Source organism: Pyrococcus sp. ST04, from assembly GCF_000263735.1.
In the GTDB taxonomy this organism is placed as follows: domain Archaea; phylum Methanobacteriota_B; class Thermococci; order Thermococcales; family Thermococcaceae; genus Pyrococcus.
Genome location: NC_017946.1, coordinates 853,707 through 966,991 on the forward strand (window position 1 = coordinate 853,707; position 113,285 = coordinate 966,991).

The following is a 113,285-nucleotide window of genomic DNA, read 5'->3' on the forward strand; positions in this document are numbered from 1 at the left end:
ACCTTAGAGAGGGACAGGCTCTTGGTTTCTCCCATGGCTTTAACATCCACTACAAGCAGATAGTTCCACCGGAGTACGTCGATGTCATAATGGTAGCTCCAAAAAGCCCGGGAAGAAGAGTGAGGGAAACTTACCTTGAAGGGTTCGGTGTTCCAGCGCTGATTGCAGTTCATCAAGACTACACAGGAAAAGCCAAAGAGCTTGCCCTAGCAATGGCCAAGGCCATAGGAGCGACTAGAGCAGGAGTCATAGAAACAACATTCAAGGATGAGACTGAAAGCGATCTCATAGGGGAGCAGATAGTCCTTGTCGGCGGCCTTATAGAGTTGATTAAGAAAGGATTCGAAGTCTTAGTGGAAATGGGGTATCCACCAGAGCTGGCATACTTTGAGGCATGCAACGAGGCCAAGCTGATTATGGATCTCATTTATGAAAGGGGCTTTACAGGAATGCTAAGGGCTGTTTCAGACACAGCAAAGTATGGAGGCCTTACCGTTGGTCCTATGGTTATTGATGATCATGTCAAGGAAAATATGAGAAAGGCTGCTGAGAGAGTCAGGAGCGGTGAATTTGCAAAAGAATGGATTGCCAAGGCGGATAGGGCCAAGGAAGTTCTTGAAGAACTCATGAAGCCCATTGAGGAGCATGAGATAGAGAGGGTTGGAAAGTTCATCAGAAAGATGAGTGGTCTCGAGAAGTGAATCTCTTCCCTTCTTTTCAATTTTGGAGGGTTAAATCGTGAGGAAGATAAAGATATTTGACACGACCCTTAGAGATGGAGAGCAGACCCCGGGTGTTAGCCTGACTGTTGAGGAAAAGGTTGAGATAGCTAAACAGCTTGCAAGACTTAACGTTGATGTAATCGAGGCTGGATTTCCTATATCATCCCCAGGTGAGTTTGAGGCCGTTAGGAGGATAGCGAGAGAAGTTGAGGGGCCAACTATAGCGGCTCTCGCAAGGGCTGTGAAAAAGGACATTGATAGGGCAGGAGAAGCCCTTAAAGATGCCGAAAATAAGAGGATTCATACTTTTATAGCGACATCCCCTATTCATATGAAGTATAAACTCAGAAAAAGTCCTGAAGAAGTCAAAAAACTGGCGGTTGAAGCGGTTGAATATGCTACCAAGTACACAGATGATATAGAATTCTCAGCGGAGGATGCAACAAGAAGCGACTGGGACTTTCTAGTGGAAGTTTATGAGGCAGTAATAGAGGCGGGGGCAACTACCATAAACGTCCCAGATACCGTTGGATATACAACCCCCGAGGAGTTCTACGAGCTTATCAGATACCTGAAAAAGAACATCCCCAATCTGAAGGATGTTACAATAAGCGTTCACTGTCATGATGATCTTGGCCTGGCAGTGGCGAATTCACTCTCCGCTATACGAGCTGGGGCAGATCAAGTTGAGGTAACGGTAAATGGGATAGGAGAGAGAGCCGGTAACGCAGCCCTTGAAGAGGTAGTTGTAGCGTTGGACACCAGGAAAGACTTCTACAAAGTGGAGACTGGGATAAACTTGAGCGAAATTGCAAGGACAAGCAGACTTGTTGCTCACCTAACAGGGATAGAAGTTCCTCCAAACAAGGCAGTTGTTGGTGCGAATGCATTTGCCCATGAATCAGGAATTCACCAAGATGGAGTCCTTAAGGAGAGGACAACTTATGAGATAATCGATCCAAAGAAGCTGGGCTTCTCTGGAAGCAAAATAATCCTTGGAAAGCACTCGGGGAGGCATGCATTTAGAAAGAAGCTCGAGGAGCTTGGATACAAATTGAGCGAGGAAGAATTTGAGAGGACCTTTGCGAAGTTCAAAGAGATAGCAGATAGGAAGAAAGGTCTCACCGATTTGGATATAGAGGCAATAATACAGGAAGAGCTTGGTAAGGGGAGAGAAAAGTATCATGTTGAAGTGCTCCACGTTACATCAGGGAAAATCTCTACGGCAACCGTTAGGGTTTACTGGAATGGGAGTGAAAAAATAGAGGCGTCATGGTCAAGAAATGGTCCTATAGATGCCCTATTCTCGGCTATAAATAAAGCCCTGGGGCTGGATTGTAAGCTTAAGGAATACCGTGTAACCTCTGTAACTTCAGGTAGAGATGCCCTTGGAGAGGTTCTCGTTAGAGTTGAGCATAATGGGGAGATCTACGTTGGTAGGGGGCTTAGTACTGATATTATTGAAGCGAGCGCTCAGGCTTATCTCAACGCAATTAATAGGATAAGGAGGTGGTAAAATGGGCATGACAATTGCTGAAAAGATCTTAGCTGAACACGCCGGAAAAGAAGAAGTTAAACCGGGAGAAATAGTGATGGCTAAGCTTGATTTTATGCTTGGCAACGATGTAACAACTCCACTAGCTATTAAAAAATTCAGAGAGCTTGGGGTTGAGCGGGTATTTGATCCTGAGAGAATAGCAATAGTCCTCGATCATTTTACCCCAAATAAGGATATAAAAGCCGCCGAGCAGTGTAAGTTTGCTAGAGAATTTGCAAGGGAACAGCGGATAAAGTACTTTTTCGAGGGAGGAAACGTTGGTGTGGAGCACTGCCTTTTACCAGAGCTCGGCTTAGTGCTTCCAGGGGATCTTGTCATAGGAGCAGACTCCCACACCTGTACCTACGGTGCACTGGGAGCATTTGCAACTGGAGTGGGGAGTACTGATTTGGCTGTTGCAATGGCTACTGGTGAGGCATGGTTTAGAGTTCCAGAAACTATGAAGTTCGTCTACGAAGGAGATCTTCAACCCTGGGTTACAGGCAAAGACTTAATCCTTTACACCATAGGGGACATTGGTGTTAATGGAGCTCTCTACAAGGTTATGGAGTTCAGTGGTGAAGTGATAGAAAAGTTATCCGTAGAGCAGAGAATGACAATGACAAATATGGCTATAGAAGCGGGTGCAAAGACGGGGATAATTGAACCAGATAAGAAAACGATAGAATACGTAAAAGAAAGGGCTCAGAGGGATTGGAAGATTTACAGAAGTGATGAAGATGCTAAGTACTATAAGGTTATTGAATACAAGGTTGAAAATATAGAGCCCCAGGTCGCATTTCCTCATCTCCCAGAGAACACGGTTCCCATAAGCAAGGCCGCTAAAATGGACATAAAAATTGACCAGGTCTTCATAGGGTCGTGTACTAATGGAAGGATAGAAGACCTTAGAATGGCGGCTGAAGTCCTTGAGGGTCAAAAAGTTGCCCCCTGGGTAAGGTTAATCATAATCCCATGTTCGCCAAGCGTTTATTGGAAGGCACTAAAAGAGGGTCTTCTGGAAATATTTCTTGAAGCAGGTGCTGTCATTGGACCTCCCACCTGTGGCCCATGCCTTGGGGGCCATATGGGAGTCTTAGCTTCTGGGGAGAGGGCAGTCTCCACAACAAACAGAAACTTTGTAGGAAGAATGGGACACCCAAAGAGCGAGGTTTACCTTGCAAACCCATACGTTGCGGCTGCTTCTGCTGTCCTTGGAAGGATAGCTTCTCCTGAGGAGGTGGTAAAATGAAGGTTAGAGGGAGGGCATGGAAGTATGGGGATCATGTTGATACAGACGTCATAATCCCTGCTAGGTATCTAAACACCTCAGATCCCAAAGAACTTGCTCAGCACGTTCTGGAGGATCTCGATCCAGAGTTCAGGTTTAAGATGAAGCCTGGAGACATAATAGTGGCAGGAGAAAACTTTGGGTGTGGAAGCTCTAGAGAACACGCTCCTCTTGCAATAAAGGCTGCTGGAGTTTCATGTGTAATAGCAAAGAGCTTTGCAAGAATATTTTACAGAAATGCAATCAACATAGGATTACCAATTCTCGAGGCTCCTGAGGCCGTTGACAGAATTGATACCGGAGACGAGCTTGAAGTTGACTTCTCAACGGGCGAAATAAGGAATTTAACAAAGGGAGAAGTCTATCATGCAAATCCATTCCCTGACTTCGTTATGGAGATAATAAAAGCTGGAGGACTCATTGAGTGGACAAAAAGGAGGTTGGCAAAATGATAAAAATAGCTGTAATTCCTGGGGATGGAATAGGCAAGGAAGTAGTCGCTGAGGGTCTCAAAGTTTTGAAAAAAATTGAGCAACTGGCTAATGTTAGCTTTGACTTTCAGGAATATCCCTTTGGGGCCGATCACTATCTAAAAACAGGTGAGACACTCCCGGATTGGGCGATTGAAGAGTTCAGGAACTTCGACGCAATATACTTCGGGGCAATAGGAGACCCCAGGGTCAAACCTGGAGTTCTGGAGCACGGAATATTACTGAAGCTTCGCTTTTCACTTGACCTTTACATCAACTTAAGGCCTGTGAAGCTCTACCATCCAAGGCTCACTCCAATAAAAGGGAAAGAGAAAATAGACATGATCTTTGTGAGGGAGAATACTGAAGGATTGTATGCGGGAGCTGGCGGTTTTCTCAGGAGAGGAACTCCCCAGGAAGTGGCAATTCAGGAAATGATAAACACAAGATATGGTGTTGAAAGAGCAGTAAGGTTCGCGTTTGAATATGCAAAGAAAACAGGGAGAAAGAAAGTCACACTTGTTGACAAGGCGAACGTCCTTACCTATGCACACGACCTCTGGCAGAGGGTCTTCGCAGAGGTTTCAAATGATTACCCCGAGATAGAGACTGATCACTACTACGTAGATGCCATGGCAATGAAAATGATCCGCTCTCCCGAGATTTTTGAGGTCGTAGTTACTCCGAATATGTTTGGTGATATTCTCACGGATCTTGGGGCGGAAATAGTTGGAGGATTGGGTCTTGCGGCCTCAGGAAACATACATCCGGGAAGAGTTTCAATGTTTGAACCTGTTCACGGATCAGCTCCAGACATAGCGGGGAAGGGAATAGCTAACCCTCTTGCGGCAATACTAACGGCATCCCTAATGCTCGAGCACTTAGGATTGGATAAGGCCGCGCATATGATAGAAAAAGCCGTTGCTAGAGTTATAGAAGAAAATAAGGTTACCCCTGACTTGGGTGGAAGTTTGAAGACAAATGAAGTTGGAGATGCGGTAGTTGAGGCCTTAGAGGTGTTGTGGGATGAGGAGGGTTGAGCTCTACGATACTACCTTGAGGGATGGCGCCCAAATGGAGGGGATAAGCTTCTCGCTTGAGGATAAGCTTAAGATAACTCAAAAACTTGATGAATTCGGCATTCACTACATAGAAGGAGGATGGCCGGGATCAAACCCTAAAGATATAGAGTACTTTAAGGCTGTCAAAGATCTTCCATTAGAGAACTCCAAAATAGCCGCGTTTGGAAGTACTAGAAGACCCAGACTTAGACCAGAAGAAGATCCCAACTTAAACGCTCTAGTTGATTCTGAGGCCCCAATAGCAACAATCTTCGGAAAAAGCTGGGATCTTCATGTTACAGATGCCTTAAGAACAACCCTTGAAAACAATCTGCAGATGATAATGGACTCAATAGAGTATCTTAGAGAGCACGGAATGAAAGTCTTTTACGATGCAGAACACTTCTTTGATGGTTATAAAGCGAATCCAGAATACGCCATGCAAACAATAAAAGCCGCTGAGGAAGCTGGGGCTGAAAGGATAATCCTTGCAGATACCAATGGTGGCTCTCTCCCTTCCTTCGTTAAGCAGGTTGTGGAGAGGGTTAGGGAAGAGATAAAAGTTCCGCTTGGAATACATGCCCATAACGATTCTGAGCTGGCTGTTGCCAACTCTTTAATGGCATTTGAGGCGGGAGTGATCCAGATACAAGGGACAATAAACGGATATGGAGAGAGATGTGGAAATGCAAACTTAATCTCCATAATACCTGCATTGGAGCTAAAGTACGGAATCGAAGTCGTTGGAAAAGAAAAGCTGAGAAAGCTTAAGGAACTCGCATATTTCGTCGCTGAGCTGGCTAACATGGAGATTCCCAGAAACCAGCCTTACGTTGGGGATAGTGCCTTTGCTCACAAAGGAGGAGTTCATGTTTCGGCAGTTCTTAAGAATCCAAGGACATACGAACACATAGATCCGGAGCTTGTGGGCAATAGGAGGAAGGTTGTTGTTTCAGAGCTTTCAGGAAGAAGCAACCTCATATACAAGGCTAGGGAACTCGGCATTGACCTGGACGAGAACGATCCGCATCTTCAAGAAATAGTTAAGAAGATAAAGGAACTTGAGTTTTTAGGCTACCACTTTGAGGCCGCTGAGGCATCACTGGAGCTTTTAGTAGAGAAGATAAGAGGTAGATACAAACCATTTTTCGAGCTCGAAAGGGCTAGAGTGATAAGCGAGATCCTCCCAGGACAACAGCCAATATCCGAGGCAACAGTCGTCGTTAAGGTGGACAGCAAAAGGGTTCACACGGCAGCTGAGGGTAACGGCCCTGTTAACGCTCTGGATCTTGCATTAAGGAAGGCACTCACTGAATTCTACCCGGAGTTGAGGGAGATAAAGCTGGTGGATTATAAGGTTAGGGTTCTCGGAAGTGAGAAGGGAACTGCGGCAAAAGTTAGGGTTCTCATTCAGACAAGTGATGGGAAGAGAAGCTGGGGTACCGTTGGAGCTTCTACAAACATAATAGAGGCAAGCTTAAACGCAATAATAGACAGTATGGAGTACTGGCTTATGAAGGAGTGTGATAAAAATGAGAAGCGATGTGGTAAAGAAGGGCATTGAAAGGGCTCCTCACAGATCTCTTTTTAAGGCTATGGGATTAACAGACGAGGAATTAGACAGGCCTCTAATAGGAATAGCGAATTCCTTCAACGAGCTGATACCAGGGCATGTTCATTTGAGAAGGATAGCCGATGCCGTCAAGGCAGGAATAAGGATGGCCGGAGGAACACCTCTTGAGTTCAACACAATTGGAATTTGTGACGGAATAGCGATGAATCACTCCGGAATGAGGTATTCACTTCCGTCGAGAGAACTAATTGCAGACAGCGTTGAGCTAGTTGCGCAGGCTTATCACTTCGATGGCATCGTTATGATAGCGTCCTGTGATAAGATAATCCCTGGAATGCTCATGGCAATGGCTAGACTCGATATACCGGGGATATTTGTCTCTGGAGGTCCAATGCTTCCCGGCAGATTCAGGGGAGAATATGTCGATGTTAAAACAGTATTTGAGGCTGTTGGGGCTGTAAAAGCTGGAAAAATGAGTGAGGAAGAGTTAAAGCTTTTAGAGGACTTCGCCTGTCCTGGCTGTGGATCCTGTGCAGGGATGTTTACTGCAAATACTATGAACGCTTTAACAGAGGCATTGGGTGTCTCAATGCCATGGAATGGAACGGCTCCTGCCGTATATGCCCACAGAATCAGGATAGCAAAAGAGACAGGAATGCAGATAGTCAAGCTCGTTGAAAATGATATAAGGCCGAGCGAGATAATGACAAGAGAGGCGTTTGAAGATGCTATAGCAGTTGATATGGCACTAGGCGGCTCAACGAATACTGTTCTTCATTTAATGGCCATAGCTCACGAGGCAGGAGTTGACTTAACCCTTGACGACTTTGACAGAATTAGTGAAATTACACCCACTCTAGCGAAACTTAGCCCCGCAGGTAAACACTTTGTTCTCGACCTATATGAGGCAGGAGGCATACTTGGTGTTATGAAGAGGCTTGCTGAAAAGGGACTAATTCACGAAGACAGAATCACGGTGACAATGAAGAAAGTTAAGGAGCTACTTGAGAAAGCCTTTGTTGCTAGGAATGATGTGATAAGGCCTATTACCGATCCCTACCATCCAAGGGGAGGAATAATGATCCTAAGGGGATCGCTAGCGCCAGAGGGAGCAGTCATAAAGATATCAGCGGTCAGCGGGATAGAGCACTTTGAGGGAACTGCAAAAGTTTACGACAGTGAAGAAGATGCAACGAGGGCAATACTTGGAGGTGAAATTGAAAAGGGAGACGTGGTTGTTATCAGATATGAGGGACCAAAGGGTGGCCCAGGTATGAGGGAAATGCTAACACCAACATCGGCAATAGCGGGAATGGGCCTTGATAGGGACGTTGCCCTAATAACGGATGGAAGGTTCTCAGGAGCAACGAGAGGAATTTCAATAGGTCACGTATCACCAGAGGCCGCCGAGGGAGGGCCAATAGCGCTTGTAGAGAATGGAGACATTATAAGAATTGATTTAAAAGCCAAAAGGGTGGATTTGCTTGTTGACGAGGAGGAACTTGAAAGAAGAAGGAGAGAGTGGAAGCCAAAGATGAAACCTCTCAAAGGGTATCTGAAAAGGTATTCTCTCCTTGTGACATCTTCTAATACGGGGGCCGTGTATAGAGAGTAACTCTTCCAACATCTCTCGTAAATGAAACTAATTTTGTTTTTTCAAATTCTAATATCTTTTTTGAACTTTTTGCTCTATGAAATTAAGACTTATGAAAAACTATCTGAAATTTCAAATCTCCATCGAGAAATTTGGAAGGCAAACTTTTAGAGAAATAACTGAGAGAGAAGAGCATTTATATATCCCTATCCCCTAATAATTTTCGGGTGGTTGAATGCTTCTGGAAGCTCCTGTTTACAAGGAAATCTTTGGAGCTGTAACAATATATGAACTCCAAAAAGTCATAAAGATGGACACTGAGACTGAAGAAGTCCCAATATATACAATTACTAACATCCCTAGGGAGAAAATATATGATACACTTGGGAGAATGGCAGTTGTAGTCCCAATGAAGAATGAGAAGCTTCACCTTGTTGACGGCGTTCTTAAGGCTATTCCCCATAAGTGTCCAATAATCATAGTCTCAAACAGCAAAAGAGAGGGTCCCAACAGATACAAGATGGAAGTTGATTTAGTAAGGCATTTTTACAATTTAACACACTCTAAAGTTATAATGGTTCATCAGAAGGATCCTGGACTAGCAAGGGCATTTAAGGAGGTGGGATATACGGATATTCTTGATGAAAAGGGTAACATCAGAAGCGGTAAAGGAGAAGGAATGCTTATAGGAATACTTTTAGCAAAGGCTATTGGGGCTGAGTATGTTGGGTTCGTGGATGCAGATAACTACATTCCTGGCTCTGTCAACGAGTATGTGAAGGATTACGCTGCGGGCTTTCTAATGAGCGAGAGCGACTATGCAATGGTCAGACTTCACTGGAGGCACAAGCCAAAGGTGACAAAGGGAACTTTGTACTTCAAAAAGTGGGGAAGAGTCAGCGAGATAACGAACCATTATCTTAACATGCTTATAAGCGAGCAGACAGCATTTGAGACTACTATCATGGTTACTGGCAATGCCGGAGAGCACGCGATGACAATGAAACTTGCCGAAATGCTCCCGTTCTCTACTGGATACTCCATTGAGCCTTACGAAGTAGTCTACCTTTTAGAAAGGTTTGGAAAATGGGAAGGGGTCGAAGAGTTCAAGGATGTGTTTGATCAGGGGATTGAAATATTCCAGATAGAAACATTGAATCCACACTTCCACGAGGATAAGGGACAGGAGCATGTTAAAGAGATGATACTTCTAAGCTTAGCAACGATATATCATTCCAAGCTGGCATCTGAAAGTTTGAAGAGAAGAATTCTTAGCGATCTCATAGAGCATGGGATTCTAAAAGAGGGAGAGGAGCCACCGAAGCCTAGAGTAATGAGACCCATAAAGGACATCCCAATTAAAGAGTGGATGGAGATAGTTGAGGACAATGCAGAAACACTCCTGAGGTTTGAGATATGATTAGAATTATATTTCTTGATCTTGACAAAACATTACTTCCGGAATATGATCCAGATCCTGCAAGACCCATAATTGAGGAACTTAAGAGGAGGGGATATGAGATAATTTTTAACTCTTCAAAAACTAGGGCGGAACAAGAATATTATAGGAAAGCTCTGGACATCAAGACTCCCTTCATAACGGAAAACGGAAGTGCAATATACATTCCTAAGGGATACTTCCCATTTAAGGTGGAAGGGAGAGAAACGGAAAAGCATATTGTCATAGAGCTTGGGACGAGAGTTGAGATGATAAGAAGCGAGCTAAGAAAACTTGAGAGTAGTTATGGTCTTAAGTATTATGGCAACTCTACTAAAGAAGAAATTGCAGAATTTACAAAAATGCCCCTAGATTTAGTCCCCCTAGCAATGGAGAGGGAATATAGTGAGACAATTTTTACATGGGCCAAAGAGGGATGGCAAGAGATCTTAAAAGGCAGGGGGTTTAATGTTACAATGGGTAGCAGATTTTACTCAGTTCACGGAAACTCAAACAAGGGAAAAGCCGCCCAGGTAGTTCTAGATATGTATAGAAGAATAGGAAGAATTATCAGCTATGCAGTAGGGGACGGAGAGAATGACTTTCCTATGTTTGATGTAGTGGATAGGGCGTTTTTGATAGGTAAGCTTAGGCATGAAAAAGCTGAAAATGTTTCGTCAATTGAAGAAGTTTTGGAGGTGATAGAATGAAAACGCTGATACTTGCTGGAGGTAAGGGGACTAGATTATGGCCCCTAAGCAGAGAACTTCTTCCAAAGCAGTTCATAAAAGTATTTACAGACAGATCCCTATTTCAGAGAACAGTTGAGAGGGCTCTTCTATTTTCAAAGCCGAAGGAGATATTTATAGTAACAAATAAGGAGTACAAGTTCAGGGTTTTTGATGATCTTAATGAAATCGGGATTAACATCCCCGAAGAAAACGTGCTCTTAGAGCCAATTGGCAAGAATACTCTTCCAGCAATTTACTGGGGCCTTAAGACGATAGAAGATTACTTCGGTGATTCAGTTGTTGCAGTCCTCCCCAGCGACCATGCAATTGAGGTGAATGATGAGTACATAGAAGCCTTCAGGAAGGCGGAAAAGCTTGCCGAAAAGTACTTGGTAACTTTCGGAATAAAGCCCACAAGGCCTCACACAGGCTATGGATACATAAAACCCGGAGAAAAGATAAGTATCGATGGGAAGTTCATGGGTTATTTGGTTGACGAGTTCAAGGAGAAACCAGACTTAGAAACGGCAAAGAGATATGTGGAGAGTGGATATTATTGGAACAGCGGAATGTTCATGTTTAGAACCTCTGTTTTCATGGAAGAAGCCAAAAAGCACTCTCCAGAGATAGTTAGAGCATTTGAGGATGGAAAAAACATAGAAGAGGTTTATGAGCTTGCACCGGAGATTAGTGTTGATTATGGAATTATGGAAAAAACTGAAAAAGCCGCCGTCGTGCCTCTAAACACATACTGGAATGATTTGGGAAGCTTTGACGCAGTATATGAGGCTTTAGAAAAAGATGAAAGTGGTAATGCCGTCAGGGTTAGTGGATTTAAGGCTAAGTACATAAACATTGACTCAAAGAACAACCTTATTTTAACGGAGAGGCTAACGGCAACCGTTGGAGTTAAAGATCTGATAATAGTCGATACAGGCGATGCACTTCTAGTTGCAAAGAGGGGAGAAACCCAAAAAGTCAAGGAAGTCTACAGGAGGCTTAAGGAGGAAAATGACGAGAGAGCAATAGTGCACAGAACCGCATACAGGCCGTGGGGAAGCTATACGGTTTTAGAGGAAGGGGAGAGGTACAAAATAAAGAGAATAACTGTATTACCTGGGAAGAAGCTTTCTCTCCAGCTGCACTATCACAGGAGTGAGCACTGGGTAGTTGTTAGGGGCACTGCTAAGGTTAGGGTTGGGGACAAGGAGTTCATTCTGAGGCCTGGAGAGAGCACCTTTATTCCGGCAGGAGTCGTGCATAGGCTGGAGAACCCAGGAAAAGTAGTTTTGGAAGTAATTGAAACCCAAATAGGAGAATATCTTGGGGAGGATGACATAGTCAGGCTTCAAGACGACTACGGAAGGGACTAGACTTTTTAACTTTTCTTTTCAATATTCACTGGGGGTGATAAAATGGGGAAGCTCTTTGGAACGTTTGGAGTGAGGGGGATAGCAAACGAAAAGATAACCCCAGAATTCGCCATGAAGATTGGGATGGCATTTGGGACAATGCTAAAAAGAGAGGGAAGGAAAAAGCCGGTAGTGGTTGTTGGTAGAGATACAAGAGTCAGTGGGGAAATGCTCAAAAATGCCTTGATAAGTGGCCTCCTCAGCGTTGGCTGTGATGTAATAGATGTTGGCATAGCTCCCACACCGGCAGTTCAATGGGCAACCAAATATTTCAACGCAGACGGTGGAGCTGTTATCACGGCCTCTCATAATCCTCCGGAGTACAACGGAATAAAGCTTTTGGAACCTAATGGGATGGGGCTGAAGAAAGAGAGGGAAGCAATTGTTGAGGAACTCTTCTTTAAAGAAGACTTCGATAGGGCTAAGTGGTATGAAATTGGAGAAGTTAGAAGAGAGGACATAATAAAGCCCTATATCGAGGCTATAAAGAGCAAAGTCGATGTTGAAGCGATAAAGAAAAGAAGACCCTTTGTGGTTGTTGACACGTCTAACGGTGCTGGAAGCTTGACTCTACCCTATCTGCTCAGAGAACTTGGATGTAAAGTTGTGAGCGTTAACGCTCACCCAGATGGACATTTCCCAGCAAGAAATCCTGAACCGAATGAAGAAAACTTGAGAGGATTTATGGAGATCGTTAAGGCGCTTGGAGCCGACTTTGGAGTGGCCCAGGACGGAGATGCAGATAGGGCAGTTTTCATTGATGAAAAGGGCAGGTTTATCCAAGGGGATAAAACATTTGCCTTGGTTGCAGATGCTGTTCTCAGAGAAAATGGAGGGGGTCTTCTGGTAACTACAGTTGCTACCTCTAACCTTCTTGACGACATAGCTAAAAGAAACAATGCGAAAGTTCTCAGAACTAAGGTTGGAGATCTAATCGTTGCAAGGGCTCTTCTTGAGCACAACGGGACCATAGGAGGTGAAGAAAACGGTGGAGTAATATTCCCAGACCATGTTCTTGGAAGGGATGGAGCAATGACCGTGGCAAAGATAGTTGAGATATTCGCAAAGAGCGGGAAGAAGTTCAGTGAGCTTATAGATGAGTTGCCTGAATATTATCAAATAAAGACCAAGAGGCATGTAGAGGGGGACAGGTACAAAATTGTCAACAAAGTTGCTGAAATGGCAAAAGAGAGAGGTTATACTGTAGATACTACTGATGGTGCAAAGATAATATTCGAAGATGGGTGGGTTCTGGTTAGGGCAAGTGGAACTGAGCCAATAATAAGAATATTCAGCGAAGCAAAGAGCGAGGAAAAGGCGGAAGAGTATCTAAACTTAGGATTAGAGCTTCTTGAAAAAGCCCTAGAGGCCTGAACTTTCACTTAATTTAATTATTTCCTCTGCCTCAATTATCCTTCCATACTTCCTAACGTGCTCTATCATCCGCTTGTAAGTTTCATGAGAAGACAATGTGGAAGAATCACCAACCATTATAAGCTTTCTCTTGGCCCTTGTTAGAGAAACATTTAACCTTCTCAAATCTTTCAGAAATCCTATCTCCCCCTTTTTATTTGATCTGACAAATGAGAGTATTATAACTTCCTTTTCCCTTCCTTGATACCCATCAACGGTTTTAACCTCAACTTCTTCTGGAACGCTCATACTAATCAGATCTCTCTGGTCATCATATGGTGTTATAACTCCGATCCATTCTGGCTTAACTCCAGCATTCAGTAACTTTTTCACGATTTTTGCAACTATCTTGGCCTCGAGTGGATTTTCCCTGCTCTCACTCCCTCTCCTCTGCCTTTCCCATTTATTTTCAAGTTTTGAAGTATCGATAAAAACCAGGACAGTTTTCGGGTCTAGTACTTCTTTCCAGTTTTCTTCTTCAATTTTGATGCCTAAATCTGCTAAGGTTATATTCTTTACACTTTCATGGGCTTTTATTTTCCCTCCATAGAACTCCTTACTTGGGAATTCCATTATTCTCTCATTCATTCTGTACTGAATAGTCAGCATTTCGCTCTTCCATGGGTATCTCTCTATCAACCCTTCGAATAGTGTCTTTGAAAGTTCCTGGGCTTCTAGACTTAGAATCGTTGGGGGTAATTGCTTGTGATCGCCGGCTAGGATGAACCTATCTACCTTGTTTAGAGGGATTAGTATGCTTGGAATTGTTGATTGAGTTGCCTCATCTACTATTGCAACATCGTACTTTGCGTAGTCAACAACTTCCAAGGCAGCTGACGAGTTTGTTGTCAGAACTACATCTGCTTCCCTAATTATGTCCCTGGCTATTCGCTCTTCAAGCTTTCTTGCCTCTTCAAAGGCTTTTTGCACCTGTTTATTAAGTTTGATCCATTCTGCCATTTCCTTTATTAATCTCGCAGAGAGGCCCCTAGCTCCCCTTCCTCTCTCTGCAAGTCTTATTATCTCCTCATCACTAAGCCCTCTCCTGAACCTGGGTGTTGGCTTTGTATACGTGTCCCTTTTCTCGGCTAAACTTTGTCCAACGACTCTGAGATCTCTCAGTTCTCCATAGAGTTCGTGTTGAGTTATTAAGTAGGCGAGTGTTGTTTCGTGTAGCTCTCTAGATACTCTACTTGGATGACCAACCCTTACTATCTTTACCCCTTCCCTTGCAAGTCTCTCAACTAGATTATCAACAGCTACATTGCTTTCGGCTGTTGCTAGAACTTTGTTCCCTCTTTTTATTTCCTGTCTTATTAGTTCCACTAACGCTCTCGTTTTCCCTGTTCCAAAGGGTCCATGGATCAGGAAAAAGTCCTCACTTCCAAGAGCTCTGGAGATTGCCTTCTTCTGAGCTGAATTTAAACTCTTGTCAAAAGGCTCAAATTTAATCTCTTCACCTTCTGAGGGTTCTTCAATCCCGAGATAGAACTTCAGGGCTCTTTTTCCAGCCCGTTTAATTGTTTCGAGGTTTTCAAGCCACCGCTTGAAAGTTATGTCGTTTGCGTATAAGTCTATCCTAACATTCCTCAGTGCCCATTCTGGAACTGTTTCTAGTGCAACTGTAATGAACCTCTTGCCTTTTTCGACGACCGTTCCTACTAGATCACTTTTTAGGGGATCTCTCTTGCTTATTACTACTAAATCTCCCACACTTATCTCCGTTTTTATCTCTTTATTCCTGCCGTACTTGACTAGAAAGTATCCGAGCTCTTCTCCAATGATCTTTCCATTGAGATTTAGTATTGCTCTCCCAACTCTTTCTCTCTCAATTCCGCTAAGCCTTCTCATCTCTAACCTCATTGCCTCGATTTCAGCTTCTCTCTCGATTTCAACAAGTTCCTTAAGCTTGTTTATAAAACCAATAAGGCTCATCTTCACCGGTGATACCCTAAAAATAATGAATTCAAAAAAGTTTGGATCATGTTTTCTTTTGAAAGGCTTACTCGAATAAATTGAGAAAAGTTAGATCATTAAGTCTTCACTACTTATGTATCCTTCCAGATATAATCCTCCGAGAAATGCTTGGCCAACATTTATCCCATTGTCTCCCCTGGGTACTTCATATGTAGTGTGGAATTTCAATCCACTTGCTTCCACAATTTTCCTTATGGTTTTCGTTATAAGCTCGTTATATGCAACCCCACCGCTTAGGGTTATTGCCTTTGCTCCAAATTCTCTTGCCTTTTCTACAGCAATCTCAGCAAACGTTCTTGCTAGCGAAAGGTGAATGGAATATGCGATATCTGCTGGGTTTGCTCTCTCAATAATATTTAGAACCTCTTCAAAAAGTTCTGTTACCTTTATTTCCTCCCCTTCCACCTGTAACCTTAACTTGAGATCGTTCTTTCCCCTGAATGCAAAGCTTTCTAGCTTCATGGCTGGTTCTCCCTCGTAGTGCCTCCTGTATGCGACATTAAGTAGAACGGCAAATGCATCTAAGACCCTCCCAGTGGAAGATGCATATGCAACATTTATCTCCCTGGCGAGCTGGTTGAATATAACATTGAACTCAACTTCCCCATACTTAAGTGAGCTTACTGCATTGGGGCAGTACTTCTTAATAGTGTTTCTCACGTCTTCTATATCCATTACCTTGCTTAATATTCCAATAAGAGCTCGGAGTGGGTAATAGCTTGCTAGGTCTCCTCCGGGTAGTGGATAATACTCTATATGTGCTAGTCTTTCAACATCTTCATAGCTCACGTAAATAACTTCCCCACCCCACGTTTTTCCATCGCCCCCATATCCAACTCCATCTAGGGCTATGCCCACAACTTCGTCTAGATTGTGCTCGGCCATGACCGAGGCCACATGAGCGTAGTGGTGTTGGACTTGCAGGAGCTCTGCATCGAGCTCTTTTGCAAGTTCCATTCCTAGTTTTGTTGTATTATACGTAGGATGAAGATCAGTTATCACTATATCAAAATCTCCAACCCTCAGTATCTTTTTGAAATGGGAAATTGCATCCTTCATAAACTCGAGAACCTCTACTTTTGATGTGTTTCCAATGTATTGGCTTGGGTACACTCTATTACCCTTCACTACGCCAAAAGCGTTCATTAACTCTGCTCCCATGGCTATTCCCTTATATTCAAAAGGTATCTCAATTGGAAGGGGAACGAACCCTCTGCTTCTCCTTATAACGGCTCTCTTCCCATCAACAAATCTCACGACACTATCATCGGCCCTATTTAGAATCCTCCTGTTGTGAAGGAGAAGATAGTCGGCAACGTCCTTCAGCTTTTCAAAAGCTTCTTCATTGTCCTTTATCATTGGCATACCTGGAAAGTTTGCAGAAGTCATCACGTAGACCGGTGTTTTGCTCCAGTGGAACAGAATATAGTGTGTTCCAGCATATGGAAGCATAACCCCTATTGTGTGGAGTCCAGGGGCGAGGTTCTCTGGGAGGGGGAAGGGTTCTTTTTTCCTTAAGGCTACTATTGGTCTCCTGTAGCTCGTTAACTCTTCTTCTTCCTCAGGAGCTATATATGCAAATGTCCTAATAGTTTCAAGGTCTTTGGCCATTATTGCAAAGGGTTTCTGTGGTCTGAACAATCTTTTTCTGAGCTCGGCAATAACATCTTCCCTTCTTGCATCACAGGCCAGATGTATTCCACCTATCCCCTTTATGGCTACTATGTATCCTCTGTCTATGAATTTCGCAGCTTTTCTGAGTGGATCCCCTATAATTTCCTCACCGGTGTTGGTGTATAGCCTGTAGCTGGGCCCACATGTTGGGCAGGCCACAGGTTCAGCGTGGTATCTTCTGTTTAGGGGATCTTCATATTCACTCCTACAGAAATCGCACATTGGAAATTCTCTCATTGCGGTGTTTTCCCTATCGTATGGAAGATCTTCAATAATGGTAAATCTTGGGCCACAGTTTGTACACACTATAAATGGATACATGAATCTCTTATCATTCGGATCGAAAAGTTCTCTCAGACAGTCTTCGCAGATTGCTATGTCTGGGGGTATTATAGAATCCCCTTCCCCTCTGCTCTCATTGGAGCTTTTCTCTATATAAAATCTGTCAAACCCCTGGGGTTCAATTTCTCTTCTCTCAACTCTTTCAATTTTGGCGAGTGGTGGCTTTTTGTTATAAAGATCAGATAGAAACGCTTTTATATCCTCCTCTTTTCCCTCAACAACTATTTCAACTCCAGCATCTCCAAGATTTCTTACGTATCCTCTCAGATTATGAGCGTGAGCTATTCTATACACAAAGGGTCTAAAACCTACGGCTTGGACTATTCCTTGGACATGAATTTTATAGGCTTTCATGCTCTCCCCCTTCATGTTTTATGAAATTGAAAGCTTTATACGTTTCTAAAACCAAAAGTTGGGAACGAGAGGGGAGTTTTGAACCTTTGGTTCAAAAGAGGGCACCGTATTTGTAGAATATCGAGCACGTTCCCTCATAGGATACCATACATGGTCCGATCGGATGTTTTGGAGTACATGTTTTACCAAAGTGCGGGCACTGTGGCGGAAGAGCTAGTCCTCTGAGAATAGCTCCGCACAGGCAACCTTTTTCGAGATCTGGCAACCTGGGAACTTCTGGGTCATAGTAGGTTCTTATCTCGAGATCTCTCCACTCTTTTCTAAGTTCAAGCCCACTTTCTGGGATAACTCCAAGAGCCCTCCATTTTGCATCTCTAATCTCAAAGAACTTTTCTACAATTTTTTGGGCTTTCAAATTGCCCTCCCACTTAACGACTCTGGTGTACTCGTTGATTATTTTAGCCTCTCCATTCTTGACCATTCTTATGAGGGCAAGAATCGCCAATAATATATCCACAGGTTCAAACCCAGCAACAACTTGGGGTATTCCGTACTTTTCAGTTATGTGAGCCCAACCCTTCACACCAATTATTGTTGAAACGTGGCCAGGATCTATTAACCCATGAAATCTCGTCCCTGCTCTTACTAGTGCCTCTACTGCCGGAGGAGTTAACCTATGAACAGAGTATATCTTGAAGTTTTCTAAACCCTCTTCAACAACAGTATTTAGCATTCCAGCCGTGGGGGCTGTTGTCGTTTCGAATCCAGGAGAGAAATGAACAACAAGCTTGTTTGGGTTGGCCTTAGCTATTTTATAAGAGTCGTATATTGAGTATACAATCCTTACATCAAACCCTTCGCTTTTTAAATCTGCAAAGCTTCCCATTGGAGTTGGTATCTTATACATATCTCCAAATGTCGTCAAAATAATTTCCTCACCCTCTTCTCTGGCTTCTCTCATTATTTCCATCATCTTGACGATATCTTCAACGGGAGTTATACACACAGGGCAACCAGGGCCACTCATTATCTTCACATTTTCTGGGAGTAGTGACCTTATTCCAGCTCTGGTTACGGTATCTTCATGTGTTCCACAAACGTGCATAAATCTTAGCTCATCAAGACCTTTTGCCTCTTCATGTATTTTCTTCACGATTCTCTGGGCAATGGTTTTATCCCTAAATTTCTCCAGCATTTACTCACCTCCAAGAGCAGAAAATACTTCCTCCCATGCTTCGAGGATTTCTCTTGCTCTTTCTTCATTGAGCTTTTCTATTGCAAACCCTGTGTGAACTATAACGTAATCCCCAACTTTAACGTCTGTGAGTAGATCCAGCCTAACTTCTCTCTTGATTCCCCCAAAGTCTACTATCCCAACGTTCCCTCGAATTTCAACAACTTTCCCTGGAACGGCTAGGCACATTCGTCTCACCTGGTTAGAAGTAAGGCGTTGTGTCTTAGAAAAGTTTCCGAAACCCTAGGTTTAAAACTACTCTAAGGAGATTACAAGGAACTTAATTTCAAGATCTTTGCACAGCAACATTTATATATGCCTCAGCAGGTCTTCAACCTCAACCGGAACATCTCTAGATTTTTTGAATGTTTTTCGCATCTATATTTTTAGATTCGAAGAATATTAGCAAGGAGCTTTCTTATTTCAACAAAAACTGTTATAAATGTCGAGTTTGAAAATATTTCGACATAAAATTTTGGGGTGATTGGAAATGGCTGAGGAGAAAAAGAGGAGAAGGGTTGTCATTCTTGGTGCTGCTGGAAGAGACTTCCACAACTTCAACGTCTTCTTCAGGGACAATCCTGAGTATGAAGTGGTTGCATTTACTGCAACTCAGATTCCAGACATTGAGGGGAGAGTCTATCCACCAGAGCTTGCAGGTGAGCTCTATCCAAATGGTATTCCAATACTGCCAGAAGACGATCTTGAAAAGATAATAAAGGAAAAGGACGTTGACATAGTAGTATTTGCATACTCTGATGTTTCTCACGAGCACGTTATGCACCTAGCAAGCAGGGCTCATTCAGCTGGTGCGGACTTCTGGTTACTCGGTCCAAAGTCCACCATGCTTAAGAGCAAAAAGCCGGTTGTCGCCGTAACCGCTGTTAGAACTGGTTGCGGAAAGAGCCAGACCTCTAGGAAAGTCGCCAAGCTTCTCCAAGAGATGGGCTTCAAGGTCGTTGCAGTCAGACACCCCATGCCCTATGGAGACCTAAGGAAGCAGGTTGTTCAGAGGTTTGCAACGTTTGAAGACCTTGACAAGTACGAGTGTACTATCGAGGAGAGGGAGGAATACGAGCCTTATCTTGAGAGAGGAATGGTCGTCTACGCTGGAGTTGACTATGAGAAGATCCTAAGAGAGGCAGAGAAGGAAGCTGACATTATCCTATGGGACGGAGGTAACAATGACTTCCCATTCTTTGAGCCAGACCTCTGGATTGTTGTTACAGACCCACACAGGCCCGGACACGAGCTTACCCACCACCCAGGTGAGACAAACTTCAGGAGTGCAGATGTGATAATCATAAACAAGATTGACTCTGCTCCACCGGAGAACATACAGAAGATCAGGGAGAACATAGAGAAGATAAATCCAAATGCAATCGTCATCGAGGCAGCGTCACCAATATTCGTTGACAAGCCTGAACTCATAAAGGGCAAGAGAGTTCTTGTTGTTGAAGATGGTCCAACCCTTACACACGGTGGAATGAGCTTTGGAGCAGGGTACATTGCAGCTAAGAAGTATGGAGCAAAGGAAATCGTAGATCCAAGACCATACGCAGTTGGTTCAATAATTGACACATACAAGAAGTATCCACACCTCAGCAACATCCTACCAGCAATGGGTTACGGCAAGAAGCAGATCAAGGAGCTTGAGGAGACTATCAATAGGGCCGATGCAGATGTTGTCATAATGGGAACTCCTGTTGACCTCAGAAGATTCATGAACCTTAACAAGCCTGCCGTCAGGGTTAAGTATGAGCTAGAAGAAATTGGAACTCCCAAGCTCAAGGATGTTCTGGAAGAGTGGGTTAAGAAGTGCGAGAAGCTAAAGAAGAAGGAGTGACCTCCTAAACCTTTATATTTTCTTTTCTCGGAATCTATTCCATGAAGCTGATCGTTATAGCTCCTTGTTTAATAACACCCTTTTACGTTTATAGAGGCCCAAAAGAGAAAGAGTATATGGCCTCACTTGAGATTAGAAAGATTCTTCTTAACCTCAACGATGACTGGCAGATTTTAGCATATCCATGTCCAGAGTTTATCCTCCTAAAATGGCCAAGGCCTCCTATGAGTAAGGAAGTCATGGAACACTTAGGAATGAAAAAAGTTGTTGAGGATGTTGCCGATTTTATAGGGAGAGTTATATCTGAGGAAAAGCCCGAGGCAGTAATTTTTGTAGGGGTTAAGGGTTCCCCTACCTGTGGCGTTTTTCATACTACGAGTAGCGATCCTAAGGAGTATCCATATCAAAAAGTTAGGGAGTTCTTTTATCTATCAAAATCAGAGAGGCTTAGTAACTATAAAGATGTCATCAAAGGAGGAAAACTAAAGGTGGTTAAAGGAAGAGGCCTCTTGTTTGATGAGATTTTTAAAAGATTTCAAGAGGTTAGTGAAACATATTGGGTTGAAATTGACAAGGATAATATTAAAGACGGGATAGATAAGTTTAGATCTTTAATCAACGCTCTCACAAATGAACCGAAAAACTAATTAAAGAGTTTCTCCCATATTTTTACAATCTGAGGCTAAATATAGGTAGTGTTAAAATTTTTGGTGAGGAGAGATGGTAATAGATGAGGCTTTAAAATCCGTATCTTCGATACCAGACCCTTACGTAAGAATAGTCACATATGGCAGAATCGGAGTATCTCTAGCAAAGGCAAAAGATCCGAGGTATGAACAGGCATTTAAGTTAGCCTTTGAGGAACTTGCGAAGATAGAAGACCCGTACCTTCTTTTAAAGAGCCTTTTAGTTATTGGATACTCCACAAGTTTAGCGGGCTTCAAATCTTCAAAGAAAGCCTTCCGGGAAGTAATAATTAACTCCGAGGTACTTCCTCCAAGGATGCGAGATGAAATTAGAGCAGAAGCAGTTAAATATCTTGTTCTCCTAAAGGATATTGATGAGGCCTTATTCTATGCATTGGACATAAAGAACAAAAAACTCAGAAACGAGAAAATTCTTGAAATACTAACAGCGGCCTTGGAAGATTTAAAGGGAGACAAGATAAACATAGTTTACAAGAAAAAGAAGATCGAACTAATACTGGAAGCGATAGAGGATGAGCCCTATAAGTCGGAAGCCATTGTAAAAACTATTAGACCTTTGCTCTCTGTGGGAGATTACAGGCTTGTTATGGAGTTAATTCAGGAGATAAAGAGTAAGCCCTGGATCAGACAGGCGTTAAATGAACTTTTGCTATATCTGAAGCAGGAAAACTCTGAAAATGTCAAAGTCCTGATAAACTTTTCATTGGAATTAGCAAATAAGCTGAAGGATGATATAAGGGAAGATCTAGCTTATATATTTGCAATCCACGGATTCATAGATAATTCGATAGTAATAATTAGAGAGTTGCAGAACCCGAAGTTTATCCTGGAAGAGATATTTGAGACGCTAATACTAAAAGATACCGAGAAACTTAGGAATTTCATAAATGCTCTTCCCGTGGAATTACTCTCTTATATAAAGGATCAAATTTTAGAACTCCTAAAAAGCGAAGACGAGAAAATAAAACCAATTGTGGATGCGCTCCTTCGGAAAGAAGGGATAACAGATGATGTAATAGTTGGAGCCATCAAGTACTACTTGACTATTAATAAACTCGAAGAGGCTATGAGGGCAGTTAATCTATTAAAAAGCCCGAAATCTAGGTCTATTGCTCTTGGCTTCCTCGCTCACTATTTAATAAAAATTGGGAATGTAAGTGACGCAATTGATATAGTTCTAAACATTAGAGATAGGAAACTTGCTTCGAGGCTTGCTTCTGAGATATTGGTTAAAGTTGTTGAGGGGGAGATAAATGAAAGTGCTAAGAAGAAGGATCCTCAAAGAGAACGTCCAGTTCTTAACGGAAGTTATTGATAAAATGGCAAAAAACGGGGTGATTAGAGAGGATGTCATTGAAGAAGTGTACTGGACACTAAAGAAACTTCTAAAAGATAGTTGTGAAGGGGAACTTATTGAAGCTTTCGAAGAGATAGTAATGATACGTTCGAAACTTGGAAAAGACGTTGAACCAGAGAGACATTTGGAAAAAGCTAAGGTTAGCTTGTCTAAATTCCTAGAAGGAGGGTGATTTAATGATGGAAACAATAAAAATTACGACGAATAAGGAAGTGGAAATTGTAGACATAACTTCCAAGGTTAGAGAAGCCGTTAGGAAGTCGGGGATTGAAAATGGTGTAGCGGTTGTATTCACCCGACATACAACTACCGCCATCATAATCAATGAAAATGAGAGCGGATTATTGAAGGATTTAGAAAAGACACTTGAAAACCTAATTCCAAAGGGTGCAGGCTATATGCATGATAGAATAGACAACAACGCTCATTCACATCTTAGGGGAATTCTTCTTGGGACGAGCGTTGTTATTCCTATAGAAAATGGGAGACTGGCTCTGGGAACTTGGCAGAGTATACTCTTTGTAGAGCTCGACGGGCCAAGAACCAGGGAGGTTTATGTAAAAGTGTGCAAATGTTAGAAGAAAAAGAAGATGTGAGAGCTCAGATGAACTCCTCAAGTCCAAGTTCTTTGAGCTTTTCTTCTGGAATTCTTCCATCTTCTGTCCAGCCTCTGAACTTGTAGTACCTTGGTAGCATTTCCTTGAGCCTAACCACGTGGCCCTTGTGAGGACCTTCAGGCATTGGCTCTTCGAGTAGCCTCTTTGGTAGTGTGTCCTCTTTAAGTGGATCTAGGCCTGCCTTAAGGTTAAACAACCTCTCTGCATTCCAGATCCTCTCTCCAATCTTGAGGTAGTCATCTGTAGAGAAGTCCCATCCGAGTGCTGCGTTTAGCATGTCTCTGTAGTCGTCAGCTCCAAGTCCAAACGTCGTAAATAGACATAGTCCGGCGGCATCAATTAGGGCCGTTAGGTCCTGGAACAGTATTACCATTTTGACTTTCTCGTCGCTTATGTCGTGTGGATCCATCTTGTACGGATAACCAAGGATCTCTGGACTTATCATGTACTGCTTGATGTGACAACCACCTCTGTTGTTAGTTGCATATCCAAGCCCGTGTCCCTCTGCACCTCTTGGGTCGTATGCCGGAAGCTCTTGCTTTTTAACTCCCATGAAGTATTCGAGCCCGTTGAACTTTTCAGCTAGCCTATATCCTCCTTCCGCCAGAATATCTCCGAATCCTTCTCTCTTAGCAATTTTCTCGATCCAGTAGTGTAGGACTTCCGTGTTTCCAAATCTGAAAGGTGGGACGTTATCCCCTCCTATGTCCTCTTGTTTTAGTAGGCCTCTCTCATAAAGTTCCATTGCAGTAGCTAGTGTTCCACCAAGGCTTATCGTATCCATTCCATACTCGTCTGCAAGGTGGTTTGCTTCTATGATAGATGCGAGGTCGTTAATTCCTAGATTTGCACCGAGTGCCCAAGTGCTCTCATACTCAGGTCCTTCAGTTTCTCCGAGGGTTGGAAGTTTGTTCACTCTTCCACATCCAATTGGACATGCAAAGCATGGTTTATTCCTTATTAGGTATTTTGCCGCCATAGCTTCACCGCTCTGTTCATAGGCATACTTAAACACTCCCGTTTGGAAGTTTCTTGTTGGATAGAGTCCATTTTCATTTATTATGTTAACCAAAACAGCGGTTCCGTACTTTGGAAGGCCTCCTCCGGCGACAGGATCATTTCTTAATTTTTCGATTTTCTCCCTAACTACTTCCATAAACTTACCTTTATCTGCAATCTCGACCCTCTTCCTTCCCCTAACTACGATTGCCTTAAGATTCTTGCTTCCCATTACTGCTCCAACTCCACCTCTTCCAGCGGCTCTGTGTCCATTGTTCATTACTGCTGCAAATCTTACCTTATTTTCACCTGCTGGCCCTATTGATGCTATTTGGACGTTTTTGTCGCCAACTTCTTCCTTTAGCTTTGCTTCAGTTTCGCTTACAACTTTACCCCACACATGGGAGGCATCTCTAATCTCAACATTTTCCTCGTTTATATAGAGATACACGGGATGATCTGCCTTTCCTTCGATGATTATTGCATCCCAACCGGCGAACTTTAATTCAGCCCCAAAGTATCCGCCGGAATTAGCCATAGCAATATAACCGGTTAGTGGGCTTTTAGTTATAACCATATATCTTCCACCGGTTGGAGCTGAGGTTCCTGTTAGTGGGCCTGTGGCAAAGATTAACTTATTTTCGGGGCTAAATGGATCAACCTTTGGATCCATCTCCTTTAGGAGGAAGTAAATTCCAAAACCTCTTGTACCAAGCCACTTCTTGGCGAACTTCTCGTCGAAGGTCTCTTCTTTAATTGTACCGTCAGAAAGGTTAACTCTCAAAATTTTGCCCCAGTATCCGTACATAGAGAACACCAAATCTATCTTTACATTTATCCATATAAAATTTTGCGAAAACAAAATGTACCCTCAAAATGAGATTATGTTAAACATTTTTAGTTAACTGTATTTTATGAAAGCCACTTCTCTAATGTCACCTATTGATCTTGATCCACTTGTCGAGGGTTTGAGGATTCTCCTTTCTTTCCTTTAATGTTAACACAAACAACCTTCTCCCATTTCTTGCTCGCTTTATTTTTAATTTTCCAACCTCCTCCAAGAAAAGAAGAACTTCTTTGGCCTCATTTTCTTTAAGGCCTAAGTTTTCTTTTACGGCATCCCAGTATGGTTCGTTTCCAGCAAGTTTTGTTAACTCTTTGAGGATCAATGTTGCCGCTCTTATTTTCTCTTCCCCACTCGTAACCTTGAACTTTTTATAAGCATCCCTTAACATGAATTCAGCTTTCTCCATAACTTTAATTAACCTTACTAAATATTTAAAAGTTGTTTCCTCTATGAATTTTATAAAACAGTTATGTTTAACATCTTGGAAAATATTCAAAAAGCTGTCATTAGATTTTTAGAAGACTTTCGGATATGACAACTTTTCTGCTTAATTATTGACTCTTAGGAAGTGAAAATTTTATAACTGTGAAATTTTAAGATAGTAACGGTGATAACATGAAAGCTGTGATCCTTGCGGGTGGTTTTGGGACTAGATTAAGGCCAATTTCTTCAACGAGACCAAAGCCAATGGTTCCCGTCCTTGGAAAGCCAAATCTCCAGTATATTCTTGAGGCCTTGGAGAGAGTTAATGAGATAGACGAGGTCATACTCTCAGTTCACTATATGAGGGGCGAGATAAGAGAGTTCATACAGGAAAAGATGCAGGATTATCCAAAGGACATAAGATTTGTCAATGACCCAATGCCATTAGAGACTGGAGGAGCCCTTAAGAATGTGGAGGATTACGTGAGTGACGACTTCCTAGTTATTTACGGTGACGTGTTTACAAACTTTGATTACTCGGAGCTAATAAAGGCCCATAAAGAAAATGACGGCTTGATCACAGTAGCTCTAACTAAGGTCTACGATCCCGAGAGATTCGGTGTTGTTATAACAGATGAGGAAGGAAAAATAGTAGAATTTGAAGAGAAGCCAAGAAAGCCAAAAACGAACCTTGTAGATGCAGGGATTTATGTAGTAAATAAGGATGTTCTTAAGGAAATTCCAAAGAACAAGGAAGTTTACTTTGAGAGGGAAATCCTTCCAAAATTCGTAAGCCAAGGAGTTGTTTACGGGTATAAGATGCCAAAAGAGTACTACTGGGTAGATCTAGGAACTCCGGAAGATCTGTTCTATGCTCATCAGATTGCTCTTGATGAACTTTCAAGAGAGAACGGATATCTTATATTAGGAGAAAACGTCGAAATACCAGAAGATGTTCAGGTTCAGGGTCCCGTTTACATAGACAACAACGCGAAAATAGGCCACAATGTTAAGATAAAGGCGTACACTTACATTGGGCCAAACACAATAATAGAAGACAAGGCCTACTTAAAGAGGTCAATACTTCTTGGAAACGACATAATAAAGGAGAGAGCTGAGCTCAAGGACACGATTCTGGGAGAAGGCGTTGTTGTAGGGAAGAACGTTATAGTTAAAGAAAATGCAGTAGTTGGAGACTATGCAAAGATATATGACAACTTGGTTATCTACGGGGCAAAGATACTCCCATGGAAGAAGGTTGAAGAATATGAGGCATACATCAGGATAAAGCTGGATCCAACGAAAGTAAGGCCAGAACTAACACCAGACAGATGTCCTCTGGGATTGCCAGAGTGTATCTATAAGAAGTTCAAGGCAATAGCTGGAGAAAAACCACCATGTGACGAATGTATCGAGAACCAGTGGCTCTTCTGATCTTCTTATCTTTCTTAAAATTTAAAAGCTCTTTTTCCTTTTTTGCTCGGGGGTTAAAATGCTGAGGACTCATTATTCTAATGAGATAACTGAGGAACTTAATGGGAAGAAGGTTAAAGTTGCAGGATGGGTTCAGGAAGTTAAAGACTTAGGCGGAATAAAATTCGTGTGGATTAGGGATAGAGAAGGGATAGTTCAGGTAACCGCACCAAAAAAGAAAGTTGATCCTGAGATATTCAAGCTTATCCCAAAGCTAAACAATGAAGACGTAGTAGTTGTTGAAGGTGTAGTTAACTTTACACCAAAGGCAAAGCTTGGGTTTGAGATAATTCCAGAGAAATTTGAGGTCATAAGTAAAGCAGAATCTCCGCTCCCACTTGATCCCACTGGAAAGGTAAAGGCCGAGCTTGATACAAGGCTTGATAACAGATTTATGGATTTAAGGAATCCCAAGGTGATGGCGATATTCAAGATAAGGTCAAATGTTTTTAGGGCAGTGAGGGAGTTCTTCTACAATAAAGGCTTTATCGAAATCCACACCCCAAAGATAATAGCAACAGCAACTGAGGGAGGAACGGAACTTTTCCCAATGAAATATTTTGAGCACGATGCATTCCTTGCTCAAAGTCCTCAGCTTTACAAGCAGATTATGATGGCGACAGGTCTTGACAGAGTCTTCGAGATAGCCCCAATTTTTAGGGCTGAAGAGCACAATACAACTAGACACCTCAACGAGGCTTGGAGCATTGATGCTGAGATGGCTTTTATAGAGAGTGAAGAGGAAGTTATGGACCTTTTAGAGGAGCTTGTTGTTTATGCTATAGATTACGTGAGAGAACATAATGAGAAAGAACTTGAAATTCTTGAATTCGAACTTGAAAAGCCAAAACAACCGTTCCCCAGGATAACGTATGATAAAGCCCTCGAGATATTGGCAGATCTAGGTAAGGATATCCCATGGGGAGAGGACATAGATACTGAAGGGGAGAAGATGCTTGGAAAGTACATGAAGGAAAACGAAGACGTGGATTTGTACTTCATCTATAAATATCCGAGTGAAGCGAAGCCCTTCTATATAATGAAGTATGACGACAAGCCTGAGATATGTAGGGCCTTTGACCTTGAATATAGGGGAATTGAAATAAGTTCAGGAGGGCAGAGAGAGCACAGGCATGATATTTTGGTCGAGCAGATTAGAGAGAAAGGCCTTAATCCTGAGAGCTTTGAGTTCTATCTAAAGGCATTCAGGTACGGAATGCCTCCTCATGGTGGCTTTGGACTTGGTGCGGAGAGGCTAGTAATGAGAATGTTAAATATAGGAAACATAAGGGAAGTTATTCTGTTCCCGAGAGACAGAAGGAGACTTGTGCCATAGCTAATCTTTTCCTTTATGTTCGCACCATTCTTTGTTTTCCCACTTTCCATGCATCTCTCCTGGGATATGGCCAGTGTCAGGAACTGCCTCCTCCAAGTCATACAATGTATCTATAACGCTTCTCATATCCGGTGGAAGATCCCTCTTGCCAACATACAGTGCAGCCCTTGTCACTACATTGTATTTGCTGTTTGGAACCTCACTCCTCAAGCTTTCGAACCATGCCTTCTCTGTTGTTTCCCAACCTTCAAGTCCCTTCATTCTAAAGAGATCATAGTCATAATATAACTGTGGAAATGCGAGAAGTTTCATGTACTCTAAGAATATATAATTGGCCCTCTCCTCGTTCTCCTCCATATAAAGCTCCATTAATTCTATTAGTGCCTTGCTTATTGTTGCAACGTTACCGAACGTTACTCTTGTGTCTATGTTCTCCCAAAATCTTGGACATGAATGGTTGGCGAGGAGCATTAGGTAATATATCCTGCCGAGTTTGAGTGCCAAAGAAGGATCGGCTTCGTGTATTGGTTCCATCACGTAGTCCACGCTAGTATCTAACTCAAAGTATTCATAATGTTCTCTAAAGAATACCCTTGAATAGCGGACAAGGAACTCCTTAATTTTTTCAATGTCCGAGACTCCTTGGGTTCTTAACATATCTATCACACCAAATCTTACAGCTCTATTAAGTTCTCTGAAGAGCTTCATGAACGCAAATTTCCACAGCTGGGAAACTTTTCTCTCTTTGTACCATCTATGGATAACTACATTGTCCTCCCTTCTAATCCCTGTCCATCTCATATCGCTTGTCCTTCCATCCACACTTAAGTCAAAGTAGTCGCTCCAGCTTGAATAGTCTTTAACATTTATTCTAAAGCTCTCGCTACATTCTCCTGGGAGGGATTTATACTCATTAGATACTTTCTTTCTTATGAATTCAGCCACGTTAATTATCTCTATTCCTCTCTTCTTTAACCCGTCAATCCAACCTAAAAATCTATCGAGTTGCTTAGGATTGGCGACTAAGCTTTCTAAGTCGCTGGATAGGAATACAAGGTACTCTATACCTTCCTTTTCCTTGAACACATCAACACAACCCTCGGCTACGGCTCGTGTTAGTCCCTCCACATCGAGAGTATTGAATGCAAATGCATCACTGATATAGTGTATCCTCCCAAACACGAACGCGCTCTTTCCATCACATAAATATTTGTTGCATGAGAACCTTGCCTGGGGGATGTTTACTCCTATAAATTGCCTCTCATCTAACAGAAAGACTACATCTTTGTCAGTTGCAGAGGTTACTATCTTCGCAGTGTCCTTTGTTATAACGTTCTCAGGCAACCAAAAACTCACGATGGGCTTTCTTGCTATAAATGGCAGATAGAAGTCGAATGATACTTTTGAAAGTATTTCCTGTTCGAAGTGACTTAGATGAGGCATTATTGGGTGGAATGGAACTGTTACGGTTGGCTCAACATGAGTTTCTAACGTTTCTACGATTTCTCCGTATATCTTTGGCTTGTACTTAAGAACCATATAAAGTGTGAAGGGTTCAAAGTCAACACTTACCGCACCTTCGTCTAACATTCTAAGGGTCTCATCAACATATTCATAGGCCTTTATCATGGCCCTTGTCCAGTTTCTCCCTTTAACTTCTTCTTCTCTAATCTCCAAGGCTACTGGGCTGAGTCTTTCAGAGTACTTAATCGGATCCCACCCAGAACCATCATGGACATATATTATATCTCCCGGCTGATATGCATGAAAGTGATATGTGAATTTCATGTACATTATCCAATCCCTCCCTTGAGAAACCTAGGCAATTTTAGTCCTTTGAATTCCTTAAGAATTCCAGGAAGATCTTCATTTTTTGGGAAGAGAAGCTGTTTGTTCTCTATCTTTTTACTAACGGGTACAATTTCGATTGGTTTTTTGATTTTTAGATTTTCCTCCCTTTTCATTAATCCTTCATGAATTCTCCTCTCCCTTTCTATTTTCCCGGCTTCCTTGCCCTCTTTGTAGGCCAGTTTTGCAAGTTCATAAACTCCAAGACTTTTTGCTTCGAGGTATATCTCCTTTTTAATTTTGGCGACCCATCCTATCCACTCGACATGCCCATGAAGCCCAATGTAAAATCCGAATAGGTATGCTTTCTTGACGATGTCTTTCTCTTTGAGTATTTCTTCAATATCTTTATTCATTTTCTTCAACCTCGAAGGGGGACTTATTGTACACCACCAACCCCTTATCTGTAAACTTCAAGAGTTTCAAGTTTGGGTCATGTTTAATTCCTCTCATCTTAAATATTTGAATTGCCCTAATCATCTTGCCCTCATGCATAAAGTAGTGGAGCATTATAATCCCGCTAACCAGATAATGTTCCTCGGAATACTTGTCAAGTTCTATCATCTCAGCTATTAGATATGCAGTTACGCCAAGATCTTCGAGTCCTCTAATAAACTTCGCAAGTTCCACCCTCTTTTCGACGGGATCTTGCTGAGGGAAATCAATTGCAGTTAATGGGTCTATCACAAGTCTAGTAATCCTTTCATCTTCCACTATATCTCTAATCCTCGATAGGACACTCCTCCATGTTGGAACTCGAGTTGATTCTCTCCAGAGTATTGGACCTAAATCGAAGAGCATAAGCTTCCAAGTATTAACATAAGCATAGATGGAAGGATCAAACCTCACCATGTCTCTAACTACCTCTTCTGGCTTGTGAATTAATGAGATATATGCTGTCTTTTCTCCTCTTCTTGCTCCTTCAAGTAAAAACTGCATTCCAAATGTTGTTTTCCCACTTCCGGGTGGGCCTATTACTAAGTAAACTCTCCCTGGAATTAATCCTCCTTCAATGAGTTCATCGAGGCCTTTCACGCCCGTTGATATTCTCTCTGGATATATCTGCATATTCTCTCCCCAAAATATGTTATCCTATCCCCAAGATTTATCCTTTTCCATAACAATGGTTCGAAAGAGAATTAAACTCTAAAACATTTTATCCAAATAAGAGGTGGGAAAATGATATTTGATGCACATTCAGACTTGCCAACATATGTATATGAAGAAAGGGAAAAAGGAAGTACAAGAGTTTTGGAGAGAGAATTTAACAGATTTTTTAATGGAATCTCGGCTAGAGTAATGAGTGTGTGGAGTAGACCCGAAAAAAGGCCAATAATTTTAAGATACACCCTGGAGGCCATCAACAGACTATTTAGGGACGTGGAAGAAAGTACAAAGTTTGAAATCGTTGGGACAGTGAATGAAATGGATGATGTAATTAAAAACGGAAAAATTGCATTATGGCTTGGAATCGAGGGAGGAGAGCCTGTAGAAAGCCTTGATATCCTCGAAATACTCCACTCCCTTGGACTTAGAGTATTGACTCTAACATGGAGCCTCAGGAATCAAATAGGGGATGGCGTGTTTGAAAGGACAAGCGGAGGGTTAACGAACTTCGGAGTTGAGGTTGTCGGGAAGGCTGAGGAGCTCGGAATTATACTCGATTTGAGCCATATAAATGAAGCTGGATTCTGGGATACTCTTGATGTCACAGCTTTTCCGGTTATAGCCTCACACTCCAACGCAAAGGCCCTATGCGACAATCCGAGAAACCTAACAGATGACCAGATAAAGGCTATAGCGGAGAGGGATGGTGTTATAGGAGCAGTTGCCATTCCTGCCTTCGTTGACAAGGAGCAACCAACACTCGAAAAATATGTTAGCCATATTGAGTATATGGTGGATCTAGTCGGCTATAAACATGTTGGAATAGGCTTTGATTTCGTCTATTACTTACCTGGATGGAAAGGAAAGAGTGTAATAGGATTAGAAGATGAGTCCAAAATTCCTGAGCTTATTAGGGCACTAAGGGAGAAATTTAGTGAAAAGGAAGTTAAGGCAATAGCCTTTGAAAACTTTAGACGAGTATTCGAAAGGGTGGTTGGGTGAGGTTAAAACTTAGAGCGCTTAAAAATGGGGTTATGAAACCATGGGCACGTATTATCTAACCTTTAGAGAGGCTAGGGAAATACTTAAGGGTAAGAACAAAATAAATGTGGATCTAGGGAAAACAAGCGAGAAGATAAATGTCGAAGTTAGAGATGGCTATGTATTTTTTCCTGATGGTACAAGACTTGACATTGAGTTAGTGAAGAAGATTAGCGAAGATGAAAGCACTGTATACTTCATTGAGAATGGAACCTTGTACAAGGCAGCGATTGCTGGAAGCCACTTCTATAAGCTGGTTCCAACGGTCCCTCCTACCATAGAAATTAATGGCATCAGGATGCACAGGACAAAGGATGTAAACCCTTGGGAAGATACGGTAATTAAAGTAAACACAATAAATCCAAGGCCGGGGGAATATGTGCTTGACAGTTGTATGGGGCTGGGGTATACAGCGATAGAGGCTGCAAGGAGAGGGGCTAAGGTTATTACAATTGAAAAGGACAAGAACGTCATAGAGCTTGCAAAAATAAATCCTTGGAGCAGAGACCTCTTTGAGAATCCAAACATAAAGATAATCCAAGGCGACTCATATGAGGTAATAAAAGAGTTTGAAAACGAAATGTTCGATGCAGTAATCCACGACCCACCAAGGTTTTCCCTTGCGGGTGAGCTTTATAGTGAAGAATTCTATAGGGAACTATTTAGAGTATTAAAGCCGGGAGGTAGGTTGTTTCATTACGTTGGAAATCCCGGGAAGAGATACAGGAGAAAAGATATTCAAAGGGGAGTTATGGAGAGGTTGAGAAAAGTTGGATTCATTGGGGTTAGGAGGATTGAGGAGGCCTTAGGTGTGGTAGCGAGAAAACCTAGGAGGATTTGAAATGCTGGAAGTCAAGTCTACAATAATTTTAATTGGTACAGTTTCAATAGTTACTGGGGGATACTTTCTTTATGCTTCTCTTAAGGAGAAGAGAAAGGATGCACTTTATGCAAGTTTAGGTTGGTTTATGCTTGGAGCCTACTACCTCATAAGATACCATGGAATCCACAAAAGCGTTGCAGAAATGTTCCTCTACTTCTACGCCCTCGGAATGGCTTTTTATACAGTTGAGATAATAGAGGACTACGCCCCCACGGCCTTGAGGCATGTTAAATGTTACCTCCTGGTTCCACTAAGCCACATACTGTATAGAACAATAACAATGATCCTCCATATGAGGAGAGTTCCAGTTGGCGGTATCGCTGGAGACTCGGGCTTTATGCTCATAATTTCGGCCTATATATTCTGGAAGGGCCTTGGAAAAGAAGCAATGTTAAATAGTGTTGCAATGCTGATTCTTGGAATTGACTTAACGCTGTACAAGTTTATTGGTGATTCTCTCATAGACCTGGTTTTGATCCTATTAGGAGCCTTAATACTCTCGGTTTCAACGATAAGGAGATATAAAACACTCATCAAAGAAGTCAAGAAAGGAGAGATACCAGATATTAATCCAGGAATGAAGATAGTTCCAGATGCATACTTTGAAGTTCTTCTTGAATCTCTAGAAGACAAGCCGCTGTTGCTCTTCACTAGGGATCTCAGCAAGAAATCAGAGAACTGGACAGTATTCTACGTCACAAATACCCAGATGGAGAACGGCATTAGGCCCACTGAACTTGAAAAAATGACACATTTAGCTGTCAGGTATATGAGGGAAGCTAGAATGTCGGGTGGCCGAGGTGTTGTTGCTATTGATTGCTTGGAGTTCCTAAAGCTCTACAATGACTTTAGATCTATAATGAAGTTCCTTCATGCTCTTAGGGATTATGCAATAGCCGAGAACGGAACGGTTATAGTAGCCTACACACCTGAAGCATGGGAAGAGAAAGAAAAGGCAATGTTGATGAACCTGGCAACATAAGGATCTACTTACCTTTACCCTGGTTGGCCCTGATGCTTGGCCTAACTTTTTCAGCACCCTTACCCTTGTTTCTAAGCCCTCTTCCCTTCTTACCTGCTGATGTAAGTCCTCTAAATACCCTACCCTTGTGGTGCTTAAGTGCTATCCAGGCTATCTTAGGATCGCTCTTTATAACTGGGTGGTGGGGATCTACGAGGATCACTTCAAACCACTTATACATACCGTCTTCTCCAACCCAATAGGAGTTTAGAACTTCAAGGTTTGGAAACTTCCTTGCGGCCTTCTCCTCGGCTATCCATTGGAGGCTCTTCTTTGGAGAGTACTTAACCATACCCATCTTACTTGGCTTCCTTCCGCCCTTCCACCTGGGCCTCTTCCTTCCTCCCCTTCTTACCCTTACTCTCACTATTACATAACCCTGCTTTGCCTGGTAGCCCAAAGCTCTTGCCCTGTCAAGCCTCGTTGGTCTCTCGATTCTAACAACAACGGGTTCTCTTCTCCACTTTATCATCCTCTGCTTGAGTAATTGACCCACATAGCTCTTTTTTGGGCTCTTCCAAGCTTCCCTAATGTATTTGTACATCCCCATCCCTTTTCCCTCCTGTTTGTGGTTCTCCCAACTCGGGAACATCCCGCGGGTTTACCCCGCCAAGTTCGGGCGATGTTGGATGGAGAATTTTTAAGGGTTTTGGTGCTTTAGGCATCCACATAATCTTTGTTCAGGTCTTATTTATAACTATCTTTACAACTTTGAATTACATACAAAACGAGTTCTAATCTACTGACAATAGTAGTCAACTAATTATACCATAAGACTATTATATACGTGGCTATGCTTGGAAGTATTTGGTGATTTTAATGAAAAGGTTAATGGGAGTAATAATATTAGTTTTGTTAGTTGGATCAACACTTAGTGTAATATCCGCCAACACATTTGTGGTTGCACAGGCTACAGAGGATCCATATAATATGTTCTGGGAAATTTTAAGTAAGGAGGCAGAGCTGGTAGTTGAGGCAAATAGAACTGGTAACATCACAATAATAAAGGAACTAATTAGAAATTCCCAACTTGGAGCGGAGAATGCAGCAAATCTCTCAGCTTTAATATGGATTTCAATAGAAGAGCTTAAGAAAACGGGAGTTAAGCTATATTACACTGAGGCTGAACTAAAAGAAATGGCAAATGAGATAAAAGAAAATGGACTACCAGAAGAAACAAAAAGCGTACTAAGGGAGCAGGGGTGGAACGAGGAGGAGATTAAGTCTTTGGAAGATTATATAGTCAGGCATTCTGATGATATAAAAGGAGATTTCAACATGACTGAATTTCTTGAAGATTTAAGTCTCGCCTTTGTGGAAGTAGGATATAAGTATAATAAATATGAAGCTTGGGCTCTTAAGAGGGCAAGATGGACAAATTCCTTGACACCTCCAAGTCTTTCCGGGGACACCAAGATGATAAATCCTCTATTTTATGATATATGGCTTCAGCTTTATAGAGAGTACAACTCTCAGAACTTTGATAATGCCGAAACACTTATCAAAAAACTAAAACGAGCAACATACCTCCTATTATTTGAAAAAAGGGTAGAGACACCTTCTGGAGAATATGTGCTTATATCACCAACATATAAGCTGATATCCCTTAACTGGACGAAAGATGAGGGCGTTGTGTTTACAGTAATAAAAATTGGATCAGGAGTCGGTATTAGGGAGACCTATTATTGGCCAAATGCGTTAAAAGCTTATGAATTGATGGGAAATGTGTATACTCTAGTAAAATCGATAAATTTGGGAAATACTAATCCAACTCTTAGAAGAATGCTAAATCAAAAAATGGCAGAACTTGGAGATGCCCTGAATGTATATGTAATTTACAGGGAAATAATTAAAAGACCCATCTACTATATCTCTATCTCTTCTCCTATCAGAAATAATATCGGTTCCGTACCTCTTGATAGAAGAGCTCAAAGAACATCTAGTGAACCAGACGAAATAGAGAAAGTTGCATCTGGCGAGTATTCTATTGGCAAACTAGTGATAAAGGATGTCCAAGTTTTAACAAAGAAAATTGATAACGGCAGAATAAGCTACAATGTCAAGATAGTACTGGTGGCAGAAAGCAATATTGTCAAGAATATAAGAGTTGAGATTAAAGATAGCAGTGGAGACAAAGATGAAAAATATATCGATATAATATATCCCCAGGATGGAGAAACTTCAATAGTAAGCAAGGAATTTACCCTGAATATTCCAGATAACTCTAAGAAAATTAGAATCTCAGGTAATGTCATGGTGACCTATACGCCCGGGTGTGGTAATCTTCCAACCTCTATAAAAGACCTAGCCGCGTGTCAAGATAGGACAACGACACGGGAATATTCAGAGATTATAGATATCTCGAGAGATCCAGAGATAGAGTATGACAAAGTTAAATTTGAGGTAGTTCCCTCTCCAAGCACAGTTGAAGAAGGAAAAACAGTTCTATTCAAAATTAAAGTAAAGAATGACAACTCTCAAGGATTTACAGCAAGGTATTCATTAAACATTAGACTCCCAGAAGGAGAAAAATCCTGCTCTGGAGAAATATTTATTCCAGGAAATGGAGAATTCGAAAAAGGAACTTGCAAAATTAATTATTCAAAACCTGGAACCTACGGATATCTTGGGGAGCTTTCTTATAAGAATTACATATGGGATTACAAAGGATATATAACCGTAATTAGAGAGAGTCCTAAAGGTACAATAAGGATAAATAGTATTCTATGGGAGCCCGAGGTTCCAAAAGTGAATAGACAAGTTAATTTCAAGGTCGAGGTCAAGAATGAATACGACACCAGCAAAACTCTGCTCGTAAAACTTTTCATCGATGGAAAAGAGATTGATAGTGCTCAAAAGGTTGTCAGTGGCAACTCTGCAGAGGAATTCTCTCTCACCTGGGTACCGTCAACTTCTGGGGAGCATGATGTTTTGGTAAAGGTCTATGAGGTCATTGGCAACCAGAAGCTCCAGAGGGCTGAGAGGCGGGATACCGTGGCAGTAGTTTCAGGGAGGGAAGGATTTTTACCTAAGCTTGAGGCATTTCCTCAAGAGCTTGAGGGTGGTGGTGAGGTCACCTTCCTAGTTGAGGTCTGGAATTATAACAGTGATAGGATTAATCTTAAGGGCTTTTGTGAGCGATGAAGATGGGGCAATAGTCAAGGATATTGATTGGACTGGGATTCCAGCGAACGCTCAGGATTATACGGTAACAGCATTACCCTAACAGTATATGGCGTGGGTAACCACACTTTCAAGCTATTCCTCGACAACTATGATGGGGAACCTAACGGGAAAGGGGAAGAACACTGGAGCGAGGTGAGGGTTGAGGTGAAACCAATGAACGGGACAGAACTCAAGCAAATTAGCTTTGAGTGCAGTGACTTGTACTTTGACTTTAGGGATTATGCTTACAGAGCAACTCTATCATGCAGGGTCTATCTTTATAACCCTGCCAGTATAAAGGCTAAGGTCAAGGATATTGCTGTCTTGGAGTACTCTCTTGGGGAGTTGGAGGATGTGCCGGCAGGTAGCTTGGGTACGGGTAAGTGGAGCATTAACCCGAGTTCATTCACTTTATCCCCACAAGAAACCAAAATCATTACCTTCAACCTACCCCTAGAGATTAGTTCGCAAATTCCAATTAGCGGAGCAGACGCTACAGAAGTCGTCCTACAGTACGGGAGGTACGTATCTGTGGAGTTCAACTATACCCTCGGTTACGCCTACGATGAAGACACATGGATACACTTCTCAGGGAGCGTATACGGCAATGTTCTGGTGAAAATGGACACAAAAACCATTGCAGCGGATTACATGCTTACAGTGGCAATGGCTTACCTGTCAGCTTGGACCCTGATAAAAGCCCCAGGTAAGGTAAAGATTGGAAAAGTTGAGTTTAATCCAGCAGGAATTTTAATTGGAGTAATCTTATACAAAGTTAAGGAGTACATATTAGAACTCACTTGAGGTGATTAATCATGAGGGCTGGGAAGGGTTTACATCCCATGCTTGCCTTTTCCTTTATTCTTGTTGGAATTTACATTGGATGGGACATAATGAATCGCTTAAACTGGACTATGGGGTTCATTGTCACAGGGGTAACATTATTCTCGCTTTTGGTGTTAATAACCAGAGGTGCCCAGAGAAGAGACGTGTTGTCACTGTCTATTGTCGCTTTTATCATGCCAACTTTTCCTGTTTTGGTGAATGGAGGCCTTATGGGATTTATTGCCAGCCTGCTGATAACTGCAGGAACGGTCGTTGTGTTTATATGGGTTAGAGAAGTTGCCTATGATAACAAAAAAGTATGGACTATTTTTAAGACCATTTTCTTATTGGCCGCAGGGTTCTTCCTACTTCAGGGCAGTCCTCAGTCTGTGATTCAGTCCCTAGTTGTGGGTATTTTTACAACTGGAATTATACTCATAATTGTCATCATATTGAGAAAAACTTAAATCTTTGGAGGGCTGTACATCGGAAATCATACGATTCATTTGGAATGCGTTCATAAAACCTGCAATATTAGAACACACATGAGGGGGTTCCTATGGCCTTGTGTTCGAAATATTGGTATTCACACATACTCCTTTTTGCATTTATTGTTGTAGAATCTTGGAAATACGATATTAAGAGTGGAATTACCTCTCTTGTTGGAATAGTTTTTGGCTTAATCATTGTATTGGCCGTGGATCTATTGGTGAGAAAGCTTGGCAGGCACGTTTATAAGGGCATTTATTACAGGTTGGGAGCTGATATTATGTATGAGTTCTTGCTTGGAAAGAGGGGAAAAGTAAAGCAATTTTTCTCTATTTTTTATCTTAATTCAACTCCCCTCTTTATGCTCAATGCATATTCTTCAAATACCCAATTTTGGCTTTTTATTGTCCCCATAAGTGCAATAACAACTATAATTGTTTACTGTGCATTCCAAGAGAAGAACACTGGAGCGAGGTGGGGGTGGAAGTGAAGCCGATGGATGGGACGGGGTTGAAACAGGTGGGCTTTGAGTGCGATGACGTTTACTTTGACTTTAAGAATGGGGAATATATCGCTCCAATAACATGCAAAGCCATCTTGTATAATCCCTACTCAGAAGATGCTTCAATTACGAAAATCACTATGAATGCTCGGGTAGATTCCCAGGATTTGGAAAGAGCTTTATCAGTACCATGGAGTGCCTCGGCACCTGAGGCAATCCCTGCAGGTGGATATGGCACTGTAATCTTTTCAACGACTGCAAAAGTTTACGGTACCCTCGATGGGATAAATCTCATAAAAGATCTGTGGGGACTTTCAACTACGATTATCATACTCTACGATGTACATTGGGAAGGGACAAGTGAAGAAATATCATCGTTCGAGGGTTCTGACATCGTGACAATCCATGCAGATTGGAATGATGTGGTCCTTGACTACGGAGGAGATGCCCTGATTGCAATAGCTCTTGCATATTATGCACCAGAAGCTGTTATAGTCTCTGCAACTGGTTGGAAAGGCGCTGCAAAAAAGGCTGGAGTATCTATTCTTGCGGCTTTCTTGTTGAATGAAGCCAAAAACTGGATTATAACAAACTGGTCGTGAGGTGATATCATGGAGAAATACGTAAGATTTCTTTACCTTTTTCCACTTTTACTGGCAGTTGGAGCAACTGGTCATGTAGTTTCATTTGATGATACTATTCTAATACTCCTTTACAACTTATTTCTAGCTCTGGTTATGACAGGAGGATTTAAATTGAGGATTTCTCGTCAAAAACCAGTTACAAAACAGGACATACTCACAGTTTCTTTCGCTGGAATTTTGATTCTCAACTTGGGTAAATTTGGACTCTCTCTATTTGGAATGTTGTTATCGATGATGTGGGCTTTAGCATCGGCTCTAATTGTGTATGTCATATTCTTGAAAGTGTCAAAAACACCTCGATAGCATTTGTGGGGTGATATTATGGATGAAGCCCGCGTTCACAATATCCTGACGTTTTATCTTCCAATTTTAATTTTTGGTAGTTTTGTGTATGGATTTCTAAATGGGAATTCTCAGATGTTGATTTATGCTATAGGGTATTTAGTGACTTATTTCGCAATTAGACTTGAAATTCACCACCAGGAGCATAAATGGGGTGCACATAGAGATACAAGATTTGTCAAGGCTCTTGTGATTTCAAATTTAGTTGTGGTTGGTTTTCTATTACCCACAATTCTTGCTCATTCTACAAAGGCAAATTTTAACAGAAATCTCGTGATGTTTTTCATTGCCGGAGCTTTCATATATGCAACAACTTGGAGAATTATTGATAAACTATCCGAAGATAGAGTGGGCATTTTCCTGTTAGTGCTCTCACTCTTAGTCCTCATAAAGACAAAAAGCCTTTTAGAACCCCTACTGTTTGCACTCCTCAGTCTGTGGGCATGTTTGATACTAAAACATAGCTTGGCGGCATATGCCACCAAGGGCCTTTAGGGCACTTGTGAGGTGGTCTGGCAATGAAAATGAGGACAAATATTCTGGGTCTCCTTTTAATTTTCTTCTCTTTGGGATATCAGGCTCTTGAGTTTAGCCCATGGAGCGCTTTAAAAACAATCATTGGAGCACTGTTAGGAATAGCGTTTGTAGGTCTTATCCTCAAGATGGGGAAGAAATTAAATCCAAGCAATTGCTCCCACTGGATAGTCTTACGTGTAATGGGATACCCGACCCTCTCAGGAGCCAAAGGAATATTCCAGCAAATGTTTGATCTGTTTGTTATATACTTTTCCTTTAGTGGGTTACCCAACTTCTCCTTAGTCGCTGATTCCTTTGAATTTTTCCTGACGCTTTTTCCACTAACTATTGGCCTGATAGGGATTACGCGCCAGTGGGCAGAGAAAAATGCCAGAAATTATGAGTTAAAACCGGAAAAGGAGAAGAACACTGGAGCGAGGTGAGGGTGGAGGTGAGGCCCACGAGCAGTATAATTGCGAGTATGGAGTGCAAGCCTAGTGTCGTTGCTCTCGATGGTTCAACAACTTGTACGGTTCATCTTGAGCTGAGGCAACCAGATACGGTCACTTTGAGTCTACAGGAAGTTGACTTTGGGGGTAAGAAGGTGTGGCCTGACGGGCCGAGCAGCGTCACGGTTAATAAGCAAACTGTAACCCTAAGCCCAACAAACATGAGGGAGGACCTAACCGTGACGATAACGATAAACAAGGAGCTAGCGAATTATTACTTTGGAAAGCCCTTCTATAGAACCTACATTGACGAGTTTGCGGACCATTCATACCTAATTGAAGCAAAGTTTAGTGAGATAAGTTATCCAGTCTCTGATGTGATTACGGTGGTGTACAAAGACACGAGAAGTGGGTCAGAGAAGGCAATAGATTATGGTTCAACTGCTGGGGAAATAGCATCTGTGGCATTACTAGTTGTTAAGGGCAGTAATCCCGTGGGCTGGGGCGTGTTCATTTTAACAAGTCTCCCAAAGGCTGGAAAAGCTGTTTCGAAAATCCAGTGGATATTTGAATGGGGGGTGAGTAGATTTCCCGAAGAAAACGACAACAACGCCGTAGTTGGGGGATGAGGCATGGAGATTACCATGGTTATTTCTATTCTTTTATGGGCCATTATAGCTTTACTTGCTGTAATATCTTCCACGAGAAGAGCAACACTCACGTTTGGGGCCATTGCACTGTCTCTTTATCTTGCGGTAAAAACAAACTCCACAAATGCTCTTTGGCCTATTAGTGCATCGTTCCTGTTATGGCTTATGACTGCCATACTGGGCATCAGGAGAAACTTAATAGGTATAATCAAAAAAGACGTCGAGAACAGCGGTGCTCTAGTTTCCCTTCCCTACTTACCTTTATTCGGGATAACGCTCTTTTCATATCCAGTATATGGTGCCATAGGGCTTTTGTTTTGGTTTATCCTTTGGTACTGTTTCAAGAGCATGTGTAGAAACTTAACAGCTTACTGCATCGTGCCCCTTTACTTGCCAACACTCTTGCTTTTGATAGTTTATCAAACGCCTTTCGCATTAACTTATGGGATTGTTACACTATGGCTCCAAAAAGAAATTGAAAAACTTCAAAAAGCAGTTTAGAAAATTTGGATTACACTAACATGTTGGAGGGTGAACTCATGAGACCAAGTGTCAGTACTTCCCTTCCACTTCTTTTCCCCATGCTCCTCATGGTTTCTACATTTCCGATGATAATTAATTCAGGGGGGGAAGATGGGATAGCTGCTGGGGCATTGTTTGCCTCGGCGAGCATGCCGGCAATGATCCTCAGCTACCACTTTGCAAAAAAGTTCGGGGACGATCTAATGTTTGTGCGTGGGGTGTTTCCTATTTTGGGGTTCTACCCGTTTGCATACGCTATAAGAAGTCCCTTTTCGTTGGCTTTGGCTTTTTTAATGCTGTCCATTATTGCACTATCAGCAAGGGAGTTTAAAATACAAAACAGCAAAACCAGCTCTCTCATTTTCGTGTTTTCACTCCTAACTTGTCTTGGATTGCCAACAAATGCCCTGTTAATGGTTGGTCTGGCGTTGCTCTTACCAACATACTATTTCCTGAGGGAAAGAGTGGAACTCCAGTATTTGCTGTCGTACATGATCCTGTGGGGGTTAATAAACTGGCATGAGGGGGCAGATTCGACTCTAATAGGTATGGAAATTATTTTTGGTGCGGGCATATTCCTGTTAATGCACTCTGTAGGAAAAATAATGACAACACACAGTGGTGGGAATGTTGAACCTTTTAGGCCTTGCTGATTCAGAGGAGAACCAGACAAACCAAATTCCAAGGGAGAAGAACACTGGAGCGAGGTGAGGGTGGATGTGAAGCCTCCAAGCATTCAGACTGCATTCATGGAGTGCAGTGATCTAGCACTCTCAGCTAAGAGAGGAGACCTAGTGTTAGACATGTCCTGCGAAGTTTACTTTACTAATCCGACTGATATTGAATGGCACATTACTGACGTGATAACCGAAGCACGTATACTTATATACCCAAGAGATTACACCAGAGTTCACTGATGTCCTACTCACCCCCACAGTTCCTGTGAAGAAAACAGGGAAACTACTAATAAAATTCCATGATACTCTTTGATACTCTTTCAACCAGCGGATTCCTCGGAAAAGGCATTGAGATAACAGATTTGGCAGGAGTTTCAATTCCAGTACAAGTTGATTTCACACTTGAAGTTGATAGTAATACCTAAGTCATTGATTCTCAGGGAAACACATGGAGCTTAAAATACACAGCCTTCGGAAATGCAAAAATTAGAATAGATGTAGATAATGTGAAAAAAGATCTAATTGGGACTAACTGGTGCAGTTGCAGGTGCTATAGTGGGAGCAAAAATTGGGGCCGCTTTGGGTTCAGTAGTTCCAGGAGCCGGAACAATCTCAGGGGCAGTAGTTGGTGGGATCGTTGGTTTTATTGGTGGGTGGTTATTATATGACAAACTTGGCTAGCCATAAGGTGATTGGGAATGGAGAATTATAAAAAATACCTAGCGGGAGGCATACTTGGTATCCTTTTGTCTTTTGCATTAGCGACATACTTAGAACCGCTTAAAGGGCTCTATGTACTCTCAACAAACTCATTGATACTTTTTGTCTGGATGGTTTTAACTGCGCATGGAAGAGGAAAACACCAAGAAGCACTCAGGGTTCAGGCATTTCTCGTTTTCGGATTTTTATCAAGCTTTCTTGTAACACTATTATTGATTGGCACGGTTTATAATCAGTGGGGCTCAGTAGTTGATCTTCTTACAATTTTTGCGGCATTTTCCCTCTTTATCCTAATACTAATTATATTCGAGGGAATAGCAATTCACAAAGGAAAAGAACTTATATATCCCTCAGAGAGCATGAATGTTTTCTGGAGTTTCCAATGGCTTTCCAACCTAAGTCTCGTTCTAAAATCTGATGCTCCACTGAAAACGTTCTTATTAGTTCTTCCAGCTATAATTGGTGGCTACTTAATTTTCAAAGGTCTTGTAAGGGCGAAATTGAGTAATAGAAGACCTGAGTAATGCCAGATGGCAGTTCCAGTGGGTAAGTAGTTACCCACCCACAGTCTTTGATTTTATAGTGGCTGGGCCAGAACGCACCTTTAGACTCCTTTACTTATTGAAAACAAAAATAACTCATAACTCTTTCTAATCACATATCATTGAGAATCCTACACCTTGTCAACGCTTTTATGATTTGGAAGAGGCAGAGTCAAAAACCTTAAATACCCCAACCCAAAATCTTAGCCGATGCCGATGAGGGGGGATCGAGTTCTCCTCCTATGAGGGGATTGTTATCTACGGCATTATGCTTATTTGTCTCTATGACTCTTCTGAAAAATTTCTGGGGGTGTTGAAATGGCAGGATTAAATTTTAAGGCTATTGAGGAAAAGTGGCAGAAAAAGTGGCTTGAGGAGAAAGTTTTTGAACCAGACATAAGGGACAAACCGAAGGAGAAAAAGTTCTTTATAACTGTGGCGTTTCCCTACCTCTCAGGGCATTTGCACGTTGGCCATGCTAGAACTTACACAATACCAGATGTAATTGCTAGATTTAAGAGAATGCAGGGTTACAACGTTTTGTTTCCCATGGGGTGGCACATTACTGGCTCTCCCATAGTGGGTATTGCAGAGAGGATTAAGAATAGAGACCCTAAAACGATCTGGATATACAAGGAAGTCTATAAGGTTCCAGAGGATATTCTGTGGACGTTCGAGGATCCAGTAAATATCGTTAAATATTTCATGAAAGCTGCAAAGGAGACATTCATAAGGGCCGGATTTTCAGTAGACTGGAGCAGAGAGTTCCACACAACGAGTCTCTTCCCACCATTTAGTAAATTCATAGAATGGCAGTTCTACAAGTTGAAGGAAAAGGGATACATTGTTAAAGGGGCCCACAGGGTTAGGTGGGATCCTGTAGTTGGGACTCCCCTGGGAGATCACGATCTAATGGAGGGAGAGGATGTTCCAATTCTTGAGTACGTTATAATCAAGTTCGAGCTTAGGGAGAATGGAGAGGTAGTCTATCTCCCAGCTGCGACCTTGAGACCAGAAACGGTATATGGCGTTACTAATATGTGGATAAACCCAGAGGCGACTTATGTTAAGGCTAGGGTCAAGAGAGGAGGAAGGGAAGAGGTGTGGATAGTTAGTAAGGAAGCTGCGTACAAGCTATCATTCCAGGATAGGGAAATTGAGGTAATTGATGAGTTTAAAGGTGAAAGGCTAATAGGGAAATACGTTAGAAATCCTGTTACTGGAGATGAGGTAATAATACTACCAGCGGAGTTTGTTGACCCAGACAACGCTACTGGAGTCGTCATGAGCGTTCCAGCACATGCTCCGTTTGATCATGTTGCCTTAGAGGATCTGAAGAGAGAGACTGAGATTCTGCTCAAGTATGACATAGACCCCAGGGTGGTTGAGAACATTACATACATCTCTTTAATAAAGCTTGAGGGTTATGGGGACTTTCCTGCCGTTGAAGAGGTCGAAAAACTTGGAATAAAAAGCCAGAAGGATAAAGAAAAGCTTGAGCAGGCAACAAAGACCATATATAAGGCAGAATATCATAAGGGAGTGTTTAAAGTTCCCCCGTATGAAGGCAGGCCCGTTCAAGAGGTTAAGGAACTCGTTGCTAAGGACATGATCGAAAAGGGAATAGCAGAGATAATGTACGAGTTTGCTGACAAAAATGTTATCTCGAGATTTGGAAACAGGGCCGTAATTAAGATAATTCATGACCAGTGGTTCATTGATTATGGCAATCCAGAATGGAAGGAAAAGGCCAGAGAGGCCCTTAAGAGAATGAAGATCCTGCCAGAGACTAGAAGGGCCCAATTCGAGGCGGTTATAGATTGGCTGGACAAGAAGGCTTGTGCTAGAAAGGTTGGTCTCGGAACTCCTCTACCTTGGGATCCGGAGTGGGTGATCGAGAGTTTGAGCGATTCAACTATATACATGGCATACTATACAATAAGCAGGCATATAAACAAGCTAAGGGAAGAAGGGAAGCTTGATCCTGAGAAGCTAACTCCAGAGTTCTTTGACTACATATTCCTAGAGGAATTTAGCGATGAAAGGGAAAGAGAATTGGCTGAAAAAACGGGTATTCCTTCAGAGATCATCCATGAGATGAAAGAGGAGTTTGAGTACTGGTATCCACTGGACTGGCGTTGTTCAGCTAAGGATTTAATACCGAACCACTTAACATTCTTTATATTCAACCACGTGGCGATATTCCCGGAGAAGCACTGGCCCAAAGGAATAGCCGTCAATGGGTTTGGAACACTGGAAGGGCAGAAGATGAGCAAAAGCAAAGGGAATGTGCTAAACTTCATAGATGCAATTGAAGAGAACGGGGCTGATGTAGTTAGGCTGTACATAATGAGTCTCGCCGAGCATGATAGCGATTTTGACTGGAGAAGGAAAGAGGTAGGAAGGCTGAGGAAGCAAGTGGAGAGGTTTTATGAACTTGTGAGTCAGTTTGCTGAATACGAAGTCAAGGAAGGTGTAGAGCTCAAAACGATAGACAGATGGATGTTGCACAGGCTCAATAAGGCAATTAAGAACACTACGGATGCTTTAGAAGAATTTAAGACAAGAACTGCAGTACAATGGGCTTTTTATAGTGTAATGAACGACCTAAGGTGGTATATGAGAAGAACTGAGGGTAGAGACGACGAGGCAAAGAGGTACGTCCTCAGGAAGCTCGCTGATGTGTGGGTTAGACTAATGGCCCCATTCATGCCTCACATCTGTGAAGAACTGTGGGAGAAGCTTGGAGGAAAGGGCTTTGTGAGCTTGGCGAAGTGGCCTGAACCGGAGCCAGAGTGGTGGAATGAGGAGGTTGAAATTGAGGAGGAGTATCTGAAATCCCTAATAGAGGATATAAAGGAGATAATAGAAGTTGCGAAGATAGAGAATCCAAAGAGGGCCTACATATACACTGCCCCAGAATGGAAGTGGAAGGTTTGGGAGATAGTCGCTGAAAAGAGAGATTTCAAGAAGGCTATGAGCGAACTGATGAAGGAGGAGGAGATAAGGAGGCATGGAAAGGAAGTTGCAAAGATAGTGCAAAAGATAATTAAGGACAGGATGTTCGAGGTTAGGAAGATCGATGAAGAAAAAGTTCTGAGAGAAAGCAAAGATTTCATTGAAAAGGAGCTTGGGCTTGAAATAGTGATAAATCCAGAAGAGGACAAGGGTGGAAAGAAGAGGCAGGCAATGCCACTTAAGCCTGCAATTTATGTTGAATAGCTCTCTCCTCTCTACAATTTTTGATTTTCTCTTTGATAATATATTCCATTGATTCTGGGTAGTGATGCTCTATTAGATTCTTCAATGTTCTTGTGAGATTGGTGTAAAACAAATCTGCACTTTCGGCGAATAGCCTGTTCTAAACCTTTGGTTTCCAAATTTCGGGTTTAAAAATGCTTTTTTATCCCAATGAACAACATCCTATCGAGGAGACAAAAATGAACATCAATACGAAGATGTTTACCGCATACACAATTATGTTCACTGGGGAGGTGGTGTGATTGAGGTATGTTAAGTTGCCTAAGGAGAACACCTATGAATTTTTGGAAAGGCTCAAGGAATGGGGAAAACTTTACGCTCCGGTAAAGATCTCGGACAACTTCTACGACTTCAGGGAAATAGATGATGTTAGAAAGGTTGAGTTTCACTACACCAGAACGATAATGCCCCCAAAAAAGTTTTTCTTTAAGCCCAGGGAGAAACTGTTCGAATTCGACCTCGAAAAAGTTGAGTATAATGAAGTTATTGAAGACGTTGAGCCATTCATACTTTTTGGCGTTCATGCCTGCGACATTTATGGGCTCAAGATACTTGATACCGTTTACCTAGATGAGCTTCCGGATAAGTACTATAAGGTTAGAAGGGAGAAGGGAATAATCATAGGAATAAGCTGTATGCCAGATGAATACTGCTTCTGCAACCTACGTGAGACTGATTTTGCAGATGATGGTTTTGATTTATTCCTTCATGAGCTTCCTGATGGCTGGTTGGTAAGGGTAGGAACTCCAATTGGGCATAGAATAGTTGACAAGAACATAAAGCTATTCGAGCAGGTGACTGACAGGGATATATGCGCTTTCAGGGAATTTGAGAAGAGGAGACATCAGGCATTCAAATATCACGAGGATTGGGGTAACTTGAGATACCTCCTGGAACTTGAAATGGAGCATCCCATGTGGGAGGAAGAGGCCGAAAAATGCCTTGCATGTGGGATATGTAACCTAACTTGTCCAACGTGCAGATGTTATGAAGTTCAAGACATCGTGAACCTCGATGGTGTCACTGGCTATAGGGAGAGACGGTGGGATTCTTGTCAGTTCAGAAGCCATGGTCTTGTTGCTGGAGGCCACAACTTCAGACCAACGAAGAAGTCGAGGTTTCTCAACAGGTATTTATGTAAGAACTCATACAACGAGAAACTAGGTCTCAGCTTCTGCGTTGGATGTGGAAGATGTACTGCATTCTGTCCAGCTGGTATAAGCTTTGTTAACAACCTCAGGAGGATTCTGGGATTAGAAGAAAGCAAGTGTCCTCCCTCAGTTAGTGAAGAGATTCCAAAGAGAGGCTTTGCTTATTCACCAAACATAAGGGGTGATGGTGTATGACCCTTCCGAAAGAGATTATGATGCCAAACGACAACCCCTATGCTCTCCACAGAGTTAAGGTTCTCAAAGTTTATGATTTAACCGAAAGAGAGAAGTTGTTCCTCTTTAGATTTGAAGATCCCAAGTTGGCAGAAACTTGGACATTTAAACCTGGACAGTTTGTTCAGTTAACAATCCCTGGAGTAGGAGAAGTTCCGATAAGCATATGTTCATCTCCAATGAGAAGAGGATTCTTTGAGCTTTGTATCAGGAGGGCCGGGAGGGTAACAACAGTTGTTCACAAGCTAAAGCCTGGAGACACAGTTCTCGTCAGAGGGCCCTATGGTAATGGCTTTCCTGTTGATGAATGGGAAGGCATGGATCTTTTGTTGATAGCTGCCGGACTTGGAACTGCCCCCTTGAGAAGCGTCTTCCTCTATGCAATGGACAACAGATGGAAATACGGGAACATAACGTTCATAAACACCGCGAGATACGGGAAGGATTTGCTATTTTACAAGGAGCTCGAGGCGATGAAAGATCTTGCAGAGGCAGAAAATGTCAAGATAATCCAGAGTGTAACGAGAGATCCAGACTGGCCAGGTCTCCATGGAAGACCCCAGCAGTTTATTGTTGAAGCAAATACTAATCCAAAGAAGACCGCAGTGGCAATTTGTGGTCCTCCGAGAATGTACAAGGCGGTATTCGAGGCGCTGATAAACTACGGATATAGGCCGGAGAACATCTACGTCACCCTAGAGAGAAGGATGAAGTGTGGAATTGGAAAGTGTGGTCATTGCAATGTTGGAACGAGCACGAGCTGGAAGTACATCTGTAAAGACGGCCCTGTGTTCACGTACTTTGACATAGTGTCAACTCCAGGATTGCTAGACTGAGGTGATGTAAGATGGAGAAAAAGAAGCTAAGGATAGGATTTTATGCTTTGACATCATGCTATGGTTGCCAGCTTCAACTTGCGATGATGGATAACTTACTTAAGCTACTCCCAAATGCTGAGATAGTTTGCTGGTTTATGCTCGACAGGGATAGTGTTGAGGATGAGCCCGTGGACATAGCTTTCATAGAGGGTAGTGTTTCTACGGAGGAGGAAGTTGAGCTCGTTAAGAGGATTAGGGAGAACGCAAGGATAGTGGTTGCAGTAGGTGCATGTGCGGTCCAAGGAGGTGTCCAAAGCTGGAGTGACAAACCTCTCGAGGATCTCTGGAAGACAGTTTATGGAGATGGAAAAGTTAAGTTCCAGCCCAAAAAAGCCGAACCTGTCTCGAAATATATTAAAGTTGACTACAACATTTATGGATGTCCTCCAGAAAAGAGAGACTTCTTATATGCCCTGGGAACATTTTTAATTGGCTCATGGCCAGAAGACATAGATTACCCAGTTTGTCTTGAGTGCAGACTTAAAGGGAACCCATGCATCCTTCTTGAAAAGGGAGAGCCCTGCCTTGGACCCGTAACAAGGGCGGGCTGTAATGCTAGGTGTCCTTCTTTTGGAATTGCTTGCATAGGTTGTAGAGGAGCTATAGGATACGATGTTGCGTGGTTCGATTCACTGGCTAGAGTCTTCAAAGAGAAAGGTCTGACAAAAGAGGAGATAATAGAGAGGTTGAAGATGTTCAACGGACATGATGAGAGGGTGGAAAAGATGGTTGAAAAAATATTCGCAGGTGGTGGAGAATGAAGAACCTTTACCTTCCAATTACAGTCGATCATATAGCCAGGGTGGAAGGGAAGGGAGGAGTTGAGATAATAGTTGGAGAGGATGGGGTTAAGGAAGTTAAGCTTAACATAATAGAGGGCCCCAGATTCTTTGAAGCAATTACTATTGGCAAGAAACTTGATGAAGCCTTGGCAATTTATCCAAGGATATGCTCCTTCTGCTCTGCGGCCCATAAGCTTACTGCCGTTGAGGCTGCTGAGAAGGCCGTGGGCTTCGTCCCTAGAGAAGAAATCCAAAAGCTGAGAGAGGTTCTTTATATAGGGGACATGATAGAGAGTCATGCTCTTCATCTTTACCTACTCGTACTTCCGGATTATCTTGGATATTCGAGTCCTCTTAAGATGGTTGATGAGTACAAGAGAGAAATCGAAATTGCTCTAAAGCTAAAGAACGTTGGTTCATGGATTATGGATGTTCTAGGTGCCAGGGCAATTCATCAAGAAAACGTTGTGTTGGGTGGATTTGGAAAGTTGCCTTCTAAAGAAGTCCTGGAAAAAATGAAAAAGGAGCTTAAGGAGATAATTCCCTTGGCAGAATATACGTTTGAGTTATTCGCAAAGCTTGAGCAATATAGAGAGGTAGAAGGTGAAATAACCCATCTAGCTGTAAAGCCGAGGGACGACTCTTATGGGATCTATGGAGACTACATAAGGGCTAGTGATGGGAATGAGTTTCCAAGCGAGGAGTACAAGAAACATATTAGAGAGTTTGTAGTTGAACATAGCTTCGCAAAGCACTCCCACTATCATGGGAAACCTTTCATGGTGGGAGCGATTTCTAGGGTAGTTAACAATGCAGACCTCTTGTATGGAAAGGCCAGGGAACTCTACCACTCACATAGGGATCTCCTAAGGTCAACAAATCCCTTTGCAAATAACCTTGCACAAGCTCTTGAGCTCGTATACTTCACCGAAAGAGCAATCGATCTTATAGATGAAGTTCTAGCAAAATGGCCAGTTAAAGAGAAGGACGAAGTAGATGTTAGGGACGGTTTTGGCGTTTCAACAACCGAAGCTCCGAGAGGAATTCTTGTATACGCCCTAGAAGTTAAGGAGGGAAGGGTTAGCTATGCTGACATAATAACACCGACAGCCTTCAACCTAGCAATGATGGAGGAGCACGTTAGGATGATGGCGGAAAAGCACTATAATGATGACCCAGAAAAGCTTAAGCTTCTTGCTGAAATGGTCATTAGAGCGTATGATCCCTGTATATCATGTTCAGTTCATGTTGTCAGGTTCTAGAAACATTTTTATCTTCTTCCTTTTATCCTTCATCTATGACAGCAAGGGGAGATTTAATTAGAATTCTCGGGGAAATTGAAGAGAAAGTCAATGAACTGAAAATGGAGGGCTTTGATCCAGACGTAGTGCTGTTTGGAAGAGATGCCTACAACTTTTTCTCTCGGATTCTTAAGCAGGAAACTAATGAAGAAGGACCAATAACTGAGGTTTCTGGATTAAAAATTGACGTAGTTTCATACCTGGGAGGTGATGCAGTCGTTATTGATTCTAAAATGCTTGGGTTAGCTCCTGGAGCTGCTAAGAGAATAAGAGTCATTAGATGATGGTGCGGGGGCGGGGATTTGAACCCCGGAACCCCTACGGGACGGGACCCTGAATCCCGCGCCTTTGGCCAGGCTCGGCAACCCCCGCTTTGCCAAATATCATCCACATACTCAGGCTTATAAACTTTAAGCTTAGAAAATGTTTTTAAAAGTAAGTTTTCCACTTAATTTATTGGAGGTGGCTTTCTGTGAAGCCTTATCTGCACAGATTTATGAAAGATTTCCTGTTGGGAGACACCCCTGAAGAAGTTTCTGAACTAGTTCTCTCTACATTAACAGAATTTTCCGTTGATCTAAGGAACTTTTTCCCAATGGAAGAGTATGAAGTCAGGGTAATTCCCTTGGAATCTTGGAACGATGTCAAAGGGGAGAGGATTATAGTCTTACCTTACAGCGAGCTTACGAAAGATGGAAGCTTATATTTTCATAGAGCTGATTTGATAGATGCTATGGAAAATCCAGATCTTGGAAAGATAAAGCTAATACTTTGGGAGATGCTTGTTCTAAAAGCTGGATATATGTTGTATAAAAACTACAAGCAAGTCAAAGACCTTGAATTCAAGAATGATATTGCGATTTTAAGTTCCGTACTAACTTCGGCAACATTAATAGGTCTTGATGATGTGAAGACAGTAACTTCGGTACTAGATGCCAAGTTGGAGGTTATTAAAAATGATCTAGAGGCCGTTGAATCAATAATTGGGATCATGGAGCTGTTAAACTTCCAGGAGCAGCAACAGGCGTATGAGGAGGCCAAGGTTAAGGTCACTAGGGCTGGAGCTCAGTTTATCGATGCAGCTATAATCAACTGGATAGTTCTGCAATCCTTATCATTAGCCCCAATAGCCGATCCAAGGGAGGAAGTTAGAAGGCTGATTAGAGGAAGTTTGCTGACTGGAGATCTGAATAAAAAGGTTGAAGATATATTAAACGGAATTTGGGCATTTTACGATATCCTTAGACTCATGGGTAAGGAGAAGACGATAGAGCTTGTGGAGATTAGGGATAAAATTATGGAATTCAGGAAGAGGCTTGGACTTGACTACCCTCCAACTGCCCAAGACTTCTCTGAAAAGATGAGTGTAGGCTAGATGTCCTTCAGTGTTCTAAATTCGGTAGTTGTCTTTCCTTCTTTTTCCAGTTCTTTTCTAACTATTTTAACTGCCTGAACCATGTTAGCCATTTTTTGGTATGCTATCTTTCTGTCTAGGAGCTTTAATCCACAGTCAGGGTTTATGTAAACCCATTCTGGTTCTAGGTAGTTAAATATCTTCTTTATTGCCCTGACTATTTCGCTAACGCTCTCTACCCTTGGATTGTGAACATCTACAACTCCATATCCAAGTTCTTTTCCAGACAGCTTTTTAACAAAATCCATGTCTCTAAACTGCCTGTTTGCAAATTCTAAGGCGAACTGTGTGACCCTTATATCATCAAAGTAGTCAGCAAGAAGGTAGTAATTTGAGTAGCACACGTGAAGGCCAACTTTTATCTTGATTCCTTTAACTGCCCTGTTTATTGCATCTACTGCCAGTGGAACCTCATTTGGATGATTTAACATTGCAGGTTCATCGAGCTGTATGAACTTTGCCCCATTGTCTTCTAGTGTCTTCAGCTCTTTGTTTATTATCTTTGCAAGATCCATGACGAAGCTCTCTTTATCTGGATAATATTCGTTAAAGCTCCACTCCGCTATCGTATAAGGTCCAGTAATTGGAACTTTTATAATTTCTCTACTAGTATTCTCCTTGGCCCATAAAAACTCCTCAAGAACGAGGGGTTCTTTATATTCAAGCTTGTCAACGGCAGCTGCTTTGTTAAAGTACGCGTTTCCCCAGACCCTTACGGGTCCGTAGAATCTAAAGCCCTTTATTTTCGAGGTAAAGTGTTCAGTCATTTCTGTTCTCCACATTTCTCCTTCCCAGGGTATGTCAATTCCTGCCCTCTCATGTTCTCTGAGAACGGCAACGCTTGCATCCTTAACGGCTTCTATAAAGTCTTCTTCTGGTATTTTTCCAAGCTCTCTGAGCCTATACATTCTTAACAGCCATCTAGGCTTGGGATAACTGCCTATAACGCTAGTGGGGAGAATTGGAAGCTCCATTTCACTCACCTCCAAGTCTGCCAAGAAGCTTTAACTTTCTCCAAGCAACACTTTCAGGGAGAAAGTCTAACAGCGTATTTGGGGTTACATAAACATGGTCAAATTTGGCGAGGTATTTTCTCAGCTTGTCCTTCAACCTGTCTGTCCTTTCCATTTTGGTTTCCCTAGCGTCGATGATTCCTAATCCTATCTCTCCAGAGTACTCTCCTGGTACCTCTCCATCTATGACGTCAACGTTGAGTATAACATCCTTAGGAAGAATTTGCGGGGTTCCAAAGTATGTAACGACCCAGAGCTTCTTCACCTTTGCTAGCTCTTCTATGACTTTCTTTGCAACTTCCTTATCTACGTGCTCTTCTACTTCCCTCGTTGCTTTTGAGAGCTCTGCAGCCAAGGCAGGTTCCTGAAGCTCGACAATTTTGACATCAAGCTCTTTTATTAGTTCTTTTAGAACATCTTTATAGGCCTCTGTCAGATCGTTTAGGCTCTTATAGTGCTCGTTTATTGAGTGATAGGCCAAAGTTACCGGTCCGGGAAGGACAGCTTTAAGAGTTGACTCAGGATAAACTTTTTCTCTTATATCCTGGGCTATCTTTATCCATTCGGGGATTGGGTTTTCCCTCAGGGCGAGATCCCCTTTAACTACTGGGGATCGGTAGAAGAAGTTGTTTTCATAGAACTTGAAGAGACCGTTTATCTCAATTCCCTCAATGAACCTTATGAATGGGTTGAATATGTCATCCCATCTGTAGAGGCCGTCAGTTATTATCTTGATTTTCGCTTTCTTTAGGTTTTCAAATGCTCTTCTGGTGTATTCTCTGTAGGCCTCCTCAAGTTTTTCTTCACTTAGTCTACCTATCGAATACTGTTCAATCTTCTTTGCCAGACCAATTGGTCTAGGTAAGCTTCCAATAAGGGCTGGGACTATCATAAAATCACCTCCTTCAAGATTTCAATAGCTTCCTCGAGTAGAGAATCCCAATTAGAGTCGTTAAATACAATCAAATTTACACCTCCAAGTTCCAATGAGGATATTTCCTGAATTATCTCTTCGAATGTATTACCAGTTTCTATCCCCATTTTCTTTAGAGTCCCTTCTAGTTCCTTGGTCATTGGATAAAGAATAGACACAACAACTGGAACTTCCCTTGTAGAAAACTTTTTGGCTTCCTCCATTATCTTTGGAATTCTATTTACTGCTTTAATGCTTGCCACAACTTGGGTAAAGACTAAGTCGACTCCAGCAATTATTTTTCTTGCTAATCTTTTTCCTTCAACTTTTTCCGGATAATTCGGATTCATAGTTCCTGCAATGAAGGGTCTCTCGTCAATGGATATTCTTTCTCCTGTGGGAAGAATCCCTGAGAACATGAGTCGTGCCATCTTGATCATGTTGGCTGAATCTAGATCAAAGACTGGCTTACTTTGGATCATGAATCCTGGCCAATCTCCAGTTGTTATCAAGACGCCTTCAAATCCAAATTCTATGGCGGTTCTGAACTCTGAAGCTATAGCAACGGCATTTCTATCTTTGGCTGTTAAGTGCGGCATTACACTGAAACCTCTGATCTTTAACCACGTGGCGAGGGCCGTGGGAGAGATGTGAGGATATCCAAGTGGATTATCGGGAACAGTATATATGTCTCCGACTTCTTTGAACTCTCTAATACCTTTCTCAAAAACCCTTAGAGGAAATTCAACAGCCAAGGCTTTGCCTTTTTCCAGATTGCTGATGAATTTGCTTCTCCTTATTTTAACATCTCCCTCATATTTTCTCTCCATTTCTATGATTATTGGGTGTTCTACTAAGAGAGGAGCTCCATCAAGGAGCTCGAACCTTTCCATAACTGAAAACCAAGGACATCTTCTACCATCAACCTCGCATATTCCATTTAATGCTCCTCCACATGGACCGTTCAGCAGATCTTTTGGACATCCTGGGACTCTCATTTTACCACCTCCAAGGCATGATCCAGATCTTCAATAAGCTCTTCTAAAGGCTCCAACCCAACAGATAGTCTTATTAATCCCTTAGTTATCCCTAAAAGTTTTCTTTGGCTATCATCCATGTTTTTTGCGGCACTCTTGACTGGATACGTTGCTATACTTTCGACACCACCAAGAGAGGGGGAGGGGAAGATTTTCTTGAGGGCTCTTAAGAAGGCGAGAGCGTTAGCCTCATTTCCAATGTCAAACGCTACAACGCCTCCGTAAAGGTTTCTTGCAAAGAGCTTCTTTGCGATTTTATGGTATGGGTCATCTTTCAGGCCAGGATAGTGAACCTCTCTAACTTTTGGATGCTCCCTAAGAAACTCGGCAATTGCTAGAGCGCTTTTACTCTGCCTTTCAAATCTAACTTCCAGCGTTCTCATTCCTCTTTCAATCATCCAGGCATCAAAAGGCTGAATTATTGTTCCGAGTCTTCTCCTCCAGTCCCAAAGCTCTTGATTGAATTCTCCATTCCACAAGACTGCTCCTCCAACAACATCGTTGTGGCCGGCAATGTACTTCGTAAGACTGTGCACCACAAATCTTGCTCCATCTTCAAGGGGCTTATAGAGGATTGGAGTAACGAACGTATTATCCACTATGAGTGTCGCTCCAACTTCGTTACACCTTTTTGCCACCTCTGGAATGTCGATGACTTTTAGTGTGGGGTTCGTCATTGTTTCCACTAAGACTAGTTTGGTTCTCTCTGTTACGGCCTCGCATATCTTTTCAGCGTTTGGATAGGCTAGCCTGACTTTTATTCCAAACTTGTCAAGAAGCCTCGCGAGTTCTATTGTGGTTCCATATCCTTCCATTGATAGAACTACTTCATCTCCGGATTTAAGTAGGGTAAAATATAATGTAGCAATTGCTCCCATTCCGCTGTTAAAGGCGAGGGCATTATCAGCATTTTCAAGCTTGGCTAGTTTTTCTTCTAGATATTTTGCAGTTGGATTCTCCTCTCTTGAATATTTTAGCTCAGTCCCCCTCTCGGTCAGATAAGCGTCACCCACTTGTTTAAACACGGCTGTGATGTAGAGGGGAGAGTGAAGGGGTTTCATTTATGCCACCTTAGCTAACTCGACATACCCTTTTATATCTTTTTCGACATAATTTTTGTCACAAAAAATAACTACTGGGAATAATACCTTGAAATGTAAGGGAAAATGCTTTATAACCACTTCAAAATTTCCAAGATATCATGGAGCTGTTTTACAGAGTAACACTTCATGAAATAGTTGCAGATGCTCTAATGTTGGTTGAAGAGAAGGAACTCTCATCCAAACATGCCCTCGAGAGGATATTTAGAAAAGTTGAGGGAAGCGATAAGGAAAAGGCTAGGGGAATAGCCCATGCATACGTCTTTGAAATTGAAAAGTGGAGAGCAAAAATTGACTTCATAATAAACTCCGTACTGAAGGGATCCAATATTGAAGATCTTGACCTTTACTTAGCAAATCTTCTCAGAATTGGAACGTTTGAAATGAAGTTCAAAGGAGTTAACCCGGCTATAGCGACTGATTCTGTGGTGAGAGTTGTAAAAGATAAATTTGACCTAGCAAGAGCAAAGTTTGCAAATGCAGTTCTTAGGGAAGTTGAGAGGTTTAATGTTGAAAAAGCCTTGAGGAAGTTAAAGGAAAAAGATAGAATAGAGTGGCTTTCAGTAAGGTTCTCTCATCCAAGATGGTATGTTGAGTACATTATAGATGTTTTGGGTTATGACGAGGCAGTAAGGCTTCTCTTAAGCAACCTCAGGCCTCAGAGGTACTACATTAGAGTTAACACCCTCAAGACAGATATTGACAAAGTGAAGAAATACCTAGAAGAGCATGGAGTTCGAGTTGCATTAACTCCTGTTGATGATGTTCTCAAGGTGCTTGAGTACGATACTCCAATAACTAGGTTGGAATGGTATAGGAAAGGTTATTTTGTCATTCAAGACTTGGCCTCAGCCTACGTTGCCCATGTTCTCTCACCCGAGCCTGGGGATAGGGTACTCGATCTTGCAGCAGCTCCTGGAAGTAAAACCTTTCATGCGGCTGCTTTAATGGAGAACAAGGGAGAAATTGTAGCGGTGGATTACTCATATGACAGGTTGATGAAAATGAAGGAGAGGATGAAAAGGCTTGGCGTAAAGAATGTGAGGCTTGTCCACGCTGACGGTCAGAGTTTTTTTGATAAGGAGAAGTTTGATAAAATAATCTTGGATGCACCGTGTTCGTCATCAGGAACTTATAGGCAGTTTCCCGAGGTCAAGTGGAGATTCGATGAAAAGAAGATAAGAAGAGTTATCAACGTCCAAAGAAACATGCTTCTAAATGCAATGAGGAACCTTAGAGAAGGAGGGGAGATGACGTATTCGACATGTTCGGTAAGAATCGATGAAAACGAAGAGAACGTCTTATTTGGGATAGCAAAGGGCCTTAAACTTGCTAGATATGACTTTTCGTGGGGGGACAGAGGATTTTTGGAGATAGGGGATAAGGTGTTCAGAACATGGACTCATAGACACGACTGTAACAGTTTCTTTATAGCCAAGCTACAGATTTAAAGGTAGCAACGACAATTAAACCATTGGGGGAGTTGGAATTGAAGATCATCCCACTTGCATCGGAGAGCCTTGGTGTTAGAAGCTTAGCTGTTTTTGTTAAAATAGGGAAGTCTGGAATATTAATAGATCCAGGAGCTGCATTGGGTCCAAAGAGATACTCTCTTCCACCTGCGGATATTGAAATGAAAGCACTGAGGCTTGCAAGGGAGAAAATACAAGAGTACTCCAAGAAAGCTGAGATAATAACAATTTCCCACTATCATTACGATCACCATACTCCCTTCTTTGAGGGGATATATGAAAGCTCCTCACCAGAAATTGCGAAGGAACTTTATTCTGGAAAGATTCTTTTGATAAAGCATCCGATGGAAAATATAAACCACAGCCAGAAGAAAAGAGCTCACGAGTTCTTAAGGCATGCAAAAAGAGTTGCTAAGGGGATTGAATTCGCCGATTCAAAGTTGTTTGACTTTGGAAAATTCACAGTGGAATTTTCACCACCCGTTCCACATGGAAGGGAAGGTTCAAAGCTTGGCTTTGTGATAATGGTTTTAATCGACGATGGAAAGAAGAGCATTCTTCATGCAAGCGATACTCAGCTTATAAATGATAAGGCGGTTGAGTGGATAATAGAAAAGAATCCCGATGTTTTAATAGCTGGAGGACCCCCAACTTACCTCTCCTACAGGGTCGGAAATGTAAGGGAGATAGGGCTTAAGAACATAAACAGAATAATCTCCGAAACAAATGCTACTCTGATAATAGATCATCATATAGTTAGGGATAAGAGTTATCCTCAATTCTTTGAGCAGCTTGATAAAACTCCTCTTACATTCGCCGAATTTTTAGGAAAAGAATCTGCACCCTTGGAGGCATACAGAAAGGAGCTTCACAAAATTGAGAGGGGAGAAAATGTTGAAGTGCCAGGAGGAATTAAAAAGTTCCTAGGTGATGTAGGATGATTGAGATTTTTAAAGGGCTTGAGAGTGAGATTGTTAACACGCATGAAATCCCACCAAGGAAAGGAGAGTATGAAGAGTTCGAATTTAAGCACAGGGAAGTTAATGAGCTTGTTAAAAGGTTAGGCTTTAGACTTTACTCTCACCAAGTCGAGGCACTCAAAAAGCTATACTCTGGGAAGAATGTTGTTGTTTCAACTCCAACGGCGAGTGGAAAGAGCGAGATATTCCGGCTTTTCATATTTGACCAGTTTCTCGAGGATCCAACTTCAACTTTCCTCTTGGTATATCCAACTCGTGCATTGATAAACAATCAGATTGAGAAATTTGAAAGAGAGAATGAAATATTTGGAGAGATCACCGGGAAGAAGATCAAGGCAAGCATTCTTACTGGGGACATTGAGTGGAATGAGAGGAAGAAAATACTTCGAGAAAAGCCGAATGTTCTCTTCACAACGCCTGATATGTTACATCACAACATCCTCCCCAAGTGGGTTGACTACAGGTGGCTTTTGAAAGGTTTGAAGCTTCTTGTTGTTGATGAAATCCACATATATAGGGGAGTTTTTGGAACAAATGTTGCATTCCTTCTGAGGAGGTTATTCTTCAGACTTAAAAGGCTTGGAACTGCTCCAAGGATCCTCGCTCTCTCTGCAACTCTAAGGAATCCAAAAGAGTTTGCAGAAGAGCTTTTTGGTGTAGAATTTGAGGAAGTTAAGAAACCGGGTAATCCGAGTCCAAGAAGGCTAATAATAATGTTTGAACCAAGGAGATTTACTGGAGAACAATTAATTAAGCAGGTCGTTGAGAAACTAGTTAAGAATAATGTTAAGACACTTGTCTTCTTTGATTCCAGACGGGGAACGGAGAGAATCATGAGGATGTTCCTGACATCTGAAATATTTGATAAAATAACAACGTACAAGGGAACTTTGACCAAAGAGGAAAGATGGATAATTGAGAGGGACTTTAGGGATGGAAACTTGAGCGTTCTATTGACTACAAATGCGCTAGAACTTGGGATTGATGTTGGTGACCTTGACGCGGTGATTAACTATGGCATTCCCTCGGATGGATTATTTTCCCTGATACAGAGGTTTGGGAGAGCGGGGAGAAATCCTGAGAGAACTGCTATAAATGCGATAATATTGAGGAAAAATGGTCTCGACTATTACTACAAGGAGCACTTTGAGGAACTCGTTGAAGGTATTGAAAAGGGTCTTGTTGAAAAAATCCCCGTTAATCTTAACAATGAAAGGATAGGAAAAAAGCATATCCTTTACCTAGTGTCTGAACTAGGAGCCGTTGAGATGGATGAACTTCCAGACTACTGGAAAACTCATGTTCAGGCTCTTAAAGAGGAGGGAAGCATAGAGATTTATGAGAATCCAATAACTGGGAAGATTGAACTAAGAATAAGAAAGCCGGTTGTGTACTCATCAATAAGGACAACGAGTGATGAAAGTTACTTCCTTGTTCTAGATGAGCCATGGATTAGGGGAGGATTGCTAAAGAAAGAGGGAGGGGAGTTACTTAGGTTCATAAACTATCTAAAGAAAGAGAGGAAGATAATTGAGGAAGTTGATGAGCTCGAATTCCATAGGAGCCTGCTTCCGGGAATGGTTTATCCATCAAGAGGAAAGCTTTACATGGCCACAGATAAGCTTAGGAAAGATAAGTTCCACTTTGTCTTCGCAAGGGAGATTCCGATGTACGAGGACATTGATACCAGCGTAAGCAAGACTGAGCATATAGAAGTTCTGAATGTGTACAAGGAGAAAAATGTTGGTCCCATAAAAGTTTTCATGGGCAGGCTTAGGGTCAGGCATGAGTACTCAGGGTACGCGGTTAAGGGGAAGGATGTGGACAGGCATGTGGAGAGGTTAGAAAGGCTGAAGGAGGAAGGAATTTTAAGAGGTGAGATAGACTACAGGATTACATACTTTGAAGATTGGTGGAAATTTGCGAGGGTTGACTTCCACGAACCATATTTTAGGGAATTTGAAACCGAAGGAATTTGGCTTGTATTCCCTAGGGAAATAGACTCCATTGCCGATGAGGAGTTTGCCCACTTCTTTAAGATAGCTGCTGAAGTGAATCCAGAGCTTGCCAGCTTCTTATACAGCAGGATAAGCAGAAAGAGTCTCTTCCCAACGCTCTTAGGAGCAACAACCCATTATATAAGAAGTGTCATAACGAAGTATTCACGTGACGCTGGGATTAATGATCCAGAATTTTCGTTTGCGGTTAAGAAGATGATAGACAGCAAAGATGGGATTGGTTCGGGATTACATGCGATAGAGCACAATCTAATAAAGCTCGCTCCCGTTGTTACTCATGTTGATTCCAGGGAGCTTGGTGGCTACAGCTATGATAACTACAAAGGTCTACCTGTGATTTTCATATATGATGGAAACGAGGGAGGTTCTGGAATAATAAGGCCAGTATTTGAAAACATTGAAAAGTTGATGCAGAGAAGCCATGAACACATAATGAAGTGTCCCTGCAGAGATGGATGCCCAGCATGCATATACTCCCCCAAGTGCGGAACGTTTAACGAGTTTCTAGACAAGTGGATGGCAATCAAAATATGGGAGAGAACTCTGAATCAAAAGGTTTAAATACCTGAAAACTTTTAGTTAATTTTGGTAAAGAAAAAATTCTAGGGGTGGTGGGAGATGGTGTACGTAGCAGTTCTAGCAAATATTGCAGGTAACTTACCTGCTTTAACGGCGGCACTAGCAAAGATAGAGGAGATGAAGGAGGAAGGCTACGATATAGAGAAGTATTACATTCTGGGGAACATAGTTGGATTGTTCCCCTATCCAAAAGAGGTTATAGAGGCTATAAAGAACCTTGCAAAGAACGAGAAAGTTAAGGTGATTAGGGGTAAGTATGACCAGCTAATAGCGATGAGCGATCCACATGCTCAAGGCCCAGAGTATTTGGACAAGCTCGAAATTCCAAAGCACCTGAAAGCTTCCCTTAAATTCACATGGGAAAAACTCGGTCATGAGGGAAGAGAGTATTTAAGAGATCTCCCCGTCTATCTTGTGGATAAAATTGGAGATAATGAAATTTTTGGCGTTTATGGAAGTCCAATAAACCCCTTCGATGGAGAGGTTTTACCAGATCAGCCCACCAGCTACTATGAGGCTATAATGAGACCAGTAAAGGATTACGAAATGTTAATCGTGGCAAGTCCAAGGTATCCAGTAGATGCAATGACGAGGTACGGAAGGGTTGTATGTCCAGGAAGTGTAGGGTTCCCACCAGCCAAGGAACACAAAGCAACATTTGCCTTGATAGATGCTGAAACCTTGAGAGTGAAGTTTGTTGAAGTCGATTACGATAAGAAGATAATTGAAGAAAGGATTAAGACTGAGGGCCTTCCAGAGGAGATCGTCAAAATCTTATACCACGGAGGAAAAGCTTGAACTCTTTCTTTAAATCTTTAAATTCAAACAAAAGGAACAGCAGAAATACAAAAGGTGTTTTTTCTACAAGAACTTGCAAGGGGATTGCGAGAAGTACGGGCTTGATTATTAAAGCACTAACCTTAAAGGTGTTCCTAGACTTCATAACCACGAGAATAAAAATCGTAAAGTATCCAAGAAGAAGGCCCAAGGAAGCTCCAATCTCTTTGAAGCTTGGTATGAGAACAAGCCAAGAGATCCCAGCAACTGAGGCACCAACTAGTGAGTAGAGGGCTGAATCTTTTATGTAGTTAGTTGCCGATAGCATATTTATTAGGGGATTAAACGTAACATAGAGTTCAACAGCTATAAGGGCTATCAGAAAAGTCCCTCCAAATTCTATCTTGAACATACTCTCAATATACGGAGCGAATATCTGGAGGATGAATACCGAAATCGATGAAAGCAGAGCTAGGGATAGTGTAGATTCCTCTGCAAGCTTCTTTATACTCTCCTTTTCACCTCTTCCGAACTCGTAAGCGTAGAGAGGAACTATTGCAGACTGGACAACCTGGGGAAGATAAGAGAGTAGGAATGATGTAGAGAGAACGGCAGATACAACTCCAGCAGTTTTTGCTCCAGCAAGCTCTTCAGATAAGAAATAAGGTCCCTGCAAAAGGAACATTCCTGAGATACTCCCAACAAACGCCCAAAAGGAGTATTTTGCTAAATTTAGAACTTCAGCCCTTCCGGGAATGCCAAAATATCTTCTGGAATATAGAATTCCCAACACGGAGATAGTTCCTAATAGCAGGTAGTAGGGAGCAAGAACGCCAATATGAAAGCCAAGTAGGAATGCAAAAAATCCTAGGAGAACGAAGTATGCATAAACTTCTCCCTTGTGGAGGCCATAGATGAATGATCTGAATGTTAGTTGTAAAGCCCGGAGTGTTGAGAGAACAGCTAGGTGAATATTTACAAGAGAAAATGCAAGACCCAGTAATGGAAGAGTAAAAGAAACCCCAGTGATTTTCTTAATTCTGCTCTCTTCTCCCTTTCCAAGGAATTCTGCGGTGTACTTTCCAAGTCCAACCGAAAAGAACGATAAGAAGCCGGCGAGTAAAAACGCCTGTGAGATTAAAGAGTTTACATTGCCAAGCACGCTAACCCCATATTCCCTGGCAACTATAAGGTTGTAAATGAATCTACTCCCCCCAAAAACAGCCAGTGCAATGATACTCGCTATCGAGTGCCTTATTATAACTTCTCTTTTCCCCATGCACTTTGATGGATATTTTGTAAATTAAAACCTTTTCAATGAGAAAACGAAAAATTAAAAATTGATCTGTTCGGCTAACTTTAGGTGGTTTCATGGTGGAGAGGAAGAGGTGGAGCGAGAACTTTAGTGAGTGGTTCAATGAGGTTATAGAGGAGGCTGGCATATTAGATAAGAGGTATCCAGTAAAAGGAATGAACGTCTGGTTACCCTATGGGCTTAAAATAATGAGGAACATTGAAAAGTTTATCCACGAAGAAATGGAAAGAACTGGTCATCAAGAAGTTCTGTTTCCAGCCCTAATTCCCGAAACAGAGTTTAAGAAAGAGGCAGAACATATAGCCGGATTTGAAGGTGAAGTTTTTTGGGTAACTCATGCTGGTCATGATCCCCTTGACGTTAAACTAATTCTCAGACCAACAAGTGAGACCGCAATATATCCGATGTTCTCCAAGGATAGAGGGGGCTGGATAAGGTCTCATGCGGATCTTCCTTTTAAAATATACCAGATAGTTAATGTGTATAGGTACGAAACAAAGCATACAAGGCCTCTCATTAGAGTCAGGGAGATTAGTAGATTCTTTGAGGCTCATACAGCTCATGCGGATTTTGAAGATGCTGAAAGACAGATAAGAGAGGATCTTGAGATATTTGACAACCTAATGAAGAAGCTTGCAATGGCATATATAATTTCCAAGAGGCCGGAATGGGACAAATTCCCAGGTGCCTTCTATTCCCTGGGAGCAGAAGTTGTAATGCCCGACGGGAGAACCCTTCAGATAGGAACCATGCACAACTACAAGCAGAATTTTGCAAAGGCTTATAATATTGTTTATGAAAAAGAGGACGGAACTCACGATTACGTTCACCAAACAACGTTTGGAATGAGCGAGAGACTACTTGCCGCCGTCATAGCAGTACATGGCGATGACAGGGGGATGGTTTTACCTCCCACCATAGCCCCAATTCAAGTTGTGATAGTTCCAATTCCTAAGAAAGGTGAAGACGAGAAGGTCTACTCATACGCTAAAGAGATCGAAGAGGAGCTTAGGAGCGCTGGCATAAGGGTTCATCTCGACATGAGGGACAAAAGGCCAGGCTGGAAGTTCTACGACTGGGAGCTCAAAGGAGTACCAGTGAGGGTAGAAGTTGGACCTAGAGACGCCGACAATGGAACTGCTGTTCTTGCAAGAAGGGACAAGCTGGAGAAGATGACCATAAAGAGAGAAGAGCTTGTAGATAAGGTTAGAGAGCTCTTTGATGATATAATGAAGTATCTCTATGAGAGATCCAGGGAATGGCTCGAGAGTCATATAAAGAGGGTTGACACACTTGAGGAAGCTAAAAAAGTTTTCGAGGACAGAAGAGGAATAGTTGAGATTCCATGGTGTGGTAGAGAGGAATGTGGTCTTAAGATGGAGGAAGAGCTTGAGGCGAAAATGTTAGGGATTCCATATCCAGAGGAGAAGGCTAGGGAGGGTGCTGAAGGAAAGAAATGTCCTGTTTGTGGTAGGGAAGCGAAGTTTATAGCAAGGTTTGCAAGAACTTACTGAGGGGCTCTCTATGATTATTCTTTTAACTGGAATGCCTGGCTCTGGAAAAGGAGAAGTTGCCAAGGCATTCCAGAAGAGGGGAATACCTGTAGTTTCAATGGGAGATGCCATTAGAGAAGAGGCGGATAGGAGGGGCATACCAAGAACACCAGAAGGTCTGAAACATGTAAGCCTAAAGGTTAGAGAAGAACTCGGGCCAGGTGCCGTTGCGATTCTTACTATTCCCAAAATAAGGAAACTGCTTGAGATTGAACCAGTTGTCGTCATTGAAGGAGTTAGGAGCCCCTATGAGGTGGAAGAGTTTAGAAGAGAGTTTTCTGAAGAGGAGATTTTGATATTGGCCGTTCACTCACCTCCTAAGATTAGGTTTGAGAGGTTGAGAAAAAGAGGAAGGAGTGATGATCCCAAGACGTGGGAAGAGTTTGTTGATAGAGATAAGAAAGAGTTGAAGTTTGGGATTGGAGAGGTAATAGCCCTGGCTGATTATATGATAGTGAATGATTGTAGCTTTGACGAATTTCAAAGGAAAATCCAAGAAGTTGTTTCAAGGATAATTAGAAATGTTTGAATTTCCAACTATCCGTAGTTAGCTTGACTTTCTTCAAACTGGATAAGGTTTAAAAAGGAAAGCCTCTGTATTTATAAAGGGCTTTTTAAAGGGGTGTAAATATGGTGGATACAAGTAAGGTTAAGCTCAGAATAGAAAACATTGTAGCATCTGTAGATCTCTTTGCTCAGCTTGATCTCGAAAAGGTTCTTGATATATGTCCAAATTCAAAGTATAATCCCGAGGAGTTTCCCGGTATCATCTGTCGCTTCGATGACCCTAAGGTTGCACTTTTAATATTCAGCTCGGGTAAACTTGTTGTAACCGGAGCGAAGAGCGTTCAGGACATAGAAAGGGCCGTTGCAAAGCTTGTTCAGAAGCTTAAGGGGATTGGAGTCAAATTTAGAAGAGCGCCCCAGATCGATATCCAGAATATGGTATTTAGTGGAGACATTGGGAGAGAATTTAACCTTGATAACGTTGCCTTAACCCTTCCAAACTGCGAGTATGAACCTGAACAGTTCCCCGGAGTGATTTATAGAGTTAGAGAACCAAGGGCCGTGATACTGCTATTCTCGTCAGGAAAAATTGTGTGTTCAGGAGCTAAAAGCGAGGCCGATGCTTGGGAGGCCGTTAGGAAGCTTCTAAGAGAGCTGGAGAAGTACGGTCTTATGGAGGAAGAAGAGGAAGAACTCTAGTAGAAGTCCTGATTGTTCTCTTTTTCAAGTTCCTCTTCCTCAATTATTATAAACGGAATTTTCATCTTCTTTAAAAGTTCTATCAGCTGGTTATACCTCTTTTGAAGTCTCTCCAACTTATATCGGAGATTTCTGTTTTCAATTGCTAGACTTGTGATTTCCTCACTCTTTGCCCTTAACTGTCCTTTAAGTTCTATTATCTGCTCTTCGAGCTCTACTATAGATCTCTCCAATCTCTCTATCTCTTCAATGTACTCCCTGCATACTTTCTCCTTTATCATGACTTTTGAAGTTATGTCTAAGTGGTATAAATATCATTCTATTGGAACTCCATTTTTTGTTCTAGGTGCAAGCCACTTCATGAGCTTCTGAGGCTCTTTTGTTCTGATTATTATGGTTATTGGACCAAGAGGGCTCTCTTCGTTAAAATTGACCTTTCCGACGTATGCAACCTGTTTGTTAACCTTGATTATGATCTCTTCTCCAAAGTATCCGTCTTCGAGCATCATTCTTGCCGTGTCAAGAATCTGCTGTCCACGGAACAATTCATACAGCCTCTGAAGGGCTCTCTTATCGCTCGTTTTTCCAATAAGAACCATGTACTCTCCATGGTCGAAAGCCTCAAATTTTAAGCCAGGAACCAGGTTGAGCATGGCTTTCTTGACTTTTTCAATGTCCTCAGTTGGGTATACATAAGCCTCAACTTGGACTTCTTCAAACATCTCCATCGATAGCAACGAAATTAAATCCATTAATAAAGATTTGGTATCAATTAATTGCAACTCCATAAGCCAATCTTGTTCCTCCTTGCGCTTTTCTCAGCCTTCAAATACTCTTCCATTTTGTCGAACTTTTTTTCGTAAAACACCCTTGCTAAACCTTTCTCAACAAGTAGTTCGTTAATATCCGTGGAGTTTATGTACAGGTAGACGAGTAGTCTCCCATATTTATCTTCTCGGCCCTGCTTTGAATCAAAAACAAGGATAACCTCCTTTCCAAGCGTTGCATTCTTAAGGAAATCTCTCGCAACATAGGCATACTTCACAAGGCATGAAATATTTGTAACCCCGGGATACTCTCCTGGGTGCATTAATTCCGGCTCTAACTCTGGAGCATCTATTCCCACCAACCTAACTTTAACAAGTTTCCCATTCTCAAGTTTTACATATAAGGTGTCTCCATCAACTACCCTAATAACTTCGCCGTGAAGTTCGGAGCTTGAAGATATGCACCCAGTCACCAAGAGCGCTACTATGAGAGCAATTATTAGCTTTGCAACTCCATTCACAATACTTCAAAAAATATGAGAAAATAAAAAGGTGATGTTTGACTAATTTATAGAGAAAAGTTAATTAGTGTTCTTTTCGCTTTTTACTTTCCCAAACAACTCTTCCATCTTTCCTAACTATTCTGATTATCCTATGATAAGGAATCTGCGTCTCGCCAACGAAAAAGTATCCGTGACCGAGATCTATAAGTTTCACGGGAATTTTCTTTATATTGCCGTAGCTACCCCTATGTTCTATCACTATATAGTAATCTTCCTCATTCTCCCTAGGATCATACTTTATCTTAGCGAGAGCCTCTTTAACGCTCCCTTTTCTCATGTCTAAACCCCCAAGTGGGCTAGTACTCTCTCAATGTTTTCCTTCCAGTTTTGAATAACTTTCCCATGGCCAGGAAGTCCAAGCCTAACCCTAAACTCAAGCAACTTTTCCAATGACTCGAGCAATGATTTCTCATCTCCCGTTGGTAGATCTGTTCTGCCATAAGTTCCCGCAAAGATTGTGTCCCCGGTAAACATTATCTCTTCTTCCTCATAATACAAGCAAGCACTTCCCCTTGTATGTCCAGGGGTTTCAACGAGGGTTAGTTCAACATTCCCAATCTTTATCCTATCTCCCTCTTTGAGTTTTCTCTCTACTTTGTGACTTTCAAACTTTCTGCCGTAGTAGAAGGACAAAATAATATAGTCATCACCCCTCTCAAGGGTCTCAGCGGTTTTTCTACTCGATGCAAATTCAACTTTAGCACCAACTCTCTGAAAGAATTCTTTGAATACTTTATTACCTCCCACATGGTCGAAGTGCTCGTGGGTGTTAAAGATTATAACCCTCTTTATGTCCGAAATCCACCCCTCACTCTCGGCAGTTCTCACGTATCTGTTCCAATAAACACCCGTTCCTGTATCTACTATCAACAGCTCCTCCCCGCTCTTTAGAAAGTATATGTTCGAGTCTAGTCCGATGCCCTTAAGCATGAGAATATTTGGTCTTATTTCTATTGGAATCATCTTTTCTCACCTTCAAAGAGGGCTCCAGGGGGGACCGCCTCCTCATCCGGGGGAGCGAGACCGTCAGGAGGGGTTAAACTCTTCATCGCCCATCTTACTTTTGTGAAGGGCATTTTTATCAGTTCTGCTATTCTCACGAATCCCTCCACTTTTAGAGGTTTTGGATATGTTGCTTGAGTTTGATGAACCAAAAAGTTTATATATCCGAACCATATTAGTTCTTATTGAGAACAAAATTATGGAGGAGATCGAAATGGTAGTTATTGGAGAAAAGTTCCCAGAAGTTGAGGTAAAGACGACCCATGGAGTGATAAAGCTCCCGGACTACTTCGCCAAGCAGGGCAAGTGGTTTATACTCTTCAGCCACCCAGCTGACTTTACTCCAGTCTGTACAACTGAATTCTATGCAATGCAGAAGAGGGTTGAAGAGTTCAGGAAGCTTGGGGTTGAGCCTATAGGATTGAGCGTTGATCAAGTGTTTGCACACATTAAGTGGATGGAATGGATAAAGGAGAACCTAGGTGTCGAGATAGACTTTCCAGTTATAGCAGATGACAGGGGAGAACTTGCCGAGAAGCTTGGAATGATACCAAGTGGTGCAACGATAACAGCAAGGGCCGTCTTTGTAGTCGATGACAAGGGAATAATAAGGGCAATAGTCTACTATCCAGCCGAGGTCGGTAGGGATTGGGACGAGATACTAAGGCTCGTCAAGGCACTTAAGGTAAGCACCGAGAAGGGCGTTGCACTTCCACACAAGTGGCCGAACAACGAGCTCATTGGTGACAAGGTAATAATACCTCCAGCTTCAACAGTTGAGGAGAAGAAGCAGAGAGAAGAAGCAAAGGCCAAGGGAGAAATAGAGTGCTACGACTGGTGGTTCTGCTACAAGAAGCTTGAGTGAGCTTCTCCCCCAATTTCGTTTCTCTTCTTACTCTTCACGGAACCAAACCACAAGGAAGGAACCCGTCATCGCCATTGCGTAGGCCACCGGCTTCAATGTCAGACAGCTCCCTTCAGGCACCTTTGAAAGTTCCGATGCAAATACGACACTTATGAAACTCAGGTATATTCCAATCCGAAACAGTGCTTTGTTCGCATTGAGTCCGCTCTTTGCCCTAAGTCCCGCGAGATAAGCGATCAACACCATCAAAGTTAATGAAATCCATTTGCTGATTCTTCCCATTGCTTCATAACAGTCGGGAACGTTGCACGTTGTTGTAAAACCGTGCGGATCTATCCACGTGCCATTAGAGGGACATTGCTTTGGTTCCTGGGAATAGACAAGTGTGATCAGGCCTGAAAAAAAAGATAGTGAGAATCAGAAGTTCGATAATTTTTCTCTTAAATGTCTGCATGCCCCTCCCCCAGCGCTGATCGATAACAACAATGCTCTGGGAGTTCCCCAGTCTAACCCTTGGCAGTATTCTCTTTATATGACTTTCCCGTAGTATTCCGTTATTCCAGCAGCAGTTTTGCTGGCTGTTTAAATCAAAAACCGAAGTAAACAAGTAAACACGAACGCTCCCTGGGCCTCAAAGCACCCTCCTCCTGAAGAGTACCACCAGCGGAACCAGCCAGGCCAGATGCACGAGCACCGCCATCGGGAAATCGCTGTAGTCGTTTAGGGCTATGCCCTCGAAGACTCTGTACGTCCAGTACGTCGGCAAAAACGCCGTGAGCTTGCTCCAGTCGGTTGAGAGGTTCCTCCAGAGGACAACGAGCTTTACCGCCACTGGCAAGATTAATAGCCAGCCGAGAATCTTGGAGACTGTGATAGCCTGCATTCTGGATTCGGCGAAGATGGTTATCAGCAGTCCATAGATCCAGACCTCCAGCAGGAAGAGAAGAACCAGCGCCAGAACACCCTTTTGGGAAATCTCCATGTCGAGAATATGAGGCGCTATCACCGTAAAGGCTACGGTCACCAGCGAAGCCCACGTGAGCCTGTAAACAAGGAACGCCTCGCTCGATATGGGAATCACCCGCAGTGCTTGTACTGTCTTGTTCTCCTTCTCGTCAGCCATCATGAAGCCGGGAATCATGCCGAATATCATGGGTATGAATATCAGCACGAAGAGCGCGATGGCGTAGTAAAGCTCGCCCATGCGATCCTTGAAATAGCGGACGATGAAGAGGAGCACCAAAGTCATCCCCACGCTGTATAGTAGTATGGGGTCCCTGCGGAGCAGTTTAAGGTCGGTCCTGTATATGGCAGCGAATTTTCGCACAAAGCTCATCTCACTCCCTCCACCGCGTACCTGTAAAAGCGGATTTTAGCGAGGTTATATGCCATGCCGCTCCAGATTATCAGGGCCAACGATGACCACAGCAGGGTATTCGTTGATATTTCTTCGAAGGGCGCCTTAAAGAAGTAGAGCGCCGGATAGCTCGGGATGACGTAGAGAACCTTCCATATCCCGTCCGTCAGGTAGCCGTGATAGTGGGCGAAGGGCAGGAGGGAGAGCACCATGACGCCGAGGAGCGGCACAAAGTAGTCGTCCAAATCGCGGTATTTTGAGGCTATTGCTATGCCAAGGAGCGTATAGACTACCGAAACTAACAGGGTACCTGCCAAAACGTAGGGAAGCCCGTTCAGGGAGCGCGTGCCGAGGCAGAATATAAGCACCGCCGCCGGGAGGGAAACCAGCGCCATAAGGAGAGCCTTGGCGAGGATGTAAGCCCTCCAGTCGAGTGGCGTAACCGCCAGAGCGCCTATCGTCCCGTCCTTCTTCTCCGCGAAGATGGCCGTACCGACGAAGGTGAAGCCGACCATCCCGGGCTCAAGGAGCAGGAAGAGGGGAACGACGGTTGAGCGGTACCCCTCTGGAAACGCCATCACCATGAGGCCATAAGCTAAAGCCACGAGCAGGTATATCGGATAGACGTAGCCCCTCGTTCCGACCTTCAGGTCGAGCCTCACCAGCTCGCCTATCATACGAGCCTCCTCCCCGTGACCTTCAGGAAGATGTCCTCGAGTGTCGGTTCTTCAGTGTTTATGCGCCTTATTTCATGCTCCCGCAGGATTCTCAGGAACTCCTCGTTTCCTCCAAGGTTCTCAAGCGGGAACTCGGCGGTTTTGACGCCCTCATTCGAAACGTATTCGACCTTTACGACCCTCTTTCCCATCTTCACCTTCAGTTCACTCGGGTTGTCGACGAGCCTCACCGAACCCTCCACGATGAAAGCCACCCTGTCGCAGAGCTCATCGGCGACGTACATGTTGTGGGTGGTCAGAAAGATCGTCTTCCCGTTTTCGCGCATCTCAAGGAGCAGGTCTTTTATCCTCCTTGCGCTCGCCGGGTCGAGGCCCTCTAAGGGTTCATCGAGGAACAGTATCTCCGGATCTGGAAGCAGTGCCCTGGCTAAATCGAGCTTCTTCTTCATGCCCTTTGAGAAGCTGGAGACGAGCTGGTCGGCTTCCTTGTCGAGGCCCACCATCTTGAGGGTTTCAACCGGGTCGAGATGCCTTTTATAGAACGACGCAAAGAACTCAAGGTTTTCGAGGGCGGTAAGCCGGGAATAAACGGCAGGAAACTCGAAGGAGACACCAATTTTTCCGTAGTAGTCCTTCCCCCATTCGCGCAGGTCTTTCCCGAAGACCTTCACAGTCCCATGATAGTCCTTTATTATCTTCACAAGAATCTTGACAGTCGTGGTCTTCCCAGCCCCGTTAGGACCAAGGAACCCGTAGATTTCCCCCTCCTCAACCTCAAAGCTCAGGTTCTCAACGCCGCGCGTTTCACCGTAGTACTTCTTAACGTTCTCAACCTCTATGACGGGCATGCTTTCACCTGTTGGTTAATTGGAAGTTCAGGTAGTTATAAGTAATGCCGCACATGTGCGGGTGTATCGCCCAGTGAGAGAGCTTGAATCTCTACCTCAGCCGGGCTTTTCACCCACAACCATTATCTCAATATCGTCAAAATCCACCTTCCTTTTTCCCACCGCCCGGCGGTGCCTCCCCAGATGGCCTTTACCTCAAACCCCACCATTTTGAACATCAAATAAAGCTCGGTGGGGACGTAGACACGCTCCCTAATGGGGGACTTTTGTGCCATCGGGTGCCTCTATTTCCTCGAAGAACGTCATGGTGTTCGGATCAAAGGTCCCCCTGGCTATATCCTCATTCGATGCCCCCTTGATTCTCGAAAGAGCGCTCAGCGCCGTTAGAATGAATTTTCCACCAGGCTTTAGGGACGCATAAACGTTCCTGAGTATTGCCAAGTCATGTTCCACGGGGTCGTCGCTGGACCCGATTAACGAGAAGGCGCCCTCGCAGAGGCATATGGCAGCGTCAAATTTTCCTTCACGCTTAAACTCGGTGGCATCGGCCTTTATGAACTCCACCTCAACGTCTTCCTCTCTAGCCCGTTTTCTTGCCTCTTCGAGCATTCCTCGGGAGATGTCGATCCCGGTAACTCTGTAGCCCCTCTTTGCGAGCTCTATTGAATGTCTTCCAACATCGCAGCCGACGTCCAGTATCTTTGCCTCTTTAGGCAACCGGAGCTCACTCAATAAAAACTCCACTTCCTCTTTTGTGTATTGTCTGTCGCTCTGTCCGCAGGAGGAATGTGATGCCTCATCCCCCGATCACGGAGGTGAAACCCTCTGGAACGTTCGTTCCACCGGGTTTCCAAAATACGTCTTCGCCCAATATCCCCTGGTGGTGGATGTGGATAGGCTGAAGGCGCTTCTGGTGGTCGTCTTTATTGTTGACGTAGTAGCTATAGGAGTCGTTGCTAGTGCGTTTTTCGAGGGGAACGAAAGTTCCGACGCTGCGGCCGCAGCAGGAAAAATCGTTCCAGCGGCCATCAAGCTTTACAGCACGCCAATGGGATCCACCGAGGCCATCAACGGAACCCTCGTGGGTGATGTCCAGGTGATAGAGACCCCCGCTGGAACAGCATTCCAGTTCAACGGCTCGGGATACGTAGATCTGAGCAGCGCGCTGCCTGATATCCAAGACCTTAAAGTCGGATCGATATCTCTCTTCTTCAGATTCGAGGAGACGAACCAAAACGTACTTCCCATACTGTACATCGGCGACAGGAAAGGAGAAAACATGTTCATTGTCGAAATAGGGCATCGGGGAGAGGACAACAGGAAGCTCTACGTCACGTGGGTCGAGAATGGAAAACCAGTCCTGTGCTTCGACAGCGGCTTTAACCTCAAGCCGGAGAGATGGTACCACCTCTTTGTCGTTGTGAGTGATGAAGGAAACACTGCCTACCTCAACGGGAGGGAGCTTGTGGGAAGGCATTACAATTTTGGGAACAGTGGCATGAGGTTTTTCATCGCCGACATTCCGAACACGGAAATCATGACTGCCGGCTACGGCAAGACAGCCGATTCAATAACGCCAGAATTCCTGTATTTCAGAGGAGCTGTGATGGGTCTGGAGGTGTACTTAAGACCCCTGAAAGCCTGGGAAGTCCAAAGCTTGCTGGATGAGGTTCGGCAGCGCGTTCGAAAAACTCAGACATCCTAGACCCCGATTTACTCCCCTTTCTCAGCCACTTATCGCATCATCCAGCACCTTCTTCAGGCCCTTCCGCAGGTGCTCCTTCACCGTTGAGGTACTTAAACCAAGCATATCGGCTAGCTCCCGCAGGGTGATCCTCCTGGGTTCATCGAAGTAGCCGCTCTTGTAGGCGAGGAGAAGAACCTCGGCCTGCCTCTTGGTCAGCTTTGAAATGGGGCTCGTTTCAGGCTCTGCATCCTCAACGCTGAGCACTCTCGCGCCGTAAGTTTCCCGGAAGGTTCTCACGACCTCTCCAACGAGCTCATCCTCGCAGAGAATCGAGAGAACGCTCTCGCCGGCCGCAAACGTCCCGCTCTCGAACACAACAAGTCCTCTCTTCTGAAGTTCGAAGAGCCTCTCCGCCTGCTCCTTCTGGGGTCCGAAGGAGGCCCGCAGATATATGAGGTAATGCTCGTTGCGCGGGAAGGCCTTGACGTCCTTCGTGTGCGGAAGCGATTTCAGCCGCTCAAGTATCTCCTCCGGATTTACGCCATCTTTGAACTTAATCTCAACCAGCTTAACGACGTCGGTGTCTATGGTGAAGTACGTGTCGCCGTAGGCCCACTCTATCGCTTCGAGGAAAAGCCCCTGTAGAGACTCTCACTGTTGGGAATTACGATTTTCAGGCGCTTCATGACCATCATGGGATATACTGGGGCTATGGTATATTACCCTTTTGCAGGTTCAGGAACGGGTCATCTCTTCAAACTGAATCAAGACCTCCTCCTTTCTCCTTATCAGGTTCTGCCTCGCCATTTCCTTTCCGTCCTTGAGGTAGACTAGGGTAGGGATGTTGAGAATCTCAAAGTGATTCACCAGCCCGTCCCACTCGCCGGCATTCACGTGAATGATCTTAACCTCCGGGAACTCCCCGCTCAGCTCTTCCATGAAGCCCTCCACCATCCTGCAGGGCGGACATCCAGGGATGGAGAACCACAGCACGACCTTCCCCTCCCGAAAGTTGGTTTTGCCCTCGTACTCGATTATCATCTCGACCACCTCACACCTTGGCCCTCTTCAGCAGGAGCGAGTTGGTGACGACGCTGGCGCTGCTTATGCTCATCGCTCCGGCCGCCCACTCCGGCTGGAAGCTTACCCCGAAGAAAACGAACGCCAGACCGGCCGCGAAGGGGATCAGCATCGTGTTGTAGAACATCGCCCAGAAGATGTTCTGCTTAATCTTCGAGAGTGTCTTTTGGCTGAGCTTTATTGCCCTGACAACGTCCATGGGGTCGTTCTTTATGAGGACTATATCCCCGCTCTCCATGGCTATGTCCGTTGCATTGCCGACGGCTATGCCTATATCCGCCTGGGCCAGAGCAGGGGCATCGTTTATTCCATCTCCAACAAAAATGACTACCTCTCCCTTCTCCTGAAGCTTCTTCACTTCGTTTGCTTTATCCTGGGGTAAAATTTCTGCTAAAACGTAATCTATGTTAACCTGCTTAGCTATCGCTTCTGCGGTTCTTCTATTGTCGCCGGTAATCATTCCAACTTTCTTGCCCATTTTGTGAAGCTCCTCTATCGCTTCTCTCGCACCTTCTTTGATTGTGTCCGCTATCCCAATAACCCCTACTATTTTTCCGTCAATTGCCACTATTATTGCCGTTTTAGCTTCATCTTCAAGCTTAAGGAGAGCTTTTTCAGCCTCTCCTTCTATTGAATAACCATTCTCTTTGAACAGCTTTCTATTTCCGGCCAAGATTTCCTTCCCATCCACTACCGCCTTTACTCCCTTGCCGGTTATTGCCTCAAAGCTTTGGGGCTCTTTGTCCTCTAATCCGAGCTCTTGAGCTTTCCTAACTATGGCCTCTCCTAGTGGGTGCTCTGAGCGCTTTTCAGCTGAAGCTATTAAGCTCAAAAGCTCTTTCTTATCCATGCCAAAAGTCACTACATCTGTAACTTCAGGTGTCCCCTTTGTTAGCGTCCCCGTCTTATCGAAGAGAACTATCGTGGCTTTCCTTGCTATTTCCAGTACTTCACCGTTCTTAATTAAAATGCCCATTTCGGCACCTTTACCCATTCCAACGGTTAAAGCCGTTGGAGTTGCCAAGCCAAAGGCACATGGGCAGGCAATCACCAAAACGCTAAGCAGTGTTGTGAAGGCGAAGAGCAAGGGCTGGTCAGCTATGAAGTACCAGTATCCAAAGGAGATTAGTGCTACTGTCAAAACGGTTGGAATGAAGTATGTAACGACTTTGTCCGCTAATCTCTGAATTGGTGGTCTTGTATTTTGTGCCTCCTCAACGAGCCTAATTATTTGTGCCAGAACGGTGTCCCTTCCGACCCTCTTTGCCTCGATTTTAAGCACGGAGTTCTTGTTAATCGTTCCGCCGATAACCTCGTCGCCCTTCTTCTTCAAATTTGGAATTGGTTCTCCGGTAACCATCGATTCGTCAACGTAGCTTTCTCCCTCAATTACAATTCCATCGACTGGGATCCTCTCTCCAGGTTTGACTATAACAATATCGCCGACTTTAACTTCGCTTATTGGAACTTCAATATCTTTTCCATCCCTAATTACGGTTGCCTTTTTAGCCTGAAGCCCCATGAGCTTTTTAATTGTCTCACTCGTTCTTCCTTTGGCCAAGGTCTCCAAGTAGCGTCCAAGCAGGAGGAAGGCCATCAGCAAAACGCTTGCCTCATAAAAGTTGAACTCTCTCGGAATAATTCCTATTGTAGCTAAAACGCTTGCAAAATAAGCAGACCCAATTCCCATGGAGTACATGACCTCCATGTTCAAGCTTTTGTGCTTCACTGAATTGAGAGCCTTTCCAAAGATATCCCTTCCAGCGTAGATTATTGCCAGAGTTGCCAGCAGGAATTGAATGTAAATTAAGCTGGGAATTTCAATTCCAAACCTGTGAAGCTGCGTTGAGGCGAAGAGAGGTATTCCTATCCCCCAAGCAACTGCAAGTTTTTTCTTCATTTCCCTTATGTGCTTCTCTCGAACCTCTTTTTCTACGTCATAGCTTTCCTCACCTTCAACTCCCAAGAATTGGTAGCCAACCTCTTCAATTGCTCTTTTAATGTCTTCCATACTTACTAAACTTGGATCATAGCTTACCTTAGCCTTCTCAGTTGCCAAATTGATCTGGGCATCTAAAACCCCAGGGAGCTCTTTAAGAGCTACTTCAATGGTTTTAACACACATTGCACAGGTCATTCCACCGATTTTTATTATTGCATTCCTCTTTTCCCTTACAACTGTATAACCGAGCTCTTCAATCGTCTTTATAATCTGATTCAGGCTGACCATTGACTCATCGAAGTCAACGTAAACATTTTCAGAGTTTAAATTGGCCCTGGCATCTTTAACACCATCAAGCTCTTTTAGAGCCGTTTCTATAGTTTTAACACACATTGCACATGTCATTCCATTAACCTTAAGCGTGAGCTTCATAACAGACACCGATATTTACTAAACAGTAAGTCTTAAGGAGATTATTTTTATCAAAGTGTAAATATTAGCTGAAGAATTTTTATATTTTGAAAACAAATAATCATAGGTGTTTATCATGGTAAAGTTGGACGAAATAGATTTCTAGAACGTCTTGAGAAGGAGGGGGTTATTCAGCGCTACACAATTAAACTCAGCTCAGAACTCCAGAGGGCCCACAACGTCGTTGCTCTTATCATCAAAACAGACAAACCCGAGAAGTTACAGGAGTTCGAGGAAATCATTGAGATCAATCGCTTCACGAGTAAGAAGTACCTCATAAAAGTGGCTGTCGAAGACATGGAGGGGCTGAGAAACGTAATAGAAGGTGCCGGTTTTGAGGTGCTTGAGATAATGCCCATCCTAGAGAGCATCGAGAAAGAACACCCTCCAAAGATCAAAGTGCCGTTCAAATGCGACTATTGTGGAAAAGAGATTGTCGGAGAGCCAATAGTCTATAAGTACCACAATAGAGTTTACTTCTTCTGCTGTCCTACATGTTTGAGGGAATTCAAGAGAACAAGAGAAAAACATATAGAAAATCCAAGCTAAAACACATTCACAAACATTGGAGGGGATTGATAAGTCTCCTTAAATTATTTTCTACTTTTTCTTTTGAAAACTTCACCCTTTAGGATGGAGATGTAGTAATTTTGATATTGCCCTATGAGGAGTGAACTCTTAACTATCTTGGTTAACATTTTGGTTGACGAAAAAGAGGCATTGAGTGGCTGTATTAATAACTTATCTATCTATATAAGTCTATATAAGCTAAAGTATCCTCAGAGAACAGACTGATAATAAATCCAGGGACAATTGTAATTTATCTTGCGCTAAGATATTTGTTATGAGCCCTCCTATGATCCTGGCTATGTAGAGGAAATGTTATCTACGAGTAAAAATCTAAAATCTTAGTATTCCTGTTAGACATTATTCTGCAATGACAAATGGAGTATTCGAGGATCCTGAGAGAACTTTAGTAATCATCACGAAGCATCCAATACATACAAATAACATTACCATTTATTTTGTTTTGTTATAATGTTCTATTGCCCGTAGGAAAAATTCTGCGTTTGTCGTGAATCCTTGGGGAAACATCTTCAGTGTGCACCTACAATAAAGACAACGAACTAATTGTGGGTCCAGATGGTTCCATTTATAAGTGTACATCAGCCATTGGATTGGATAGATTCAAAGTAGCATCAAAAGAAGAGGTATTTTATAATCAAGAGTTATTTTTAGTAAAATTTTATTGAAGGAGGCAAGGGCGATAATTATTGCTGGAGCTGTCAGTATTTCCCGGTATGTGGGGGAGGATGTGTATACAATGCGTGGATTGAGGGTAAAAAGAAGGACTGCTGGGCTATATTTCACCAAAAAACACTACCAAAATTTGCAGAGATGTTATTAGAAATGGATGAAGTAGAACCCGATATTTGGGTACCCTTAGAAAAGTAATCCCCACAGTATAACAAAACTATAAAAATTACAATATACTCCAAAAAAGACAAGATTATCAACGCATGGTGACTTACTATGAATAACGAGGTAATCCAAATTATTGGCGTCTCCAAATTTTTCGGAAATATCAAGGTGCTAAAGAATATAAATCTCAGAATTCGTGAGGGGGACTTTGTGGTAATAGCAGGAGAAAACGGTTCGGGTAAGACAACACTTCTTAAAATAATGACAGGTCTGTTAATCCCAGATGAAGGCGAAGTTAGAGTCTTAGGGTTTGATGCCTCTAAAGACTGGAAAAAACTTTCTAAGTACATTGGTGTTGCATTGGCAAATGAAAGGAGCTTATATTGGAAGCTTACGGGCCTGGAAAATTTAGAGATATTTGCCGGACTTTATGGAGTCAAAAAAGGAAAAAGAAGGGCATTGGAGTTGCTGGATAAGCTCAATCTGATACATGCAAAAGATAAACTCGTAGAGGAATATTCAAGCGGTATGCGGCGGAAATTGCTTTTAGCTAAAGCCACAATTCATGACCCAAAAATCTTGTTTCTTGATGAGATACTTAACGGTCTTGATCCCAAATCCTACATAGAGATTATAGAGTTCCTTAAGGAATTGAACCAAAATGGGACAACAATTGTTTTAATTAGCCATGTCCTTCATGATTTGCCCCAAGAAGCTAGGCTGATAGTTATGAAAGATGGCAGGATTATACTTGACGATAAGCTTTCGAAGTTCAAACTGGATGGTGGTATAAGAATTAAAGCAACGATTAACGGAAGAGAAATTGAAAGAATAGTATCTGAAAATGAGCTTGATAAAACACTAATAGAGCTCACAAAAAGTGGGGCTAAGAACATTCAAATTGAAAGAGATGACTTATACTCCATTTTAAGGAGGATTCTTAAATGATTAATGTAAAAGGCATTCTTACAATTGCCAAAAAGGAATGCAAGATACAGCTTCGATACCGGGTAGTGTGGCTTAACTTTGCCTTAACACCATTCTTTATGTTGGCCCCGTGGGTTCTAACCGCTAAGATGTTCTCCTCGGACTTCGGTGAAGCTGTTTTAGTTGGCTCTCTCATGTGGTACTGGCTCAATCAATACTTTTTTGGAGTTCAAGAAGCATTCGAAGAGGAGAGGGAAGAGGGGACTTTAATAAGTATTGCTTTAGCCCCAATCTCACTGCTGGAGTTTCTGATTGGAAAAGGAATGTGGATTCTTGTGGAATGTATATACATAACGGGCGTTACTATGATAATCTTCTGGGCTCTGGGAATATCGCAGGCAACGTCATTTCAGATGTTCGTCCTCTATATACTCTCCGGGTTGTATATGTTTGCATTTTCTATCCTCTGGGGGGCCTTAGTGTTGCAATTCAGAAGGATTGCAGGTATAAATTTTATAACTCAAGAAATCCTGGGGATGGCCTCTGGTGTCACCGCTAATATTACTGCTTATCCTAGATTAGTGAGAATCGTAGCTTATGCTATTCCTCTATCATATACCATAAAAATCGGTAGGGGAATTTTGCAGGGGAGAACTTTCTTTGAAGTTCTTTTTGATTTTGCTATTCTGACTATCATAACGTTCTTGTATTTTTCTATAGGGGCGGTACTGCTCAAAAGGGCTGAAAATAATCTGAGGATTAAAGGGGGATGGGAAGCTTGGTGAGGTTCTTATATCTAGCAAAAGCATCCCTATTAACTGCAAAGCGTTATAAGATAGATTGGTATGGCAACGTTTTAATGCCCATTCTTGGTGTTCTCCCGGTCATTATTGCAGTCTGGTACGGAAACAGAATTGGCTTTCTGGATTTCTCAGATGTTGTTGGGACTGAAAAGTTCTTTGAATATTACATTCTTGGGGTTACATACTGGAACTATGTTGAGGCAGTCTGGGCATCAATTTTTATGCTGAGGGAACACATGAGAATTGGACAGTTAGAGGAACTCCTCCTTACTCCAGTTAAGCCGTGGGAATATATCCTCGGCTGGTCTTTCTTGGCAATAATCTTGACAACGGTTAGTTCCATGCCGTTGATTTTAATAGCTATTGCAGTAAACATCTTTCATACGAGCATAAAAGCATACATTCTGGCAACCTTCATATTTTTAATTTCAATGATAGCCTCTTTTGGTTTTGCATTTTTAATTTTTGGTTTAACGTTAGTGATTAGAGAAGGCGATGAAATAGTTTCATTACTTGGAAATGCTGCTCCTCTTTTAGGGGGCCTCTACTTTCCTGTAACTCTGCTTCCAACGCCATTATTAATTATCTCCTATGTATTTCCATTCACCTGGGGGGTTGATCTACTCAGGACTGTTTTTTTAGGTTCCAAAACAATTCTCAGCTTTGAAACTGAACTGATACTTCTCTTTATAATGTCCCTTGGGTACTTTGGAATGGGGATTCTAAGCTACAAATTACTCGAGATTAAAATGAGAAGAAAAGGAATTCAGGGATTTTAATAGGAATTGTAGGAATAACTTTGGGAAAAGTTTCTAGAAAGAACCCAAAAATATGCCTCGCCAATCGTTAGAACGGTTATCTTTGTCCTTAATGTTATTTTAGTACCCACTCACCATATGCAAAATATCAAAAATGCCATTTTCAAAATATCCTTGGAGGTGAGGATAGTGAGATTTTGTTATAGGTGTGGAATCAGCGAGGATGAGGGTGGTCCTCTAATTAATGGCCTTTGTCAAGTTTGTTTTAGAAAGGAGAATCCAGTTCTTTTAATTCCCTCTGAGATAAATACTGAACTCTGTCAGAACTGTGGGAGCTATAAGAAGAGAGGTGTTTGGGTTGACCCAGTTAACTATGAGCTTGATGCCCTGATATTCGAGGTAGCTGAGAATGCGCTACTTGAGGCTATAGAGGATTCCCTGTCCAATGTAAAGGAATATGAGGTAGTTGACTGGGAGGAGCTCGAAGAAATTAGGAACATTCCTGTAGGAAAGGCATTTATAGCGTTTAGAGTGCTAGATTACCATATAGAGCACTTTCCTGCAATAGTCATCTATGAGGTTAGGGCCAAGGCTAGGATTCATGAACTTCAAGTTGAACCCCACGACGAAGTCAGGACGACAACGGTTTTTGTAAGGCAAACCGTATGTCCGAGATGCCAGAAGTTTCTTGCAGGTTATTATGAGGCAATACTTCAAGTTAGGGTTGAGGATAGGAAGTTCACGAAAGAGGAAAGGGAAGAAATAACGAAGCTTGTTCAGGAGAAAGTCGATGAAATCATGAGGAAAGACAGGATGGGGTTTATACAGGACACCATAGAGAAGGAAGAGGGAATAGACTTTTACATGGGCTCAACGAGCGCAGCTAGGAAGCTTGCCAATGCAATAAAAGAGAAATATGGGGGAGTTATAAGTGAGGCCTACGAGCTTGTAGGCTTGGACAGAATGACCAGCAAAGAAGTTTACAGGACGAGCGTTACAATAAGACTTCCAAAATTCAGAAAGGGCGACATAGTGGAGGATAGGCATGGGAGAGTGTATAGGGTTGAAAATGTCGATGGAAAAGGGATGAGGCTTAAGAACCTCGAAACATGGGAAAGCGAGCACTATGACTGGAAGACTATAAAAAGAGAAAAGATAGACAAAGTAGAGCATGAAGAGAGGAAGGCCCTCTTAATGGGACAAACCCCGAGAGAAGCCCAGTTCATGGACATGGAAACCTATGAAACCTTTGAATTGCCTAAGCCGAGAGAAAGCCTTGAAGATGGCCAGGTGTATAAGATCGTGAAGGTTAAGGGAAGGATGTATATAAAGGAAAAGGAGGGAGAGAAATGAGCATGATAATAGTCTACACAACATTTCCAAATTGGGAGAGTGCCGAGAAGGTGATAAAAACTCTGCTCGAGGAAAGACTCGTGGCATGTGCGAATTTAAGAGAACACAAGGCCTTTTATTGGTGGCAGGGAAGGATAGAAGAAGATACCGAAGTTGGCGCGATATTAAAAACCAAGGAAGAGCTATGGGATGAAGTTAGGAGAAGGTTAAAAGAGTTGCATCCCTATACAGTTCCAGCAATAATAAAAATTAGAGTTGAGGATGTTAATGAGGACTACCTAAAGTGGCTTATTGAGGAGACTAAATGATGAGTACGGGGCCACCTGAGGGGGTGATGAAGTTTCTCCCAAGGCTGATAGTTATCTGTACATTATGAAATCTAAAAGGTTCTTTGCTTTAGTTTTTCTCTTTAGCTCAACATAAGCCTCGCTTCCGTCGCACTCTATAGAATAATCAACTCCCGCTTCCTCCAAGATGAACCTCATAATCCCAAACGCCAAATGAGATTTCTTTCCCTCCATTTCAACTGCCAAAAATGGGGTCTCGTTCTTTCTTCCCACGATGATGTCGAAGTTTATTCCTCCACATATATCGGCATCAATGAAGCTTATTTTTTCACCAGTTTTCGTTTTTCTGACAAGTGGATTTGAAAATTTTGTCTTTAACTTGTCGATTATTCTAAGAACCTTTTCAAAGTCTTCCTCCCTTAAATCCTCTCTTATTCTTATCCTTTCAATCATTTTGCATCCCAAGTTACGGTAATGTTAAGAATTTAAACATTGCTAATGAACGCATTTGAACATTTGATTAGTTGAAAGCGGAAACATATTTTAAGCATTTGCCGAACTTATGAACGGTGATTGTCGATGGTTTTAATAATCGACACAACATTTAGAGATGCACATCAATCTCTCCTCGCGACAAGATTAAGGACAGAGGATATGCTTCCAATAGCTGAGGACATGGATAAAATAGGCTTTTACTCTATGGAAGTTTGGGGAGGAGCAACTTTTGACGTGTGTATAAGGTATTTAAATGAAGATCCTTGGGAAAGGTTAAGGCTTCTTAGGGAACGAATAAAGAAAACGAAGTTGCAGATGCTGTTACGAGGAAAGAACTTAGTTGGCTACAAACATTACCCCAATGAAGTTGTCGAAAAGTTCATTGAAAAATCCTATGAAAATGGGATAGACATCTTCAGGATTTTTGATGCCCTTAATGACGTCAACAACATGGAACTTGCCATAAGAACCGCAAAGAGAGTCGGAGCAGAGGTTCAAGGTGTCATTGCATATACAACAGGCCCCATCTTTACGCTTGACTACTACCTCGCCAAGACCGAAGAGCTGATAGGGCTGGATGTAGATGTAATAACAATAAAAGACATGGCCGGGCTTCTCACACCGGAAATGGCGTATAAGCTGGTTATTGAAATAAAGCAGACGTATGGAATTCCCGTGAATATTCATACCCATTCAACAACGGGAATGGCAGTTGCAACTTATCTAAAGGCTGTTGAGGCTGGGGTTGATTTCATAGATACCTCCATAAGTCCGTTGGCATTTGGAACCGCACAACCTGGTATCCAGACAGTTTATGAGATGCTACCGAGTGATGAAAAACCAAAACTGAACTTCAACATGATTAGGAAAGTCTCGAAGTACCTCAAATCTATAATAGAAGGGAAGTACTCCACAATACTGAGGAAAGAAGTCCTCCAGGTGAACCCGAATGTTTTGATATATCAAGTTCCTGGAGGCATGATGTCAAACTTGATAACTCAACTCAAGGAGATGAACGCTCTTCATAGGCTAGATGAAGTTCTCAAGGAGATACCTAAGGTGAGGGAAGATCTCGGATGGCCGCCACTTGTCACTCCTGCTAGCCAGATAGTGGGAACACAGGCAGTACTCAACGTTCTTTTTGGGAGGTATAAAATGCTAACAAGAGAAGTGAAAGCTTATCTGCTTGGAAAGTATGGAAAGCCACCTGCCAATGTCAATCCAGAACTTCTAGAGAGGGTTAGGGGAGAGAAAATAAAAGATGATGTGAAATCTCTCGAAGCCTGTAGAAGAGAACTGGTGGAAAGGGGCTTTATAGAGGAAAGCGAGCGTGAAGAGGATGTTCTAACGTTCTGTCTGTTTCCGCAGGTTGCACTTGAATTTTTTAAGAAGAGGAGGCTGAATATAAAAGAGCATAAGCCATTGAAAAATGCTAGGATGTTTAAACTATTGATAAATGGACTTGAATTTGAAGTTGGGATATTGGAATAATGGGAGTCTATACAAGTCTAAAATTCCATAAAGTTGCTTTGAAGAACCACACGGCCTAGAACCTACGATGAGGCTTTATATACCTCACTATAACACCGGCTGTGGCATAACTCATAACTATAAGAATAGGCTCTGCCTTAAATAGAATCTCGTCATGCACGGTAGTTTTTTCGAGCAAAAGTGGAAAATTTATTCCGTTGATCACTGATAATAGTGATAGTCCAATCACAAGTGCTTGGGCTAGAAGAGTTCCAAGTAGTATCGTCATGATGATTAGCAATATCTCATCCTTTATCCTATTCAAAGATAGCATTCGAATATCACCCATAGTAAGTTTAATCTGTTATGGATTTTTTATTTTAATATCTCTTTCTAAGAACTTTATCGAAATAATTACTACTAGAGATTATCATAACTCTCTGAGGTACATTATGAGTCTCCTAGCATCTTCGCACATGTTTGAGTTGTTGAAATACACAAAGCTCTCTTTAATGTGGAAGGAAAGAACCTTGTTCATTATCTTCTTTAGCTCCTCATCACTATACTTATGGGAGTAAATTATCTTACCTCCCTCATATTTCCCATGGAGCCGGTAGTACGTGATGTATCCGCTATGAAGGGGAACTGAAACTAATGGATCAACAACATCTATAACATCAAATTTTCTTGTGAACTTTTTCCTACCCCTCTCACTCCATCCCCTAAGCTCAACTCCAATTTCAAAGTTGCCCCTATCTATCATCGAGAAGAACTTCTCTGCGTTTTCAAAGCTTTCTTCTGTTTCTCTGAAGCTTTTGGGCAGCTGGATTATTATGAACTTCGCCTCGAGAATCTTGGCCTCATGTAACGTAATTCTCCAGAACCTTAGAACATCAGAAGTTGGCCTAAGGAGACCGACGTTTTTTGTGGGTTTTACATTGCTTCTTCTCCATGTTGGGCTGTTTAAAGGGTGAGTTATCCCCTGAAAAGCCTTAAGTGAGAATATAAAGTTCTTGGGAGCTCTTTTTTTCCATTTTTCTAATGTCTTGTCTTGCAAGATTCTATAGAACGTTTGCTGTATCTCGACCGTTCGGAAGTCTTGGAAATATTTTTCTTGTCTTTCACAAAATCCGCAGGTTCCGACTATGATGCTCTCCATAGAAAAGCCTCTGTATTATAAGCTTAAATAGCTTCTCGAAAAAATATTTAAATTGCTAACACCAATACAACTAATTTAGATAAAATTAAAACTTAATGGCTTAGTTATAAAGAATAAATTCGGAATCGTCGTGGCAATCACATACTTTGCCATTATGGACTTATTATGTATTCTCTCCTAGCATTGTTCTAGGGCGTCGGATGGATTAAGAGGATAAACACTGTAGGCCTTAAGCTTATATTCAAGAAGGAGGTCATAGAAGTTTGGGTGGGCCGATGACGATGGTGGGCACTCGCCGAGCTGATGAGGTTGTGGGGGGAGGAGCCAGAGGCCCGCACATTTATAAGCCAAATGCAAGCAAATGTCATTAGGTGAGCCTAATGAAAACCGAAAGGGCTAAGGAGATACTCCTCCAGCTCCTCAAGATTCCCTCCCCATCTGGAAGAGAAGACAGGATCGCGCTCTATATAATGGAGTTTCTTCACAGACTCGACTATGACGTTCATATTGAGAGTGATGGGGAGATAATAGATTTGGTTGTCAATCCAGATTCAGATCTGTTCTTAGAGGTTCATATGGACACCATAGAGCCAAGAGCCGAGCCCTTTGTTAGGGGAAACATTGTGTATGGCACTGGAGCCAGCGACATAAAAGGAGGCATCGCAGCGATCCTGCTAATGCTCGAACAACTCAGGAAAGAAGGAAAAGATCTAAACGTTGGTATAGTTTTTGTCAGCGATGAGGAAAAAGGCGGAAGGGGGTCGGCACTGTTTATGGAGAGATACAGACCAAAGATGGCAATAGTTCTTGAACCAACTGATTTAGAAGTGCATATAGCCCATGCTGGTAATATAGAGGCGTATTTTGAGGTCGATGGCAAGGAAGCTCATGGAGCGTGTCCAGAAAGTGGTGTGAACGCAATTGAACAAGTGTTTGAAATGCTCCAGAAGTTGAAGGGGTTGGAACCATTTAAGGTTAAGGGGAAGTATTTCGACCCTCACATTGGAATTCAGGAACTCATATGTGAGAACCCCTATTACCTAATCCCAGGGCTTTGTAAGGGAAGGTTGGAAGCAAGGTTACTTCCAGAGCAGGAGGTTGAGGATATTCTGGATCTTATAGACCCAATACTTGATGAATACACTCTGAAGTACGAGTATACTGAAATATGGGATGGTTATGAGTTAGATGAAAGTGAGGAAATAGTGCAGATAGCTAAGGAAGCTATGGAGGCTGTTGGGCTTGATGAATTTGGTGCAATGAGAAGCTGGACAGATGCAATAAACTTCACTTATAACGGGACGAAGACGATAGTGTTTGGTCCAGGTAATCTTGACATCTCACATACAAAGTTTGAAAGGATAGACGTGAGAGATGTCGTGAAGGCTAGCGAGTTCTTGATGAAGGTCAATGAAATATACTCAGGAGATAGATAGTCTTCCAAAAATGACATCCCTTACTGCCCAAAGAGTTAGCAAATAGAAAATTCCATACTTTGTTTCCAAATATATTTTAGTCTTAACCGATAAACTTATTAACATATTTGGTTTGTTAATAACTTCTTGATGGCGGATAGGGTGATAGTAGCGTTAATAGTGATAATAATTTTACTTCAAAATAACGTATTAGCATATTCGATAGAATGTCAAAAAGAGGTTCACTTTGGTGACATGTTTGAATGCAAAGTAATGGGAAATGGTAGACTCAAGGACATTAAGATCGTCGAAATAAATGGAAAACCTGTAGATTGGAGCGATCCAATACTTATATTTTCTAGAGGCGTTGAAGTTATTAGCTATAAGCTTAATAACGTAAATGTCTCCCTCCCCGTCACCATTGTTGTCTCTTCATACGGAATTCTTTCTAAATACTCTAGGACTACCCCCTTTTATAGGTACAAATGGGCTCTCTATAATAAGGATTTCGTCATAACTTTCAAGATTAACAATCAAACTGTATCAACAACAATCAAAATAAGTGGAGAAGTTCTTGATGAAAAAATGAAGAAGAAATTGAATTTAACATTCTTATTTTTAGGGGTAGTAGTGTTGATTTTCGGAGTTATACACATATTGCAGAAAATATTTAGACACAATGATACCTCTCAGAGGACCCAGATGAAATTGCCTGGAAACGTTTCGGTTAGAATTCAATATGTTTCTATGGCGTGGAGCTTTACATGGTTGATGTTTCCTCTATCGGCTTCTCTCCACTATCTTTTAGGAACCTCCGGAAGAGAATTTGAAAATTTTGCACTGGCTGGCGGGATATATATGTTGCTTATTGCAATTCTAGTAACGGCTTCATATCTTGGTGAAATAAGGAAAAGAAAAATAAAGCCTGTTACAGGAGTAGAGTGGATACCTGGCTCTCTAATTTTTCCATTATTGGCTGAGGAAAGCAAATTGACGATACTGGTCCTTCTAATATTCCTCGTAGCGTTCCTCCTAAGCAAAGACGAAACTCTAAACGGAGTTTTTCAAAGAATGGGTGTTATTGTAACCCTTATATGGCCCTTTATCTTTTATATCCTTTATCCAGGAGATCTAGGAGTTTTCATAATTTTCCTTGTTCTATCCTGGATATATTTCTTCCTTCTAGCAAAGACACGTGAAGATGTTGTTGAGGATCTGGACGCAATAATAGATTCTCATAGATCTGATTTGGTTCTTGCTCCACCCCCATCAGCAAAGGAGTTGGTGGAGAAACTTGATAAAGTAGTTAGAGCAATGAGGTGGGACTATGAGAAAAACCGTGTATCTAGGTCTAATTTTGATTTTGATAATAATTCTTCCACAAGCAAGTGCGATTAGTCTAAAGTGTCAGGAAAATCAAACTCTCGATTTAATAGTATGCACAATAAGTGATGCAAGTCCACAAAAAGTTGAAGTTAATATAATTGCTGTAAATGGCTATCCAGTTGACTGGGGAGTTTTTGTTGTCGAGGATGATGGAAAAATTGTTTATACAAATACTGTTAAAATTCCTGGCAGGATAGCTTTTGATCCTAAATCTATCCTTAGGGATGTTCAGAGGGAAATAGTAGGTAATTCTTTCTCATTTGAGTGTATGCTTTGTGATAAGGTCAACTATTTCACGTTTAAAATTGGAAATTCAACTACGACGGTAAGGATATTCATAAAAAGATGGGGCGACAATAGCTTTGAAAATTTCGTACTAACTTTAATTTTTATTCTGGCCCTTATCAGTTCATTAATCTATGGAGGAGTACTGAAATTTGTTAAAAAGAGATCAAAGAGGGAGGTTATTACAGGGGCAATAAGAGCCTTTTTAGTCGTTGTGGGTTTATTCTTTGGATATATTAATTCTTTCATGTCTTCTCTGATTTTCTATATGCTTGGAAGTTCTGAACATATGGTTTCCGATTACATCCTTTCAAGTCTTATATTTGTGTTAGTATTTTTCATGGCGATGATGGTAGTGACTAAAGGAGGGGATGTTAGGTTTGAAATTCCAAAGAAAAAAGAAATTATGCTGAGTGAGGGACTTCTAGTTCTCTATGGGATTATGTTGTTTTTGAATAAGAATATCGAAAATGATGTTATAGTTTTCAGCACGATAGTGATAGGTGTCTTAGTGTATAGTTATAAAAAGCTTGAAGACGAAATATCACTCGTAATAGGTCATATGGTATTCCTTGCGTGGAGTTTATTCTTATATACAATAAATCCCTCACTCCAAGTGTTTGGGACATATCTCCTTGCCACTATTTCTTTTGTTCTGTTAAGTAATAAATTGACAAGTACTGTCGAGGAAAGTGTTTTAGTGTTTACTTCTCCCCAAAGGGAGAGAAAGTCAGTACTTGGTCCACCCCCAACAGCTAAAGAGATTATAGAAAAGTTTGAAAGAGCGCTCAGAGAATGATTCTAATCTTTTCAAGGACTTCTTTTGGAGTCTTACCGAATATTAGGATCATAGGCTCCTTGCCGACATCTCCCAGGTGGTATATGAGATCAGGCCTCTTCTTTGCCCTAGAAATTGCGGTTTCAATTCCCCATGGGATTGTTGCTCCTTCTCTTTCTTTAACTTCTAAGGGCTCCTCCCTTCTATCATAGAATGATACTATTAAGCCCTCCTCCTTTGCAAGGTCAATTATTTCTTCAGAGTACTTTATGTTTATCGCACTTCTGTATTCCGGATAAAACTTCATATAAGTTAGAACTGCCCTGGCTAGGTGGTCACTTGCTCCAAATTCAACAGGTCCCACAGCTTTTACAGAGTTGCCGTATTTGACTATCCTTCCTTTTACTCCAGCAACATCTTCTTTTGTTCTAGCGTATGGATGTGGTAAGGAATAGACAAAGTTTGTTCCAACCTCGGGAATTAGTTTGACTGGATTTAGGTTCTCAAATTCCCTTACAGCTTTAGTCAGCTCTTCGTAGGTTCTCCACTTCTCTGCTGGAATCTCTATCCATGCAGATTGATTGACTGGGCAGTGACCCTTTCCTATTTTGTGTCCTGTAGCTATCCCCAAGGTTATGAATTCCTTTGCTATTTTTATTGCATCCTCCAGGGGAAATCCCTTCGCAAGATTTGCAGTTATTGCTGCAGAAAAGCTACATCCAGTTCCATGTGTGCACCCTTCAACCCTGGGCGCTCTGTACTCTCTAAACGTTCCATTATGGTAGAGAACGTCAATAGCTTCGTTCCCTTCTATGTGACCACCCTTGACTATAACAGCATGAGCTCCTGTTTCCTCGGCTATCTTTTTTGCGGCTGTTTTTGCGTCCTCCACTGTTTTTATCTTCATTCCGGACAGCTTTTCTGCTTCAAATCTGTTGGGAGTCACGAGTGTTGCTAGGGGAAGGATGTGTTTAATTAAAGCTTCCACAGCGTCTTCTCTGAGTAATGGGGCGCCGCTCTTGGCTATCATTACAGGATCTACAACTAGAGGGAAGTCATATTCCTTTACGGTCTTTGCAACTGCTTTTATAATTTCTGCATTGCTCAGCATTCCTGTTTTTGCTGCATCTACCCCTATGTCTTCTGCAACCGCTTTAATTTGCTCTGAAACAACCTCGGGAGGTATGTCGTGGATGGCGGTGACGGCTTGAGTGTTTTGTGCAGTAACGGAGGTTATTGCAACTAGACCATGAACTCCAAATGCCGTGAATGTCTTAAGATCAGCCTCTATTCCTGCTCCTCCTCCACTATCGCTTCCAGCTATCGTTAGTGCAGTTTTAACAAGTCTCATCTTAACACCTCCTCAACTATTTTTCTAAGTTCTTCCGTGGCTTTTCTAACATTTTCAGCACCCATAACAGCAGATATTACAGCTATTCCAGCCACTCCAGTTCTTAAAACCTCCCTAGCATTTTCAATGTTAATTCCTCCAATTGCAACGACGGGAATTTTAACGTTCTCTACAATTCTTCTCAGCCCTTTAATTCCTATAACTTTAACATCCTTCTTCGTTTTTGTAGGAAAGACCGAGCCAGCCCCAAGATAATCCGCTCCTTCTTTTTCTGCTCTTACAGCTTCTTCAAGGGAATAAACAGAGGCACCAACTATGAGGTTTGGGGCAATTTCCTTTGCCACTTTAATGGGCATATCTTCGGGGCCCAGCTGAACACCGTCTGCATCTACGGCTAGGGCCACGTCTATCCTGTCATCGACAAAGAACAGTGCCCCGTATTCTGTGGTTAGTCTCCTTATTTCTTTTCCCACCTCATACATTTCTTTTGTTGGAGCATTCTTTATTCTGAGCTGAATTGCGGTTGCTCCCCCCTCCAGAGCTTCTCTTACGGATTCAATTTCCGGTTTAAGTCTTCTATCGGTTATTACATATAGCCTTAATCTCTTCCTAAGGTTCAACTTTCACCACCCTCGCCAGCCTCTCTACTTCCTCTGGTGTTAAGGTGTATAGGTTGTCGTAGAGCTTAACATGGAAGCTCCCTGGAGCCTTTGCTTCTTCATAAGCCTTCTCCGCGGCCACTCCAAACACTACGAGGGCTGAAATGCTTGCATTTAGTGGAGTTTCAACGGCGAGGAATGCACCCGTTATTGCGGAAACCATGCAGCCGGTGCCAGTAACCTTACCCAGCATTTCGTGTCCGTTGTAAATTGCATACACGCTCGTGCCATCACTTACGTAGTCAACCTTTCCAGTAACTGCTACCACCGTGGAGAACTCCTCAGCAGCCTTTATTGCGATCTCTTTTGCTTTCTCCTCTTCATAAGCTACAGAATCAACACCTCTTGTTTTCCCATGTTCCCCCAAAAGTGCCGAGATTTCTCCGAAGTTACCCTTTAGGACGCTTATAGCATCTGAAGCGAGTATCTTTAGGGATACTTCTGTTCTTAATTTGGTTGCACCCGCACCAACTGGATCAAGAACTACTGGTTTCTTGTACTCACTTGCTAGCTCGACTGCCTTGAACATTGATTGTATCCAGTGTCTATCAAGGGTCCCGATGTTAATAACGATTGAATCGGCTATCCTTATCATGTCTTCTAGCTCCTCCTCTGCATGGGCCATTACCGGAGATGCTCCAAGGGCAAGCAGGGCGTTGGCTGTTGTGTTCATAACTACAAAATTCGTAATATTGTGAACCAGTGGTTTTCTCTCTCTAACTTTCTCTAGCGCCTCTCCAATCATTTCTCCCACCTTGCGAGGATATAGTAAATCATGGCTGAAAGTAGAAATACCGGGATGCTGGCTCCTATTTTGTTTCCTATTGAACTGAGAATTGGGAAGCTAACGCCTATTAGGGATTCCATGGTAAGTCCAATATATACTATGAATCCAATAACCCATGCTATCACTCCTGATATCTTCAAGCTATTATCCTGGAGGAGCTCTTCGGGGTTGTAGCCTCTCTTCACAAGGAAGTAGTCTGTTATCATTATTGCGGCCAGGGGAACAAAAGCTCCACCAATTAGTAGTAGGAATGATTCGTACTTATCCACTGGAAATACGAGTGCTAGAAGGGTTCCAAGAGTTCCAACGAGAACAACGTGTAGCTTGGCATTTGCCTTAGGATTGATGTTCTTCCATGTCACAGATGCTGAGTATATATCCATGAACGTTGTGTTTAGTGTTGAAACAAGTACTATAAGCATAGCGGGGATTCCAAGCCCATAAGCTGCTATTATACTTATTGGGTCAGGTTGCTTTACGGCTATATTGCTTAGTGCCCCCAGGAAGTAACAGAAGGCAGATCCTACAAGATGACCAAGATAAGTTCCCCATGCGGCGTCATTTTTAGTTTTTGCAAATCTAGCATAGTCTGCTATTGTTGGGGCCCAGCTTAATGGCATTGCTATTACCAAATCCAAAGCTATCAACAATGGTAGTCCTCCCTCTCCAGGCCTGCTCCAGAGGTCTTGGAAGGAGTATTTTGAAAATATCACGAATAGGAGCCATATGCTTAGTATTCCGAGAAGAACTACGGAGGCCTTTTCTAGCCACTTCCACTTTTCTGGTCCAACTAAAGTCCATAGTGTAACGAGTATACCAAGTACGATGACCCATGCCATATAAGTTCCGGGAAATATTACATCCAAGGCCCTTCCACCAACTATCAACATTATTGCAGTCCAGCCGATTAGCTGGAGGTAATTGAGGAAAGATGGAAGGACTGACCCGACTCTGCCCAGTGGACCTCTTGAAAGAACCATAGTCGGTAAACCAGTTTCCTGTCCCTCTATTGCTATCAAACTCATGACGGCATTCCCAAGCAAGTGACCTAGTATTATTATGAGGAGTGCTTCTTTAAGAGAGAGGTATGGAGTTAGAAGGGCTCCTGCCCATATAACAGCTATTCCAAAGTCCGCTCCAAACCATACTGAGAAGTTGCTCCAGAAGTCGAATACTCTCTCTTTCACGGGTTTTATGTCATACATATTCTCCACCCCTGTATGCTATATCCCAGAATAGTAGCTCGAACTTTGAGGTTTCCAGAAACACTTTCTTAGCCTTTAATTTCTCAAATTCTCCATGTTTCTCAGCGAGCTCGTTGAGAATCCTTTCAATATTACTAACGTATTTTTCAAATTCTTTTGAGCTCCAATGGTCTATAAATTCCTGATATGGACTTTCTTCCTTTAAATTGTTCTTTACCCAGTTCCATGCTTCATAGTATGCTTTTTCTTCACAATAAAATGCTGTAAAACCTTCGAGAAAGCTGCCCAATGAGGCAACATTTAGGAGATAGTTTACGTATGCCTTTGCTCTCCAGTCGATTTCTTCACTCCCCACATCAATGCCCAGCTCCTTTGCCTTCTTTTCGAACATTTCGAGCTCTTTGGAGATGTAATATATGGACTCAGAAAAGAATGGCAACAGGTCATCTGGGGCTTTTGACATTAAGAGGGCCATAAATCTGAGGGCATTCTTCACGAAGTAGTAGTCGTTAACAAGCCATTTAGCGAAGTTCTCTTTTCTTATTTTATTGTCTGCAATTTCTTGGAGAAATCTATGTGGGAGGAATCTTTTCCATATTGGAGTGGCTTCCTTGAGTAACTCTTCAGAGAACATCGCTACCCCTCCATGCCATTTCCCAAAATGCAAGCTCAAACTTACTTCCTGTTACGAAAATTCTCTTTAGACGCTCGTATTCTCCCCCAAGAGAGTCAATGATTTTCCTTAGCCTCTCTACAAGATTAAGATATTCTTTGCTTAGGTAAACCTCTCCCCATTCCTTGTAAATTCTGACTGGGTTCTTCTCAAGTCTCTCTTTGTGGTATTTAGCAATCTCAGCATAACTCCAGAAGCAGGGAAGAAGAGCTGTTAATCCTTCGGCAACAGTGCCCTTGTAGGCTGTTGAAAGCATGAAGTCCATGTATGCGGAGTTCACAAGGGTAGGTTCTGTTTTTATTGCCTCCTCGAGTGTAAGGTCAAGCTTTTGGAGAAGCTCCTCGTAATTCCTCATTTCAGTTGTTATCTCCTCCTTTGCTAGCTCTAGAATTTCTGCAATTAGTGGATACTCAGCTTTAGAGGCTATTACAGAGAGGGCTCTTGTTAAGCCAACCAAGTAATTGAAGTCTTGAAGGACATAAAATTTAAACTTCTCAATTGGAAGGTCTCCAGAATACAGCTGAACAACGAAGGGGTGATTAAATATTCTTCTCCATATCTCATCTGATTCTTTCCTTAGTTTTTCGGTTATCACACCCACCACCGAGTAGTCACTAGAATGATGTTTTTATAACTCTTTTGTTGAAAATCATAACATGGTTATAAAGTGGAATAAAAAATAAAGGGTTTATTTTCTCTCATATATGCCAACAAGCTCCGCTTCAGCCAGAATATGACCTTTCATAGCTTTCTCTAGCTCCTTTTTTGTACTACCTGGCTTTAATGAAAGCTCCGTGTCTAGGGCATAAATTTTGAAGTGATAATGATGAACTCCATGACTCCGAGGTGGGCATGGTCCATTATACCCAACCCTGCCAAAATCATTAATCCCTTGAATCATGTGGATAGGCTTTTCAACAACAGCTTCTTTGGGTATTCCTTCCGGAATTTCGGTAGTGACTGGAATGTTCCAGGCAACCCAGTGTATGAAAGTTCCACCAGGAGCGTCTGGATCTTCAACAATTATTGCTAGGGTTTTGGCATTTTCTGGAATGTTCTCAATTCTCAGTGGAGGATTTATATCAGCTCCCTCGCAGGTATACTTTTTTGGTATAATACCATTTTCTTCAAAAACAGAAGATACCTTCATTTTTTCTCCACCCCCGATGCAACCCGAAGCTAAAATTATTAAAATCAAGAGATAACTGGCTGTCTTCATATAACGTTCCCCCTGAAGACATCTCTAATGGGGATCATTATTTTCCGAGTTTTCGCTTTCATAGCCCATATATCTTTAATGATATTTACTATTAACGTGTCTTTATCCTGTTCAAGTCTCAGTACTGAGGTTACGAGATCCTCTAATATAGGGAGGGGTTTAGACATCAGGTTATCAACAAGGGGATACTCAAAGAAATAAAAGGCGATTCTGTTTTCGTTCGTTATAAATTCTTTTATTGCCCCTATTATTGTACTTATTTCTACTGGGTTATCATTTAGCACGAAAAGTCTATCCAATCCAAACACAAGGTCAAAGAACTGCTCTTTGGGAGCGACTTTTTCGAAAGCTTCTCTGTATATGGTTAGGTACATTCTTAGATCACTTTCAAATGGTACCTTTTTTGCTATTTCTCCAATATCCTTAACGCCTCCTATTTTGAATATTTTCATGTTTTCAGCCTTTAATATATCAACTCCCATGAGCTTGAGATGTTCTGCATAGATGGGGAACGTGTCTAAAATATCTTCAACTAGGATGGGTACATTTAAAATTCTTGATGCTTCAAATATGGCCTTTATGAGAATTTCTATTCCTATTTTTGCTGAATTTTCAACTATTATTGTTTCTCCAAATTTCTTTTCAAGAATGAGTGAGTTTAGAAGCTGTAATGTCATAACTCACCACCTATATCTACTGTTATCTCTCTACCAATGAAATCTGGAGCGGTAGTTTTCAAAATTCTAACATGTGCATTAGTTGATATTGGTTCTATTTCTGCAATGCTACTTGCTATCCTTTCTAACTCTATTTTAATTGGAAACGGAAGTGTTTCTAAGACGTCCTTGTTTACTAGGTAGAATGCCTTTCTTGAAGTGTTACCCAAAAACCTCTGAACTTCCATAAGAGAGAGGTATATTTCTAAAGGGCTATTCATTGACTTGAATAGTGCCTCAATGCCAAGAACTATGTTAATGTACTCTCCCAGCTCTTTTGATATTTCCTCAAAAATTTTTGAGTATTCTCTCAGGTATACCCTGGGTTCTGAAGTTCTTTTGATTTCCCCTACTACCTTTCCGATTCTCTGCTTTCCTCCCGTTTTTATTACATAAGCCTCACCAAGATTCAGATTAATCCCAAGAAGTCTAAGTCGGGTTATAAGGACTGCTAGAGCGTCGAAGTTGTCATCTATTAGGACGGGAATTTCTTTTTCTCTTGCATACTGCAACAGTTTTAAAACAACGAACTCGGGAACGAAGGAAGGTGGATAAGTTATTAGGATAGTTTCACCAAATTTTGGAACGTCGAATAGTTTGAGTATGATATCCTCCAAAATACATCACCAATCTCTTTGATAATCCAAGAAATAAAAAATTTGTGAAGAATGGTACTAAGTTTCTCTGAATAGTCCGTACTTCTTTGGATCATAGAAGGGTGGAGTGACTGTGACTGCTTTCTTTCTCTGTCCTCTTATCTCTATCTCAATCTCAATTCCAGGCTTTGCATATTCTTCTTTAACAAAGGCGATCCCTATTCCAATGCCAAGAAGTGGGGACATTGTTCCACTCGTAACTTCTCCTATTTCCTTACCTTCTGCATATACCTTGTATCCTTCCCTTGGAATTCCTTTATCCACCATCTTGAAGTGGACAAGTTTTCTTCCTAGCCCTCTCTCTTTCTGCTTGAGTAATGCTTCTTTTCCTATGAAGTCCTTATCCCAGTATATTGCAAACTCAAGGTTAGCTTGGAGGGGGGTAACCTCATCTATGTCCGTGCTTAAAAGCTGTAATTCTTTGGTCTCATTTCCGTAAAGCGTGTAACCGGCCTCAAGTCTCAGCGTATCTCTTGCTCCTAGGCCAGCAGGCTTAATTCCATACTTCTTACCTTCCTCAAGTATTCTCTCCCAAACGTGGAGGGCCTTTTCTGGTTCTCCCCTCTTACTTTCATCTGGATGGTAGGGGTTTGCATCTTCTATGTACACTTCGAATCCATTTTCTCCAGTGTACCCGCTTCTTGAAAGTAGCATTTTAATTCCGTCGAGTTCCACCCATCTTGCTTGGAACCACCACATTTCGTTTATGTCTATTCCGAACAGATCCTTGGCTAAATCCCTGGCTTTTGGACCTTGAACTGCAAACATTGCTATGTCGTAGGTTTTGAGCTCTATCTCTAAATCCAACTTCGTGAACTGTTCTATTGTTTTCTTTAGGTATGTAAACCAAGCATAGAGCTTCTCAAAAGCATCAGCGTCACAAATCATAAAGTACTCGTTGTTTCCCATATTGAAGACGAGGGTTTCATCCTTTATTGCTCCCCTTTCATTTAGAACGAGAGTATAGGTTCCACTTATTGCTGGCGGTTTACTAATGTCGTTAGTTGTTACGTACTGGAGGAACTTTAGTGCATCCTTGCCCCTAAATACAATTTCTCCCATATGAGAGACATCAAAAACTCCAACTGCATTCCTTACAGCTAGGTGCTCCTCCTTTATGCTTGAGTACCATATAGGCATCTCCCAGCCAGCAAAAACTTCAATTTTCTTTGCATGTTCCTTATGCCAATCAAAAAGATGGACCCTTTTTGCCATTCAGACCACCTCCTCGGAAAATATTTCACTTTCGTAATATAATTTTTGTGTCTTAAATTTTGAGCAGAGCATTGAAAGTTCTCTAGATAGTATAGAATCGTTCATCATTTGTACAAGCGATAATCTGATATACTATTCCCACACAATGAGGTGTTGATGGAGGGAAACTTGCCATTTATAATATTCAAAACAAAGAAAGGGAAGTTTGCAATTGATGCATATCTAATTACGAGGGTGGAAAAGATCGAAAGAATTGCTGTTTTGATAAGAAAAGCTGATAATATGTCTGAGATACCTGAGATACCTGAAAATTTGACAATAAACACAAAGAACTTTGAGGAATTCATTGAATATGCTATGGAAAAAATAAGGAGGAAATCTGGGAAAACAATGAACAGTAGGTTAAGGAAGATGAGACGATGGAATATTTTTAGGTTTCTTGGAATCCCTACGGGTCATTCCAGGCATATCTCGGAAGAAGAGAGGTTAGCAAAGGAAAATAGAGAGGCACTTTTAGCTCTTGGTATTATGGAGAACGTGTTTAGGGGAGAATTAGAGGTTCTTGGTTTTGGAATTGCAAAAGTTGAGTTGAGAGAGGGGCGAGTGTTCCTAAATGGTGCCTTTGATCCCGTGTATACAGAGTTAATAAAAACTGATATGAGAGCAGCAATGGGATTATTAGAGATCCTTAGATAAGCTCTCTTTCAGTCTTTGTCAACCTTCTAGCTCCGTTCTTTGTAATCACGACAGTATCCTCTATTCTAACACCGCCAAATTTCGGTATGTAAATTCCTGGCTCTATAGTTATTACCATGCCTTCCTTTAGAACTGTTTTGTCATACTGGCTTATTCTTGGCCATTCGTGTATCTCAAGGCCGACACCATGGCCTAGACTATGGATGAAGTAGTCCCCATACCCATACTCTTTTATGACATCTCTTGCTATTGAGTCAAGCTCTTTGGCAGTCATTCCGGGCTTTGCCGCTTCTACTGCCTTCTTTTGTGCTTCTAGAACTATTTCATAGATTTCCTTTTGTTTCTCATTCGGGGATCCAACAACTATTGTCCTCGTTATGTCGGAATTATAGTGATTGTAAAGGGCTCCCAAATCAATAACTACTAAATCTCCTTTTTCTATTCTCTTATCGCTGGCTACTCCATGGGGCAATGCAGATCTGTACCCACTTGCGATTATTGTGTCAAATGCGGGCTTTTCAGCTCCGTTCATCTTCATTAAGTACTCAACTTTTGCCGCGACTTCTCTCTCCCTTTTTCCTTCGGTAATTTCCTCTATGGCTGCCATAACTGCTCTATCTGCTATTTCACAAGCTTTTTCAATTATTTCTAGCTCTCCTTTGTCTTTTACTATTCTTAGCTCCTTTATTATGTCATCGACCTTCTTGAACTCCCTAATATCGGCCTTGTTTCTTAACTCTTCAACAAACGAGAAGGAAAGAGAACCCTCTATACCAAGAGTTCTTATTCCTTTAAGTTCTTCATAGAATTCTTCTATTCTCTTAAACTTTTCAACGGGTATTCTGCTCTCTTCTTTTGCCATTTCAAACTCGAGTTCTGGGACATAGAGTTTAATCTCGGAATCTTTTAAGAGAACGTATCCCCCAGACAGAGGAGAAGCACCTGAGAAGTAATAGACGTTTGGAGATTTTGTTATTAATATTCCGTCAAGAGAATTTTTCTCAGCAAATTCCAAAAGTCTCTTAAACTTCTCTTCCATTTTTACCTCACCAAGCTCCATATATCATCTATATAAAAATGTTTTTTGTTAGCTAACCCTGATCATGCAGGCGATACTCGATACCTTTAAATCCCTCAAATTTTAATGCTGAGAAGAAATCTTCAAGACAAGTGAGGTGTTATCATGTTTGGATGGAGGGGAAAGATAGGGCTTATAGTCCCATCATCAAACACCACGATGGAAATGGAGCTACATTCATACTTACCTGAGGGTGTATCTCTTCATACGGCAAGAATGCCATTGAAAAATGTTAATGAGGAAGAGTTAACTAAGATGAGTAGCTATGCAATAGATGCTGCAAAACTACTAGCCGATGCAGAAGTTGAAATAATAGCATTCGGCTGCACTAGTGGATCTTTCATTGGAGGGAAAGACTTTGAGAAGGAGCTGGAAATGAAGATAGAAGAAGAGGTAAACATTGAGACTTTCACCACGAGTACTGCAGTTTTAGAAGCATTGAACATCCTGGACGTTCATTCTTTAATGGTCGTTACGCCGTATATTGAAGAGATAAACCAAAAAGAGAAAGAGTTTCTCGAGGCAAATGGTTTTGAAGTTTTGGATATCAGAGGGCTTGGGATTGAAAGCAATACAGAGATAGGAAAACTTGAACCCTATGTCGCTTACAGGCTTGCAAAAGCAACGTACATAGAGGAGGCAGATGGGATATTCATAAGTTGTACCAACTTCAGAACTTTTGAAATAATAGAGAAGTTGGAAGAGGATTTAGGAATCCCCGTTGTTACGAGCAATCAGGCAACTCTTTGGATGGCTCTTAGAGAGCTAGATATTAAGGAAAAACTGCCCTTGGGAAAACTACTTCGGGAGTACTAATATGATAACGCTTACATTCCTGGGGACTGGTGGAATAAAGCCAACTCCAGAAAGGAATGTTCCAAGCATAGCCATAAAAATTGGAAAAGAGGTTATTCTTTTTGACTGTGGAGAGGGAACGCTCAGACAGCTTGAGATTTCTGGAATAAGTCCTATGAAAATATCAAAAATTTTCATAACGCACTTTCATGGAGATCATTACATTGGTCTGCTCTCCCTTATTCAAACAATGAACCTTTGGGATAGAAAAGAGCCTCTAGAAATTTATGGCCCTCCTGGGGCTGTTACATTTGTGAAAAATCTGTTGAGGACTGGATACTTTTTACCAACATTCAAAATTATCATCAATGAAGTATGGGAGGGGGATGTAATAAAGAATAAGGAATACAAGGTTGTCCCTTTTGAGGTATCGCACGGGGTACCAGCACTTGGGTATGTCTTCAAAGAGAGGGATAAGAGAGGAAATTTTGACTTGGAAAAAATAAAGAGACTTGGATTGTCCCCTGGTCCGTGGATGAAAGAGCTTGAAAAACGAGGGAAGATAGAAATTAGCGGAATTGAGATAAGGTTGGAGGATGTTACAGGGCCTAAGAAAAGGGGGGCAAAAATAGTCTATACTGGAGACACTGAGCCCATAACACTTGGAGACCTTTGTAAAGATTGTGATATGCTTATTCATGAAGCCACATATATCTCACCAGAGGACAGGGGAGAGAGCTACCACTCTACGATAGGGGAGGCTTGTAACTCTTTTGTGGAGAGTAGATGCAAAGTACTAGCACTCTTCCATAGAGGGCCTCGATACAAATATAGTGAATACAAAATTGCCGCAAAGAAAATATGTCCACAAGCTTATGTCCCCAGGGATTTTGACAGAATTCTAGCGGGGAATGGAAATGTCATATTTGAGGTACGTTAGGGTTATTGGAACTGTACATGTACTGCGAGAGAGTATTGAGGAAGTCAGAAGGATAATACTTGAGGAAAGGCCTGACGCTGTTGCAATAGAGCTTGACCACGGAAGACTAGTTGGATTGTTAAGAAAAGAGAAGCTAACTCTTTCTCAAGCATTAAGAATGGGGAAAGTTGGAATTCTAGGATATATTCTTCAGGAGGTTGAGAACTATATAGGAAGAGATTTTGGGGCATTTCCGGGAGAGGAAATGATTGAGGCTTATGAAATTGCAATGTCTTTGAGGATACCAGTCTATCTGATAGATCAACCTATCCATATAACATTACAAAAGCTTCTCGCTGCGCCTACAGTAGAAAAGCTTAGGGCTCTATCTGAAATAGTAAGTATTCCTTTTATCAGGAGAGAGATAGACCTCTCCGACTATAGGGCGATGGAAAGGGAGTTCAAGAGTAAGTATCCAACGTTTTATAGAGTTCTTGTTGAGGAGAGGAACCAATATATGGCAAAAAACTTGATGAGAATTGTTGACTCAATCCTTGAGGAAAAGAAAAAAGCAAAGGTGATTGCTGTAGTTGGGCTTGGACATAAGAAAGGAATAGAAAAAATTCTAAATGCCTACAGCCCGAGAGCGTTGAAGAGCAAGTCTCTGTAAATTCTAAGTCTCCTGAATTCTCTTTCACTAATTCTGTCCATCTTACTAACTTCTTCGTAGAACCTCTCTAGGTCTCTGAGAACTTCTTCAACCATGTCAAAAGAGCCATCTGCTACAGCCCTCAATTTTCCCCTCAGAAAAGGCATAACTTCTTTTGGTCTTCCTAAATAGGCCCAATAAAGCCCTTCTCTTAGAACTGCCTCTAGTATCTCAACGTTCGGTTTCTCCACCCCTCCTTGCCATATTGACCACCAGAGTTTTTTAACCTTTGAGAGTCTATATAAAAATTGTGAAGAAAATGTTGGATAAAAGACAAAATCAGCTGCTATCGTCGTAAACTATACCGGCAAATTGACCATCTTCGAGGGTGACGAAGCTGACCTTTACCTTCTTTCCAGTTTTTGGATCAACGACTACAAAATCTGGTTTTTTGAGGTATTCGCTTGAGGGAATTCTCATGACTAGGTCATAGTGCTTTCTGAGCTCTTTCAAAAATCTCTCTGGGTTCTTTTTAATAACCACCATTTCTTGCACCTCCATATATTAATACTACTTAGAAGTATAAAAGAGTTTCCATAGCCATTTGTTAAAAATTGATTAGACAATAGTCGAAAATTAAGAAAGAAAGTAGTATTAAGAGCTCTGAACTTTGGCAGCTTCAAAGAGTTCACTAACTAAAACAAGGGGATAAAGTTTGTATCCTTCCTTCTCAATATTTTCTTTTGCTCCTTCCTCTCTATCGACGACGACAAATATTCCAACAACCTTTGCGCCTTCATTCTCTAAAATTTTTGCCGCCCTGAGAACGCTCCCGCCTGTTGTTGTCACGTCTTCTACGAGGAGAACTCTGTCTCCTTCCTTTATTTCCCCCTCTATCTGTTTTCCTGTTCCATATTCCTTTTTCTTTTTTCTAATTATTAGAAGGGGCTTCTCAGTCTCGAGGGAGAGGGCAGTAGCTATAGGAACTGCTCCAAGTTCTGGTCCTGCAACCTTGTCGTATTCTAAATTTAATTCCTCAGCCTTTTCTTTTATCATCTTTGCAATTATCTTTAGAGCCTTTGGATTTGTTATTAGCTTCTTTATGTCTATGTAGTAGTTACTCTCCTTCCCCGATGTGAGTACAAAGTGTCCAAACTTTATGCATCCTTCCTCTATAATCATACTTATCAGTTCATCCTTCATGCCATCACCCTTCATCCTCTCATCAGAAAAATTTTATAAATGCTCCATTTCAACCAAGCTTGAAGCTGGGGGTAAGGACCCCGTAGGTGATTATGATTGAAGAGGTTGAGGACTTCATTTTGTGATTAAAGTGATTAGGAGGGGTTTGGTATGGTTCAAAAGGCTCACAGCTTTAGGAGAAAGACTAGAAAAAAGCTTAGGAAGCATCCCAGGAGAAGGGGACTTCCTCCACTTACAAGGTTCCTTCAGGAGTTTGAAGTTGGTCAAAAGGTGCACATAGTAATCGAGCCAAGCTATCACAAAGGTATGCCGGATCCTAGGTTTCACGGCAGAACAGGGACAGTAGTTGGCAAAAGGGGAGATGCATACATAGTAGAAGTACCTGACGGAAATAAGGTAAAAACATTGTTCATCCACCCAGTCCATCTCAGGCCCCAGAAGTGAAGGGCCATGATAGGCAGGAAAAAGCTTGGACAAAGGTATATAACGATAGCAGAGGCTAAAGAGATCTTGCTCAAAAAGCATGAGGAAGGTATCAAGGCAGGCATAGAGGAGCCTTTGTTCTACGAAGCAAGGCTTGCATTGGAGCATGCAGAGAAGTTTGCAAAGCTTCCAGCAGAGAAAGCCAAGGAGGCTGTTAAGGAACTTATGGAATCCTTTGAGTGGATGAATGATAGGATAGCGGCAAAGCTAGTCGATATAATGCCTCAGGATTCACTTGACATAAGAGTTATCTTTGCAAAAGAAGACCACCAGCCTACTGAAGAAGAAATAAAGAAGATTCTTGAAATTTTAGATAAATACAGGGAAAGTTAAGCCCTCTTAGCTTTTTTCTCTTGTTCTTCTTTAAAATTCCTCCCGGTTCTTTTTCAAACCTTCTCATATTCTTCCCACGAATGAAAACAGTTTTATATGACTTCTTTTCTAATAATCTTGGGTGAGATGTATGCAAACAATCATAATTGATGTGAAAGTTCCCCATGACATGAAAGGAGAAATATTAAGGAAGCTTGCTTATATAATTCATGGGAGAATTAGAAAGGCGAAACTCCTCCCTCCAGACAAATTTGGATATAGTGAGATAGTTCTAAACCTCGAAACTGACAATCCCAGAAAAATTTTGAGTGAGATATCAAAATTGAAGATAAAAACTGTGAGAGCTTCAAGCCATTAGGATGTTCTCGAGTATCTTCACTGCCTCTGCAATTCTTTTCTCTGGTTTTTCATCTGTCTTTGGAAGTTCTAGGTTTATGACGACAATTTCTTCATTTCCTTCTTCCTCAATTTCAAAGATCTCTGACTCTTCAATGTCCACGCTTTCAAAAAATGCCTCAAGTTCTGGAGTCAGTATTTTCTTGTTCATTCCGTATACCTCAACTCTCACGAAGTCATTCTTTGATGATACTATTATCGAGACATTGTATTCTCCAATCTTCTTTGTGAACTTCATAGCCTCCCCATACCCTAGGGACTCCTCTTTGAATCCCATATCTCTCAACGTCTTTCTAATTCTCTCAATCTTGTTCCTTATCTTCTTAACTAACTTTCCGCGAAGTCTCATGCTCTCCTCAACTGCCTTCTTTATTATCTCGCCGACTCTCTCAATGTCTCCTTCCCAAATTCCCACAAGCTTAATTCCAGAGCTCGTGGCTCTTATCTCGAGCTTAATTTCATCAGTTTTAAATTCAGAAAGATCCTCTATTCTAAGCTCATTCAAACGGAGAATCTCGAATTCAAGTTTAACGTTTCTCCCAAAAGTAGTCCCTTTAAATTTCATAAGGGGCCTCACCTAGTGAGGGAGATAGGTGGATTATTTAAAAACATTGCTAATGAATGAACTTCGGTGGTGCTATTGAAGATAGGGAAAGTGGAAAAATACATTTTAGAAAAGCTAGAGCAGAAAAAACTTCATTTTGTTCTCATAGACCCTGATGACACAACTCCTGAAGATGCCAATCGGTTGGCTAAGCTCTGTGAGGAAGTAGGAGTAGATGCAATTATGGTTGGAGGCTCCACTGGAGCCGAAGGGGATGTTTTAGATTCTGTGGTTAAAGCAATAAAAGAAGGTACATCCCTTCCTGTAATCCTCTTCCCCGGATCGCATGGGGGAATTAGCAAGTATGCGGATGCAATATTCTTTATGAGTCTCCTTAACTCTAGAAATCCATTCTTCATAACAGGAGCTCAAGCCTTAGGAGCATTTACTGTGAAGAAGTTTGGGTTGGAGCCAATATCAATGGCGTATATCATAGTCGAGCCTGGAGAAACCGTCGGATGGGTTGGAGATGCAAAGCCAATCCCAAGGCACAAGCCCAAGATAGCGGCCGCATATGCCCTGGCGGGACAGTATCTTGGGATGAGACTCGTGTATTTGGAGGCAGGTAGTGGGGCTCCAGAGCCGGTTCCCGCAGAGATGGTTAAAATCGTTAGGAGTGCCATTGACATTCCTTTGATAGTTGGCGGGGGAATTAGAAGTGGAGAACAGGCTAAAAGATTAGTTAAGGCGGGCGCTGATATAATAGTAACTGGAACCGCAATAGAGAGAACCAGATCGATCGAAGAGGCCAGGAAAAAACTGGAAGATTTACGAAGGGGAGTGAGCCTTTGAAGGGTTCTTATGTTCTTTTACTCTATTTGCCTGCAGATGTTACAATAAAGACCAAGGGAAAAACTTTTTTCCTTAGAAAAGGGTTTTATGCATACGTTGGATCTGCCATGAATTCTCTCGAGAAAAGGGTTATGAGACACTTTAAGAAGAATAAAAAGCTTCATTGGCACATTGATTATTTAACATTGTATGCAAAACCAATTATCGCTTATTTAATACCTTCCGATACAAAAATAGAGGAGGAATTATCTCAATTAATCTCAACTCTTGGGGAAGTTATAGCTGGATTTGGTTCTTCGGATTTGAGTGTGAAAGGAAATTTGTTCTTCTTTGGGGAGTATAACCCGAAGGATGTCATTCGAAGGCTTCTGAACAGGCATTACCAGGATATTCTCGAGTTTCCGACTTTTTCCTGAAAGGCAAGCTTATAAAGAAAAAAGTCGGTTGGAATACTCAACTCAATTTTCTCTGTGTCTTTGGAGTGCATGAAAACGGATTTAAAGGAGGCAATAGCTAGATACTGGAATTATAGGGCGCCCATATTTGACTTTTCTTTTGAAAGCCTCGCCCTTTAGGGCGGGGAGGAGGTCAGTTACTTAAAGGGGTTTTCAAGAGAAAAGAGAATATTCAAAGAGAGGCCCAAATTGGTAGGCCTTCCTCGAGGTACCTCTTGAGTAGTCTACCAACAGGGGAGTTCTTTCCAACCTTAACAACACCCTTTTTACTTGGTGTTGCCGTGAACACGTACTCATTTCCGGCATAGAATCTTAATGGCTTCCTAGCGAAGTCTGGAGAGACCCTTAAAACTATGCTCTTTTTCTTTTCCTCAACTTCAACTGGTATTTTCTCTCTGATCTCTGGCTGCTTTTCAGCGAAGCTCTTTACATCAATGCTTATTCCAAGCCTCTTTTCTAGTTCCTGAATTCTCTTTCCTTTCTTTCCTATTATTGCGGGGATATCAAATTCGTCAGCATATATTACTGCCTTGTGCGGGCTCACAACCTCAACCTCAGTATATACGTCAGGCAGGAACCTCTGAATTTCCTGCTTGAGCCTTTTTTCTGCGAGCTTTAATGCCGGTGCTTTTTCTTCCTTCTTTATTGGAACGACGCTGACCTCTTCGCCAAAGGTGTAAATCTCATACTCCAACTGGCCGGTTTCAAAGTCTCTCACTTCTATAACCGGTCTTGCAAGATCCTCTTCCTTCATTCCCGTTGGTACCTTTACCTTATATTCAAGGGTTAAGACCTTTGCAACATTTCCGGCTTTAATGAATATTACTGTGTCGACTATTTGGGGTATCATTCCGAGCTCAACTCTACCTATGAACCTTTGGATAGCGTCTATTGGTTTTGTTGCATGAACTACTCCCACCATCCCAACTCCTGCAAGCCTGAGGTCGGTATAAATTAGGAAGTCGCTTGTTTTTCTCATTTCGTCGAATATAGTGTAGTCTGGCCTCACCAGGAGGAGAACATCTCCCGTTTTCTCCATACTTCCATTTAGTGCGGTATACTGAGTGATTTCTTCAGATACGTTTAAATCTCTAGGCTTTTCCATTGTCTTGACGATCTTCCCCATAGATGCGTACCACTCTGCTAGCGCTTGAACGAATGTTGTCTTACCTGCACCTGGAGGCCCAGCAACTAGAATTCCCTCTGCTTTTTCCTTAAGCCTCTCTAGAAGCTTTTCACTGAGGTTGTAGTCTTCTATCGACAACTTTTTGACGGGTCTTACCGCGGTTATCTCTATCCTGTCGGCAAATGGCGGTCTCGCTATGACTATTCTATAGTTTCTGAGCTGAACAACGGTTGCACCTGGTTCGTCCAGCTCTATGAAGCTTTCTGGGTCTCTCTTCGCTCTCTCGACAATGTCATCTGCAATTTCTTCGAGCTCCTCCTCCGTTAGGGGCTCCTCCCTAATTGGAACTAATCTCCATTCGCCTGGCCTTCCTTTCTTTGCTAACGGTTTAACTCCAGCCTTAAGGTGGACGCTCATAGTTTCTTTGTCGAAAAAGTCCTCTAATCTTGTTTTTGGTTCTCTTCTGCTTTCTAGATAGATGACCTCTATTCCCTTGGCTATAGCTATGTCTCTTTGAACTTGATCTCCGGTTATGAGGATAGCATTCAGCTCTCTGGCAACTTCTCTTACCATATGGTCTATTTCTCCAGCCTTTGCCCTTCTGATTTGCCATAGTTCTGGTCTCTCTCCGTAAAACTCTAGGAGTATTTTTCCCTTGTCCGCAAGCTCTCTAAGCTTTTTGAGTTCTTCTAGGCCTGTGTGACCTATTGCCTTTCCTTCATTCGCCTGGTGCTCTATTTCAGCAACAACAGCTTCTGGTACAACAACCTTAACTTTTTCCTTAACTCGCCTTAAGTACTGGGTGAGCCTCCCATCAACTATCACGCTCGTGTCGGGGACTATTACTCTCACCTCTCTCACCTCAGCCAATGGTGAAATGGTCACTTTATTAGGGTTTCCTCCAAAAGCTTTAAATAACTAAAAGTAATTAAAAATGCTGGGGGTGGTAAAATGCCGCTGGTCGAAACTATCAGAAAGATAAAAGATGCTGAGGAGAAGACACTTAAGGATTACAAAGAACTCCTCAAAGAATTGAGGAAACCTGAAGATGCCGAACTTAAGAGAGTTATCTTGAGACTTGCAGTTGACAAGATCTTCCACAAGGAGTTAATGGAGGCAATTGAGAGAGCGTATAAAGAAGCAACATCTCTTCTTAGAGAGCATCTTGAACCATTCTATCCGGAACTTGAACCAATAAAGGAATCTATTATGGAGCTTGACCAAGGGTTAGCCCTTATACCAGGAATACCCTCCCTACTGCTGCCATTGGATTTCGGAAAAGTTGGGTACAGAATTCCCCCAGAGGAAGCCCTCGAGGAGTTAGTTAAAGGGTTCCCTGATGTATCCATAATTCCTGAGGATAAACTGAACCTACTTAGAGAGAAGCTTAAGGAGATTATGGAACATGAAGAAGAAATGATAGAAGGGTATAGAGACCTTGAAGAAAAAGCAAAGCATCCCATTATCAAGGACATATCAAAATCCGTTCTCCACAACGAGGAGCAGCATGAAGCCGTGTTGAAGAAGATTGCTGAGAAGTTTAGGGAATGATTTTCTCAGAAATATCTTATTTTTTATCGGGAGAGTTTTTACACATATTTGTCCCAAAAGCTACAGAAAAGGGCAAAGCTTTTTAAGGTGGCCTAACTACTATGCACGGGTGAAGGTCATGACAATAAAGGCTCCAACCTTAAATCTCCCAGGACTTGGCGTTGATCCCTTAACACAAAGAATTAAAGAGAAAGAAAAGAAATGGAAGTACAAAATAGCAGTTTTGAGCGGTAAAGGAGGTGTTGGCAAAAGTACAGTGGCAGTAAACCTAACAGCTGCCCTTGCAAAAATGGGATACTTCGTGGGAATATTAGATGCAGACATTCACGGGCCCAACGTAGCTAAAATGCTTGGGGTAGACAAAGCAGAAGTTTTAGCAGAAAAGTTTGAAGATGGCCACTTTGAGATGATACCGCCAATCGCTGATTTCATGGGTCAGGTAACCCCGATAAAAGTTATGAGCATGGGAATGATGGTTCCTGAGGATCAGCCAATAATATGGAGAGGAGCCTTAGTTACAAAGGCAATAAAACAACTCCTAGGAGATGTGAAGTGGGGAGAGCTGGATTTTATGATTATAGACTTTCCACCTGGCACCGGAGATGAAATACTTACAGTAGTTCAAAGCATAAAGCTTGATGCTGCAATAGTAGTAACTACCCCACAAGAAGTGGCTCTTTTGGATACTGGAAAGGCAGTTAACATGATGAAGAAGATGGAAGTTCCCTACATAGCAGTTATTGAGAACATGAGCTATCTAATCTGTCCACATTGTGGAAACAAGATCGACATCTTTGGTGAGGGTGGGGGGGAAAAGCTTGCTGAGAAGGAGGGAGTCGACTTCCTAGGCAAGGTTCCAATAGACCTCAAGGCAAGGGAGGCAAGTGATCTTGGAATTCCAATAGTCCTTTATGGCGACACCCCAGCGGCAAAAGCCTTTATGGAGATAGCAGAAAAGCTTGTAAATAAGTTGAAGGAAATGAAGAAGGATGCAGAAGAGGAGTGAGGGCATACTCTTAGCTCTATTTGGAATGATCCTCTATGGGCTTGAGCCGATAGTTATAAAGGCTAATCCCTCAAACCCAGCAAGCTTTGCTTTCTTTTCTGCTTTCCTTGCATCCCTAATCTTGCTTCCTTTTGTAGATATGAACTCAGTGAAAAATAATATCAAAAAAGGTATACTGATAGGGTTTTTTGGAACTTTCCTTGCCTATCTATCCTATTCTGCAGGTGCGAGACTATCTACAGCAATAAATGCGGCTCTAATAACTAGAGCAGAGGTTCTATTTTCCTTTATTCTTGCCTACATATTCCTTGGAGAGAGAATCACCATTAAGAGGGCTGTATATTCTTTTATAACTTTAGCCGGGGTAATAGCCGTTATAACTCGGGGAAAAATAGTTGAACCTAAAATGGGCGATATCTTGCTTCTTCTGGTTCCTTTCTTTTGGCAACTTGGTCACATAATTGCAAAGAAAACCAATGCAACTCCTCAGACAATAGCTTTCCTCCGTAATATTTTTGGATCCTTGTTCCTTCTACCACTTGCCCTTGTCAGTGGGATGGAATTCACGATTTATTCAGTGCCTGAGGGTGTAATAATAGCTCTTGGTCAAATTATTTGGTATGCATCAATAAGGAGAATAGATCTCTCCCTGGCAACAGCTATAATAACTCCTGCTCCTGCTGTTGCGATCGCTGTCGCCCTTATAATGGGGGAGGAGCTAACATCTTGGCATATCATTGGGTTCACTTTAATAACGGTGGGAACTCTTGGGCTTTCAATTAAAAGGGAACATTAAGTACTTCTGGTCCAATAATGCTCTTTTTCAGGGAATTTTCCTTCCTTGACTTCCCTATTGAATTCGCTTATTGCCCTAAGTATCTCCTCCTTTAGATTTGCGTATCTCTTGGCAAATGGGGGTGAGAAATCTATTAACCCCAAAACATCGTGCCATACGAGCACCTGGCCATCAACGTAGGGTCCAGAACCTATTCCGATTGTTGGTATTGAGACTTCCTCTGTTACGATTTTGGCAACATCTGCATACACAAACTCCAGAACAACAGCAAATGCTCCAGATTTTTCAAGTGCTTTGGCATCCCTAATTATCTCCTCTACTTCCTCATCACTTCCTCCCATAATGCGGTATCCTCCGAGCCTCAGATACCTTTGGGGCGTTAAGCCTGTGTGTCCCATTACTGGGATTCCCATTCTTACAAGCTTTTTAACAAGCTTCCTGTGATCATACCCTCCTTCTATCTTAACTGCATCTGCTCCTGCCCGAATTAGTCTCATAGCGTTTTTAATGCCCTCTTCCACGCTAACTTCATAGCTTCCGAACGGCATATCTGCAAGGACAAGAGCTCTTTTCACGGCCTTTGCAACTGCCTTAGTATGGAACACCATTTGTTCCATAGTTACGTTAAGAGTGTTTTCATCCCCATAAACAACCATACCAAGGGAGTCTCCCACAAAAATTATATCAAACCCAGCCTTATCTGCTAAGAGTGCTGATGGATAATCATAAGCAGTTATCATTGAGATTTTTTCCTTCCCTTTCATCTCCAT

General features: G+C 42.2%; 121 protein-coding genes, 1 tRNA gene and 1 pseudogene (2 of these 123 cut by a window edge). 74 read left to right on the forward strand and 49 right to left on the reverse strand.

Translation table 11 applies throughout. The features are described 5' to 3' along the window. The 11 genes from ilvC to glmM all read left to right on the forward strand — a co-directional run. Positions 1-701, forward strand: partial view of a ketol-acid reductoisomerase gene (ilvC, locus tag PY04_RS04425; RefSeq protein WP_014733965.1) — the 3' portion only. Its footprint begins 289 nt before the window's first position; the window shows 701 of its 990 coding nt (coding positions 290-990); its start codon lies off the left edge, out of view; the stop codon is at positions 699-701. A gap of 37 nt (positions 702-738) precedes the next feature. Continuing rightward, positions 739-2,238 (forward strand): 2-isopropylmalate synthase, encoded by a 1,500-nt coding sequence (locus PY04_RS04430; RefSeq protein WP_014733966.1) that lies wholly within the window; start codon positions 739-741, stop codon positions 2,236-2,238. 1 nt (position 2,239) lies between these two features. Next, a complete protein-coding gene (leuC, locus tag PY04_RS04435) occupies positions 2,240-3,511 on the forward strand; it encodes a 3-isopropylmalate dehydratase large subunit (RefSeq protein WP_014733967.1) in 1,272 nt (423 codons plus the stop codon). Beyond that, positions 3,508-4,002: a 3-isopropylmalate dehydratase small subunit gene (gene leuD / locus PY04_RS04440; protein ID WP_014733968.1), complete on the forward strand. Its 495-nt coding sequence runs from the start codon at positions 3,508-3,510 to the stop codon at positions 4,000-4,002. Before leuC ends, leuD begins: the two co-directional genes overlap by 4 nt. After that, complete coding sequence (locus tag PY04_RS04445) at positions 3,999-5,060, forward strand: 3-isopropylmalate dehydrogenase (protein ID WP_014733969.1); 1,062 nt, start codon at positions 3,999-4,001, stop codon at positions 5,058-5,060. Before leuD ends, PY04_RS04445 begins: the two co-directional genes overlap by 4 nt. Further along, the gene (gene cimA / locus PY04_RS04450; protein WP_014733970.1) at positions 5,047-6,645 is read left to right on the forward strand and encodes a citramalate synthase; all 1,599 of its coding nucleotides are present in this window, start codon (positions 5,047-5,049) and stop codon (positions 6,643-6,645) included. Before PY04_RS04445 ends, cimA begins: the two co-directional genes overlap by 14 nt. Continuing rightward, positions 6,614-8,269 (forward strand): dihydroxy-acid dehydratase, encoded by a 1,656-nt coding sequence (gene ilvD / locus PY04_RS04455; RefSeq protein WP_014733971.1) that lies wholly within the window; start codon positions 6,614-6,616, stop codon positions 8,267-8,269. The genes cimA and ilvD overlap by 32 nt, the downstream gene beginning before the upstream one ends. Before the next feature lie 214 nt (positions 8,270-8,483). Continuing rightward, positions 8,484-9,668 carry a mannosyl-3-phosphoglycerate synthase gene (mpgS, locus tag PY04_RS04460; protein WP_014733972.1) on the forward strand — a complete coding sequence of 395 codons (1,185 nt, stop codon included), beginning with the start codon at positions 8,484-8,486 and terminating at the stop codon, positions 9,666-9,668. Then, positions 9,665-10,396, forward strand: coding sequence for a mannosyl-3-phosphoglycerate phosphatase (gene mpgP / locus PY04_RS04465; RefSeq protein ID WP_014733973.1), 732 nt, complete (start codon positions 9,665-9,667; stop codon positions 10,394-10,396). Before mpgS ends, mpgP begins: the two co-directional genes overlap by 4 nt. Then, the gene (locus tag PY04_RS04470) at positions 10,393-11,790 is read left to right on the forward strand and encodes a mannose-1-phosphate guanylyltransferase/mannose-6-phosphate isomerase (protein WP_014733974.1); all 1,398 of its coding nucleotides are present in this window, start codon (positions 10,393-10,395) and stop codon (positions 11,788-11,790) included. Before mpgP ends, PY04_RS04470 begins: the two co-directional genes overlap by 4 nt. 42 nt (positions 11,791-11,832) lie before the next feature. Further along, positions 11,833-13,203, forward strand: a complete 1,371-nt coding sequence (gene glmM / locus PY04_RS04475; protein WP_014733975.1) for a phosphoglucosamine mutase — start codon at positions 11,833-11,835, stop codon at positions 13,201-13,203. On the opposite strand, the gene PY04_RS04480 is transcribed toward glmM, so the two are convergent. From PY04_RS04480 to PY04_RS04495, 4 genes are all read right to left on the reverse strand, one after another. Then, positions 13,192-15,177, reverse strand: coding sequence for an IGHMBP2 family helicase (locus PY04_RS04480; RefSeq protein ID WP_048055990.1), 1,986 nt, complete (start codon positions 15,175-15,177; stop codon positions 13,192-13,194). The genes glmM and PY04_RS04480 overlap by 12 nt on opposite strands. Before the next feature lie 90 nt (positions 15,178-15,267). Beyond that, a complete protein-coding gene (hypF, locus tag PY04_RS04485) occupies positions 15,268-17,589 on the reverse strand; it encodes a carbamoyltransferase HypF (RefSeq protein WP_014733977.1) in 2,322 nt (773 codons plus the stop codon). Positions 17,590-17,680: 91 nt separating this feature from the next. Continuing rightward, complete coding sequence (hypD, locus tag PY04_RS04490) at positions 17,681-18,784, reverse strand: hydrogenase formation protein HypD (RefSeq protein WP_014733978.1); 1,104 nt, start codon at positions 18,782-18,784, stop codon at positions 17,681-17,683. Continuing rightward, the gene (locus PY04_RS04495) at positions 18,785-19,012 is read right to left on the reverse strand and encodes a HypC/HybG/HupF family hydrogenase formation chaperone (protein WP_014733979.1); all 228 of its coding nucleotides are present in this window, start codon (positions 19,010-19,012) and stop codon (positions 18,785-18,787) included. It lies immediately after the preceding gene. A 301-nt stretch (positions 19,013-19,313) separates the two neighbouring features. Here PY04_RS04495 and PY04_RS04500 point away from each other — a divergent pair, with 301 nt between their 5' ends. The 5 genes from PY04_RS04500 to PY04_RS04520 all read left to right on the forward strand — a co-directional run bounded on the left by PY04_RS04500 (position 19,314) and on the right by PY04_RS04520 (position 23,311). Then, positions 19,314-20,669, forward strand: coding sequence for a cyclic 2,3-diphosphoglycerate synthase (locus PY04_RS04500; RefSeq protein WP_014733980.1), 1,356 nt, complete (start codon positions 19,314-19,316; stop codon positions 20,667-20,669). A gap of 41 nt (positions 20,670-20,710) precedes the next feature. After that, positions 20,711-21,316: a DUF523 domain-containing protein gene (locus tag PY04_RS04505; protein WP_014733981.1), complete on the forward strand. Its 606-nt coding sequence runs from the start codon at positions 20,711-20,713 to the stop codon at positions 21,314-21,316. A 73-nt stretch (positions 21,317-21,389) separates the two neighbouring features. Further along, positions 21,390-22,691, forward strand: coding sequence for a hypothetical protein (locus tag PY04_RS04510; protein ID WP_014733982.1), 1,302 nt, complete (start codon positions 21,390-21,392; stop codon positions 22,689-22,691). Continuing rightward, on the forward strand, positions 22,630-22,905 hold the full coding sequence (locus tag PY04_RS04515) for a hypothetical protein (protein ID WP_014733983.1): 276 nt from the start codon (positions 22,630-22,632) through the stop codon (positions 22,903-22,905). The genes PY04_RS04510 and PY04_RS04515 overlap by 62 nt, the downstream gene beginning before the upstream one ends. 4 nt (positions 22,906-22,909) lie before the next feature. Next, complete coding sequence (locus PY04_RS04520; protein ID WP_014733984.1) at positions 22,910-23,311, forward strand: secondary thiamine-phosphate synthase enzyme YjbQ; 402 nt, start codon at positions 22,910-22,912, stop codon at positions 23,309-23,311. 22 nt (positions 23,312-23,333) lie between these two features. On the opposite strand, the gene aor is transcribed toward PY04_RS04520, so the two are convergent. Continuing rightward, positions 23,334-25,157: an aldehyde ferredoxin oxidoreductase gene (aor, locus tag PY04_RS04525; protein ID WP_048055991.1), complete on the reverse strand. Its 1,824-nt coding sequence runs from the start codon at positions 25,155-25,157 to the stop codon at positions 23,334-23,336. A 127-nt stretch (positions 25,158-25,284) separates the two neighbouring features. After that, entirely contained in the window at positions 25,285-25,602 is a 318-nt protein-coding gene (locus PY04_RS04530; protein WP_237710104.1) for a hypothetical protein, read from the reverse strand. A gap of 209 nt (positions 25,603-25,811) precedes the next feature. Here PY04_RS04530 and PY04_RS04535 point away from each other — a divergent pair, with 209 nt between their 5' ends. Continuing rightward, entirely contained in the window at positions 25,812-27,053 is a 1,242-nt protein-coding gene (locus tag PY04_RS04535) for a sugar phosphate nucleotidyltransferase (RefSeq protein ID WP_014733987.1), read from the forward strand. 58 nt (positions 27,054-27,111) lie between these two features. After that, positions 27,112-28,428: an aspartate--tRNA(Asn) ligase gene (aspS, locus tag PY04_RS04540; protein WP_014733988.1), complete on the forward strand. Its 1,317-nt coding sequence runs from the start codon at positions 27,112-27,114 to the stop codon at positions 28,426-28,428. Here the strand turns inward: aspS and PY04_RS04545 are convergent, their stop codons facing one another. The 3 genes from PY04_RS04545 to PY04_RS04555 are packed head-to-tail and all read right to left on the reverse strand — an operon-like array spanning position 28,429 to position 31,344. Next, positions 28,429-30,222 carry a glycoside hydrolase gene (locus PY04_RS04545; protein WP_014733989.1) on the reverse strand — a complete coding sequence of 598 codons (1,794 nt, stop codon included), beginning with the start codon at positions 30,220-30,222 and terminating at the stop codon, positions 28,429-28,431. After that, complete coding sequence (locus PY04_RS04550) at positions 30,222-30,632, reverse strand: hypothetical protein (protein ID WP_014733990.1); 411 nt, start codon at positions 30,630-30,632, stop codon at positions 30,222-30,224. The genes PY04_RS04545 and PY04_RS04550 overlap by 1 nt, the downstream gene beginning before the upstream one ends. Next, complete coding sequence (locus PY04_RS04555; RefSeq protein ID WP_014733991.1) at positions 30,625-31,344, reverse strand: RAD55 family ATPase; 720 nt, start codon at positions 31,342-31,344, stop codon at positions 30,625-30,627. The genes PY04_RS04550 and PY04_RS04555 overlap by 8 nt, the downstream gene beginning before the upstream one ends. A 111-nt stretch (positions 31,345-31,455) precedes the next feature. On the opposite strand from PY04_RS04555, the gene PY04_RS04560 reads away from it, so the two are divergent. The 3 genes from PY04_RS04560 to PY04_RS04570 are packed head-to-tail and all read left to right on the forward strand — an operon-like array spanning position 31,456 to position 34,289. Further along, positions 31,456-32,385, forward strand: a complete 930-nt coding sequence (locus PY04_RS04560; RefSeq protein WP_014733992.1) for a dipeptidase — start codon at positions 31,456-31,458, stop codon at positions 32,383-32,385. 40 nt (positions 32,386-32,425) lie between these two features. After that, entirely contained in the window at positions 32,426-33,265 is an 840-nt protein-coding gene (locus tag PY04_RS04565) for a methyltransferase domain-containing protein (protein ID WP_014733993.1), read from the forward strand. A 1-nt stretch (position 33,266) separates the two neighbouring features. Continuing rightward, positions 33,267-34,289 (forward strand): DUF835 domain-containing protein, encoded by a 1,023-nt coding sequence (locus PY04_RS04570; RefSeq protein ID WP_014733994.1) that lies wholly within the window; start codon positions 33,267-33,269, stop codon positions 34,287-34,289. A gap of 4 nt (positions 34,290-34,293) precedes the next feature. On the opposite strand, the gene PY04_RS04575 is transcribed toward PY04_RS04570, so the two are convergent. After that, entirely contained in the window at positions 34,294-34,878 is a 585-nt protein-coding gene (locus PY04_RS04575; RefSeq protein WP_014733995.1) for a 50S ribosomal protein L15e, read from the reverse strand. A 269-nt stretch (positions 34,879-35,147) separates the two neighbouring features. Between PY04_RS04575 and PY04_RS04580 the strand changes: the two genes are divergently transcribed. The 21 genes from PY04_RS04580 (at position 35,148) to PY04_RS04670 (ending at position 52,262) form a co-directional block, all read left to right on the forward strand. Next, positions 35,148-37,472, forward strand: coding sequence for a CARDB domain-containing protein (locus PY04_RS04580; RefSeq protein WP_014733996.1), 2,325 nt, complete (start codon positions 35,148-35,150; stop codon positions 37,470-37,472). A 195-nt stretch (positions 37,473-37,667) separates the two neighbouring features. After that, positions 37,668-38,297, forward strand: coding sequence for a hypothetical protein (locus PY04_RS04585; protein ID WP_148266008.1), 630 nt, complete (start codon positions 37,668-37,670; stop codon positions 38,295-38,297). An 11-nt stretch (positions 38,298-38,308) separates the two neighbouring features. Continuing rightward, on the forward strand, positions 38,309-38,785 hold the full coding sequence (locus PY04_RS04590; RefSeq protein ID WP_048055993.1) for a hypothetical protein: 477 nt from the start codon (positions 38,309-38,311) through the stop codon (positions 38,783-38,785). 92 nt (positions 38,786-38,877) lie between these two features. Beyond that, the gene (locus PY04_RS04595; protein WP_048055994.1) at positions 38,878-39,297 is read left to right on the forward strand and encodes a hypothetical protein; all 420 of its coding nucleotides are present in this window, start codon (positions 38,878-38,880) and stop codon (positions 39,295-39,297) included. After that, complete coding sequence (locus PY04_RS04600) at positions 39,288-39,911, forward strand: hypothetical protein (RefSeq protein ID WP_148266009.1); 624 nt, start codon at positions 39,288-39,290, stop codon at positions 39,909-39,911. The genes PY04_RS04595 and PY04_RS04600 overlap by 10 nt, the downstream gene beginning before the upstream one ends. 9 nt (positions 39,912-39,920) lie before the next feature. Further along, positions 39,921-40,256, forward strand: coding sequence for a hypothetical protein (locus PY04_RS04605; protein WP_048055996.1), 336 nt, complete (start codon positions 39,921-39,923; stop codon positions 40,254-40,256). A gap of 18 nt (positions 40,257-40,274) precedes the next feature. Continuing rightward, positions 40,275-40,790, forward strand: a complete 516-nt coding sequence (locus tag PY04_RS04610; RefSeq protein ID WP_014733997.1) for a hypothetical protein — start codon at positions 40,275-40,277, stop codon at positions 40,788-40,790. 23 nt (positions 40,791-40,813) lie between these two features. Beyond that, a complete protein-coding gene (locus PY04_RS04615) occupies positions 40,814-41,254 on the forward strand; it encodes a hypothetical protein (protein ID WP_048055997.1) in 441 nt (146 codons plus the stop codon). A gap of 2 nt (positions 41,255-41,256) precedes the next feature. Next, positions 41,257-41,889: a hypothetical protein gene (locus PY04_RS04620; RefSeq protein WP_048055998.1), complete on the forward strand. Its 633-nt coding sequence runs from the start codon at positions 41,257-41,259 to the stop codon at positions 41,887-41,889. A 3-nt stretch (positions 41,890-41,892) separates the two neighbouring features. Beyond that, positions 41,893-42,411 (forward strand): hypothetical protein, encoded by a 519-nt coding sequence (locus PY04_RS04625; RefSeq protein ID WP_014733998.1) that lies wholly within the window; start codon positions 41,893-41,895, stop codon positions 42,409-42,411. Between the two features lie 38 nt (positions 42,412-42,449). Beyond that, positions 42,450-43,085, forward strand: a complete 636-nt coding sequence (locus PY04_RS04630; protein WP_014733999.1) for a hypothetical protein — start codon at positions 42,450-42,452, stop codon at positions 43,083-43,085. Positions 43,086-43,181: 96 nt separating this feature from the next. Continuing rightward, entirely contained in the window at positions 43,182-43,349 is a 168-nt protein-coding gene (locus PY04_RS09655; protein ID WP_167884981.1) for a hypothetical protein, read from the forward strand. Between the two features lie 59 nt (positions 43,350-43,408). Then, on the forward strand, positions 43,409-43,534 hold the full coding sequence (locus PY04_RS09760) for a hypothetical protein (RefSeq protein ID WP_256359059.1): 126 nt from the start codon (positions 43,409-43,411) through the stop codon (positions 43,532-43,534). Between the two features lie 97 nt (positions 43,535-43,631). Continuing rightward, positions 43,632-43,790 (forward strand): hypothetical protein, encoded by a 159-nt coding sequence (locus tag PY04_RS09660; RefSeq protein WP_167884982.1) that lies wholly within the window; start codon positions 43,632-43,634, stop codon positions 43,788-43,790. Positions 43,791-43,807: 17 nt separating this feature from the next. Beyond that, positions 43,808-44,353: a hypothetical protein gene (locus tag PY04_RS04640; protein WP_014734000.1), complete on the forward strand. Its 546-nt coding sequence runs from the start codon at positions 43,808-43,810 to the stop codon at positions 44,351-44,353. Positions 44,354-44,689: 336 nt separating this feature from the next. After that, positions 44,690-47,593: a leucine--tRNA ligase gene (leuS, locus tag PY04_RS04645; protein WP_014734001.1), complete on the forward strand. Its 2,904-nt coding sequence runs from the start codon at positions 44,690-44,692 to the stop codon at positions 47,591-47,593. A gap of 281 nt (positions 47,594-47,874) precedes the next feature. Then, positions 47,875-48,978 carry an NADPH-dependent hydrogenase/sulfhydrogenase 1 subunit beta gene (hydB, locus tag PY04_RS04650; RefSeq protein WP_014734002.1) on the forward strand — a complete coding sequence of 368 codons (1,104 nt, stop codon included), beginning with the start codon at positions 47,875-47,877 and terminating at the stop codon, positions 48,976-48,978. After that, on the forward strand, positions 48,975-49,853 hold the full coding sequence (hydG, locus tag PY04_RS04655) for an NADPH-dependent hydrogenase/sulfhydrogenase 1 subunit gamma (protein ID WP_014734003.1): 879 nt from the start codon (positions 48,975-48,977) through the stop codon (positions 49,851-49,853). The genes hydB and hydG overlap by 4 nt, the downstream gene beginning before the upstream one ends. An 11-nt stretch (positions 49,854-49,864) precedes the next feature. Continuing rightward, positions 49,865-50,656: an NADPH-dependent hydrogenase/sulfhydrogenase 1 subunit delta gene (gene hydD, locus PY04_RS04660; RefSeq protein ID WP_014734004.1), complete on the forward strand. Its 792-nt coding sequence runs from the start codon at positions 49,865-49,867 to the stop codon at positions 50,654-50,656. Continuing rightward, positions 50,653-51,939, forward strand: coding sequence for an NADPH-dependent hydrogenase/sulfhydrogenase 1 subunit alpha (gene hydA / locus PY04_RS04665; protein WP_014734005.1), 1,287 nt, complete (start codon positions 50,653-50,655; stop codon positions 51,937-51,939). Before hydD ends, hydA begins: the two co-directional genes overlap by 4 nt. Positions 51,940-51,974: 35 nt before the next feature. Then, a complete protein-coding gene (locus tag PY04_RS04670; RefSeq protein WP_014734006.1) occupies positions 51,975-52,262 on the forward strand; it encodes a family 4A encapsulin nanocompartment shell protein in 288 nt (95 codons plus the stop codon). Here the strand turns inward: PY04_RS04670 and PY04_RS04675 are convergent. Continuing rightward, positions 52,263-52,350, reverse strand: a tRNA-Leu gene (locus PY04_RS04675). It abuts the gene before it with no gap. A 100-nt stretch (positions 52,351-52,450) separates the two neighbouring features. Between PY04_RS04675 and PY04_RS04680 the strand changes: the two genes are divergently transcribed. Then, positions 52,451-53,353, forward strand: a complete 903-nt coding sequence (locus PY04_RS04680) for a hypothetical protein (protein ID WP_148266010.1) — start codon at positions 52,451-52,453, stop codon at positions 53,351-53,353. Here PY04_RS04680 and PY04_RS04685 read toward each other — a convergent pair. The 4 genes from PY04_RS04685 to PY04_RS04700 are packed head-to-tail and all read right to left on the reverse strand — an operon-like array spanning position 53,350 to position 57,416. Next, positions 53,350-54,366, reverse strand: coding sequence for a methionine synthase (locus tag PY04_RS04685; RefSeq protein WP_014734008.1), 1,017 nt, complete (start codon positions 54,364-54,366; stop codon positions 53,350-53,352). The genes PY04_RS04680 and PY04_RS04685 overlap by 4 nt on opposite strands. A gap of 1 nt (position 54,367) precedes the next feature. Continuing rightward, positions 54,368-55,297 carry a 5-methyltetrahydropteroyltriglutamate--homocysteine methyltransferase gene (locus PY04_RS04690; RefSeq protein WP_014734009.1) on the reverse strand — a complete coding sequence of 310 codons (930 nt, stop codon included), beginning with the start codon at positions 55,295-55,297 and terminating at the stop codon, positions 54,368-54,370. Then, positions 55,294-56,316: a methylenetetrahydrofolate reductase C-terminal domain-containing protein gene (locus PY04_RS04695; protein ID WP_014734010.1), complete on the reverse strand. Its 1,023-nt coding sequence runs from the start codon at positions 56,314-56,316 to the stop codon at positions 55,294-55,296. Before PY04_RS04695 ends, PY04_RS04690 begins: the two co-directional genes overlap by 4 nt. Continuing rightward, positions 56,313-57,416, reverse strand: a complete 1,104-nt coding sequence (locus tag PY04_RS04700) for a cystathionine gamma-synthase family protein (protein ID WP_014734011.1) — start codon at positions 57,414-57,416, stop codon at positions 56,313-56,315. The genes PY04_RS04695 and PY04_RS04700 overlap by 4 nt, the downstream gene beginning before the upstream one ends. Before the next feature lie 140 nt (positions 57,417-57,556). On the opposite strand from PY04_RS04700, the gene PY04_RS04705 reads away from it, so the two are divergent. The 4 genes from PY04_RS04705 to PY04_RS04720 are packed head-to-tail and all read left to right on the forward strand — an operon-like array spanning position 57,557 to position 63,302. After that, positions 57,557-58,906, forward strand: a complete 1,350-nt coding sequence (locus PY04_RS04705; protein ID WP_048056000.1) for an RsmB/NOP family class I SAM-dependent RNA methyltransferase — start codon at positions 57,557-57,559, stop codon at positions 58,904-58,906. A 38-nt stretch (positions 58,907-58,944) separates the two neighbouring features. After that, positions 58,945-59,868 carry a hypothetical protein gene (locus PY04_RS04710; RefSeq protein WP_048056001.1) on the forward strand — a complete coding sequence of 308 codons (924 nt, stop codon included), beginning with the start codon at positions 58,945-58,947 and terminating at the stop codon, positions 59,866-59,868. Then, positions 59,865-62,486, forward strand: coding sequence for a DEAD/DEAH box helicase (locus PY04_RS04715; protein ID WP_014734014.1), 2,622 nt, complete (start codon positions 59,865-59,867; stop codon positions 62,484-62,486). The genes PY04_RS04710 and PY04_RS04715 overlap by 4 nt, the downstream gene beginning before the upstream one ends. A 57-nt stretch (positions 62,487-62,543) precedes the next feature. Continuing rightward, a complete protein-coding gene (locus tag PY04_RS04720; protein WP_014734015.1) occupies positions 62,544-63,302 on the forward strand; it encodes a metallophosphoesterase in 759 nt (252 codons plus the stop codon). On the opposite strand, the gene PY04_RS04725 is transcribed toward PY04_RS04720, so the two are convergent. Continuing rightward, positions 63,271-64,560 carry a lipopolysaccharide biosynthesis protein gene (locus PY04_RS04725; RefSeq protein ID WP_048056002.1) on the reverse strand — a complete coding sequence of 430 codons (1,290 nt, stop codon included), beginning with the start codon at positions 64,558-64,560 and terminating at the stop codon, positions 63,271-63,273. The genes PY04_RS04720 and PY04_RS04725 overlap by 32 nt on opposite strands. A 92-nt stretch (positions 64,561-64,652) precedes the next feature. Between PY04_RS04725 and proS the strand changes: the two genes are divergently transcribed. The 3 genes from proS to PY04_RS04740 all read left to right on the forward strand — a co-directional run bounded on the left by proS (position 64,653) and on the right by PY04_RS04740 (position 67,355). Beyond that, positions 64,653-66,110, forward strand: coding sequence for a proline--tRNA ligase (gene proS, locus PY04_RS04730; RefSeq protein ID WP_014734017.1), 1,458 nt, complete (start codon positions 64,653-64,655; stop codon positions 66,108-66,110). Positions 66,111-66,120: 10 nt separating this feature from the next. Continuing rightward, entirely contained in the window at positions 66,121-66,678 is a 558-nt protein-coding gene (locus PY04_RS04735) for a dephospho-CoA kinase (RefSeq protein WP_014734018.1), read from the forward strand. Positions 66,679-66,779: 101 nt separating this feature from the next. Next, positions 66,780-67,355 (forward strand): TATA-box-binding protein, encoded by a 576-nt coding sequence (locus PY04_RS04740; RefSeq protein ID WP_014734019.1) that lies wholly within the window; start codon positions 66,780-66,782, stop codon positions 67,353-67,355. Here PY04_RS04740 and PY04_RS04745 read toward each other — a convergent pair. From PY04_RS04745 to PY04_RS09665, 6 genes are all read right to left on the reverse strand, one after another. Beyond that, positions 67,352-67,636, reverse strand: coding sequence for a hypothetical protein (locus tag PY04_RS04745; protein WP_014734020.1), 285 nt, complete (start codon positions 67,634-67,636; stop codon positions 67,352-67,354). The genes PY04_RS04740 and PY04_RS04745 overlap by 4 nt on opposite strands. 33 nt (positions 67,637-67,669) lie before the next feature. After that, positions 67,670-68,077 (reverse strand): RNA-binding domain-containing protein, encoded by a 408-nt coding sequence (locus PY04_RS04750; protein ID WP_014734021.1) that lies wholly within the window; start codon positions 68,075-68,077, stop codon positions 67,670-67,672. Between the two features lie 50 nt (positions 68,078-68,127). Beyond that, positions 68,128-68,643, reverse strand: a complete 516-nt coding sequence (locus tag PY04_RS04755; protein ID WP_048056003.1) for a thermonuclease family protein — start codon at positions 68,641-68,643, stop codon at positions 68,128-68,130. Between the two features lie 64 nt (positions 68,644-68,707). Next, the gene (locus PY04_RS04760; protein WP_014734023.1) at positions 68,708-68,962 is read right to left on the reverse strand and encodes a DUF504 domain-containing protein; all 255 of its coding nucleotides are present in this window, start codon (positions 68,960-68,962) and stop codon (positions 68,708-68,710) included. A gap of 2 nt (positions 68,963-68,964) precedes the next feature. Further along, positions 68,965-69,648 carry an MBL fold metallo-hydrolase gene (locus PY04_RS04765; RefSeq protein ID WP_014734024.1) on the reverse strand — a complete coding sequence of 228 codons (684 nt, stop codon included), beginning with the start codon at positions 69,646-69,648 and terminating at the stop codon, positions 68,965-68,967. Continuing rightward, positions 69,645-69,785 (reverse strand): hypothetical protein, encoded by a 141-nt coding sequence (locus tag PY04_RS09665; protein WP_167884983.1) that lies wholly within the window; start codon positions 69,783-69,785, stop codon positions 69,645-69,647. The genes PY04_RS04765 and PY04_RS09665 overlap by 4 nt, the downstream gene beginning before the upstream one ends. A 116-nt stretch (positions 69,786-69,901) precedes the next feature. Here PY04_RS09665 and PY04_RS04770 point away from each other — a divergent pair, with 116 nt between their 5' ends. Then, positions 69,902-70,552 carry a peroxiredoxin gene (locus PY04_RS04770; RefSeq protein WP_014734025.1) on the forward strand — a complete coding sequence of 217 codons (651 nt, stop codon included), beginning with the start codon at positions 69,902-69,904 and terminating at the stop codon, positions 70,550-70,552. A gap of 631 nt (positions 70,553-71,183) precedes the next feature. On the opposite strand, the gene PY04_RS04780 is transcribed toward PY04_RS04770, so the two are convergent. From PY04_RS04780 to PY04_RS04795, 4 genes are all read right to left on the reverse strand, one after another. Then, positions 71,184-71,888 carry an ABC transporter permease gene (locus PY04_RS04780; protein WP_014734026.1) on the reverse strand — a complete coding sequence of 235 codons (705 nt, stop codon included), beginning with the start codon at positions 71,886-71,888 and terminating at the stop codon, positions 71,184-71,186. Further along, complete coding sequence (locus PY04_RS04785; protein ID WP_014734027.1) at positions 71,885-72,586, reverse strand: ABC transporter permease; 702 nt, start codon at positions 72,584-72,586, stop codon at positions 71,885-71,887. Before PY04_RS04785 ends, PY04_RS04780 begins: the two co-directional genes overlap by 4 nt. Beyond that, positions 72,583-73,434, reverse strand: a complete 852-nt coding sequence (locus PY04_RS04790) for an ABC transporter ATP-binding protein (protein WP_014734028.1) — start codon at positions 73,432-73,434, stop codon at positions 72,583-72,585. The genes PY04_RS04785 and PY04_RS04790 overlap by 4 nt, the downstream gene beginning before the upstream one ends. 252 nt (positions 73,435-73,686) lie before the next feature. Further along, a complete protein-coding gene (locus PY04_RS04795) occupies positions 73,687-74,166 on the reverse strand; it encodes a bifunctional 2-polyprenyl-6-hydroxyphenol methylase/3-demethylubiquinol 3-O-methyltransferase UbiG (protein ID WP_237710105.1) in 480 nt (159 codons plus the stop codon). A 157-nt stretch (positions 74,167-74,323) separates the two neighbouring features. Here PY04_RS04795 and PY04_RS04800 point away from each other — a divergent pair, with 157 nt between their 5' ends. Beyond that, positions 74,324-75,139 carry a LamG-like jellyroll fold domain-containing protein gene (locus tag PY04_RS04800; RefSeq protein ID WP_081482816.1) on the forward strand — a complete coding sequence of 272 codons (816 nt, stop codon included), beginning with the start codon at positions 74,324-74,326 and terminating at the stop codon, positions 75,137-75,139. 21 nt (positions 75,140-75,160) lie between these two features. Here PY04_RS04800 and PY04_RS09740 read toward each other — a convergent pair whose 3' ends face one another. From PY04_RS09740 to PY04_RS04815, 3 genes are all read right to left on the reverse strand, one after another. Further along, the gene (locus PY04_RS09740) at positions 75,161-75,496 is read right to left on the reverse strand and encodes a helix-turn-helix domain-containing protein (protein ID WP_237710106.1); all 336 of its coding nucleotides are present in this window, start codon (positions 75,494-75,496) and stop codon (positions 75,161-75,163) included. A gap of 360 nt (positions 75,497-75,856) precedes the next feature. After that, entirely contained in the window at positions 75,857-76,162 is a 306-nt protein-coding gene (locus PY04_RS04810; RefSeq protein ID WP_014734030.1) for a thioredoxin family protein, read from the reverse strand. Between the two features lie 10 nt (positions 76,163-76,172). Further along, positions 76,173-78,575 carry a heavy metal translocating P-type ATPase gene (locus PY04_RS04815; protein WP_014734031.1) on the reverse strand — a complete coding sequence of 801 codons (2,403 nt, stop codon included), beginning with the start codon at positions 78,573-78,575 and terminating at the stop codon, positions 76,173-76,175. Positions 78,576-78,716: 141 nt separating this feature from the next. Here PY04_RS04815 and PY04_RS04820 point away from each other — a divergent pair. The 6 genes and pseudogenes from PY04_RS04820 to cutA all read left to right on the forward strand — a co-directional run. Then, positions 78,717-79,246, forward strand: a pseudogene (locus tag PY04_RS04820) (TRASH domain-containing protein); the annotation flags it as partial. Between the two features lie 901 nt (positions 79,247-80,147). Beyond that, the gene (locus PY04_RS04825) at positions 80,148-80,984 is read left to right on the forward strand and encodes an ABC transporter ATP-binding protein (protein ID WP_048056005.1); all 837 of its coding nucleotides are present in this window, start codon (positions 80,148-80,150) and stop codon (positions 80,982-80,984) included. Continuing rightward, positions 80,981-81,748, forward strand: a complete 768-nt coding sequence (locus tag PY04_RS04830; protein WP_014734033.1) for an ABC transporter permease — start codon at positions 80,981-80,983, stop codon at positions 81,746-81,748. Before PY04_RS04825 ends, PY04_RS04830 begins: the two co-directional genes overlap by 4 nt. Further along, on the forward strand, positions 81,733-82,545 hold the full coding sequence (locus PY04_RS04835; protein WP_014734034.1) for an ABC transporter permease: 813 nt from the start codon (positions 81,733-81,735) through the stop codon (positions 82,543-82,545). Before PY04_RS04830 ends, PY04_RS04835 begins: the two co-directional genes overlap by 16 nt. A gap of 168 nt (positions 82,546-82,713) precedes the next feature. Next, on the forward strand, positions 82,714-83,877 hold the full coding sequence (locus PY04_RS04840) for a 60S ribosomal export protein NMD3 (RefSeq protein ID WP_014734035.1): 1,164 nt from the start codon (positions 82,714-82,716) through the stop codon (positions 83,875-83,877). Between the two features lie 2 nt (positions 83,878-83,879). Next, positions 83,880-84,185: a divalent-cation tolerance protein CutA gene (gene cutA / locus PY04_RS04845; protein ID WP_048056213.1), complete on the forward strand. Its 306-nt coding sequence runs from the start codon at positions 83,880-83,882 to the stop codon at positions 84,183-84,185. Positions 84,186-84,236: 51 nt separating this feature from the next. Here cutA and PY04_RS04850 read toward each other — a convergent pair whose 3' ends face one another. Continuing rightward, positions 84,237-84,617: a hypothetical protein gene (locus tag PY04_RS04850; RefSeq protein WP_014734037.1), complete on the reverse strand. Its 381-nt coding sequence runs from the start codon at positions 84,615-84,617 to the stop codon at positions 84,237-84,239. A gap of 126 nt (positions 84,618-84,743) precedes the next feature. On the opposite strand from PY04_RS04850, the gene PY04_RS04855 reads away from it, so the two are divergent. Then, positions 84,744-86,150: a pyruvate carboxylase subunit B gene (locus PY04_RS04855; RefSeq protein WP_014734038.1), complete on the forward strand. Its 1,407-nt coding sequence runs from the start codon at positions 84,744-84,746 to the stop codon at positions 86,148-86,150. Between the two features lie 55 nt (positions 86,151-86,205). Here the strand turns inward: PY04_RS04855 and PY04_RS04860 are convergent, their stop codons facing one another. Further along, positions 86,206-86,463 carry a hypothetical protein gene (locus tag PY04_RS04860; protein WP_048056007.1) on the reverse strand — a complete coding sequence of 86 codons (258 nt, stop codon included), beginning with the start codon at positions 86,461-86,463 and terminating at the stop codon, positions 86,206-86,208. 96 nt (positions 86,464-86,559) lie between these two features. Continuing rightward, positions 86,560-87,288 carry a DUF72 domain-containing protein gene (locus PY04_RS04865; protein WP_014734039.1) on the reverse strand — a complete coding sequence of 243 codons (729 nt, stop codon included), beginning with the start codon at positions 87,286-87,288 and terminating at the stop codon, positions 86,560-86,562. 380 nt (positions 87,289-87,668) lie between these two features. On the opposite strand from PY04_RS04865, the gene PY04_RS04870 reads away from it, so the two are divergent. From PY04_RS04870 to PY04_RS04880, 3 genes are all read left to right on the forward strand, one after another. Next, positions 87,669-88,724 carry a M20/M25/M40 family metallo-hydrolase gene (locus PY04_RS04870; RefSeq protein ID WP_014734040.1) on the forward strand — a complete coding sequence of 352 codons (1,056 nt, stop codon included), beginning with the start codon at positions 87,669-87,671 and terminating at the stop codon, positions 88,722-88,724. Between the two features lie 129 nt (positions 88,725-88,853). Continuing rightward, the gene (locus PY04_RS04875; RefSeq protein WP_148266012.1) at positions 88,854-90,101 is read left to right on the forward strand and encodes a hypothetical protein; all 1,248 of its coding nucleotides are present in this window, start codon (positions 88,854-88,856) and stop codon (positions 90,099-90,101) included. Then, complete coding sequence (locus tag PY04_RS04880; RefSeq protein WP_048056009.1) at positions 90,031-91,173, forward strand: hypothetical protein; 1,143 nt, start codon at positions 90,031-90,033, stop codon at positions 91,171-91,173. The genes PY04_RS04875 and PY04_RS04880 overlap by 71 nt, the downstream gene beginning before the upstream one ends. On the opposite strand, the gene PY04_RS04885 is transcribed toward PY04_RS04880, so the two are convergent. From PY04_RS04885 to gcvT, 10 genes are all read right to left on the reverse strand, one after another. Further along, positions 91,163-92,503: a bifunctional hydroxymethylpyrimidine kinase/phosphomethylpyrimidine kinase gene (locus tag PY04_RS04885; RefSeq protein WP_014734042.1), complete on the reverse strand. Its 1,341-nt coding sequence runs from the start codon at positions 92,501-92,503 to the stop codon at positions 91,163-91,165. The genes PY04_RS04880 and PY04_RS04885 overlap by 11 nt on opposite strands. Continuing rightward, positions 92,500-93,123, reverse strand: coding sequence for a thiamine phosphate synthase (thiE, locus tag PY04_RS04890; protein ID WP_014734043.1), 624 nt, complete (start codon positions 93,121-93,123; stop codon positions 92,500-92,502). The genes PY04_RS04885 and thiE overlap by 4 nt, the downstream gene beginning before the upstream one ends. Further along, the gene (gene thiM, locus PY04_RS04895) at positions 93,113-93,907 is read right to left on the reverse strand and encodes a hydroxyethylthiazole kinase (RefSeq protein WP_048056010.1); all 795 of its coding nucleotides are present in this window, start codon (positions 93,905-93,907) and stop codon (positions 93,113-93,115) included. The genes thiE and thiM overlap by 11 nt, the downstream gene beginning before the upstream one ends. Continuing rightward, positions 93,904-95,154 (reverse strand): putative hydroxymethylpyrimidine transporter CytX, encoded by a 1,251-nt coding sequence (gene cytX, locus PY04_RS04900; protein WP_014734045.1) that lies wholly within the window; start codon positions 95,152-95,154, stop codon positions 93,904-93,906. Before cytX ends, thiM begins: the two co-directional genes overlap by 4 nt. Further along, on the reverse strand, positions 95,147-95,788 hold the full coding sequence (locus PY04_RS04905) for a TenA family protein (protein WP_014734046.1): 642 nt from the start codon (positions 95,786-95,788) through the stop codon (positions 95,147-95,149). The genes cytX and PY04_RS04905 overlap by 8 nt, the downstream gene beginning before the upstream one ends. Continuing rightward, positions 95,778-96,422, reverse strand: a complete 645-nt coding sequence (gene tenA / locus PY04_RS04910) for a thiaminase II (RefSeq protein ID WP_014734047.1) — start codon at positions 96,420-96,422, stop codon at positions 95,778-95,780. The genes PY04_RS04905 and tenA overlap by 11 nt, the downstream gene beginning before the upstream one ends. 93 nt (positions 96,423-96,515) lie before the next feature. Further along, entirely contained in the window at positions 96,516-97,046 is a 531-nt protein-coding gene (locus tag PY04_RS04915) for a YbhB/YbcL family Raf kinase inhibitor-like protein (RefSeq protein ID WP_014734048.1), read from the reverse strand. Next, positions 97,043-97,723, reverse strand: coding sequence for a DUF257 family protein (locus PY04_RS04920; RefSeq protein ID WP_014734049.1), 681 nt, complete (start codon positions 97,721-97,723; stop codon positions 97,043-97,045). Before PY04_RS04920 ends, PY04_RS04915 begins: the two co-directional genes overlap by 4 nt. Further along, complete coding sequence (locus PY04_RS04925) at positions 97,720-98,379, reverse strand: DUF257 family protein (protein WP_014734050.1); 660 nt, start codon at positions 98,377-98,379, stop codon at positions 97,720-97,722. The genes PY04_RS04920 and PY04_RS04925 overlap by 4 nt, the downstream gene beginning before the upstream one ends. 57 nt (positions 98,380-98,436) lie before the next feature. Continuing rightward, positions 98,437-99,633 carry a glycine cleavage system aminomethyltransferase GcvT gene (gene gcvT, locus PY04_RS04930; protein WP_014734051.1) on the reverse strand — a complete coding sequence of 399 codons (1,197 nt, stop codon included), beginning with the start codon at positions 99,631-99,633 and terminating at the stop codon, positions 98,437-98,439. A 156-nt stretch (positions 99,634-99,789) separates the two neighbouring features. On the opposite strand from gcvT, the gene PY04_RS04935 reads away from it, so the two are divergent. Continuing rightward, on the forward strand, positions 99,790-100,329 hold the full coding sequence (locus PY04_RS04935) for a hypothetical protein (RefSeq protein WP_014734052.1): 540 nt from the start codon (positions 99,790-99,792) through the stop codon (positions 100,327-100,329). On the opposite strand, the gene pepQ is transcribed toward PY04_RS04935, so the two are convergent. Then, positions 100,322-101,368, reverse strand: a complete 1,047-nt coding sequence (gene pepQ / locus PY04_RS04940; protein WP_014734053.1) for a Xaa-Pro dipeptidase PepQ — start codon at positions 101,366-101,368, stop codon at positions 100,322-100,324. The genes PY04_RS04935 and pepQ overlap by 8 nt on opposite strands. A gap of 144 nt (positions 101,369-101,512) precedes the next feature. On the opposite strand from pepQ, the gene PY04_RS04945 reads away from it, so the two are divergent. From PY04_RS04945 to PY04_RS04955, 3 genes are read left to right on the forward strand one after another with little or no spacing between them, the layout of a single operon-like run. Then, entirely contained in the window at positions 101,513-102,223 is a 711-nt protein-coding gene (locus PY04_RS04945; RefSeq protein WP_014734054.1) for an aspartate/glutamate racemase family protein, read from the forward strand. A gap of 1 nt (position 102,224) precedes the next feature. Next, entirely contained in the window at positions 102,225-103,142 is a 918-nt protein-coding gene (gene rnz, locus PY04_RS04950; RefSeq protein WP_014734055.1) for a ribonuclease Z, read from the forward strand. Beyond that, positions 103,120-103,791, forward strand: coding sequence for a TraB domain-containing protein (locus PY04_RS04955; protein WP_014734056.1), 672 nt, complete (start codon positions 103,120-103,122; stop codon positions 103,789-103,791). Before rnz ends, PY04_RS04955 begins: the two co-directional genes overlap by 23 nt. On the opposite strand, the gene PY04_RS04960 is transcribed toward PY04_RS04955, so the two are convergent. From PY04_RS04960 to pyrE, 3 genes are all read right to left on the reverse strand, one after another. Next, positions 103,755-104,021 (reverse strand): hypothetical protein, encoded by a 267-nt coding sequence (locus PY04_RS04960; protein WP_048056011.1) that lies wholly within the window; start codon positions 104,019-104,021, stop codon positions 103,755-103,757. The two genes, PY04_RS04955 and PY04_RS04960, sit on opposite strands and share 37 nt — an antisense overlap. An 88-nt stretch (positions 104,022-104,109) precedes the next feature. Further along, the gene (locus PY04_RS04965; RefSeq protein ID WP_014734057.1) at positions 104,110-104,316 is read right to left on the reverse strand and encodes a hypothetical protein; all 207 of its coding nucleotides are present in this window, start codon (positions 104,314-104,316) and stop codon (positions 104,110-104,112) included. 108 nt (positions 104,317-104,424) lie between these two features. Beyond that, the gene (gene pyrE, locus PY04_RS04970) at positions 104,425-104,973 is read right to left on the reverse strand and encodes an orotate phosphoribosyltransferase (RefSeq protein WP_014734058.1); all 549 of its coding nucleotides are present in this window, start codon (positions 104,971-104,973) and stop codon (positions 104,425-104,427) included. Positions 104,974-105,123: 150 nt separating this feature from the next. Between pyrE and PY04_RS04975 the strand changes: the two genes are divergently transcribed. The 3 genes from PY04_RS04975 (at position 105,124) to PY04_RS04985 (ending at position 106,147) form a co-directional block, all read left to right on the forward strand. Beyond that, positions 105,124-105,417, forward strand: a complete 294-nt coding sequence (locus PY04_RS04975) for a 50S ribosomal protein L21e (protein WP_014734059.1) — start codon at positions 105,124-105,126, stop codon at positions 105,415-105,417. Between the two features lie 6 nt (positions 105,418-105,423). Further along, a complete protein-coding gene (locus PY04_RS04980; RefSeq protein ID WP_014734060.1) occupies positions 105,424-105,789 on the forward strand; it encodes an RNA polymerase Rpb4 family protein in 366 nt (121 codons plus the stop codon). A 130-nt stretch (positions 105,790-105,919) separates the two neighbouring features. Then, on the forward strand, positions 105,920-106,147 hold the full coding sequence (locus PY04_RS04985) for a hypothetical protein (RefSeq protein ID WP_014734061.1): 228 nt from the start codon (positions 105,920-105,922) through the stop codon (positions 106,145-106,147). On the opposite strand, the gene PY04_RS04990 is transcribed toward PY04_RS04985, so the two are convergent. Further along, positions 106,136-106,750: a hypothetical protein gene (locus PY04_RS04990; RefSeq protein ID WP_014734062.1), complete on the reverse strand. Its 615-nt coding sequence runs from the start codon at positions 106,748-106,750 to the stop codon at positions 106,136-106,138. The two genes, PY04_RS04985 and PY04_RS04990, sit on opposite strands and share 12 nt — an antisense overlap. 75 nt (positions 106,751-106,825) lie before the next feature. Between PY04_RS04990 and PY04_RS04995 the strand changes: the two genes are divergently transcribed. Together PY04_RS04995 and PY04_RS05000 are read left to right on the forward strand one after the other, a co-directional pair. Continuing rightward, on the forward strand, positions 106,826-107,581 hold the full coding sequence (locus tag PY04_RS04995; RefSeq protein WP_081482818.1) for a geranylgeranylglyceryl/heptaprenylglyceryl phosphate synthase: 756 nt from the start codon (positions 106,826-106,828) through the stop codon (positions 107,579-107,581). Next, positions 107,578-107,997: a DUF123 domain-containing protein gene (locus tag PY04_RS05000; protein WP_014734064.1), complete on the forward strand. Its 420-nt coding sequence runs from the start codon at positions 107,578-107,580 to the stop codon at positions 107,995-107,997. The genes PY04_RS04995 and PY04_RS05000 overlap by 4 nt, the downstream gene beginning before the upstream one ends. A gap of 211 nt (positions 107,998-108,208) precedes the next feature. On the opposite strand, the gene PY04_RS05005 is transcribed toward PY04_RS05000, so the two are convergent. Beyond that, positions 108,209-110,014, reverse strand: coding sequence for a PINc/VapC family ATPase (locus tag PY04_RS05005; protein ID WP_014734065.1), 1,806 nt, complete (start codon positions 110,012-110,014; stop codon positions 108,209-108,211). A gap of 99 nt (positions 110,015-110,113) precedes the next feature. Here PY04_RS05005 and PY04_RS05010 point away from each other — a divergent pair, with 99 nt between their 5' ends. From PY04_RS05010 to PY04_RS05020, 3 genes are all read left to right on the forward strand, one after another. Beyond that, positions 110,114-110,713 (forward strand): hypothetical protein, encoded by a 600-nt coding sequence (locus PY04_RS05010; protein ID WP_014734066.1) that lies wholly within the window; start codon positions 110,114-110,116, stop codon positions 110,711-110,713. Positions 110,714-110,831: 118 nt separating this feature from the next. After that, a complete protein-coding gene (locus tag PY04_RS05015; protein ID WP_014734067.1) occupies positions 110,832-111,719 on the forward strand; it encodes an Mrp/NBP35 family ATP-binding protein in 888 nt (295 codons plus the stop codon). Continuing rightward, entirely contained in the window at positions 111,703-112,515 is an 813-nt protein-coding gene (locus PY04_RS05020) for a DMT family transporter (protein ID WP_048056012.1), read from the forward strand. Before PY04_RS05015 ends, PY04_RS05020 begins: the two co-directional genes overlap by 17 nt. On the opposite strand, the gene panB is transcribed toward PY04_RS05020, so the two are convergent. Then, on the reverse strand, positions 112,512-113,285 hold the 3' portion of the coding sequence (gene panB, locus PY04_RS05025; protein ID WP_048056013.1) for a 3-methyl-2-oxobutanoate hydroxymethyltransferase. 27 nt of this gene lie beyond the right edge of the window; 774 of the gene's 801 nt are visible here — the last part of the coding sequence; its start codon lies off the right edge, out of view; it ends in the stop codon at positions 112,512-112,514. The two genes, PY04_RS05020 and panB, sit on opposite strands and share 4 nt — an antisense overlap.

Bases quoted from the DNA above. Each gene is read 5' to 3' on its own strand.
- leuC (WP_014733967.1), top strand. From the start codon at position 2,240: ATGGGCATGACAATTGCTGAAAAGATCTTAGCTGAACACGCCGGAAAA.
- leuD (WP_014733968.1), top strand. From the start codon at position 3,508: ATGAAGGTTAGAGGGAGGGCATGGAAGTATGGGGATCATGTTGATACA.
- PY04_RS04445 (WP_014733969.1), top strand. From the start codon at position 3,999: ATGATAAAAATAGCTGTAATTCCTGGGGATGGAATAGGCAAGGAAGTA.
- cimA (WP_014733970.1), top strand. From the start codon at position 5,047: ATGAGGAGGGTTGAGCTCTACGATACTACCTTGAGGGATGGCGCCCAA.
- ilvD (WP_014733971.1), top strand. From the start codon at position 6,614: ATGAGAAGCGATGTGGTAAAGAAGGGCATTGAAAGGGCTCCTCACAGA.
- mpgS (WP_014733972.1), top strand. From the start codon at position 8,484: ATGCTTCTGGAAGCTCCTGTTTACAAGGAAATCTTTGGAGCTGTAACA.
- mpgP (WP_014733973.1), top strand. From the start codon at position 9,665: ATGATTAGAATTATATTTCTTGATCTTGACAAAACATTACTTCCGGAA.
- PY04_RS04470 (WP_014733974.1), top strand. From the start codon at position 10,393: ATGAAAACGCTGATACTTGCTGGAGGTAAGGGGACTAGATTATGGCCC.
- glmM (WP_014733975.1), top strand. From the start codon at position 11,833: ATGGGGAAGCTCTTTGGAACGTTTGGAGTGAGGGGGATAGCAAACGAA.
- PY04_RS04480 (WP_048055990.1), bottom strand. From the start codon at position 15,177: ATGAGCCTTATTGGTTTTATAAACAAGCTTAAGGAACTTGTTGAAATC.
- hypF (WP_014733977.1), bottom strand. From the start codon at position 17,589: ATGAAAGCCTATAAAATTCATGTCCAAGGAATAGTCCAAGCCGTAGGT.
- hypD (WP_014733978.1), bottom strand. From the start codon at position 18,784: ATGCTGGAGAAATTTAGGGATAAAACCATTGCCCAGAGAATCGTGAAG.
- PY04_RS04495 (WP_014733979.1), bottom strand. From the start codon at position 19,012: ATGTGCCTAGCCGTTCCAGGGAAAGTTGTTGAAATTCGAGGGAACGTT.
- PY04_RS04500 (WP_014733980.1), top strand. From the start codon at position 19,314: ATGGCTGAGGAGAAAAAGAGGAGAAGGGTTGTCATTCTTGGTGCTGCT.
- PY04_RS04505 (WP_014733981.1), top strand. From the start codon at position 20,711: ATGAAGCTGATCGTTATAGCTCCTTGTTTAATAACACCCTTTTACGTT.
- PY04_RS04510 (WP_014733982.1), top strand. From the start codon at position 21,390: ATGGTAATAGATGAGGCTTTAAAATCCGTATCTTCGATACCAGACCCT.
- PY04_RS04515 (WP_014733983.1), top strand. From the start codon at position 22,630: ATGAAAGTGCTAAGAAGAAGGATCCTCAAAGAGAACGTCCAGTTCTTA.
- PY04_RS04520 (WP_014733984.1), top strand. From the start codon at position 22,910: ATGATGGAAACAATAAAAATTACGACGAATAAGGAAGTGGAAATTGTA.
- aor (WP_048055991.1), bottom strand. From the start codon at position 25,157: ATGTACGGATACTGGGGCAAAATTTTGAGAGTTAACCTTTCTGACGGT.
- PY04_RS04530 (WP_237710104.1), bottom strand. From the start codon at position 25,602: ATGGAGAAAGCTGAATTCATGTTAAGGGATGCTTATAAAAAGTTCAAG.
- PY04_RS04535 (WP_014733987.1), top strand. From the start codon at position 25,812: ATGAAAGCTGTGATCCTTGCGGGTGGTTTTGGGACTAGATTAAGGCCA.
- aspS (WP_014733988.1), top strand. From the start codon at position 27,112: ATGCTGAGGACTCATTATTCTAATGAGATAACTGAGGAACTTAATGGG.
- PY04_RS04545 (WP_014733989.1), bottom strand. From the start codon at position 30,222: ATGTACATGAAATTCACATATCACTTTCATGCATATCAGCCGGGAGAT.
- PY04_RS04550 (WP_014733990.1), bottom strand. From the start codon at position 30,632: ATGAATAAAGATATTGAAGAAATACTCAAAGAGAAAGACATCGTCAAG.
- PY04_RS04555 (WP_014733991.1), bottom strand. From the start codon at position 31,344: ATGCAGATATATCCAGAGAGAATATCAACGGGCGTGAAAGGCCTCGAT.
- PY04_RS04560 (WP_014733992.1), top strand. From the start codon at position 31,456: ATGATATTTGATGCACATTCAGACTTGCCAACATATGTATATGAAGAA.
- PY04_RS04565 (WP_014733993.1), top strand. From the start codon at position 32,426: ATGGGCACGTATTATCTAACCTTTAGAGAGGCTAGGGAAATACTTAAG.
- PY04_RS04570 (WP_014733994.1), top strand. From the start codon at position 33,267: ATGCTGGAAGTCAAGTCTACAATAATTTTAATTGGTACAGTTTCAATA.
- PY04_RS04575 (WP_014733995.1), bottom strand. From the start codon at position 34,878: ATGGGGATGTACAAATACATTAGGGAAGCTTGGAAGAGCCCAAAAAAG.
- PY04_RS04580 (WP_014733996.1), top strand. From the start codon at position 35,148: ATGAAAAGGTTAATGGGAGTAATAATATTAGTTTTGTTAGTTGGATCA.
- PY04_RS04585 (WP_148266008.1), top strand. From the start codon at position 37,668: ATGAACGGGACAGAACTCAAGCAAATTAGCTTTGAGTGCAGTGACTTG.
- PY04_RS04590 (WP_048055993.1), top strand. From the start codon at position 38,309: ATGAGGGCTGGGAAGGGTTTACATCCCATGCTTGCCTTTTCCTTTATT.
- PY04_RS04595 (WP_048055994.1), top strand. From the start codon at position 38,878: ATGGCCTTGTGTTCGAAATATTGGTATTCACACATACTCCTTTTTGCA.
- PY04_RS04605 (WP_048055996.1), top strand. From the start codon at position 39,921: ATGGAGAAATACGTAAGATTTCTTTACCTTTTTCCACTTTTACTGGCA.
- PY04_RS04610 (WP_014733997.1), top strand. From the start codon at position 40,275: ATGGATGAAGCCCGCGTTCACAATATCCTGACGTTTTATCTTCCAATT.
- PY04_RS04615 (WP_048055997.1), top strand. From the start codon at position 40,814: ATGAAAATGAGGACAAATATTCTGGGTCTCCTTTTAATTTTCTTCTCT.
- PY04_RS04625 (WP_014733998.1), top strand. From the start codon at position 41,893: ATGGAGATTACCATGGTTATTTCTATTCTTTTATGGGCCATTATAGCT.
- PY04_RS04630 (WP_014733999.1), top strand. From the start codon at position 42,450: ATGAGACCAAGTGTCAGTACTTCCCTTCCACTTCTTTTCCCCATGCTC.
- PY04_RS09655 (WP_167884981.1), top strand. From the start codon at position 43,182: ATGGAGTGCAGTGATCTAGCACTCTCAGCTAAGAGAGGAGACCTAGTG.
- PY04_RS09760 (WP_256359059.1), top strand. From the start codon at position 43,409: ATGATACTCTTTGATACTCTTTCAACCAGCGGATTCCTCGGAAAAGGC.
- PY04_RS04640 (WP_014734000.1), top strand. From the start codon at position 43,808: ATGGAGAATTATAAAAAATACCTAGCGGGAGGCATACTTGGTATCCTT.
- leuS (WP_014734001.1), top strand. From the start codon at position 44,690: ATGGCAGGATTAAATTTTAAGGCTATTGAGGAAAAGTGGCAGAAAAAG.
- hydG (WP_014734003.1), top strand. From the start codon at position 48,975: ATGACCCTTCCGAAAGAGATTATGATGCCAAACGACAACCCCTATGCT.
- hydD (WP_014734004.1), top strand. From the start codon at position 49,865: ATGGAGAAAAAGAAGCTAAGGATAGGATTTTATGCTTTGACATCATGC.
- hydA (WP_014734005.1), top strand. From the start codon at position 50,653: ATGAAGAACCTTTACCTTCCAATTACAGTCGATCATATAGCCAGGGTG.
- PY04_RS04670 (WP_014734006.1), top strand. From the start codon at position 51,975: ATGACAGCAAGGGGAGATTTAATTAGAATTCTCGGGGAAATTGAAGAG.
- PY04_RS04685 (WP_014734008.1), bottom strand. From the start codon at position 54,366: ATGGAGCTTCCAATTCTCCCCACTAGCGTTATAGGCAGTTATCCCAAG.
- PY04_RS04690 (WP_014734009.1), bottom strand. From the start codon at position 55,297: ATGATAGTCCCAGCCCTTATTGGAAGCTTACCTAGACCAATTGGTCTG.
- PY04_RS04695 (WP_014734010.1), bottom strand. From the start codon at position 56,316: ATGAGAGTCCCAGGATGTCCAAAAGATCTGCTGAACGGTCCATGTGGA.
- PY04_RS04700 (WP_014734011.1), bottom strand. From the start codon at position 57,416: ATGAAACCCCTTCACTCTCCCCTCTACATCACAGCCGTGTTTAAACAA.
- PY04_RS04705 (WP_048056000.1), top strand. From the start codon at position 57,557: ATGGAGCTGTTTTACAGAGTAACACTTCATGAAATAGTTGCAGATGCT.
- PY04_RS04715 (WP_014734014.1), top strand. From the start codon at position 59,865: ATGATTGAGATTTTTAAAGGGCTTGAGAGTGAGATTGTTAACACGCAT.
- PY04_RS04720 (WP_014734015.1), top strand. From the start codon at position 62,544: ATGGTGTACGTAGCAGTTCTAGCAAATATTGCAGGTAACTTACCTGCT.
- PY04_RS04725 (WP_048056002.1), bottom strand. From the start codon at position 64,560: ATGGGGAAAAGAGAAGTTATAATAAGGCACTCGATAGCGAGTATCATT.
- proS (WP_014734017.1), top strand. From the start codon at position 64,653: ATGGTGGAGAGGAAGAGGTGGAGCGAGAACTTTAGTGAGTGGTTCAAT.
- PY04_RS04735 (WP_014734018.1), top strand. From the start codon at position 66,121: ATGATTATTCTTTTAACTGGAATGCCTGGCTCTGGAAAAGGAGAAGTT.
- PY04_RS04740 (WP_014734019.1), top strand. From the start codon at position 66,780: ATGGTGGATACAAGTAAGGTTAAGCTCAGAATAGAAAACATTGTAGCA.
- PY04_RS04745 (WP_014734020.1), bottom strand. From the start codon at position 67,636: ATGATAAAGGAGAAAGTATGCAGGGAGTACATTGAAGAGATAGAGAGA.
- PY04_RS04750 (WP_014734021.1), bottom strand. From the start codon at position 68,077: ATGTTTGAAGAAGTCCAAGTTGAGGCTTATGTATACCCAACTGAGGAC.
- PY04_RS04760 (WP_014734023.1), bottom strand. From the start codon at position 68,962: ATGAGAAAAGGGAGCGTTAAAGAGGCTCTCGCTAAGATAAAGTATGAT.
- PY04_RS04765 (WP_014734024.1), bottom strand. From the start codon at position 69,648: ATGATTCCAATAGAAATAAGACCAAATATTCTCATGCTTAAGGGCATC.
- PY04_RS04770 (WP_014734025.1), top strand. From the start codon at position 69,902: ATGGTAGTTATTGGAGAAAAGTTCCCAGAAGTTGAGGTAAAGACGACC.
- PY04_RS04780 (WP_014734026.1), bottom strand. From the start codon at position 71,888: ATGAGCTTTGTGCGAAAATTCGCTGCCATATACAGGACCGACCTTAAA.
- PY04_RS04785 (WP_014734027.1), bottom strand. From the start codon at position 72,586: ATGATAGGCGAGCTGGTGAGGCTCGACCTGAAGGTCGGAACGAGGGGC.
- PY04_RS04790 (WP_014734028.1), bottom strand. From the start codon at position 73,434: ATGCCCGTCATAGAGGTTGAGAACGTTAAGAAGTACTACGGTGAAACG.
- PY04_RS04810 (WP_014734030.1), bottom strand. From the start codon at position 76,162: ATGATAATCGAGTACGAGGGCAAAACCAACTTTCGGGAGGGGAAGGTC.
- PY04_RS04815 (WP_014734031.1), bottom strand. From the start codon at position 78,575: ATGAAGCTCACGCTTAAGGTTAATGGAATGACATGTGCAATGTGTGTT.
- PY04_RS04825 (WP_048056005.1), top strand. From the start codon at position 80,148: ATGAATAACGAGGTAATCCAAATTATTGGCGTCTCCAAATTTTTCGGA.
- PY04_RS04830 (WP_014734033.1), top strand. From the start codon at position 80,981: ATGATTAATGTAAAAGGCATTCTTACAATTGCCAAAAAGGAATGCAAG.
- PY04_RS04835 (WP_014734034.1), top strand. From the start codon at position 81,733: ATGGGAAGCTTGGTGAGGTTCTTATATCTAGCAAAAGCATCCCTATTA.
- cutA (WP_048056213.1), top strand. From the start codon at position 83,880: ATGATAATAGTCTACACAACATTTCCAAATTGGGAGAGTGCCGAGAAG.
- PY04_RS04850 (WP_014734037.1), bottom strand. From the start codon at position 84,617: ATGATTGAAAGGATAAGAATAAGAGAGGATTTAAGGGAGGAAGACTTT.
- PY04_RS04855 (WP_014734038.1), top strand. From the start codon at position 84,744: ATGGTTTTAATAATCGACACAACATTTAGAGATGCACATCAATCTCTC.
- PY04_RS04860 (WP_048056007.1), bottom strand. From the start codon at position 86,463: ATGCTATCTTTGAATAGGATAAAGGATGAGATATTGCTAATCATCATG.
- PY04_RS04865 (WP_014734039.1), bottom strand. From the start codon at position 87,288: ATGGAGAGCATCATAGTCGGAACCTGCGGATTTTGTGAAAGACAAGAA.
- PY04_RS04870 (WP_014734040.1), top strand. From the start codon at position 87,669: ATGAAAACCGAAAGGGCTAAGGAGATACTCCTCCAGCTCCTCAAGATT.
- PY04_RS04875 (WP_148266012.1), top strand. From the start codon at position 88,854: ATGGCGGATAGGGTGATAGTAGCGTTAATAGTGATAATAATTTTACTT.
- PY04_RS04880 (WP_048056009.1), top strand. From the start codon at position 90,031: ATGAGAAAAACCGTGTATCTAGGTCTAATTTTGATTTTGATAATAATT.
- PY04_RS04885 (WP_014734042.1), bottom strand. From the start codon at position 92,503: ATGAGACTTGTTAAAACTGCACTAACGATAGCTGGAAGCGATAGTGGA.
- thiM (WP_048056010.1), bottom strand. From the start codon at position 93,907: ATGATTGGAGAGGCGCTAGAGAAAGTTAGAGAGAGAAAACCACTGGTT.
- cytX (WP_014734045.1), bottom strand. From the start codon at position 95,154: ATGTATGACATAAAACCCGTGAAAGAGAGAGTATTCGACTTCTGGAGC.
- PY04_RS04905 (WP_014734046.1), bottom strand. From the start codon at position 95,788: ATGTTCTCTGAAGAGTTACTCAAGGAAGCCACTCCAATATGGAAAAGA.
- PY04_RS04915 (WP_014734048.1), bottom strand. From the start codon at position 97,046: ATGAAGACAGCCAGTTATCTCTTGATTTTAATAATTTTAGCTTCGGGT.
- PY04_RS04920 (WP_014734049.1), bottom strand. From the start codon at position 97,723: ATGACATTACAGCTTCTAAACTCACTCATTCTTGAAAAGAAATTTGGA.
- gcvT (WP_014734051.1), bottom strand. From the start codon at position 99,633: ATGGCAAAAAGGGTCCATCTTTTTGATTGGCATAAGGAACATGCAAAG.
- PY04_RS04935 (WP_014734052.1), top strand. From the start codon at position 99,790: ATGGAGGGAAACTTGCCATTTATAATATTCAAAACAAAGAAAGGGAAG.
- pepQ (WP_014734053.1), bottom strand. From the start codon at position 101,368: ATGGAAGAGAAGTTTAAGAGACTTTTGGAATTTGCTGAGAAAAATTCT.
- PY04_RS04945 (WP_014734054.1), top strand. From the start codon at position 101,513: ATGTTTGGATGGAGGGGAAAGATAGGGCTTATAGTCCCATCATCAAAC.
- rnz (WP_014734055.1), top strand. From the start codon at position 102,225: ATGATAACGCTTACATTCCTGGGGACTGGTGGAATAAAGCCAACTCCA.
- PY04_RS04955 (WP_014734056.1), top strand. From the start codon at position 103,120: ATGTCATATTTGAGGTACGTTAGGGTTATTGGAACTGTACATGTACTG.
- PY04_RS04965 (WP_014734057.1), bottom strand. From the start codon at position 104,316: ATGGTGGTTATTAAAAAGAACCCAGAGAGATTTTTGAAAGAGCTCAGA.
- pyrE (WP_014734058.1), bottom strand. From the start codon at position 104,973: ATGAAGGATGAACTGATAAGTATGATTATAGAGGAAGGATGCATAAAG.
- PY04_RS04975 (WP_014734059.1), top strand. From the start codon at position 105,124: ATGGTTCAAAAGGCTCACAGCTTTAGGAGAAAGACTAGAAAAAAGCTT.
- PY04_RS04980 (WP_014734060.1), top strand. From the start codon at position 105,424: ATGATAGGCAGGAAAAAGCTTGGACAAAGGTATATAACGATAGCAGAG.
- PY04_RS04985 (WP_014734061.1), top strand. From the start codon at position 105,920: ATGCAAACAATCATAATTGATGTGAAAGTTCCCCATGACATGAAAGGA.
- PY04_RS04990 (WP_014734062.1), bottom strand. From the start codon at position 106,750: ATGAAATTTAAAGGGACTACTTTTGGGAGAAACGTTAAACTTGAATTC.
- PY04_RS05010 (WP_014734066.1), top strand. From the start codon at position 110,114: ATGCCGCTGGTCGAAACTATCAGAAAGATAAAAGATGCTGAGGAGAAG.
- PY04_RS05015 (WP_014734067.1), top strand. From the start codon at position 110,832: ATGACAATAAAGGCTCCAACCTTAAATCTCCCAGGACTTGGCGTTGAT.
- PY04_RS05020 (WP_048056012.1), top strand. From the start codon at position 111,703: ATGCAGAAGAGGAGTGAGGGCATACTCTTAGCTCTATTTGGAATGATC.